The sequence below is a fragment of the Sphingomonas sp. 22176 genome, from assembly GCF_052045505.1.
GTDB lineage: Bacteria > Pseudomonadota > Alphaproteobacteria > Sphingomonadales > Sphingomonadaceae > Sphingomonas.
This window is the reverse complement of sequence record NZ_JBQEPL010000001.1, coordinates 1354183-1465934: the sequence shown is the minus strand read 5'-3', so window position 1 is coordinate 1465934 and position 111752 is coordinate 1354183. Positions and strand designations below refer to the sequence as shown.

Annotated in this window: 111 protein-coding genes, 1 tRNA gene, 1 pseudogene and 1 riboswitch (1 of these 114 running past the window's edge); of the genes and pseudogenes, 60 read left to right on the top strand and 53 right to left on the bottom strand. The window is 67.3% G+C overall.

Translation table 11 applies throughout. From position 1 onward, the window contains the following. Positions 1-376: the 3' end of an alkaline phosphatase family protein gene (locus tag ACTJKY_RS07100; RefSeq protein ID WP_440845031.1), read on the top strand. It extends 1268 nt beyond the left edge of the window; only the last 376 of its 1644 coding nucleotides appear in the window; its start codon lies off the left edge, out of view; the stop codon is at positions 374-376. 133 nt (positions 377-509) lie between these two features. On the opposite strand, the gene ACTJKY_RS07095 is transcribed toward ACTJKY_RS07100, so the two are convergent. Continuing rightward, positions 510-1412 carry a right-handed parallel beta-helix repeat-containing protein gene (locus ACTJKY_RS07095; RefSeq protein ID WP_440845030.1) on the bottom strand — a complete coding sequence of 301 codons (903 nt, stop codon included), beginning with the start codon at positions 1410-1412 and terminating at the stop codon, positions 510-512. Between the two features lie 128 nt (positions 1413-1540). On the opposite strand from ACTJKY_RS07095, the gene ACTJKY_RS07090 reads away from it, so the two are divergent. From ACTJKY_RS07090 to ACTJKY_RS07080, 3 genes are read left to right on the top strand one after another with little or no spacing between them, the layout of a single operon-like run. Further along, positions 1541-2977 (top strand): circularly permuted type 2 ATP-grasp protein, encoded by a 1437-nt coding sequence (locus tag ACTJKY_RS07090; protein ID WP_440845029.1) that lies wholly within the window; start codon positions 1541-1543, stop codon positions 2975-2977. A 2-nt stretch (positions 2978-2979) separates the two neighbouring features. Beyond that, on the top strand, positions 2980-3915 hold the full coding sequence (locus tag ACTJKY_RS07085) for an alpha-E domain-containing protein (RefSeq protein WP_440845242.1): 936 nt from the start codon (positions 2980-2982) through the stop codon (positions 3913-3915). Further along, positions 3915-4724: a transglutaminase family protein gene (locus tag ACTJKY_RS07080; RefSeq protein ID WP_440845028.1), complete on the top strand. Its 810-nt coding sequence runs from the start codon at positions 3915-3917 to the stop codon at positions 4722-4724. Before ACTJKY_RS07085 ends, ACTJKY_RS07080 begins: the two co-directional genes overlap by 1 nt. 152 nt (positions 4725-4876) lie before the next feature. On the opposite strand, the gene ACTJKY_RS07075 is transcribed toward ACTJKY_RS07080, so the two are convergent. The 7 genes from ACTJKY_RS07075 to ACTJKY_RS07045 form a co-directional block, all read right to left on the bottom strand. Further along, positions 4877-5659, bottom strand: a complete 783-nt coding sequence (locus ACTJKY_RS07075) for an arginyltransferase (protein ID WP_440845027.1) — start codon at positions 5657-5659, stop codon at positions 4877-4879. Positions 5660-5919: 260 nt separating this feature from the next. Further along, positions 5920-7194: a glycosyltransferase gene (locus tag ACTJKY_RS07070; RefSeq protein WP_440845025.1), complete on the bottom strand. Its 1275-nt coding sequence runs from the start codon at positions 7192-7194 to the stop codon at positions 5920-5922. Positions 7195-7283: 89 nt separating this feature from the next. Beyond that, entirely contained in the window at positions 7284-8816 is a 1533-nt protein-coding gene (locus ACTJKY_RS07065; RefSeq protein WP_440845024.1) for an aminoacyl--tRNA ligase-related protein, read from the bottom strand. A 55-nt stretch (positions 8817-8871) separates the two neighbouring features. After that, positions 8872-11214: a hypothetical protein gene (locus ACTJKY_RS07060; RefSeq protein ID WP_440845023.1), complete on the bottom strand. Its 2343-nt coding sequence runs from the start codon at positions 11212-11214 to the stop codon at positions 8872-8874. Between the two features lie 29 nt (positions 11215-11243). Continuing rightward, a complete protein-coding gene (locus tag ACTJKY_RS07055) occupies positions 11244-12878 on the bottom strand; it encodes an O-antigen ligase family protein (RefSeq protein ID WP_440845022.1) in 1635 nt (544 codons plus the stop codon). Between the two features lie 37 nt (positions 12879-12915). Beyond that, the gene (locus ACTJKY_RS07050; RefSeq protein ID WP_440845021.1) at positions 12916-14196 is read right to left on the bottom strand and encodes an oligosaccharide flippase family protein; all 1281 of its coding nucleotides are present in this window, start codon (positions 14194-14196) and stop codon (positions 12916-12918) included. A 78-nt stretch (positions 14197-14274) separates the two neighbouring features. After that, positions 14275-16293, bottom strand: coding sequence for a LamG-like jellyroll fold domain-containing protein (locus ACTJKY_RS07045; protein WP_440845020.1), 2019 nt, complete (start codon positions 16291-16293; stop codon positions 14275-14277). A gap of 225 nt (positions 16294-16518) precedes the next feature. Here ACTJKY_RS07045 and ACTJKY_RS07040 point away from each other — a divergent pair, with 225 nt between their 5' ends. After that, complete coding sequence (locus tag ACTJKY_RS07040) at positions 16519-17472, top strand: glycosyltransferase family 2 protein (protein ID WP_440845019.1); 954 nt, start codon at positions 16519-16521, stop codon at positions 17470-17472. 67 nt (positions 17473-17539) lie between these two features. On the opposite strand, the gene ACTJKY_RS07035 is transcribed toward ACTJKY_RS07040, so the two are convergent. After that, a complete protein-coding gene (locus ACTJKY_RS07035) occupies positions 17540-18424 on the bottom strand; it encodes an EpsD family peptidyl-prolyl cis-trans isomerase (protein WP_440845017.1) in 885 nt (294 codons plus the stop codon). A 137-nt stretch (positions 18425-18561) separates the two neighbouring features. Between ACTJKY_RS07035 and welK the strand changes: the two genes are divergently transcribed. Together welK and ACTJKY_RS07025 are read left to right on the top strand one after the other, a co-directional pair. After that, positions 18562-19611, top strand: coding sequence for a beta-1,4-glucuronosyltransferase WelK (welK, locus tag ACTJKY_RS07030; RefSeq protein ID WP_440845016.1), 1050 nt, complete (start codon positions 18562-18564; stop codon positions 19609-19611). Continuing rightward, entirely contained in the window at positions 19608-20474 is an 867-nt protein-coding gene (locus tag ACTJKY_RS07025; RefSeq protein ID WP_440845015.1) for a glycosyltransferase family 2 protein, read from the top strand. The genes welK and ACTJKY_RS07025 overlap by 4 nt, the downstream gene beginning before the upstream one ends. 43 nt (positions 20475-20517) lie before the next feature. On the opposite strand, the gene ACTJKY_RS07020 is transcribed toward ACTJKY_RS07025, so the two are convergent. Together ACTJKY_RS07020 and ACTJKY_RS07015 are read right to left on the bottom strand one after the other, a co-directional pair. Next, positions 20518-21909 (bottom strand): AAA family ATPase, encoded by a 1392-nt coding sequence (locus ACTJKY_RS07020; protein WP_440845014.1) that lies wholly within the window; start codon positions 21907-21909, stop codon positions 20518-20520. A 94-nt stretch (positions 21910-22003) separates the two neighbouring features. Beyond that, positions 22004-22255: an XrtV sorting system accessory protein gene (locus ACTJKY_RS07015; protein WP_093294116.1), complete on the bottom strand. Its 252-nt coding sequence runs from the start codon at positions 22253-22255 to the stop codon at positions 22004-22006. A 364-nt stretch (positions 22256-22619) separates the two neighbouring features. On the opposite strand from ACTJKY_RS07015, the gene ACTJKY_RS07010 reads away from it, so the two are divergent. From ACTJKY_RS07010 to ACTJKY_RS06980, 7 genes are all read left to right on the top strand, one after another. After that, positions 22620-23819 carry an outer membrane beta-barrel protein gene (locus ACTJKY_RS07010; RefSeq protein WP_440845013.1) on the top strand — a complete coding sequence of 400 codons (1200 nt, stop codon included), beginning with the start codon at positions 22620-22622 and terminating at the stop codon, positions 23817-23819. 35 nt (positions 23820-23854) lie between these two features. Beyond that, positions 23855-24736: an SLBB domain-containing protein gene (locus ACTJKY_RS07005; RefSeq protein ID WP_440845012.1), complete on the top strand. Its 882-nt coding sequence runs from the start codon at positions 23855-23857 to the stop codon at positions 24734-24736. Between the two features lie 34 nt (positions 24737-24770). Next, positions 24771-26111: a Wzz/FepE/Etk N-terminal domain-containing protein gene (locus ACTJKY_RS07000; RefSeq protein ID WP_440845011.1), complete on the top strand. Its 1341-nt coding sequence runs from the start codon at positions 24771-24773 to the stop codon at positions 26109-26111. Further along, a complete protein-coding gene (locus ACTJKY_RS06995; RefSeq protein WP_440845010.1) occupies positions 26111-26821 on the top strand; it encodes a CpsD/CapB family tyrosine-protein kinase in 711 nt (236 codons plus the stop codon). Before ACTJKY_RS07000 ends, ACTJKY_RS06995 begins: the two co-directional genes overlap by 1 nt. Positions 26822-26831: 10 nt before the next feature. Then, a complete protein-coding gene (gene xrtV, locus ACTJKY_RS06990; protein ID WP_440845009.1) occupies positions 26832-27716 on the top strand; it encodes an exosortase V in 885 nt (294 codons plus the stop codon). Further along, a complete protein-coding gene (gene epsI, locus ACTJKY_RS06985) occupies positions 27700-28410 on the top strand; it encodes an exosortase-associated protein EpsI, V-type (protein WP_440845008.1) in 711 nt (236 codons plus the stop codon). The genes xrtV and epsI overlap by 17 nt, the downstream gene beginning before the upstream one ends. 196 nt (positions 28411-28606) lie before the next feature. Further along, a complete protein-coding gene (locus tag ACTJKY_RS06980) occupies positions 28607-29134 on the top strand; it encodes a PEP-CTERM sorting domain-containing protein (protein WP_440845007.1) in 528 nt (175 codons plus the stop codon). A gap of 7 nt (positions 29135-29141) precedes the next feature. Here ACTJKY_RS06980 and lysA read toward each other — a convergent pair whose 3' ends face one another. The 7 genes from lysA to ACTJKY_RS06945 form a co-directional block, all read right to left on the bottom strand. Next, positions 29142-30419 carry a diaminopimelate decarboxylase gene (gene lysA, locus ACTJKY_RS06975; RefSeq protein WP_440845005.1) on the bottom strand — a complete coding sequence of 426 codons (1278 nt, stop codon included), beginning with the start codon at positions 30417-30419 and terminating at the stop codon, positions 29142-29144. A 30-nt stretch (positions 30420-30449) separates the two neighbouring features. Next, positions 30450-30716, bottom strand: a complete 267-nt coding sequence (locus ACTJKY_RS06970) for a hypothetical protein (RefSeq protein ID WP_440845004.1) — start codon at positions 30714-30716, stop codon at positions 30450-30452. Beyond that, positions 30713-31225 (bottom strand): SAM-dependent methyltransferase, encoded by a 513-nt coding sequence (locus tag ACTJKY_RS06965; RefSeq protein WP_440845003.1) that lies wholly within the window; start codon positions 31223-31225, stop codon positions 30713-30715. Before ACTJKY_RS06965 ends, ACTJKY_RS06970 begins: the two co-directional genes overlap by 4 nt. Positions 31226-31235: 10 nt before the next feature. Beyond that, complete coding sequence (locus ACTJKY_RS06960) at positions 31236-31502, bottom strand: hypothetical protein (protein WP_440845002.1); 267 nt, start codon at positions 31500-31502, stop codon at positions 31236-31238. A gap of 147 nt (positions 31503-31649) precedes the next feature. After that, complete coding sequence (locus tag ACTJKY_RS06955) at positions 31650-32468, bottom strand: enhanced serine sensitivity protein SseB C-terminal domain-containing protein (RefSeq protein ID WP_440845000.1); 819 nt, start codon at positions 32466-32468, stop codon at positions 31650-31652. A 103-nt stretch (positions 32469-32571) separates the two neighbouring features. Further along, complete coding sequence (locus ACTJKY_RS06950; RefSeq protein WP_440844999.1) at positions 32572-33966, bottom strand: HlyD family type I secretion periplasmic adaptor subunit; 1395 nt, start codon at positions 33964-33966, stop codon at positions 32572-32574. After that, positions 33963-36149 (bottom strand): type I secretion system permease/ATPase, encoded by a 2187-nt coding sequence (locus ACTJKY_RS06945; RefSeq protein ID WP_440844998.1) that lies wholly within the window; start codon positions 36147-36149, stop codon positions 33963-33965. Before ACTJKY_RS06945 ends, ACTJKY_RS06950 begins: the two co-directional genes overlap by 4 nt. A 577-nt stretch (positions 36150-36726) precedes the next feature. Here ACTJKY_RS06945 and ACTJKY_RS06940 point away from each other — a divergent pair. From ACTJKY_RS06940 to ACTJKY_RS06910, 7 genes are all read left to right on the top strand, one after another. After that, on the top strand, positions 36727-38139 hold the full coding sequence (locus ACTJKY_RS06940; protein ID WP_440844997.1) for an exopolysaccharide biosynthesis polyprenyl glycosylphosphotransferase: 1413 nt from the start codon (positions 36727-36729) through the stop codon (positions 38137-38139). Positions 38140-38254: 115 nt separating this feature from the next. Next, positions 38255-39133, top strand: coding sequence for a glucose-1-phosphate thymidylyltransferase RfbA (gene rfbA, locus ACTJKY_RS06935; RefSeq protein ID WP_440844996.1), 879 nt, complete (start codon positions 38255-38257; stop codon positions 39131-39133). Next, positions 39130-39696 carry a dTDP-4-dehydrorhamnose 3,5-epimerase gene (rfbC, locus tag ACTJKY_RS06930; protein ID WP_440844995.1) on the top strand — a complete coding sequence of 189 codons (567 nt, stop codon included), beginning with the start codon at positions 39130-39132 and terminating at the stop codon, positions 39694-39696. Before rfbA ends, rfbC begins: the two co-directional genes overlap by 4 nt. Before the next feature lie 3 nt (positions 39697-39699). Next, a complete protein-coding gene (gene rfbB, locus ACTJKY_RS06925) occupies positions 39700-40764 on the top strand; it encodes a dTDP-glucose 4,6-dehydratase (protein WP_141986465.1) in 1065 nt (354 codons plus the stop codon). Then, positions 40764-41645, top strand: coding sequence for a dTDP-4-dehydrorhamnose reductase (rfbD, locus tag ACTJKY_RS06920; RefSeq protein WP_440844993.1), 882 nt, complete (start codon positions 40764-40766; stop codon positions 41643-41645). Before rfbB ends, rfbD begins: the two co-directional genes overlap by 1 nt. Before the next feature lie 69 nt (positions 41646-41714). Then, positions 41715-42281: a hypothetical protein gene (locus tag ACTJKY_RS06915; RefSeq protein ID WP_440844992.1), complete on the top strand. Its 567-nt coding sequence runs from the start codon at positions 41715-41717 to the stop codon at positions 42279-42281. 57 nt (positions 42282-42338) lie between these two features. Beyond that, complete coding sequence (locus tag ACTJKY_RS06910; protein ID WP_440844991.1) at positions 42339-43247, top strand: DMT family transporter; 909 nt, start codon at positions 42339-42341, stop codon at positions 43245-43247. On the opposite strand, the gene ACTJKY_RS06905 is transcribed toward ACTJKY_RS06910, so the two are convergent. From ACTJKY_RS06905 to ACTJKY_RS06870, 8 genes are all read right to left on the bottom strand, one after another. Beyond that, positions 43222-43857, bottom strand: coding sequence for a DUF938 domain-containing protein (locus ACTJKY_RS06905; RefSeq protein WP_440844990.1), 636 nt, complete (start codon positions 43855-43857; stop codon positions 43222-43224). The genes ACTJKY_RS06910 and ACTJKY_RS06905 overlap by 26 nt on opposite strands. Next, positions 43854-44357, bottom strand: coding sequence for a DUF1453 domain-containing protein (locus ACTJKY_RS06900; RefSeq protein ID WP_440844989.1), 504 nt, complete (start codon positions 44355-44357; stop codon positions 43854-43856). Before ACTJKY_RS06900 ends, ACTJKY_RS06905 begins: the two co-directional genes overlap by 4 nt. A gap of 118 nt (positions 44358-44475) precedes the next feature. Beyond that, complete coding sequence (locus ACTJKY_RS06895) at positions 44476-46815, bottom strand: DPP IV N-terminal domain-containing protein (RefSeq protein ID WP_440844988.1); 2340 nt, start codon at positions 46813-46815, stop codon at positions 44476-44478. A gap of 236 nt (positions 46816-47051) precedes the next feature. Continuing rightward, positions 47052-48623 (bottom strand): aminomethyl-transferring glycine dehydrogenase subunit GcvPB, encoded by a 1572-nt coding sequence (gcvPB, locus tag ACTJKY_RS06890; RefSeq protein WP_440844986.1) that lies wholly within the window; start codon positions 48621-48623, stop codon positions 47052-47054. Continuing rightward, on the bottom strand, positions 48620-49978 hold the full coding sequence (gcvPA, locus tag ACTJKY_RS06885) for an aminomethyl-transferring glycine dehydrogenase subunit GcvPA (RefSeq protein WP_440844985.1): 1359 nt from the start codon (positions 49976-49978) through the stop codon (positions 48620-48622). Before gcvPA ends, gcvPB begins: the two co-directional genes overlap by 4 nt. Before the next feature lie 275 nt (positions 49979-50253). Beyond that, a complete protein-coding gene (gene gcvH / locus ACTJKY_RS06880) occupies positions 50254-50625 on the bottom strand; it encodes a glycine cleavage system protein GcvH (RefSeq protein WP_440844984.1) in 372 nt (123 codons plus the stop codon). A gap of 1 nt (position 50626) precedes the next feature. After that, positions 50627-51787: a glycine cleavage system aminomethyltransferase GcvT gene (gene gcvT / locus ACTJKY_RS06875; RefSeq protein ID WP_440844983.1), complete on the bottom strand. Its 1161-nt coding sequence runs from the start codon at positions 51785-51787 to the stop codon at positions 50627-50629. Between the two features lie 166 nt (positions 51788-51953). Further along, a riboswitch (glycine riboswitch) is annotated at positions 51954-52044 on the bottom strand. 250 nt (positions 52045-52294) lie between these two features. Then, positions 52295-52933 carry a hypothetical protein gene (locus tag ACTJKY_RS06870; RefSeq protein ID WP_440844981.1) on the bottom strand — a complete coding sequence of 213 codons (639 nt, stop codon included), beginning with the start codon at positions 52931-52933 and terminating at the stop codon, positions 52295-52297. Between the two features lie 121 nt (positions 52934-53054). Between ACTJKY_RS06870 and ispH the strand changes: the two genes are divergently transcribed. From ispH to rnhA, 3 genes are read left to right on the top strand one after another with little or no spacing between them, the layout of a single operon-like run. After that, entirely contained in the window at positions 53055-54008 is a 954-nt protein-coding gene (gene ispH / locus ACTJKY_RS06865) for a 4-hydroxy-3-methylbut-2-enyl diphosphate reductase (protein ID WP_440844980.1), read from the top strand. Then, positions 54008-54964: a homoserine kinase gene (gene thrB / locus ACTJKY_RS06860; RefSeq protein ID WP_440844979.1), complete on the top strand. Its 957-nt coding sequence runs from the start codon at positions 54008-54010 to the stop codon at positions 54962-54964. Before ispH ends, thrB begins: the two co-directional genes overlap by 1 nt. After that, positions 54961-55407, top strand: a complete 447-nt coding sequence (rnhA, locus tag ACTJKY_RS06855) for a ribonuclease HI (protein WP_440844978.1) — start codon at positions 54961-54963, stop codon at positions 55405-55407. Before thrB ends, rnhA begins: the two co-directional genes overlap by 4 nt. Positions 55408-55454: 47 nt before the next feature. On the opposite strand, the gene ACTJKY_RS06850 is transcribed toward rnhA, so the two are convergent. Then, entirely contained in the window at positions 55455-55667 is a 213-nt protein-coding gene (locus tag ACTJKY_RS06850; protein ID WP_440844977.1) for a hypothetical protein, read from the bottom strand. Positions 55668-55820: 153 nt separating this feature from the next. On the opposite strand from ACTJKY_RS06850, the gene ACTJKY_RS06845 reads away from it, so the two are divergent. Then, positions 55821-56288, top strand: a complete 468-nt coding sequence (locus tag ACTJKY_RS06845; RefSeq protein WP_440844976.1) for a VOC family protein — start codon at positions 55821-55823, stop codon at positions 56286-56288. Between the two features lie 22 nt (positions 56289-56310). Here the strand turns inward: ACTJKY_RS06845 and ACTJKY_RS06840 are convergent, their stop codons facing one another. After that, positions 56311-57084, bottom strand: coding sequence for an AraC family transcriptional regulator (locus ACTJKY_RS06840; RefSeq protein WP_440844975.1), 774 nt, complete (start codon positions 57082-57084; stop codon positions 56311-56313). 81 nt (positions 57085-57165) lie between these two features. Between ACTJKY_RS06840 and ACTJKY_RS06835 the strand changes: the two genes are divergently transcribed. Beyond that, positions 57166-57792 carry an MSMEG_1061 family FMN-dependent PPOX-type flavoprotein gene (locus tag ACTJKY_RS06835; protein WP_440844974.1) on the top strand — a complete coding sequence of 209 codons (627 nt, stop codon included), beginning with the start codon at positions 57166-57168 and terminating at the stop codon, positions 57790-57792. A 56-nt stretch (positions 57793-57848) separates the two neighbouring features. Here the strand turns inward: ACTJKY_RS06835 and ACTJKY_RS06830 are convergent, their stop codons facing one another. The 3 genes from ACTJKY_RS06830 to ACTJKY_RS06820 are packed head-to-tail and all read right to left on the bottom strand — an operon-like array spanning position 57849 to position 60102. Continuing rightward, the gene (locus ACTJKY_RS06830) at positions 57849-58499 is read right to left on the bottom strand and encodes a 3-oxoacid CoA-transferase subunit B (RefSeq protein WP_440844973.1); all 651 of its coding nucleotides are present in this window, start codon (positions 58497-58499) and stop codon (positions 57849-57851) included. Further along, positions 58499-59398, bottom strand: coding sequence for a 5'-nucleotidase, lipoprotein e(P4) family (locus tag ACTJKY_RS06825; RefSeq protein ID WP_440844972.1), 900 nt, complete (start codon positions 59396-59398; stop codon positions 58499-58501). The genes ACTJKY_RS06830 and ACTJKY_RS06825 overlap by 1 nt, the downstream gene beginning before the upstream one ends. Next, on the bottom strand, positions 59395-60102 hold the full coding sequence (locus ACTJKY_RS06820) for a CoA transferase subunit A (protein WP_440844971.1): 708 nt from the start codon (positions 60100-60102) through the stop codon (positions 59395-59397). Before ACTJKY_RS06820 ends, ACTJKY_RS06825 begins: the two co-directional genes overlap by 4 nt. A 242-nt stretch (positions 60103-60344) precedes the next feature. Between ACTJKY_RS06820 and ACTJKY_RS06815 the strand changes: the two genes are divergently transcribed. From ACTJKY_RS06815 to ACTJKY_RS06795, 5 genes are all read left to right on the top strand, one after another. Further along, positions 60345-60875, top strand: a complete 531-nt coding sequence (locus ACTJKY_RS06815) for an outer membrane beta-barrel protein (RefSeq protein ID WP_440844970.1) — start codon at positions 60345-60347, stop codon at positions 60873-60875. 228 nt (positions 60876-61103) lie between these two features. Beyond that, positions 61104-61499 carry a hypothetical protein gene (locus ACTJKY_RS06810; protein WP_440844969.1) on the top strand — a complete coding sequence of 132 codons (396 nt, stop codon included), beginning with the start codon at positions 61104-61106 and terminating at the stop codon, positions 61497-61499. After that, the gene (locus ACTJKY_RS06805) at positions 61499-62377 is read left to right on the top strand and encodes a glycoside hydrolase family 25 protein (RefSeq protein WP_440844968.1); all 879 of its coding nucleotides are present in this window, start codon (positions 61499-61501) and stop codon (positions 62375-62377) included. The genes ACTJKY_RS06810 and ACTJKY_RS06805 overlap by 1 nt, the downstream gene beginning before the upstream one ends. Before the next feature lie 40 nt (positions 62378-62417). Next, positions 62418-64073 (top strand): thiamine pyrophosphate-binding protein, encoded by a 1656-nt coding sequence (locus tag ACTJKY_RS06800; protein ID WP_440844967.1) that lies wholly within the window; start codon positions 62418-62420, stop codon positions 64071-64073. Between the two features lie 44 nt (positions 64074-64117). Then, the gene (locus ACTJKY_RS06795; RefSeq protein ID WP_440844966.1) at positions 64118-64375 is read left to right on the top strand and encodes a hypothetical protein; all 258 of its coding nucleotides are present in this window, start codon (positions 64118-64120) and stop codon (positions 64373-64375) included. Between the two features lie 103 nt (positions 64376-64478). On the opposite strand, the gene ACTJKY_RS06790 is transcribed toward ACTJKY_RS06795, so the two are convergent. The 3 genes from ACTJKY_RS06790 to thiS form a co-directional block, all read right to left on the bottom strand. Beyond that, positions 64479-64649, bottom strand: coding sequence for a CsbD family protein (locus ACTJKY_RS06790; protein WP_440844965.1), 171 nt, complete (start codon positions 64647-64649; stop codon positions 64479-64481). 89 nt (positions 64650-64738) lie between these two features. After that, positions 64739-65506 (bottom strand): alpha/beta hydrolase, encoded by a 768-nt coding sequence (locus ACTJKY_RS06785; protein WP_440844964.1) that lies wholly within the window; start codon positions 65504-65506, stop codon positions 64739-64741. After that, positions 65506-66510, bottom strand: a complete 1005-nt coding sequence (thiS, locus tag ACTJKY_RS06780) for a sulfur carrier protein ThiS (RefSeq protein ID WP_440844963.1) — start codon at positions 66508-66510, stop codon at positions 65506-65508. The genes ACTJKY_RS06785 and thiS overlap by 1 nt, the downstream gene beginning before the upstream one ends. Positions 66511-66589: 79 nt before the next feature. Here thiS and aroQ point away from each other — a divergent pair, with 79 nt between their 5' ends. From aroQ to arsC, 5 genes are read left to right on the top strand one after another with little or no spacing between them, the layout of a single operon-like run. Beyond that, a complete protein-coding gene (gene aroQ, locus ACTJKY_RS06775; RefSeq protein ID WP_440844962.1) occupies positions 66590-67024 on the top strand; it encodes a type II 3-dehydroquinate dehydratase in 435 nt (144 codons plus the stop codon). Positions 67025-67067: 43 nt separating this feature from the next. Continuing rightward, complete coding sequence (gene accB / locus ACTJKY_RS06770) at positions 67068-67547, top strand: acetyl-CoA carboxylase biotin carboxyl carrier protein (RefSeq protein WP_440844960.1); 480 nt, start codon at positions 67068-67070, stop codon at positions 67545-67547. 10 nt (positions 67548-67557) lie between these two features. Then, positions 67558-68922 (top strand): acetyl-CoA carboxylase biotin carboxylase subunit, encoded by a 1365-nt coding sequence (gene accC / locus ACTJKY_RS06765; RefSeq protein WP_440844959.1) that lies wholly within the window; start codon positions 67558-67560, stop codon positions 68920-68922. Between the two features lie 23 nt (positions 68923-68945). Beyond that, positions 68946-69467, top strand: coding sequence for a hypothetical protein (locus ACTJKY_RS06760; protein WP_440844958.1), 522 nt, complete (start codon positions 68946-68948; stop codon positions 69465-69467). Then, entirely contained in the window at positions 69464-69799 is a 336-nt protein-coding gene (gene arsC, locus ACTJKY_RS06755; protein ID WP_440844957.1) for an arsenate reductase (glutaredoxin), read from the top strand. The genes ACTJKY_RS06760 and arsC overlap by 4 nt, the downstream gene beginning before the upstream one ends. Positions 69800-69935: 136 nt before the next feature. Here arsC and ACTJKY_RS06750 read toward each other — a convergent pair whose 3' ends face one another. After that, entirely contained in the window at positions 69936-70784 is an 849-nt protein-coding gene (locus ACTJKY_RS06750; protein ID WP_440844956.1) for an SDR family oxidoreductase, read from the bottom strand. Positions 70785-70873: 89 nt separating this feature from the next. Here ACTJKY_RS06750 and ACTJKY_RS06745 point away from each other — a divergent pair, with 89 nt between their 5' ends. The 3 genes from ACTJKY_RS06745 to ACTJKY_RS06735 all read left to right on the top strand — a co-directional run bounded on the left by ACTJKY_RS06745 (position 70874) and on the right by ACTJKY_RS06735 (position 72462). Further along, on the top strand, positions 70874-71266 hold the full coding sequence (locus tag ACTJKY_RS06745; RefSeq protein WP_440844955.1) for a winged helix-turn-helix transcriptional regulator: 393 nt from the start codon (positions 70874-70876) through the stop codon (positions 71264-71266). Positions 71267-71413: 147 nt separating this feature from the next. Beyond that, on the top strand, positions 71414-71764 hold the full coding sequence (locus ACTJKY_RS06740) for a CidA/LrgA family protein (RefSeq protein ID WP_440844954.1): 351 nt from the start codon (positions 71414-71416) through the stop codon (positions 71762-71764). After that, positions 71761-72462 carry an LrgB family protein gene (locus tag ACTJKY_RS06735; protein WP_440844953.1) on the top strand — a complete coding sequence of 234 codons (702 nt, stop codon included), beginning with the start codon at positions 71761-71763 and terminating at the stop codon, positions 72460-72462. Before ACTJKY_RS06740 ends, ACTJKY_RS06735 begins: the two co-directional genes overlap by 4 nt. 3 nt (positions 72463-72465) lie before the next feature. Here ACTJKY_RS06735 and ACTJKY_RS06730 read toward each other — a convergent pair whose 3' ends face one another. Further along, positions 72466-72840: a PAS domain-containing protein gene (locus ACTJKY_RS06730; protein WP_440844952.1), complete on the bottom strand. Its 375-nt coding sequence runs from the start codon at positions 72838-72840 to the stop codon at positions 72466-72468. A 97-nt stretch (positions 72841-72937) separates the two neighbouring features. On the opposite strand from ACTJKY_RS06730, the gene purL reads away from it, so the two are divergent. Then, positions 72938-75172 (top strand): phosphoribosylformylglycinamidine synthase subunit PurL, encoded by a 2235-nt coding sequence (gene purL / locus ACTJKY_RS06725; protein ID WP_440844951.1) that lies wholly within the window; start codon positions 72938-72940, stop codon positions 75170-75172. A 217-nt stretch (positions 75173-75389) separates the two neighbouring features. After that, on the top strand, positions 75390-76958 hold the full coding sequence (locus tag ACTJKY_RS06720) for a sensor histidine kinase (RefSeq protein ID WP_440844950.1): 1569 nt from the start codon (positions 75390-75392) through the stop codon (positions 76956-76958). A gap of 135 nt (positions 76959-77093) precedes the next feature. On the opposite strand, the gene ACTJKY_RS06715 is transcribed toward ACTJKY_RS06720, so the two are convergent. From ACTJKY_RS06715 to ACTJKY_RS06700, 4 genes are all read right to left on the bottom strand, one after another. Then, on the bottom strand, positions 77094-77453 hold the full coding sequence (locus tag ACTJKY_RS06715) for a response regulator transcription factor (RefSeq protein WP_121074433.1): 360 nt from the start codon (positions 77451-77453) through the stop codon (positions 77094-77096). A 96-nt stretch (positions 77454-77549) separates the two neighbouring features. After that, entirely contained in the window at positions 77550-78194 is a 645-nt protein-coding gene (locus ACTJKY_RS06710) for a response regulator transcription factor (protein WP_440844949.1), read from the bottom strand. Between the two features lie 208 nt (positions 78195-78402). Next, entirely contained in the window at positions 78403-79098 is a 696-nt protein-coding gene (locus ACTJKY_RS06705) for a hypothetical protein (protein WP_440844948.1), read from the bottom strand. Positions 79099-79296: 198 nt separating this feature from the next. Further along, positions 79297-80688 carry a hypothetical protein gene (locus ACTJKY_RS06700; RefSeq protein WP_440844947.1) on the bottom strand — a complete coding sequence of 464 codons (1392 nt, stop codon included), beginning with the start codon at positions 80686-80688 and terminating at the stop codon, positions 79297-79299. 170 nt (positions 80689-80858) lie between these two features. Between ACTJKY_RS06700 and ACTJKY_RS06695 the strand changes: the two genes are divergently transcribed. From ACTJKY_RS06695 to ACTJKY_RS06650, 10 genes and pseudogenes are all read left to right on the top strand, one after another. Further along, on the top strand, positions 80859-83387 hold the full coding sequence (locus ACTJKY_RS06695) for a transferrin-binding protein-like solute binding protein (RefSeq protein WP_440844946.1): 2529 nt from the start codon (positions 80859-80861) through the stop codon (positions 83385-83387). After that, positions 83384-84697: a surface lipoprotein assembly modifier gene (locus ACTJKY_RS06690; protein WP_440844945.1), complete on the top strand. Its 1314-nt coding sequence runs from the start codon at positions 83384-83386 to the stop codon at positions 84695-84697. Before ACTJKY_RS06695 ends, ACTJKY_RS06690 begins: the two co-directional genes overlap by 4 nt. Before the next feature lie 140 nt (positions 84698-84837). Continuing rightward, a pseudogene (locus tag ACTJKY_RS06685) lies at positions 84838-86217 on the top strand (protoglobin domain-containing protein). A 416-nt stretch (positions 86218-86633) separates the two neighbouring features. Next, entirely contained in the window at positions 86634-89627 is a 2994-nt protein-coding gene (uvrA, locus tag ACTJKY_RS06680; RefSeq protein ID WP_440844944.1) for an excinuclease ABC subunit UvrA, read from the top strand. A gap of 268 nt (positions 89628-89895) precedes the next feature. Beyond that, on the top strand, positions 89896-91506 hold the full coding sequence (locus tag ACTJKY_RS06675; protein WP_440844943.1) for an anti-phage dCTP deaminase: 1611 nt from the start codon (positions 89896-89898) through the stop codon (positions 91504-91506). Positions 91507-91691: 185 nt separating this feature from the next. Beyond that, positions 91692-91889, top strand: coding sequence for a type II toxin-antitoxin system RelB family antitoxin (gene relB / locus ACTJKY_RS06670; protein ID WP_440844941.1), 198 nt, complete (start codon positions 91692-91694; stop codon positions 91887-91889). Between the two features lie 7 nt (positions 91890-91896). Beyond that, entirely contained in the window at positions 91897-92292 is a 396-nt protein-coding gene (locus ACTJKY_RS06665) for a cupin domain-containing protein (RefSeq protein ID WP_440844940.1), read from the top strand. Between the two features lie 337 nt (positions 92293-92629). Continuing rightward, on the top strand, positions 92630-93646 hold the full coding sequence (locus ACTJKY_RS06660) for a hypothetical protein (RefSeq protein WP_440844939.1): 1017 nt from the start codon (positions 92630-92632) through the stop codon (positions 93644-93646). A 383-nt stretch (positions 93647-94029) separates the two neighbouring features. Beyond that, positions 94030-94242 carry a cold-shock protein gene (locus ACTJKY_RS06655; protein WP_121074399.1) on the top strand — a complete coding sequence of 71 codons (213 nt, stop codon included), beginning with the start codon at positions 94030-94032 and terminating at the stop codon, positions 94240-94242. A gap of 84 nt (positions 94243-94326) precedes the next feature. Beyond that, complete coding sequence (locus ACTJKY_RS06650) at positions 94327-94524, top strand: hypothetical protein (protein WP_440844938.1); 198 nt, start codon at positions 94327-94329, stop codon at positions 94522-94524. 5 nt (positions 94525-94529) lie between these two features. Here the strand turns inward: ACTJKY_RS06650 and ACTJKY_RS06645 are convergent, their stop codons facing one another. From ACTJKY_RS06645 to ACTJKY_RS06630, 4 genes are all read right to left on the bottom strand, one after another. Next, a complete protein-coding gene (locus ACTJKY_RS06645; RefSeq protein ID WP_440844937.1) occupies positions 94530-94976 on the bottom strand; it encodes a DUF1003 domain-containing protein in 447 nt (148 codons plus the stop codon). A gap of 285 nt (positions 94977-95261) precedes the next feature. Further along, positions 95262-95819 carry a nucleotide exchange factor GrpE gene (grpE, locus tag ACTJKY_RS06640; protein ID WP_440844936.1) on the bottom strand — a complete coding sequence of 186 codons (558 nt, stop codon included), beginning with the start codon at positions 95817-95819 and terminating at the stop codon, positions 95262-95264. A gap of 15 nt (positions 95820-95834) precedes the next feature. Next, positions 95835-96878, bottom strand: a complete 1044-nt coding sequence (gene hrcA / locus ACTJKY_RS06635) for a heat-inducible transcriptional repressor HrcA (protein WP_440844935.1) — start codon at positions 96876-96878, stop codon at positions 95835-95837. A gap of 35 nt (positions 96879-96913) precedes the next feature. Next, positions 96914-97495 (bottom strand): DUF6438 domain-containing protein, encoded by a 582-nt coding sequence (locus tag ACTJKY_RS06630; RefSeq protein WP_440844934.1) that lies wholly within the window; start codon positions 97493-97495, stop codon positions 96914-96916. 105 nt (positions 97496-97600) lie between these two features. On the opposite strand from ACTJKY_RS06630, the gene rph reads away from it, so the two are divergent. The 3 genes from rph (at position 97601) to ACTJKY_RS06615 (ending at position 99580) form a co-directional block, all read left to right on the top strand. Further along, entirely contained in the window at positions 97601-98314 is a 714-nt protein-coding gene (gene rph / locus ACTJKY_RS06625; protein WP_440844933.1) for a ribonuclease PH, read from the top strand. Beyond that, on the top strand, positions 98311-98982 hold the full coding sequence (gene rdgB / locus ACTJKY_RS06620; protein WP_440844931.1) for an RdgB/HAM1 family non-canonical purine NTP pyrophosphatase: 672 nt from the start codon (positions 98311-98313) through the stop codon (positions 98980-98982). The genes rph and rdgB overlap by 4 nt, the downstream gene beginning before the upstream one ends. A 127-nt stretch (positions 98983-99109) precedes the next feature. Continuing rightward, positions 99110-99580, top strand: a complete 471-nt coding sequence (locus ACTJKY_RS06615; protein ID WP_440844930.1) for a transcriptional regulator — start codon at positions 99110-99112, stop codon at positions 99578-99580. On the opposite strand, the gene ACTJKY_RS06610 is transcribed toward ACTJKY_RS06615, so the two are convergent. Continuing rightward, positions 99543-99719, bottom strand: a complete 177-nt coding sequence (locus ACTJKY_RS06610) for a hypothetical protein (RefSeq protein ID WP_440844929.1) — start codon at positions 99717-99719, stop codon at positions 99543-99545. The genes ACTJKY_RS06615 and ACTJKY_RS06610 overlap by 38 nt on opposite strands. Before the next feature lie 181 nt (positions 99720-99900). Between ACTJKY_RS06610 and ACTJKY_RS06605 the strand changes: the two genes are divergently transcribed. Then, entirely contained in the window at positions 99901-100101 is a 201-nt protein-coding gene (locus ACTJKY_RS06605; protein WP_440844928.1) for a hypothetical protein, read from the top strand. 66 nt (positions 100102-100167) lie between these two features. Here the strand turns inward: ACTJKY_RS06605 and ACTJKY_RS06600 are convergent. Next, positions 100168-100254: transfer RNA gene (locus ACTJKY_RS06600), tRNA-Tyr, on the bottom strand. A gap of 121 nt (positions 100255-100375) precedes the next feature. Here ACTJKY_RS06600 and ACTJKY_RS06595 point away from each other — a divergent pair. The 3 genes from ACTJKY_RS06595 to ACTJKY_RS06585 are packed head-to-tail and all read left to right on the top strand — an operon-like array spanning position 100376 to position 103469. Beyond that, the gene (locus ACTJKY_RS06595) at positions 100376-101980 is read left to right on the top strand and encodes a M20/M25/M40 family metallo-hydrolase (protein WP_440844926.1); all 1605 of its coding nucleotides are present in this window, start codon (positions 100376-100378) and stop codon (positions 101978-101980) included. After that, positions 101980-102726, top strand: a complete 747-nt coding sequence (gene rlmB / locus ACTJKY_RS06590; RefSeq protein ID WP_440844925.1) for a 23S rRNA (guanosine(2251)-2'-O)-methyltransferase RlmB — start codon at positions 101980-101982, stop codon at positions 102724-102726. Before ACTJKY_RS06595 ends, rlmB begins: the two co-directional genes overlap by 1 nt. Before the next feature lie 11 nt (positions 102727-102737). Next, positions 102738-103469 carry a hypothetical protein gene (locus ACTJKY_RS06585; RefSeq protein WP_440844924.1) on the top strand — a complete coding sequence of 244 codons (732 nt, stop codon included), beginning with the start codon at positions 102738-102740 and terminating at the stop codon, positions 103467-103469. A 65-nt stretch (positions 103470-103534) separates the two neighbouring features. Here the strand turns inward: ACTJKY_RS06585 and ACTJKY_RS06580 are convergent, their stop codons facing one another. The 4 genes from ACTJKY_RS06580 to ACTJKY_RS06565 form a co-directional block, all read right to left on the bottom strand. Next, positions 103535-103960: an OsmC family protein gene (locus ACTJKY_RS06580; protein ID WP_121074363.1), complete on the bottom strand. Its 426-nt coding sequence runs from the start codon at positions 103958-103960 to the stop codon at positions 103535-103537. Positions 103961-104013: 53 nt separating this feature from the next. After that, positions 104014-104424 carry a glycine zipper 2TM domain-containing protein gene (locus tag ACTJKY_RS06575; RefSeq protein ID WP_440844923.1) on the bottom strand — a complete coding sequence of 137 codons (411 nt, stop codon included), beginning with the start codon at positions 104422-104424 and terminating at the stop codon, positions 104014-104016. 84 nt (positions 104425-104508) lie between these two features. After that, complete coding sequence (locus tag ACTJKY_RS06570) at positions 104509-105000, bottom strand: hypothetical protein (RefSeq protein ID WP_440844922.1); 492 nt, start codon at positions 104998-105000, stop codon at positions 104509-104511. A gap of 68 nt (positions 105001-105068) precedes the next feature. Continuing rightward, positions 105069-105500 carry a hypothetical protein gene (locus ACTJKY_RS06565; RefSeq protein WP_440844921.1) on the bottom strand — a complete coding sequence of 144 codons (432 nt, stop codon included), beginning with the start codon at positions 105498-105500 and terminating at the stop codon, positions 105069-105071. A 205-nt stretch (positions 105501-105705) separates the two neighbouring features. Here ACTJKY_RS06565 and ACTJKY_RS06560 point away from each other — a divergent pair, with 205 nt between their 5' ends. Continuing rightward, positions 105706-108453, top strand: a complete 2748-nt coding sequence (locus ACTJKY_RS06560; protein ID WP_440844920.1) for a [protein-PII] uridylyltransferase — start codon at positions 105706-105708, stop codon at positions 108451-108453. 14 nt (positions 108454-108467) lie between these two features. Then, positions 108468-108851, top strand: coding sequence for a VOC family protein (locus tag ACTJKY_RS06555; protein WP_440844918.1), 384 nt, complete (start codon positions 108468-108470; stop codon positions 108849-108851). A gap of 3 nt (positions 108852-108854) precedes the next feature. Here ACTJKY_RS06555 and ACTJKY_RS06550 read toward each other — a convergent pair whose 3' ends face one another. From ACTJKY_RS06550 to ACTJKY_RS06540, 3 genes are all read right to left on the bottom strand, one after another. Next, on the bottom strand, positions 108855-109331 hold the full coding sequence (locus ACTJKY_RS06550) for a vgr related protein (protein ID WP_440844917.1): 477 nt from the start codon (positions 109329-109331) through the stop codon (positions 108855-108857). 16 nt (positions 109332-109347) lie between these two features. After that, positions 109348-111489, bottom strand: a complete 2142-nt coding sequence (locus ACTJKY_RS06545) for a prolyl oligopeptidase family serine peptidase (protein ID WP_440844916.1) — start codon at positions 111487-111489, stop codon at positions 109348-109350. 49 nt (positions 111490-111538) lie between these two features. Then, positions 111539-111752: hypothetical protein (locus tag ACTJKY_RS06540; protein WP_440844915.1), on the bottom strand; the 214-nt coding region annotated here is incomplete at its 5' end.

Sequence of the window (111752 nt, the reverse complement as noted above, 5' to 3'; positions counted from 1 at the left end):
GTTCACCCGCGCCCAGATCGAGGCGACGCCGATCGTCCATACCCCGCCCGAGACCTGGAGCCTGCTGGAGCGCGCCCGCGCCTCGTACGATCCGCAGCGTTCGGGCGATCTGGTCATCGCGCTCAAGCCGCGGGTGACGCCGATCCTCGATCCGGTGGGCGGCTATGTCGCGACCCATGGCAGCTTCTGGGACTATGACCGCCGCGTGCCGATCCTGTTCTGGCGCAAGGGCATGACCGGCTTCGAACAGCCGCTGTCGGTGGAGACGGTGGACATTGCGCCGACGCTGGCCGCGCTGATCAAGGTGCCGGTGCCGGTGCAGATCGACGGGCGCTGCCTGGATATCGACGCGGGCGCGGGCGACAGCTGCAAGTAAGCGGTCTCCAATTCCCCCTCCCGCTTGCGGGAGGGGTTAGGGGAGGGTGTGACGTGGAAGTTCCTGCCGCGAGGTCTTCCCAAGCGGCAACCATCCCCTCCCGCAAGCGGGAGGGGAGCGCAGGTGGAGAGGCTTACCGCTTCTCGAACGCGCGCATGCCCGTCAGCCGGTTGTTCGCCAACGTGATCCGCCCGCCAGACACATCCGCCACGAACGCCGGATCGGCCGGCGCGCCCGGCGCGAGACCGGCGGTATTCCCCTCCACCCGCAGCCCGTCGGTCGGATAGGTCCGCGCCTCCGCCGCGACGACGATCAGCCCCGAACGGTTCTCCTTCGCCGCCCCCTGCACGAACATGTTCTGCGCGATCGTCCCCGTGCCGCCTTCCGACAGGTCGATCATATAGTTGGTCTTGCGTCCCGCGCTGTCGTCGAAGCTGTTGCCGGTGATCGCCACCCGGCGCGCGCGCAGCTTCACATAGTGCCCACCGGTACCGCGCTCGAAACGGCTATGGGTGATCGTCACCAGCCCGTCGACCGACAGATAGACCGAATGCGAACAGTTCGGCGATTCGTCGCACTGGCCGAGCCCGGCGAAGCTCGAGCGATCGATGGTGATGCTGCGCACCGTCGAATGCCCGCCGCCGAGGATTCCCTCCTGGCTGTCGAGGAAGGTCGAGCGGGTGACGGTCAGGTCGCCCATCTCGATGCGGATGCCCGCACCGTTGCCGTCGCGCACGCGGAACTTGCGGAACACGAGGCCGTCCACTGCCGCGCCGCGCCCGCGCAGCACGAACGCCGCCTTGTCCTCGCACACAGTATGCTCGAAGATCGCGGTGCCCGGCTGCACCGCCTTGTAGGTGATCCGCCCCCCCGCCTGCACCGCACACTGGTGATAGGTGCCGGGTGCGATCAGGATCGTCGCGGTCCCGTCGCGCACCGACTCCACCGCGGCGGCAAGGGTCGGAAACCCCTGCCCCGTCTCGGCGATAGTGAAGGGCGCAGCGGCGGCGGCGAGAGCCAGGAGCAGGATCGACATGCCCGCACCCTGCCACGCCCGCCGTTAAAAATCCGCCGATGCGCAAACGTCCACATTCGCCGCTTGTGCAGCGCAACGAAGCATTGCAGCATGCAGCCATTCGGTCACACGGGCGTTTGGGAGCTTCGATGGGATCACTGGGGGCGTTCGACGAGATTTGGGGGCATGGCGGCCCGGAGGCGCCGCGCGAGGCGTTCACCGCGCTGTCGCAATGGATTGCGGACACGCCCCCCGACGAGCTGCAACGCCGGCAGCAATCGGCCGAAGCCGCGTTTCGCCAGCTGGGCATTACCTTCGCCGTCTATGGCGACAGTGACGCCGCCGAGCGCATCATCCCCTTCGACATCGTCCCCCGCATGTTCCTGCAGCGCGAATGGGAGAAGCTGAGCGAGGGCCTTGTCCAGCGTGTCGAGGCGATCAACGCCTTTCTCGAAGACATCTACGGCGCGCGCCGCATCCTCGACGAAGGGATCATCCCCCCCGAGTTGATCCTCCACAACGAGCAGTTCCGCCCCGAAGTCGCCGGCATCCGCCCGCCGCATGGGGTTTGGGCGCATATCTGCGGGATCGACCTGGTCCGCACCGGCGCTGACGAATTCTACGTGCTGGAAGACAATGCCCGCACGCCCTCGGGCGTCTCCTACATGCTGGAAAATCGCGAGGCGATGATCCGGCTCTGCCCCGAACTGTTCCGCGATTTCCGCGTGGCACCGGTCGACAGCTATCCGGACATGCTGCTGGAGACGATGCGCTCGGTGGCGCCGCTCGGCCGCGCGCGGCCGGTGTGCGTCGTGCTGACGCCGGGGCATTTCAACTCGGCCTATTACGAGCACAGCTTCCTCGCCGATTCGATGGGGGTCGAGCTGGTCGAGGCCGCCGACCTCGTGGTCGACGACGACATCGTCTACATGGAGACGATCGCCGGCCGCGTGCGGGTGGACGTGATCTACCGCCGCATCGACGACGATTTCCTGGATCCCTTGGTCTTCCGCCCGGACTCGCTGCTTGGCGTGCCGGGGCTGATCGCCGCCTATCGCGCGGGCAATGTCGCGCTGCTCAACGCGCCGGGCAACGGCATCGCCGACGACAAGGCGATCTACAGCTACATGCCGGAGATCGTCCGCTTCTATTCGGGCGGCGAAGCCAAGCTGCCCAATGTCGAGACCTGGCGCTGCCGCGAACCGCAGGCGCTGAAATACGTCCTCGAGCATCTGCCCGAGCTGGTGGTGAAGCTGGTCGATGGCTCGGGCGGCTACGGCATGCTGGTCGGGCCGACCGCCACGACCGAGCAGATCGAGACCTTCCGCGCCGCGCTGATCGCCGAGCCGCATCGCTATATCGCGCAGCCGACGCTGGCGCTGTCGACCGTCCCGACGCTGACCGAAAAGGGCCTGGCCCCGCGGCATGTCGACTTCCGCCCCTTCGTGCTGACCGGCAGCGACAAGGTGCGCGTCGTCCCCGGCGGGCTGACCCGGGTGGCGCTGCGCGAGGGATCGCTGGTGGTGAACTCCAGCCAGGGCGGCGGCACCAAGGACAGCTTCGTGCTGCTGGGGGACGCGGCATGATGATGCTCTCCCGCACCGCCGCGGCGCTCTACTGGCTCGGCCGCTATGTCGAGCGCGCGGACTTCATCGCGCGGCTGGTGGAGGCGACCATCCGCCTCGACGCGCTCTCCGCTCGCCCGGCCGGCGAAGCCGCGTGGCAGAGCGCGCTCACCGTCAGCTATACCGACGAGCTCTTCGCCGAAACCGGCCACCCGGCCACCCAGGCGCATGTCGCCCGCTTCCTGACGCTGGAGGCCGACAACCCCGGATCGATCACCCGCTGCCTGGAAATGGCGCGCAACAACGCCCGCGCGGTGCGCACCGCGCTGACCCGCGAGGCATGGACCGCGATCAACCGCGCCTGGTGGCTGTTCGCCAACCGCGCCTCTACCGGCGGCGCCACCGAGACGCTCAACCTGGTCGAGCAGGTCAAGGGCGAGACGCGCGGCTTCGAAGGCGCGATTCACCGGATGATGCGCAACGAGGCGACGCTGCTGATCCAGCTCGGCGCCGCGATCGAGCGCGCGGACAACACCGCGCGGCTGGTCGACGTGAAATACCACCTACTGCTGCCCGCCGGCGAGAGCGTCGGCGGCGCGGTCGATCGCGACCAGTGGACGACGATCCTGCAGACGGTCTCCGCCGTCACTGCCTATCGCTGGCTCTATTCGGAGGGGCTGCGGCCGGACAATGTCATCGACCTGCTGGTCAGCCGTACCGAGCTGCCGCGCAGCGTCGCCGCCTGTGTGGAGGAGAGCGTAACGCTGCTCAGCCAGCTGGCCAAGCGCACGGGGCTCCAGGGCGAGGCCGATCGCATGGCCCGCGCCCGGCTCGCCCGCGTCCAGAAGGCGCGCACCCCCGACATCATCGTCGGGGGCTTGCACGAATATCTGGAGAATTTCATCGCCGAGAACGCGCTGCTCGATGCCGCGATCGCTCGCCAGTTCCGGTTTCTCTGATGCGCATCGCCGTCGAACACCGCTCGGTCTACCGCTTCACCCAGCCCCAGGCGCGGATCGTGCAGATGCTGCGGCTGACGCCGTGCGACACCCAGCACCAGACGGTGGTGAGCTGGATGGTCGGCGTCGATTGCGACGCGCGGCTGCGCGACGCGGTCGACGGCTATGGCAACGCCGTGACCATGCTGTACGCCGAAGGGCCGATCGAGGCGATCGAGATCGCGGTCACCGGCGAGGTACTCACGCAGGACAATGCCGGGGTGCTGCGCGGCACGCCGGAGCCGCTGCCCCCTGCCCTGTTCCTGCGGACGACGCCGCGCACTGCGCCGAGCCCGCAGCTGACGGCGTTCGCGGCGGATGTCAGCGCCGGCACCAGCGACCCGATCGAGCGGCTGCACCGGCTCAACCAAGCGCTCCACGCCCGCTCCCGCTGCGTGCCCGACGTGCCCGATACCGGGCTGACCGCGGCCGAGGCCTTTGCCGGCAAGGCAGAGGCCTCGCGCGACGTGGCGCAGATGTTCGTTTCCGCCGCGCGCACGCTGGAGGCACCGGCGCGCTATGTCTCGGGCTACCACCTCGATGGCGACGCCCAATGCGCGCCGCACGCCTGGTGCGAGGCCTGGGTGCAGGGGCTCGGCTGGGTGGCGTTCGATCCGGTCACCGGGCTGTCGCCCAACGACGGCTATGTGCGGGTGGCGGTCGGCCTCGATTCCGAAGGTGCCGCGGCGGTCGCCGGGCACCGCATAGGGCATGGCGAAGAACAGCTCGCCGTGGACCTGCATGTCGATCGGCTGGGCAACGAGGAATAGCCGAGCCGCGGTAGCGCCGCGGCTTCCGTAACAACGTCATCCCGGCGAAAGCCGGGATCCATTGAGGTCTCCGTCTGGACGCTTGCTGCTGCCGAGAGGCGACTGGATCCCGGCTTTCGCCGGGATGACGGTTGCTACTGTCTACCAGCCCCTCAGGCCAGCGCCGCCGCGACCGCGTTCGGCATCGCGCCCACCGCATCCTCGTCGGTCAGCAGCGACCAGCCCGTGGGCCCGAGCACTTCGATCGGTCGATAGCGGGTCTTGTAGGCCATCCGCGCGCTGCCCTTCACCCAATAGCCGAGATAGACATAGGGCAGCCCCGCCGCGCGGGCGCGCAGGATGTGGTCCATGATGATATAGTTGCCCATGCCGGACCGCGTCTCGTCATCGGTGACGAAGAAGCTGTAGATCATCGACAGGCCATCGCCCTGCTGGTCGGTGATGCACGCGCCCACCAGCCGGCCACGCTGGCCGTCGACCGACTGCTCGCGATATTCGACGACATAGGAGCTGACCGGCGACTGCTCGACCATGTCGGCATAGTCGCTCTCGTCCATCGCCGCCATGCCGCCGCCGGGGTGCCGCGAATCGAGATAGCGCTTGAGCAGCTCATATTGCTCGCCAGTCGCCCAGGGCTTGCAGGCGGTGACTTCGAGGTCGCCATAGCGCTTGAGCAGCTTGCGCTGGGTACCATTGGGCTCGAACCCGTCGGCGACCACGCGCACCGAGGCGCAGGCGGTGCAGCCCGCGCAGCTCGGCCGATAGGCGACCGACTGACTGCGACGGAAGCCGATGCGGCTCAGCGCGTCGTTGAGTTCGCCGGCATGCTCGCCGGAGAGTTCGGTGAAGATTTTGCGTTCCTGCCGGCCGGGCAGATATGGACAGGGCGACGGGCTGGTCACGAAGAAACGCGGGAAACGTGATAATGCGGTCACCGCTCAGCCGTCCTCTGCTCCATCGGGCCGTCCCGATCGGCCCCTCTTACGCCGTTATGGGGTCGGATTTGGATGATGAAAAGCGCGTTTACCATCAATCAGGGCCATTCCCGCGCCATCGGCTTTCCCGTGTGACGCGGAACGGGACGATTCGGTTCCGTAGTAACCATGCTTCGCGGCAAAGCGGGATCGGGCGGGGACTGAACAGCCCCGACTCCGCGGGCGTCTGCGTGCCTGAGCGAATCGAGTCGCGGGCGCGTTCAGCCGATTCCCAGCGCGTCGAGCGCCCGGCCGACGCCGTCCTCCGCAGCGATCACTGCGCCTGCCTGCCGTGCCCTGTCCGCCATCGCAGCGTTGGCCAGCAGGCGATCGATGGCGGCCGCCGCGCGCGCGGCGGTGTAGCGGCGTTTGGCCAGCGACAGGCCCAGCCCGGCGCGCTCGATCCGCGCGGCATTGTCGAACTGGTCGCCGAAGATCGGGCAGACGAGCTGCGGCACGCCCGCGCGGATCGCCTGGGCGGTGGTGCCGATGCCACCATGCCCGATCACCGCCGCCGCGCGCGGGAAGATCTGCGAATGCGGCGCATAGCCCTCCACAAGCACCGTATCGCTCGCGAGGTGCCGGTACTGCGCCAGCAGGTCGTCGCCGACCAGCAGCACTGCCCGCCGCCCCAGCCGCCGGGCCGCCTCGGCGCTCGCCGCGTAGAAGCCGTCCTCGGCATAGACGGCCATGCTGCCCAGGGTGAAAACGAGCGGCGGCGGCCCCGCCTCCAGAAACGCCGCGACCTCGGCAGAGAGCCCCTCGCCCGCGAACCCGCCGTCGTAGAAGACGAATCCGGTCTGCGCGAAGCTCGGCGGCACGTCGCTGGGCGCAGGGGAAAAGACGGAGGACCACAGCCCGATCGCGCGGTCTACGGCCAGCGGCCCGGCCAGCACCTCGTTGCCGGCAAAAGGCGGCGCACCCGTGGCTTCACGCATTGCCGCGAACGGCTCGAGCCCCTTGGCATAGCGCCGCTCGGCCAGCCGGAGCAGCGGCCGAACCGCGCCCGCGCCGAACCAGCGGCGCAGCGCCACCAGCACGGTCTCACCGCGCGTCAGCACCGGCGGGTCCTCGGCCGAAAGCAGCGTGATCGGCTGGAGCAGCGCGGAGGCAAGCGGCACCCCCGCCGCCTGCGCCGCGATCCGCGCATGGATTGAGAAGCTGCTGGCGAGCACCAGATCCGCCCCGGCGACCACGGGCATCAGGTCCGCCAGCGTAACCTCGGCATAGGGCACCAGGACCCGGTTGATGATGAAATCGAAATCGGTGGCGATCGCCCGCGCGATCGCGCCTTCGTCCATGCCTGTATCGGCGATCAGCTGCGGACCGTCCGGGCGAATGGGGTGGAATTCGATGCCGTGCCGCTCGGCGATGGGCCGTACCGATTCTGCGCCGGCAAACACGGGCACGTGCCCTCGCGCCTGCATCCCCAGCGCGAGCGCGATGAATGGGTGCACGTCGCCCAACGTGCCCAATGTCGCCAGCACCACCCGCATGCGCTTGTCCCCCTAGGGGAGCAGGGTGGTTGCAGGGGGCTGGCGCCACGTCAATCAAGATCCTCCCCGCATGGGGAGAATCTTAGAACTCAGTACGCGCGGGCGACCAGAATCCGCTCGACCGCCGGCTTGCCGGTGAACAGGCAGCTGCCCTCCGCCGGCGCCGCGTCGACGGCTACGTTGCGGAAGGTGAGCTTGAGCGCCTTGAGCCGCTCGACCACCGCGTCCAGCTCGGCGCCGGTCGGCTTGGCCCAGTTCACCTCGGCCCAGCCGGGGAACTTCACCGAATCCGCGAACATCGCCGCCAGCGTGTCGAAATCGGTCACGTCGCGGCGGATATTGCTGTCCAGCCGGTCGCGCGCGTCGAGATACAGGCCCTGCTGGATGCTCTCGAGGATCGCCGCGGCTTCCGCCACGAAATCCCCGCGCGGCATGATCTGCGAATCGAGCTTGCCGTCTTCGCGGTAGAGCTTGTTGCGCTGGATCACCGAGACATTGCCGCCGGCGACGTCGCGCCCGCCGACCTCGATAACGATCGGCGCGCCCTTCTTCACCCAGCCCCAGCGCTTGGTCTGCGCCTTCACCGCCTTCAGGTCGAGCAGCGCACGCACCGGCTCGCCCAGCGCGCTCAGCTTGGCCAGTTCGGCCTGGAGCGACTTGCAGTATTCGATGGTCGCCGCGTCTTCGGGCTGGTCGCGCAGCATCGGCACGATCACGATCTGCCACGGCGCCACCATCGGCGGCACGCGCAGGCCATCGTCGTCGCCATGCACCATGATCAGCCCGCCGATCATGCGGGTCGAGACGCCCCAGCTGGTCGTCTGCGCCAGCTCGAACTGGCCTTCGCTGTTCTGGAACTTGATGTCCTGCGCCGAGGAGAAGGTGGTGCCCAGGAAGTGCGAGGTGCCGGCCTGCAGCGCCTTGCCGTCCTGCATCATCGCCTCGATCGAGAAGGTCGAGACCGCGCCCGGGAAACGCTCATTCTCCGGCTTCTCGCCTGCTACCACCGGCATCGCCAGGCAATCCTCGGCGAAGCTGCGATAGACTTCGAGCATCTTGAGGGTTTCTTCCTGCGCCTCGTCGACGGTGGCGTGGGCGGTATGCCCTTCCTGCCACAGGAATTCGGCGGTGCGCAGGAACATGCGGGTGCGCATTTCCCAGCGGACGACGTTCGCCCACTGGTTGATCAGCACCGGCAGGTCGCGCCAGCTCTGCACCCACCGCGACATTGCCGCGCCGATCACCGTCTCCGACGTGGGGCGGACGACCAGCGGCTCTTCGAGCTTCGCCTCGGGATCGGGCACCAGCCGGCCGTCCTTCTGGACGAGGCGGTGATGGGTGACGACGGCCATTTCCTTGGCGAAGCCGTCGACATGCTCGGCTTCCTTCTCGAAATAGGAAAGCGGGATGAACAGCGGGAAATAGCAATTCTCGTGCCCGGTCGCCTTGATGCGATCGTCGAGCAGGCGCTGGATGCGCTCCCAGATCCCATAGCCCCATGGCCGGATGACCATGCAGCCGCGCACGCCCGAATCCTCGGCCATGTCGGCTTCGCTGATGACGGTCTGGTACCATTGCGCGAAATCGCCATCGCGCGTGACGGAAAGGGCGTGCTTGATCATGGGTCCAGCGCTTAGCGCTTGGACGCGCCGACGCAAGGGCCGGCGCGCCCCGACCTCATACGGAGAGCGACCCCACCGGCGAATCGGCATCGACCGGATTGCCGAAGCTGTCGAACGGAATCAGCGGCTTGCGCCCGATCCGCAGGATCTCGCGGCTCGGCTGGTAGCGCTGCTGCGCGCCGAAGCTCAGCGATACCGGGCGCAGTCGAGAGAATTTGCCGCGCGGCTTGCCGGCCAGCAGATGGACATGCTCGATCCGCAGCCCCACGCTGGGCAGCTCGGGCAGGTCCGCGTCGATCCGCGTGCAGAGATTGAACAGTTGGACATGGTTGCGATGGCCGTGCCCCGGCGCCTTGCTGCGGAACGTCAGGCAATTGGGCTCGCTGATGAAGGTGTTCTGCGCGAGCAGGAAATTGCGATGGCCATGCTGGAACTGGCCCATCTCCCACCCATGCCCGGTCTTGCGGAGAGTCGACAGCGCCATCACGAAATCGGTCATCGTCTTGGCACGCGCAACCGGCGCGTCGGTCTGGTCCCGGCTGAACGGCTCCAGCAACACGCCCGATCCGGTGGCTGCGTCGAAGCTCTTCACAAAGCGATACTCGCCGGGCAGCGCGCCCCCCTGCAGCTGCAGGATATCGTCGGGCAGGATCTCGTTCTGCCCCGACGGGCTGGTGATCCGGAACGCGGTGCCGTTGGTGGTGATCACCGAATTCGGCAGCAGCGAGACGGCGCCCTGGGTAAGGAACAGCTGCGCCGTCGGCCCTTCGGCATGGTAGCGGAAGACCGTCGTGTTGCGCATGCCGCGCTGGTTCGCCCGCTGCACGCCGCCCTGCTGCATGAAATCCACGTGGAAGATCGCGTAGCACATGATCTCGTCGCCGGGCGACAGCGTGCCGGCCAGGTCGCCCTCGACGACAATTCGGCGGGTGGCGGGATCGGCCAGGAAGAGCTGATACGGCTTGGGCCCCGCCCCGGCACCGGTCACGATGCGGACCTGGAGATCCCAGATCCGCTTCATCGGCGACAGGTCTGCTGCGTCGCGCACGATGATGGCGGTGTGGCCCTGCCCTTCTCGGGCGACGGACTCCACGACCAGCGTCGGGGGCAGATGGAGCCGAATGGGCGCCGGCTCACCGATCGTCGCGTCATAGCCGTCGATGACGACACCGTCATAGCCCGGGCCGCCCTGGAAGGCGTCTGTCGTCAACTTCGCGGTCACGTTCCGGTACAGGCGGGGCGCCATCGGCGCCGCCCCTTCGAACAAGCTTTCCAGCAGATAGAAGCCATGGCCGAGATAGGGCAGCGGCGGCAGGATGTCGCGCTGGCGCGGATCGCCCTTGAAGAAATTGAGCCCGAGGCTCCGCCCGGCTGCATTCTTTTGGCCGTACATCCGCTCGCGATCGAGCAGCTGGCACCCAAAAAAGCCCACCTGCGTGCCGGGGACCCCCATGATCCTGGGGAATTTCGACATGTCGATGGTTACGCCGTGGAAATGCACGCGCCGCGCCAGAATGCCCCAGCGCGGTTCGGGCAGATAGCGATCGGTGCGCGTGATCACCACCTGGTCCGGGCGCAGCCCGTCGGCCGGCTTCACTTCGATGACGCGTGCATTGTCGATTGTGCCGATGCCGGGGCCGCTGTTGCGGTCTTCCACATAGCGGCCGGCACGCGTGAGGATCAGCAGCCCGCCATCCCCCACGCCGCGCTTGCTCAGCCCTTGGGCGATCGTCTTCCACGGCGCGTCTTGGGTACCGGCCGCGCCGTCGTCGCCCTCGACCGGATCGATGTAACGGGTCGGCCGCTTGGCATCCAGGCTGCGATCGACATTGATCACCAGCGGCAATTCGATCCGCCGTTCCAACCCGTGTTCGCCGCGCAGATAGCAATAGAGGATCGCATCGCCCGCCGTGACCGGCCCCTCGCCCGCGCCGATCTCCACCGAGAAGCCGATCGAGCCCTGCGGCGCCATGCGCCCGTCATACATCCGCACCGGCGTCTGGTTGACGCTCCAGTCGGTGACGGTGACCGTGTTCCCCTCCAGGTAGAACACCGCTTCCTTGAAGTAGTTTATCTCGCTGCTGTTGGCGGATTGGGGCGGAAGGCCCAGCGCCGTGATGCGAATGCCCTCGCCGTGGATCCACTGGCCGGGAGCCGCCGAAAAGCCGCCGATGAAGCGCTCGTCGGGCACCAGCGTGCCCAGCGGCACATCGCTCTGCGCCGGGGCGGTGCCGCCGCTGCCCGCCGTGCCGTTCCAAGCGCGCCCGGGCCGCAGCCCGTTGCCGCGTCCGCCCGGGGCGACCTGCTTTGCCGAACTCGAAGCACTGGAGCACGCCGCAGCCGCAAAAGAACCGACCAGCAGCCCACCGACCGCGGTCCTACGCGTGACATCGCTCACAAGCTTCTCCCTATGTTGGGCAGAGACGGTCAGTGCATAGCACTGCCGGCAGCACTCGTTCCACCTGGGATACGATCTCCCCGATCGCGCAGGCGCGCCCTGTAGAGCGTCGCCAGGGACAGGCCGAACAGGATCACGAACAGCGGATCATTGTCCGCCTGTGCCAGCACCAGTCGCGTCGAAATCAGCACCGCCAGCGAAACCGCGATCGCGAATTCGGGCGGGAATGGCGACGTCACATCCCGCAAGCCTGCGCGGAACAGGCTGACGATCGACAGCAGCAACGTCCCCATCCAGGCGAGGAAGCCGAACACGCCGACATCGGCGCAAAGCGCGACAAGGCCCAGATCGATCGTCAGCGTACCGTCCGGGGTGCGCCAGTTGATCGCGCCACCGCCCTGGCCGGGGCCGTAGCCGAGCAGCGGCCGACGCGCGATCACCGGAATCGCCATGTGGAACTGCTCACCGCGCGCGTTGGTGCTCGCCTGCGCGGCGCCGCCGCCCAGCACGCGGATGTGGATCGCCGGCACGAACATCACCGCCAGCATCAGCGCCACCATCAGCGCGGGGTAGATCATCGTTGCCGAAATGCCGAGCATGTCGCCGCGCGCGTTGCGCCAGCGGTGGATGCCCCAGCACAGCCCGAACAATGCATGCGCCGCGATGAACCCGACGAGCGACAGCCGCGCCGTCGACAGCACCGCCGAGTAGAGGATGAAGGCGTCGAATCCGACCCACATCAGCCGCATCGGCCAGGTCTTCGCATTGACCATCCGGAACAGGATGAAGGGCGTCGTCAGCGCGAGCAACTCACCATAGGCCAGCGGCGTCGTGTAGGTGGTGACGACACGGTATCCGCCGCGGATGTGCGGCTGGATCAGGTCCTGCAGCACCGCATCCTCGATCCGCAGGAAGCTGGGAATATGTTCCAGCCACAGCACATGCTGGGTGCGCGCCTCGAACACGCCGATGACCATCAGCAGGAACACCACCAGGGCGAGCCGATTGACCAGCCACGGCACGCTCTTGCCGCCCGGCCCGAACAGCCAGATGGTGGCGAAGCACACCGCCGTGGAGGTGAAGGTGGCGTGGACCCAGCGCCCGATCGTGTCCGTCGGCGAGACCGAGAAGATCGTGGCCAGGAACTGGATGATGAAGAAGCCGATCAGCAGCCGCGCCAGCCAGGGCGAGGCGCGGAAGACGTCCGCCATCTGCTGGCGGAACGCCCGCGAGATCGACAGGCAGATCATCAGGATGACGGTCAGCATCAGGCCGACGAGACGGCGCATCGAAATCCAGGGCAACCCGCCCACCGCGACCGCGAGATAGTTGGGCCAGGCGATGAAGACGATCAGGAACGCCGTGTAGAGATGGGTGAGCGACCCGGTCGGCGCCGCCTTCGCCTCGGGCAGCGCCCAGACCACCAGCAGCGCCAGCAGCGCGAGCGGCGCGGCGGCCGCGACCAGCAGCGAGGGCGGCAGGATCGCGACCAGCAGACCGTAGATGACCGCGAGCAGGACGATTCCGCTCAGCAGCGCCAGATTGCGCAGCGCCACCGACCAGCCGGGACGCTGGGGATGATAGACCGGCAGCACGTCGCGGCCGGGGCGCCGCAGCGCCCGGAACGGCGCATCGAGGCGCAGCGCCCCCAGGCCGAGTGTCATCTTCGAACGTCGCGCCGCCCCTGCCAACCAAGCCTCCTCAGAAAATCGGAACGCCGAGGCGCCGGACCGCTATCATGGACGCCAGCCGCAAGAACAGCAACGGGCCCAGGATGGCGATCGCTGCCCCCAGCGCACCATAAGGCGGAATGAAAATCAACGAGAGAACGGTACCGATTACCGCCGAAATGGTCGTCAGAATGACGGTAAGACGCTCGCGACTGGCCATCATCAGCACGCTGCCGCTGGCGGCGAAGACCAGGCTGAACACCTGTCCCAGCACCATGATCTGCATCGCGGTGGCGCCGGCGGTGAACTGCGCCCCGAAAATCCGCATGATCAACTGCGGCGCAATCAGCACCGCGAGCGCGAGCGGGGACGCCAGCAGCACCAGGCCCAGGATGGTCAGCCGCAGGATGCGGCCGATCCGCCGCAGGTCACCCTGCCGATAGGCGACGGCGAACACGGGCTGAAGGATCGTCTCGGAGGTCGCGGAAAAAAGCTTCAGCGTGGCTGCGATCTGGTAGCCCACCCGGAACAGCCCGGCCTCGGCAGGGCCGTGGGTGGCCGCGAGCATGATCGTGGCGAACCAATCGGTGAACACGTTGTTGAGATTGGCGACGAGGATCAGGAAGCCCGGCTTGAGCAGCGATTCGTCGAGCGTGGTGTGCGGCTGCCACGATCGCACCGCGCGGGCATAGAGGAACGTCGCCAGCGCCGCGGTGAGCAGCCAGCCGACCAGATAGAGCTGCGAGGGGAACACCGCGCTCACCGGCACCCGCATCACCAGCACCACGGCAAGCACCAGGCTGCCGAACGAGGTCGTCAGCGGCCCGTCGATGAACTGCGACAGCCCGATCCACTTCACCCCGCGCAGCACGGTGGACAGCAGCCGGCAATAGACCATGATCGGGATGATCAGCGACAGCACCATCAGGCTCTTCGCGATGGCCGGGCTGCCGATCAGATCGACGGCGATCTGCCAGTGGAACAGGACGATGATCGTCGTCAGCGCAATCCCGGCGGACGTGCCCATCTGCAGCGCATGCCGCGCCGCAGCACGCGCGCGCCCGGTATCGTCGTGCGCGAGATGGACCGATACCGATCGCACCAGGATCGCATCCAGACCCAGCAGCGACAGGGTCACGCACAGCTGCACCGTGGTAAGCGAAGTACCGAAGGTGCCGACGCCTGCTGCACCTGCGATACGAGCCAGCAACCAGGTGAATAGAAAACTGGTGGCGGCGCCGAGGCCCTTGACCCCGAAGCCCACCACCATTTGGCCGCGCACGCCGCGCAGATGAAAGTTTTCTAACTTCAAAGCGGAGCGTCCCCCAAGAACCTACCCCGCGCTTAAGACAAGCGACCGCACGGGGCAAGCCATGAGGGACGGCTCGGTTTAGCTGTGGTACAAGTCGAGCGAGGCCAGGCGCGGCGTGGTCAGCATCGAGAACGGCGAGGTGCTCTGGTACAACGATCCGTTCGCACTTGCGGTAGCAAGCGCCGTTGCCAGCGGCGACGCCGAGGTGCCGGTCGTGCCGAAAACGCCGGCGAGGCTGAGCGTCGCGGGCGAGGCCATGGCGCCGCCCCAGGCGGTGCTGCCCGCCAGGGTTGCCGCGGTGTCCGCCACGCCCTTCGCCACCATCACCTTCAGCGTATCCGCCGCGGTTGCCGGCTTGGTCACCGTGCTGCCTGCGTTGAGCGCCAGGATCTGCGCCTGGCTGAACGCCGTCTCGCGCACCTCTACATCCCCGACGGCGCCGCTGAACGCCGCGCTGAACGGGGCACCGAAATAGAGGCCGTAATAGTCCTGCTGCCGCGTGCTGCCGGACATCTTGGCGGTCCCGACCGCCTTGCCGTCTACATACAGCGTCGAGGTGCCGCCGCTCTGGTAGCTCAGCGCGATCTTGTGCACCGCGGTGTCGGTGATCTTGGCGCCGCTGGTCGTCATGGTGGAGGTGACGCCCGCGTCGTTGGTCATCGTGAACACCAGCTCGCCATCGGCACGCAGGGCGATGTTCCAGCTTTTGTAGATGCCCATGATCTGGCCAGCCGGCGCGGTCGAGCCGTCCCGCTTCATGTCGAAGTTCAGAGTGAAGGCCGAAAGGTCGTAGAGCTGCCGCGAGGTGCCACGCGACAATTCCAGGCCCGCGCCGGTCTTGACGCTCAGCATGCCGTTGTTGATCTTGCCGGCCGTGAGCGGCGCCACCGTCTCGTCGGTGCTCCACTCCGAACTGTCGACCAGCCCATTGGCACCGAAGTTGAGATCCAGCAGCAGCCGCGGCACCGCCGCAGGCTTCGGCGCGGCGAGTTGCCCTGCGACTTCGCTGGTGAACTGGCTGGCGGTCCCCGCCAGATTCTTGCCCGTGTGATAGCCGACGCTGTACCCCGGATTGTTGTACATCAGGCCGGCAATCGTCGCCTTGGCGCCCTTGTTTATATCTGCGATCTGCCGCACGACCGCCGGGTTCTTGATCAGCTCGATGTTCTGGCTGGTCGTGACGCTGTTGGTGCCTTCCATGACAATCTGGTCGGTAACATTGTTGGCGATGTTGCCGGTGACATCCTGCACACGGATCCATTCCGACTTCTCGTCGGTGACCGAGGTGACGGTGTTGTTCGTGATTTTGATGTTATCGCCGTGCGTCACGTTGATACCATGATACATCCCGCTCAGATAGATCAGGTTGTTATTGATGGTGACGTTCTTGAACGGCATCGTGCCGACTTCGTCCTGGAGATAGAAGCCCTGGGTGCCCAGGCCATTCCCCTGCAGGACGACATTGTTCGTGATCGTGACGTTGCTGCTGCCATAGGCGCGGCCCGTGGTCATGAACTGGATGGCGTCGGGATGCTCGCCGCCGACCGGGTACAGGCCCTCATAGCGATTGTCGTCGATGACCACGTTGGTCATCTCCGAATAGTTGCTGTGATCGCGCCGGTTGTCGAGAAAGTCGTTGCCGCGCACGAGCATCGTGTCGACGCCGCGCACGTCGAGACCGATGACGAAATGGTCGATCGTGGAATTGATCAGCTTGTTGTTGGTGCCGCCGCGAATGGCGAGGCCATAGCCCAGGGCATTGCTGGGATCACCCGTGCCGCCGCTGAAATGCACCCCGTCGATGGTGATGTTGCTCGACGACAACACGCGGTTCGCGGTCGCGAACTCGTCGGTTGGCCGCGTCGGGCGGACCACATCGAAGTCCTTCAGGGTAATGTTTTTCGAGTTGGTGAGCCAAACCGAGCCAACTACTGCCTTGTTGTTCGTGTCCAGCGACTGGATGGTGATGTTCGCCGCCGGATTGACGTTGGTCATCGTGACCGAGGTGTAGGTTCCCGGTGCGAGCAGGATGACGTCGCCGCTCTTGGCGTTCTTGATCGCCGCATCGAGCGCGGCCTGATTATTGACAACCGGCATGTTGTGCTACCCTTACGTTACTCGTCGACCCCAAATCGACGCCTGATTCCCTCCCTTGAAGAAATGCCCGAAGGTCATGAAATAAGTGGTGTAATTGCGTGGTGTAAAAATACTTAACGACTATCGTTTCGCCGTTGTTCTGGCCGAACCGCCTCCGAGCGAGGACGAGGTGTTGGCGGCCAAGGCGTCTCGACGCTGCAACGCTTTGTCGATACAGCTACCCGCATGAGCACCGAAGCAACGCCGCACGTCTCCGTCTTGGTGGTCGCCTACCACTCGACCGGGTTCATCCGGCAGTGCGTGGCCGGTATCGACGCCGCGGCGTCGACGACGCCGCACGAGATCCTGATGATCGACAATGGCGGCGGCGATACCGAGGCGCTGGTGCGCGCCGAGCTGCCCCAGGTGCGGATTGTCCCCTCCGAAGGCAATATCGGCTTCGGCGCCGGCAACAACCGCTGCGCTGCACACGCCCGCGCGCCGCTGCTGCTGCTGGTCAACCCGGACGCGGTGCCACAGCCCGGCGCGATCGACCGGCTGGTCGCCTTCGCCAGGGCGACCCCCGAGGCCGCAGCCTGGGGCGGCCGCTCCTATGACCCCGCCGGCAATCTGGACGCCGCGAATTTCCTGGCGTTGCCGACGCCGGGCGATTTCGTGCTCTCCGTAGTCTCTGCCGGCCGCCTGCGCCGCGGCGGCCTGCCCGCGGACGCGACGGCCCACGGCCCGGTCGACGTGCTCAACGGCGGCTTCATGATGGTGCGCGCCGACGTTTGGCGGGAGATCGGCGGCTTCGACGAGAGCTTCTTCCTATATTCGGAGGAAGTCGACCTGTTCAAACGCATCCGCGACAAGGGCTATACCGTGCTGGTCGATCCCGAGGTGAAGGTGATGCACGACGCCGGCAGCGGCCATTCGCTGTCCGCCGGGCGGATCATGTTCATGACGATCGGGCGAATGCATTATGCCCGCAAGCATTACAGCGGCACTGGCGCGATCGTCGCAGGCTGGGGAATCTGGCTGGCCGCGCTCAAATATGCCGTGCTCGGCAAGTTGCTGGCGGGGGTAATACCCGGTAAGCGCGAACGCTTCTCGACCGTTAGCCGTGCCTGGACGCCGATCGTGCGCGAGCGGCAGCGCTGGTGGTACGGCTATCGCACCGGGAACGAAGGCCGCAGCTGAGCGGCGGCCCTGTGAACGTCATGTGAAAAGGGGTGGCGCCGCGAGGCCCCACCCCTTTTCTCGTTTCTTACTGCGCCGCGGGGCTGGCTGCGGGCGGAGGCGCGCTGCCCGGTGCCTGCGCCGGCGCCTGGTAGCCCGGCTGATACTTCACCGTCGCACGGGCCTTTTTCAGCCGATCGTTGAGCTGGGCATCCGCCGCCTTGCTGAAGCGCTCGTTGCGCAGCGCGTTCAGCGCCAGCTCGTGCGCCTGATCGGCGGGCAGCGGCTGTACCGTCGTCGCGGTGATCACGTTGGCGGTCAGCCCCTGCTGGGTCGGCAGGATGAACATCTCCGCCGCGGGCAGCGCCGCGATCTTGCCGGCGATCTCCGGCGGCAGCGCGGCGGTGTCGAGCTGGGTCGGCGCGCGACGGAACTGGGTGCCGTCGGCGGTCAGCTTGGCGGCGAGCTGGTCGAGCGTCTTGAGCGGCGCGAACTGCTTGTACTTGTCCGCCGAGTTGGGGGCCGGGAAGACGATCTGATCGATGCTGTAGATCTTGCGCTGCGCGAACCGTTCGGGATGCGCCGCCTGGTACTGGGTGATCTCGGCCTCGGTCGGCTGGGCGATGCCGCCGGCGATCTTGTCGCGCAGCATCGTCGTCAGGATCAGCTCGTCGGCGCGACGCTCCTGGATCAGGAAGGCCGGGGTCTTGTCCAGCTTCTGCTCGCGCGCGACCTTCGACAGGATCTTGCGTTCGATGATGCGCTGCAGCGCAAGCTGCTCCGCCACCTTGCGATCGGTCCCCGGCGGTACCTGCGACGCCTGCACTTCGGCGTTAAGCTCGAAGATGGTGATCTCGTCACCGTCGACGCTGGCGACGACCTGCCCCTTGTCGAGCTTGCCGTCCTTGCTGCCGCATCCGGATACGGCCAGCGCGGCCGCAGCCGCCGCCGTCACCAGGAACCATTTCTTCATGAAAACCTCCCCGCCGGCGCGGAATTGCGCACGGCACAAACTTCTACTTGAACCTATTCGGGCGGGCGGGCATCCGCAATAGTGTTGGCAGTGCAGCATGGCTCCCGCCGGGAGACAGATGGTACGAAGGGGACGACATGGCAGACGCGACCGCGACGGAACGAAATGCGGGCAGGCCGCTCAAGATGTGCCTCGCCGCCTCGGGAGGCGGACATCTTCGCCAGATCCTCGATTTGGAATCGGTGTGGAAGGAGCATGATTACTTCTTCGTGACCGAAGATACCGCGCTGGGCCGCAGCCTGGGCGAAAAACATCCGGTCGAATTGGTCGAGCATTATGCGCTCGGCCAGGCGCGGCTGGGCCATCCGCTACACATGGCCGCCGGCGCATGGCGCAATTTCCGCCAGAGCCTGGCCATCGTCCGCCGGCAGAAGCCCGACGTGGTGATCTCCACCGGCGCCGGCGCGGTGTTCTTCACTGCGCTGATCGCCAAGCTGTCGGGCGCCAAGTTCGTCCACATTGAGAGCTTTGCACGCTTCCACCACCCTTCCGCCTTCGGCAAGATGGCCAAGCCGGTTGCGACGATCAGCTTCGTCCAGTCGCCCGCGCTCAAGCAGATCTGGCCCGATGCCGAGCTGTTCGATCCGTTCCGGATGCTGGACACGCCGCGCCCGCCCAAGCAGGCACTCACCTTCGCCACGGTGGGCGCCACCCTGCCCTTCCCGCGGCTGGTGCAGGCGGTGCTAGACCTCAAGCGCGCCGGCGGGCTGCCGGGCAAGCTGGTGCTGCAATATGGCGACCAGGATCTCGCCGACCCCGGCATTCCCGATGTGGAGATCCGCCGCAGCATCCCCTTCGACGACCTGCAACTGCTGCTGCGCGACGCGGATATGGTGATCTGCCATGGCGGCAGCGGCTCGTTGGTCACCGCGCTGCGCGCCGGTTGCCGCGTCGTCGCCTTTCCGCGCCGCTTCGACCTGGGCGAGCATTATGACGATCACCAGGAGGAGATCTCGCAAACCTTCGCCGATCGGGGCCTGCTCCAGACCGTCCGCGACGAGACCAAGCTCGGCGAGGCAATCGCCGCCGCCAAGGCGGCCGAGCCCAAGCTGGCGACCACCGACCAGACCGCGCTGGCCAACCGGCTGCGCGAACTGTTCGCAGGCTGGGGAGCGAAGAAGAAATGAGCACGCCCCGGATCAGCGTCGTCCTGCCCCATTACAACGATCTCCACGGGCTGGCGCTCTGCCTCGATTCGATCGACCGGCAGACGATCGACCGCGATGCCTATGAGATTATCGTCGGCGACAATGCCTCGCCCTGCGGCATCGAGGCTGTCGAGGCGGTGGTCGCGGGCCGGGCGCGGGTGGTGACGGTCACCGAAAAGGGTGCAGGCCCGGCGCGCAACGGCGCCGCGGCGCAGGCGCGCGGCGAAATCCTCGCCTTCATCGACAGCGATTGCGTCGCCCAGCCGGGCTGGCTGGCGGCCGGCGCGGCGATGGTGCAGCCCGGCACCTTCCTCGGCGGCCATATGTTCGTGCTGCCGCCCGAGGGCAAGCTCACCGGCAGCGCCGCGGTGGAGCTGGCGCTGGCGTTCGACAATGAAAGCTATGTCCGCAAATCGCAGTTCACCGTGACGGCGAACCTGTTCGTGATGCGCGCCGATTTCGAGCGGATCGGCGGCTTCCGCACGGGCGTTTCCGAAGACATCGAGTGGTGCAACCGCGCGATCCGGATGGGCATGAAGATCGACTATTGCGGCGATGCCTCGGTCGGCCATCCGCCGCGCCCCGACTGGAACGCGATGCTCAAGAAGACCCGCCGCATCCAGCGCGAGTTGTTCCTGCTCAGCCTGGAGCAGCCGCGCGGCCGGCTGCGCTGGGTGGCGCGCTCGGCGATGCAGCCGGCGTTCATCCCCTCCGACTATGCCCGGATCCTGCGCACGCCGGAGACCGAAGGCGCACGGGCCAAGGCACTGGGAACGTTGATCGCGCTCCGCTTCTGGCGCGGTGGCGCAGGGCTGTTGCAGGCGATCGGCCTGCCGATCTGAAACAGGCGGCGGCGAGGGAGCGCGACGCCCCCTCGCCCACACCTTATACCGTCGCGAGCACGTCCTCGAGCGTGCCGCTGTCGAGCCGCTGGCGGCCGACCATCAGCCACAGATAGATCGGCAGCGTGTCGTCGCTGAAGCGGAAGCGACGCTCGCCGTCCTGCACCTCGGTCTCGAGGCCCAGCTGGACGGTGAGCCCGGCCAGTTCCTGCTCCACCTGCTGCGCGGTGACCGGGGCGCCCGGCAGCAGTTCCACCACGGCGCGACCGCCGAACCAGCCGTCGATCGAGCGCGATGCTTCGCCCAGCGCGGCGAGCAGCGGATCATAGCGACCGCCGACGAACTTGCGCATTTCCAGCACGGTACGCGGCGCCATCCGCCCTTCCATCTCGACGATCGCGGCATCGAGCGCGCGGCGCAGATGGCCCTGGTCGACGGTCAGGCGCCCCTGATCGAGCGCCTCGGCCGCCGCGTGGTGGCACAGCAGGCGCGCGAAATAGGGCGAGCCCAGCGCGAGCAGATGGATGATTCTGGTCAGGTTCGGATCAAATCGCACGCCGGACGCGGTTTCGCCCAGCCCGATCATCTCCTGCACCTCGCTCTCCTCCAGCCGCGGCATCGGCAGGCCGATCACGTTGCGGCGGATCGACGGCACATAGCCGATCAATTCCTGGAGGTTGGACGCGACACCTGCAATCACCAGCTGGACGCGCGCGGCACGATCCGAGAGGTTCTTGATCAGCTCGGCGACCTGCTGGCGGAAGGCGGTGTCCTCCACGCGATCATATTCGTCGAGGATGATCAGCACGCGCGTACCGGTGATGTCGGCGCACAGATCGGCGAGCTCGCCGGCGCCGAACTGCCCGGCCGGCAGCCGGTCCGAGAGGCTCCCGCCGCTCTCCGCCTCGCCGGCGTTGGGCGCGACTTCGCGGTGGAACAGCAGCGGCACGTCCTGCAGCACCGCGCGGAAGAGATCGGAGAAGTTCGCGTTCGATCCGCAGGTCGCATAGCTGACGATGTAGCTGGATTCGCGCGCGACATCGGCGAGCACGTGCAGCAGCGAGGTCTTGCCGATGCCGCGCTCGCCATAGAGCACGACGTGGCTGCGCTGGCTCTCGATAGCCGAGATGAGCCGGGCGAGCACGCCCAGGCGGCCGGCGAAGCTGGAGCGATCGGCAACCGGCTGGGTCGGCGTGAAATACGTCGCCAGGGCGAAGCGGGCGCGGGTGATCTCGCGCCGCTCCTCGCGGCGGCGATCCAGCGGACGATCCAGCGCCGAGGCGCGGAAGGTCGGGAAATCGGGACGAAGCCGGCTCGCGCCGTGCGCGTCCCGATGCGGCACCACCGTCGCGGCGACCGGGAGATAGCCATCGTCCTCAGGCAATTCGCGGCGCCCGAAGGGCCACAAGAACTTCAGCGCGGAACCTAAAGCCACTCGACCACCTCTTTAAAAATATGCCGCCGGCAAGCCGGGGCGGACCTGGGCTCGCGCCTCAGGGCATCCTCTTCGCGAATCAGTGCACGTTTTTTCAGCGACGCTTGATGAACTCGTACGGCTTGATCACGAACGCGATATACGCAAGCACCAGAACAATCGTGAGAATCGCGAACACATGATAGTTCTCGTTCCCCAGATAGTTCGCGACAGCACAGCCTATCGCCGGCGGTAAATAGCTGATCATGGTGTCGCGGACAACCGAATCGGCCTGGGAACGTTGCAGGAAGATAACGATCAGGCCGGCGAATATCGCAATGGTGACCCAATCATACGGCGTCTGCATGCATTTCCTTTCCATTCACCGCAGGAATCGAAGGACTTCCCCGCGGCGTTCGCACCTGCACTAGCAGTGCGCGCAGCAACTCGCTAGATGCTCACGAATGTGATAATAGGCCGTTAAGCAACCACCGCCTCGAAATGGGAGTTTGCGCTTGGCTCGACGTTTTTTCGCAAGGAATTACGGTCGGGGGACAGGGCCAGGGCAGGTTCCGGCGCCTTTGCCAAGGCGTTGATCCGGTTGCTTGTACTGGAGGCCATTGATAATGAAGCGAGCACCCGGGGGGACAATCGTGCGAGAACACGACATTAAAAAGGCTGAAAAAGCGCGCCTTACTGGCGGCTTCACGCTATCTTGCGGCCTTGCCGCCTTGTTCGCGACCGCAGCATGGTCGCATCCCGCATTGGCACAGCGCACCGCGTTCACGCCGCGCCCGGCCAATACCGGCCGGCAGATCGACGTGCGGGCCAGCACGATGATCGAATATAACGACAATGTGGTGGTAAGCGATCCGCGGATCAGCGGCAGCAGCGGCGGCACGGACGACGTGCTCGCGGCGCCCTCGCTGGACGTCAACATCGTGCTGCCGCGGGCGACCGGCACCACCTATCTCGCCGGCTCGATCGGTTATCGTTTCTACAAGAAATACACCCGGCTGAACCGCGAGAACATCTCGCTCACCGGCGGCGCCGACCAGCGCATCTCTTCGTGCCTGGCGCATGGCGAGGTCGGCTATCAGCGCCGACTCAGCGATCTTTCGAGCATCTACGTGCTCGACGGGCCCGACAGCTACAACAATACCGAGGAATCGCGCCGCTACAGCGCCGATATCGGTTGCGGCGGGCCGTACGGGCTGCGCCCGACGCTGGGCTATTCGCGGACCGAGGTGCGCAACAGCCAGTCGAGCCGCAAATACGCCGATGCGGATACCAATACCTTCACCGGTCAGCTCGGGCTGCAATCGCCCTCGCTGGGTACGATCTCGCTGTTCGGCCGCTATTCGGACAGCATCTACGTCCACCGGCCGACCGTGGCCGGTGCCGGCCGCGACGGCATCCAGACCTATGCGGCGGGCGTCCAGCTCGAACGCAACGTCTCGACCCGGCTGAACTTCACCGGATCGGTGAACTACACCAAGGTCGATCCGAAGCTGCCGGGGACGGACAGCTTCTCGGGGATCGGCTTCGATCTGTCGGCGATCTACAATGCCGATCTGTTCACGGTGCAGCTCGCCGGGTCGCGCGTCGCGCAGCCTTCGGTGCTGTACTTCGTCAGCTACGAGATCATGACCAATTTGTCGGCGACGATCACGCACGACCTCACGCCGCGCACCAAGATTTCACTCCTCGCGAACAGGACGTGGCGCGACTACAACTCGTCGAATCGCTTCGCGGGTGCCCCAATTTCGGGCAACGACAACATGTTGTCTCTGGGTGCCAATGCGTCCTACGACGCGACTCGACGCCTGCGCTTCGTGCTGGGCGCGGGCTATGACGAACGGACGTCGAATCTCCGGCTTTTCAAATACCACGCCAAGCGGGTCAATCTCACGGCCTCGCTGGCGCTCTGACAAGGGCCGTATACATGTACGATAAGGGTAGGTTTATGTTTGTCTCGGCGCTTGCCGGCATGGCCGCACTCGCGGTGCCTGCTGCGGCGCAGATTGCCACGCCCCGTCCCGCCACACCGGCGCGTCCGCGTCCTGCCGCTGCACAACCGCAGCAGCAGGCGCCGGCCGCGCCGGAGCAGGCCGCCACCCCGGCCGCGCCGATCGCCTCGGGATCGGCGCCCGTCGGCTACGTCATCGGCGTCGACGACGTGCTCGAAGTCGACGTGCTCGGCCAGAGCGACTTCAAGACCCGCGCTCGCGTCCAGTCCGACGGCACGATCACCCTGCCCTATCTGGGCGCGGTGCAGGCCAAGGGCGAAACCGCGATCACCCTGGTCAAGAAGGTGCAGGATCTGCTGAAGGCCGGCGGCTATTATGCCAAGCCGATCGTCAGCGTCGACATCGTCACCTTCGTCAGCAACTTTGTGACGGTGCTGGGCCAGGTGGGCAGCGCCGGGTTGCAGCCGGTCGATCGCGGCTACCACGTCTCGGAAATCATCGCGCGCGCCGGCGGCCTCAAGCCCGACGCCGCCGATTTCGTGATGCTGACCCGCGCCGACGGCACCAACCTGAAGCTCGACTACAAGAAGCTCGCCCAGGGCGGACCGAACGACGACCCCACCGTCGCCGCAGGCGACAAGGTTTTCGTGCCCGAAGTGGAGCGTTTCTACATTTATGGTCAAGTGAACGCGCCTGGCGTATATCCGATTCGGGCGGACATGACTCTGCGCCGCGCGGTCGCGCAGGGCGGCGGTCTTGGACCGGCCGGCTCGATCAAGCGGATCAAGGTCACGCGCGATGGCCAGGAGATCAAGTTGAAGCTGGACGATCCGATCAAGCCGGGCGACACGATCGTCATCGGCGAGCGGTTGTTCTGATCCACGCAATGTTGGCAGCGGACGAGGCGCATCAGTGAATATCATCCAGTTCTTCCGCATTCTCTGGGCGCGTCGGTGGATCATCCTCCCGGCGTTCCTCGTCTGCGTCACCACCGCCACCCTCGTGGTGCAGTTCCTGCCCGAGCGGTACAAGGCCACCACCAGGCTGGTGATGGACACGTTCAAGCCGGATCCGGTCACTGGGCAGGTGATGAACTCGCAGTTCATGCGCGCCTATGTGCAGACGCAGACCGAGCTGATCGAGGATTACGGCACCGCCGGTCGCGTCGTCGACGAGCTCGGCTGGGCCAATGATCCGGCGAACATCGCCGCGTTCAACGCCTCGACCGCCGCGTCGAGCGGCGACATCCGTCGCTGGCTCGCCAAGCAGATCATCCAGAACACCAATGCGAGCGTGATCGAGGGGAGCAACATCCTCGAGATCACCTATTCCGACACCTCGCCGGATCGCGCCGAGCGGATCGCCAACATGATCCGCACCGCCTTCCTCGCTCAGTCGCTGTCGAACAAGCGGTCCGCCGCGGCCAAGTCCGCCGACTGGTATGCCCAGCAGGCCGAATCGGCCCGCCAGGCGCTGCTCGCCGCGGTCGAGGCGCGTACCGCCTTCGTCAAGAAGTCGGGCATCGTCCTCACCGATACCGGCACCGACATCGACACCCAGAAGCTCACCCAGCTGAGCGGCCAGTCGGCGGTACCGGTGGCGCCCGTCGTGGGCGGCGGCATGGGCCCGGCGCAGCTTCAGCTCGCCCAGATCGACCAGCAGATCCAGCAGGCCGCGACCAATCTCGGCCCGAACCACCCGGCCTTCCAGGCGCTGCAGCGCCAGCGTGCGGTCTATGCCAAGGCGGCGGCGCAGGAACGCGCCCAGGCCGGCGGCGGCGCGGGCTCGGCGGCGAGCCAGCTCCAGAGCGCGGCCAACGCCCAGCGCGCCCGCGTGCTCGGCAACCGCCAGGACGTGGACCAGCTGAACCAGCTGCAGCGCGACGTCACGCTGAAGCAGGACCAGTATATGAAGGCCGCGCAGCGTGTCGCCGACCTTCGCCTCGAAGCGAGCAGCAACGACACCGGCATGTCGACGCTGAGCGAAGCGAGCGCACCGGACAGCCCCTATTACCCCAAGGTACCGATGATCATCGGCGGTGCTGCCGCCTTCGGTCTGGGCCTCGGCCTGCTGATCGCGCTGCTCGTCGAACTGCTCGGCCGCCGCGTGCGCAGCCCCGAGGATCTCGAGACCGCGGTCGACGCACCGGTGCTGGGGGTGGTGCAGAGCCGCGCCGCGCTCGCTGCCCGCCTGCGCCGCGCCCATGAAACTCTCGGCGAAACCGCCGAATCGCACGGAGCTGCAGTAAACTGATGGACGCGATGACCACGCCCGAACCGCTGCCCGAAGGCGATCGCCCGAGCGCCGTTCCGACGACGCCGGACACCACCGCTGCGCTCGAATATCAACTCGTCCTGTCCGACCCCACGGGGATCGAGGCCGAAGCGATCCGCGCGCTGCGCACCCGCATCATCGCGCAGCACCTGCGCGAGGGGCGCCGCGCGCTGGCACTCTGCGCCGCCTCCGAAGGCGCCGGCTGCAGCTTCGTCGCGATCAACCTGGCGACGGCGCTCGCCCAGATCGGCATCAAGACCGCGCTGGTCGACGCCAATCTCCGCGCACCTGCCGTGGGCGCTGCCTTCGGGATCGATCCGGCCAAGCCGGGTCTGGCCGACTATCTCGCCTCGGGCGAGGTCGAGCTGGCCTCGATCATTCACCCGACGGGCCTGGACCAGCTTTCGGTCATCCCGGCCGGCCATGTCGAGCACAGCCCGCAGGAACTGCTCTCCTCCGAACAGTTCCGCGACGTGACGACGCAGCTGCTCCGCGAGTTCGACATCACCATCTTCGACACGACCGCGGCCAACACCTGCGCCGATGCGCAGCGCGTTGCCAACGTCGCCGGCTATGCGATGATCGTCGCCCGCAAGGACAACAGCTATATACGCGACGTAAACACGCTGACCCGTACCCTGCGCGCAGACCGTACCAACGTCGTCGGTTGCGTGCTGAACGGATACTGATTTGGACCATATGACCGCGACCGCTCTCGAGCGGCAGCAAGGCAGGACGGGCGGCGGCTATTGGTTTGCCATCGCCGGCCTGCTGGCGCTGGCTATCCCGACCTTCATCACCCTGGGCCGCCAGGTGTGGAGCGCCGAAGGCGGCGTGCACGGCCCGATCGTGCTCGCCACCGGCGCCTGGATGCTTGTGCGCCAGCGCAGCTCGATCGAGGCACTGCGCGCGCCGGGCAATCTGGCGATCGGCGGACTGGCGCTGCTCGCGTCGCTGGCGATCTACGCGCTCGGCCGGATCTTCGACTTCATCAGCATCGAGACCTTCGGGCTGGTCGGCGCGGTGATCAGTTCGGGCTATCTCTATTTCGGCGGCCGCGCGCTGCGTGCCGCCTGGTTCCCGGTGCTGTGGCTGTTCTTCCTGGTGCCGCCGCCGGGCTGGGCGGTCGACCGCGTCACCGCGCCGCTCAAGGAGTTCGTCTCCTATGCCGCGACCAGCTTCCTGTCGTGGCTCGATTATCCGATCCTGCGCCAGGGCGTGACGCTGTTCGTCGGCCCCTACCAGCTGCTGGTCGAGGATGCCTGTTCGGGCCTGCGCTCGCTCTCCAGCCTGGTCGTGGTGACGCTGCTGTACATCTACATCAAGAACAAGCCGTCCTGGCGCTATGCGCTGTTCATCGCCGCGCTGGTGATCCCGGTGGCGGTGCTCACCAACATCCTGCGCATCGTAATTCTGGTGCTGATCACCTACCATATGGGCGACGAGGCGGCGCAGAGCTTCCTCCACGTCTCTACCGGCATGGTGATGTTCGTGGTGGCGCTGCTCGGCATCTTCGCGATCGACTGGGCGGTCGAGCAGACCCAGCTGTTCCTGCGTCGGAGGTCCCATGTTCAACCGGCGTGATCTGCTGATCGGCGGCGGCTGCTTCGCCGCGGCCGGCGCCTCGCTCGGCCTCAAGCCGCGCCGGCGCATGGACCTGCTCGGTGCGACCAAGCTCGACACGCTGATGCCGAAGGCGTTCGGCCAGTGGAAGGCCGAGGATACCGGCGCCCTGATCGCCCCGCCGCGCGAGGGCAGCCTGGAAGACAAGCTGTACAACCAGGTGGTCAGCCGCGCCTTTTCGCGGCCGGACGGCACCACGGTGATGCTGCTGATCGCCTATGGCAATGCCCAGACCGATTTGCTCCAGCTCCACCGGCCCGAGGTCTGCTATCCGTTCTTCGGCTTCACCGTGCTGGAGAGCCATGCGGAGATGATCCCGATCGCCGTCAAGGTGGCGATCCCGGGCCGCGCGCTCACCGCGACCAACTATAACCGCACCGAGCAGATCCTCTACTGGGCGCGGGTGGGCGAATATCTGCCCCAGTCGGGCAACGAGCAGCTGATGGCGCGGCTGAAGAGCCAGATGGCCGGCTGGATCGTCGACGGCGTGCTGGTACGCATCTCGACGGTCAACAGCGATGCGGCCGAAGGGCTGGCCGCGAACCTCGATTTCGCGCGCGAACTGGTCAAGGTGCTCGACCCGCGGGTGCTCCGCCCGCTGCTCGGCACCCAGATGACCGCGGCAATCGAACCGCACCACCAGGCAGGCGCCTGATCGCATCGGGGCGGCAGCGGCGCCGCCCCTTTCCGCGCACCGAAAGGCTTCCGCGAATCGGGCATGTCGCTGCCTGAAAAAGGGACGCGGCACGGCAATCGCGACTCTTTCTTCCCGCGCGGATCGCCCTATGAAAGGATGCAGCCGCGCCGCATCTGAAGAAAAACAGGGGAGAGGAATCGACATGCGCAGGAACATGTTCGCACTCGCGCTCGCGGCATCGACGCCGCTGCCGGCCGTCGCACAACCCATCACGCTGCACATCACGGCCAACGACTTCTTCTGGTATGTGCCGAACTCGGATGCTCCGGCCTTCGATGATGCGGATCTTCGCCTGACCATCGAATTCGACCGAACCTCGGCCGCCTTCGGTCGCACCCAGCAGGGATTGACGGTGCACGCCTTCAATATTCCCTATGAGGTCTGGTATTCTTGGGATGGTGCCAGCCTGTCGATCGGCGAATATCCGGTGGACTATGGCGGGTGCGAGATCGTCGCGCAGTCCTTCTGCACGATGATCGACAATCCCTTTTCGGCCACGCCGACCGCACCCTTCTTCTTCTATGCCGACGGCAAGGGCGACTGGACGGCAGCCACTGTCGCGGTGACGGCGACCTCGGCCATTCCCGAACCCGCCACATGGGCTTCGCTGATCGCCGGCATGGCCGGTCTTGGCAGCGTGCTGCGCTATCGGCGCAGACGCAAGACGCGCGCCGCTATTTGATCGCCGATCAAGCCGGCACGCAGGCGGACAGCACCATCCCGCGCGGCAGGCGCTGCGGGCGGACCATCGCCGCAGGCGTGCGGTCCGACACGATGTCGAACAGGTCGCCATCCACCCAGACCTCGGGCACGAGCGCGCGGGCATTGTAGGTCGAGGCCATCGCCGCGCCGTACGCGCCGGCGGTCGCCAGCACGGCGAGGTCCCCTTCCTCGACGCGATCGATGGTCCGCGCCTGGGCGAAGCGGTCCCCCGATTCGCATACCGGCCCCACGACATGCGCGACGAAGCGTTCGGCGTCGTGCGGGCGCACCGCCACGAATTCGTGCCAGGCGTCGTAGAGCGCGGGCCGCGCAAGATCGTTCATCGCCGCGTCGATAATCACGAACGGGTGCGGCTGGCCGGGCTTGACCCATAGCACCCGCGTGAGCAGCACCCCCGCCTGCGCGACGAGGAAGCGGCCGGGTTCGAACAACAGGGCAACGTCCCAGCCCTGCGTCTCCCGCGCGACCATCGCGCCGTAGGCCGCGGCATCGGCACCCGGCTCGCCCGCGCGATAGGAAACGCCAAGCCCGCCGCCGAGATCGACATGGCTGATGCGATGCCCCTCTGCCCGCAGCGCCGCGACGAGCTTGCCGATCTGCCGATACGCGGCGCACAGCGGCGCGAGATCGGTGATCTGGCTGCCGATATGCACCGCGACTCCCTGCAGGTTCAGCCCCGACAGCGCGGCGAGGCGGCGGTACAGGGGCATGGCCTCCGGATAGGGAATGCCGAACTTGCTGTCGGTCAGCGCGGTGCTGATCTTGGCATGGGTATGCGCATCGACAAGCGGGTTCACCCGCAGCAGCGCGGTAGCCCGCACCCCGCGCGCGCAGGCGAGCGTCGACAGTATCTCGCCTTCGCGTTCATGCTCGATGTTGAACCGGCCGATCCCGGCGTCCAGCGCCGCCGCCATCTCGTCGCGCGTCTTGCCGACCCCCGAATAGACGATGTCGGCAGGTGCGATGCCGCCCGCACGCGCCGCCTGCAGCTCGCCGCCCGAGACGATGTCGGCACCGAAGCCGAATGCCGCCAGCGTCTGAAGGATGGCCGGGTGCGGATTGGCCTTCACCGCATAAAGCAGCTGCTTGCGGGCGATTGGCGCCAGCGCCTCGACGAAGCGGCGCGCCGCCGCGCGCACTGCCGCGGCCGAATAGACATAGGCAGGCGTGCCCGCGGCGTCGGCGATCACTGGCAGCGGCACGCCCTCGGCGTGGAGCACGCCGTCCCGCATCTCGAAAGACATGCAAATTCCTTGTTTGATGATGCGGCAGTGTCAGCCGCGCGGCGGGCGGCCGGTGCGGCGCGCCTGCAGCCGCTCGAGCAGGTGTCGGTGGCGGCTGCACTCGACGCGGATCGCCAGCGGCGCGCGCTTGCCCTGCACCACCAGCACCAGGCCGAGGATCGCGACCGGGAAGCCGAGCAGCAGCAGCGTCCCCGCCCCTTCCGGCCCGCTGATGTCGGTCAGCGTTCCCGCCAGCCCGCCGGCGATCAGCAGGAAGCCGCCGACACCGTGCCAGAGGCGGTCGCCCTGGCGGCTCATTGCCCCGCCGCCCGGTGATGGCCGCCCAGCACCATGTCCCCGGCACGGCGTGCGAGCGCGGCGAAGCGCGCCATCTCCGTTCGATCTGCCGCATAGAGCAGGATATCGGCGGGAAAGGCGGCTTCCTCGCGGAGCGCGGTTTCGACGCTGCCACGATCGAACTCCACCGCGATCGCAAGATCCGCCATCGCGGCGGCCGCGCGGCGGGCACGGGTCAGCGCCGCGGCATCCCGGTCCACGCCTCGCGCCTCGATCGCGACGAAACCGAGCGTCCGCGCCCGTCCCAGGATTGGCAGCAGCAGCGCACCGTCGCCGCAGGCCGCATCGACGATGCGGACGCTCCGCCGCCCCGCCGCGCGCAGCATCTTCAGCTGTTCGAGCACCGCCGGCCAGCGCAGGTCGCGCGCGGCGACGGCCTCGGCGGCATCGCACAGCGCGTGGCGGACGATGGCGGAAAGCGGGGCGCCGGGTCGCACCGGCGGGACGGCATAGGCATAAGCGAGATTCATGGCCGTCTCCTCAGACCGCCCGGCGCGGCGCGCGCTCGTCGGCGCCGAGCGGCGCGAAAGAGATCCACGGCACCAGCGGCTGCCCCGCCTCGGCGCATTCGGCACCGGGGAAGCCGTGGCGCTCGGCCCGCGCGAATTGCCACGCCGCCGCGCGCGAGACGAAGCGGCCCTCCATCAGGCCGTGATTTTCCTGAACCAGCCAATGCCCCTCCCGGTCCTGCCCCACCCAGAGGATGGTGGCAGCCGGATCGGGCTCCGCAACGAGATCGGACGCCATGCCGAACGCACTCCTGACAAGCGCCGGCTCCCGATGGAACCGACGCCCACAAGCTAGGCAGTCCCCGCATTAAGCTTCGAGAGCGAAGCCGGCCGCGCAGCATTAGGATTGCATAAAGTCGGGCGGTGGGGCCGGGACGCCCGCGGGCTAGGCGTGCAGCGTCTGCGGCTTGATCCGGATGCCCTGGCCCTCGTTGCCGCCGGGGGGCTGGAACTGGATGTCCAACGCGCGTCCGGCCGAAACGCCGCCGTCGCAGACCCCTGCAAAGCCCGGCGCGATATCCTCACGCGCGGCCGTGGTCCGGATGTCGAGATACCAGGAAAAGCTGTTCGTCGTCGGCCAGTGCGCGAGCGCCAGCCATGCGCTTTCGATGCGCGGATCCGGCAGCACGATCGCCTGTATCCGTTCGATCAACGCGGTGGGTGTTTCCTGCGGCGTTCCGAGCAGGACCTGGGTTTCCTGCTCCACCGTCCATGGGACCGGCTGGCCCAAGATGGCCCGCAGGTCGCGCGACCGCCAGGCGACGTTGTAGCCCGAGGCTGGGTTGAGCCAGGCGCCGTCCGCCGCGACGATCTCCAGCGCCGTCTTGCCCAGCAACTGGACATAGCCGGTGCCCGCGCCGAACGCCTCGGCGACGCGAAGCTCGGAGGTGAAGACCGCCGGATAGCTTTCCCCGTCGAAGCGCCGGGCGCGGAGGATCGACAGGTTTTCTCCCGCCTGGATCACGCTCGTGCCCGATTCAGCCGTGGCCTCGGGCGTGGCGAAGAGCAGCGGCGCCTCCAGCAGCATGGCGGTGAAGTGCTCGCGATATTCGACGTCGCCGCCGGCCCGAATCAATGCGCGTTCGAGGTCGTTCTGCGGCTCGAAGCGCGGGGCGACGGCCGGGCTTTCCTGCCCGACACGATCGGGCTCCGGGCCCGCGCGATCCGCTTTTGCCGCGTTCCGTTTCGCCAACCACTTGAACATGCCTTCCCCCGCAAAATCGAGGGCCGCCCGGCCAGCAGCGCGGGCGGCCTATTCTCCATCTTAGATGCAAAGGAAGGGCGGCGGGAACCATGCCCGCCTCGCCTCACCGTTCGTGTAGCGCGTCGCTCCCCGTTTCCAGCACCGGGCCGACCAGATAGCTGAGCAGCGTCCGCTTGCCGGTGACGATGTCGGCGCTGGCGATCATGCCCGGGCGCAGCGGCACCTGTGCGCCGTGTGCGTTGACATAGTTGCGGTCGAGCGCGATCCGCGCCTTGTACACCGGCGGCTGGCCTTCCTTGACCTGCACCGCCTCGGGGCTGATCCCCACCACCGTGCCAGGGATCATGCCGTAGCGCGTGTAGGGGAAGGCCTGGAGCTTCACCTTTACCGGCATGCCGGTGCGGACGAAGCCGATGTCGCTATTGTCGATCATCACCTCGGCCTCGAGCCGCGCCTTGTCCGGCACGATGGAGAGCAAAGGCTTCACGCCTTCGACCACCCCGCCCTCGGTATGCACCTGGAGCTGCGAGACGGTACCGCTCACCGGCGCGCGGAGTTCGCGGAAGCTGCTGCGCAGGCTCGCCTTGGCGACGTCCTCGCTGCGACCGCGCACCTCGCCTTCGGCCTTGACCAGATCCTGCAGCACCTGGGCGCGGGCCTCTTCGCGGGTCTTTGCCGAGAGGCTGCTCGCGCTATGCGACTGCTGGCCGAGCTTGGCGACGCTCGCGCGTGCAGCCGCAAGGTCCTGCCGCTCGGAGATCAGCTGGCGGCGAAGATCGACGACGCGCAGCTTGGAGACATAGCCCTTGGCGGCCATCGTCTCGTTGGCGGCGACCTGCTGTTCGAGCAGCGGCAGCGATTGTTCGAGTTTCTGCACCTGCGCCTGCGCCTCGGCGGCGGCGGAGACGGCGGCACCGCTGTCCGACCGGCCGCCGGCCGTGGCCGCCTCGATCTGGCCGAGCCGGGCGCGGGCGAGGTCTCGGTGCGTCGCCGCCTCGGCCGGGCTTGCCCCGGCGGGGGCGACGAAATGGAAGCCCTTGCCGTCGAGCGCATCGACGATCGCCTGGTTGCGCGCGACGTCGAGCTGGGCGCTGAGCAAGGCGACCTTGGCCTGGTTGGCCTCCGCAGCGCTCATCGTCGGGTCCAGCGTGACCAGCACCTGGCCCTTGCTGACCTTTTGCCCCTCACCCACCAGGATATGGCGGACGATGCCCGATTCGGGCGACTGGACGATCTTGGTCTCGCCGATCGGCGCGATCCGGCCCTGGGTGGGGGCGATCACCTCGACCTTGCCGATCGCCAGCCATGCGGTGGTGATCGCCAGCCCCGCCACCATCACCTTGGCGGTGAGGCGCGCGGTGGGCGACACCGGCCGCTCGATGATCTCGAGCGCGGCGGGCAGGAAGGTGGTGTCATAGTCGGTGCTGCGCGCGGGCAGCACGGTGCCGCGGATCCGGGCGAGCGGGCCGCGCGGGCCCATGGTGACGACGGCGTTCATGCGGCAATCTCCCCGAAGCCGCTTTGGCGGCGGTGCAGGTCGGCATAGCGGCCGCCCAGGCGCAGCAGTTCGTCATGACGACCGCTCTCGACGATGCGGCCCTGTTCGAGCGTGATGATCCGATCGCAGCCGCGCACCGCCGACAGGCGATGGGCGATGATCACCAGCGTGCGGCCGGCGGAGATCGCGCGCAGATTGTTCTGGATCAGCTCCTCGCTCTCGGCGTCGAGCGCCGAAGTCGCCTCGTCGAACACCAGGATGCGCGGATTGCCGACCAGCGCGCGGGCGATGGCGAGCCGCTGGCGCTGGCCGCCGGAGAGGTTCACGCCGCGCTCGACGATCTCGGTGTCATAGCCGCGCGGCTGGCGCAGGATGAAGTCGTGTGCGCCGGCAAGCTGGGCCGCCGCCACGACATGCTCGAACGGCATCGCCGGGTTGCACAGCGCGATATTCTCGCGGATCGTGCGGCTGAACAACAGGTTCTCCTGCAGCACCACGCCGATCTGGCGGCGGAGCCAGGCCGCATCGAGCTGCGCGACATCGACCTCGTCGACCAGCACCCGGCCGTTGCTCGGCAGGTTGAGCCGCTGGAGCAGCTTGGCCAGCGTCGACTTGCCCGAGCCCGAGGAGCCGACGATGCCCAGCGAGGTCCCCTCCGGGATGTCGAGCGTGATGTCGCTCAGCACCGGCGGCTGATCCTCGGCATAGCGGAAGCTGACATTCTCGAAGCGGATCGCACCGCGCAGCACCGGCAGCGTCGCCGCCGAGGCGGGGCGCGGCTCTACGGGATGGTTGAGCACGTCGCCGAGGCGTTCGATCGCGATGCGGACCTGCTGGAAGTCCTGCCACAGCTGCGCCATGCGGATCACCGGGCCCGAGACGCGCTGCGCGAACATGTTGAAGGCAACCAGCGCGCCAACGCTCATCGCGCCGCCGATCACCGCCTGCGCGCCGAAGAACAGGATCGCGGCGAAGCTCAACTTGGAGATCAGCTCGATCGCCTGGCTGCCGGTATTGGCGGTGTTGATCAGCCGCTGCGAGGCGCCGGTATAGGCGGCGAGCTGGCGCTCCCAGCCATTCTGCCAGTGCGGCTCGACCGCGGTGGCCTTGATCGTGTGGATGCCCGAAACGCTCTCGACGAGCAGCGCGTTGCTGGCCGAGCTCTTCTCGAACTTGTCCTCGACGAGCGCGCGCAGCGGGCCCGCGATGCTGAACGAGACGATCGCGTAGAGCACCAGCGACGCCACCACGATCGCCGACAGCATCGGCGAATAGAACAGCATGGCTGCCAGGAAGACGAGGGTGAACAGCGGGTCGACCAGCACGGTCAGCGAGGCGTTGGTGAGGAACTCGCGAATCGTCTCGAGCTGGCGGACGCGGGTGACGGTGTCGCCCACCCGGCGCTTCTCGAAATAGGAAAGCGGCAGTGCCAGCAGATGGTGGAACAGGCGGGCGCCGAGCTCGACGTCGATCTTCTGCGTCGTCTCGGTGAACAGCCGGGTGCGGATCCAGCCCAGCGCCACTTCCCAGACCGAGACGATCAGGAAGGCGAAGGCGAGCACGCTGAGCGTGCTCATGCTGTTGTGGATCAGCACCTTGTCGATCACGCTCTGGAACAGCAGCGGCGCGGCGAGGCCGAGCAGGTTGAGCGCGAAGGTGATCCCCAGCACCTCGAGGAACAGCCGGCGGTAGCGCTTGAACTGCGCGGTGAACCAGGAAAAGCCGAAGCGCAGCGGTCGCCCCGCCACCGCGCGGGTCGTGAGCAGCACCAGCGTGCCCGACCAAAGCGAATCAAGGCCGTCGCGGTCGACCTGCTCGGGCGCATGGCCCGGGCGCTGGATGATCACGCCATGCTCGGTAAGGCCGCCGATCACGAACCAGCCCTCGGGGCCGTCGGCGATCGCGGGCAGCGGCTGGCGGGCGAGGCCGCCGCGCGGCACGTCCACCGCCTTGGCGCGGACGCCCTGCTGGCGCTTGGCGAGCAGGATCAGGTCGTCGATCGTCGGCGATTCGCCGTGCCCCAGCGCGTGGCGCAGCTGTTCGGGCGTGATGGCGATATTGTGCACGCCGAGCAGCAGCGACAGCGCCACCAGCCCGGATTCGCGCAGTTCGGCCTCGCGCTCGGCGGCCGATGGGCCAGCAAAAGCGCTCTGCAGGGTGGCCTGCATCTCGTCGCGTGTCATTTCCGGAACTCTGCCTCCATGGCGCTACTCGTCGACCCCATGATGAAGAAGGCTGGTAAAGACTCGATTAATCTAAAGGTTTCTGTGGTTTATGCGTAGCCTGCAGCGCCCCCGCCACTGCCGGTTAGACGATCCTTAAGCAGCGCGCTTTACGGTTTCGTTCGAAACCACCGCGACGGACCGTGACGATTTTGAGGTGCACTGCAGCAATCCAATCGGCGAATCACGCTGCAACCGCGAAGAAACCGTCATGCTGCGCGGCCTCGGGCCCCGGCCGGGCCTTGATCCGAGGAGAAAGCTGGGGATACATGGCTTTTGGTCGTCCTACCCTGAAAATACGGCAAATAGTGTCGGTTTTGGAGGGATATTTGCTCGGGTCTCACGCGTTCATGCGGGTTAGGCTCTCGTCACGACCAACAATCCAGGGTGCGATCTTGTTTAATCCCGGTCCCAAAAACAGACCAATTGATCGATACCGAGACTATCGCAACGCGAAGCGTCCCATTATAATGCAGTGCAACAGGCCGACTCGGCCGCTGTCAGCGTGCAAATTCCGTTGAGGGAGCCCAATGAGGCCATGAACGCTTTCGAAGCACAGCGCGCCTTTGAAGAGCAACTCCGGGCGCATGCCCGGGTCGATCGCTCGGTTGCACCCGTTTGGCGGCGTTCGACGCTGCGCATGGTGCTCTATACCGAACTGCTGCTGCTCGACAGCATCGCGATCCTCGCTGCCTTCTATCTCGCGGCCTGCACCCGCGACGGCAACTGGCTGTCGCTCGCCGGCATCAATGTCGGCGTGTTCCTGCTGCCGATCACGCTGGGCACGGCGCTGGCCAGCGGCACCTATTCGCTGGGTTGCCTGCGCCACCCGGTGAGCGGCGTGAAGAACATCTTCTCGGCCTTCTTCTTCTCAGTCTTCGTCGTGCTGCTCGGCAGCTATCTGCTCACCGCCGAGCTGCCGCTTTCGCGCGTGCAGCTGGCCGAGGGCGCGCTGCTGTCGCTGTTCCTGCTCACCACCGGTAGACTGGTCTTCCGCGGCCATGTCCGCGCAGCTACCGGCGGACGGCTGCTCGACGAACTGGTGATTGTGGACGGCGTCGCGCTCGACGTTGCCGGGGATGCCGTGGCGCTCGACGCACGGATCATCAACCTCACCCCGAACCCGCGCGACCCGCAGATGCTGCACCGGCTGGGCACCACCGTGATCGGGTTCGATCGCGTGGTCGTCGCCTGCACCGAGGAGCATCGCGCGGTCTGGGCGCTGCTGCTCAAGGGCATGAACATCAAGGGCGAGATCCTCGTCCCCCAGTTCAACGCGCTGGGCGCGATCGGCGTCGACTCCTATGACGGCAAGGACACGCTGATCGTGTCGCAGGGCCCGCTCAGCATGCCGAACCGCGCCAAGAAGCGCGCGCTGGACCTGGCGATCACCGTGCCCGCGGTGCTGGCGCTTGCGCCGCTGATGATCATCGTCGCGATCCTGATCAAGCTGGAGAGCCCAGGCCCGGTGCTGTTCGCGCAGGACCGCGTCGGCCGCGGGAACCGGCTGTTCAAGATCCTCAAGTTCCGCTCGATGCGAGTCACGCTGTGCGACGCCAACGGCAACGTCTCGGCCAGTCGCGACGACGATCGCATCACCAAGGTCGGCCGCTTCATCCGCAAGACCAGCATCGACGAACTGCCGCAGCTGCTCAACGTGTTGCGCGGCGACATGAGCGTGGTGGGCCCTCGCCCGCACGCGCTCGGCTCGCGCGCTGCCGACCATCTGTTCTGGGAAATCGACGAGCGCTACTGGCACCGCCACACGCTCAAGCCCGGGATGACCGGCCTCGCCCAGGTGCGCGGCTTCCGCGGCGCGACCGATCGCCGCGTCGATCTCACCAACCGCCTCCAGGCGGACATGGAATATATTGACGGCTGGGACATCTGGCGCGACATCACCATCCTGTTCAAGACGCTGCGGGTGATCGTGCACTCCAACGCGTTCTGATATCGCAGCGTAGCCGGTCCCGCGCTCCATCGATCGATGGATTGAAAGCGGGCCGGCTCCGTCTGTCGTTCGTTGTTCTTGTTGCGGCACCGCCCGCGCCATGGGGGATTATTGAATGAAGGGAATCATCCTTGCGGGGGGCAGCGGCACGCGCCTCTACCCCGCAACGCTGTCTATCTCGAAGCAGCTGCTTCCCGTCTATGACAAGCCGATGATCTTCTACCCGCTGTCGGTGCTGATGCTCACCGGCATCCGCGACATCCTGATCATCTCCACCCCGCGCGACCTGCCGATGTTCCAGGCGCTGCTCGGCGACGGTTCTGCCTTCGGCATCAACCTGAGCTACGCGGAGCAGCCGTCCCCGAACGGCCTCGCCGAGGCATTCGTCATCGGTGCGGACTTTGTCGGCAACGAGCCCAGCGCATTGATCCTCGGAGACAACATCTATCACGGTGAGAAGCTGGGCGAGCGCTGCAAGGCGGCCGCCGAGCAGGCATCGCAGGGCGGTGCCAATGTGTTCGCCTATCATGTCGATGATCCCGAGCGCTACGGCGTGGTCGCCTTCGATCCGGTGACCGGGGTGGCCACCAGCGTCGAGGAAAAGCCGGCCGAGCCGAAGTCCAACTGGGCGATCACCGGCCTCTATTTCTACGACAAGGACGTGGTCGAGATCGCCAAGTCGATCCAGCCTTCCCCCCGCGGCGAACTCGAAATCACCGACGTCAATCGCGTCTACATGGAGCGTGGCGACCTCCACATCACCCGGCTCGGCCGCGGCTATGCCTGGCTCGACACCGGCACGCACGACAGCCTGCACGAGGCCGGCTCGTTCGTCCGCACCCTGGAGCACCGCACCGGCGTGAAGATCGCCTGCCCCGAGGAAGTGGCGTTCGAGGCCGGCTGGCTCGGCGCCGAGGATCTGGTCAAGCGCGCCGCCGGGCTCGGCAAGACCGGCTATGCCGCCTATCTCCGTAAGGTGGCGGCCGCGGCATGACCCAGGTGCATCACCACGAACTCTCGGGCGTGATCGAGTTCACCCCGCCCAAATATGGCGACCATCGCGGCTTCTTCTCCGAAGTGTTCAAGCAGTCGGTGCTCGATGCCGAGGGGGTCGAGGCACGCTGGGTGCAGGACAATCAGAGCTTCTCGGCCCAGCCCGGCACGATCCGCGGCCTGCACCTCCAGGCCCCGCCCTTCGCCCAGGCCAAGCTGGTCCGCGTGCTGCGCGGTGCGATCTTCGACGTCGCCGTCGATATCCGCCGCGGCTCGCCGACCTATGGCAAATGGGTCGGCGTCGAGCTGTCGGCGGAAAAGTGGAACCAGCTGCTGATCCCCGCCGGCTATGCCCACGGCTTCATGACGCTCGTTCCGGATTGCGAGATCCTTTACAAGGTCAGCGCGCGCTACGCGAAGGACGAGGAAATGGCGATCCGCTGGGACGATCCCGACCTCGCCATCGCCTGGCCGGACATCGGCGTGGCGCCGGTACTGTCCAAAAAGGACGCGGAAGCCCCGTCCTTCGCCGACTTCAACACCCCCTTCTTCTATCAGGGCTGAGCCATGCAGCAGCAGACCTTCCTCGTCACCGGCGGCGCCGGCTTCATCGGCTCGGCGGTGGTGCGTCATCTCGTTCGCCAAGGTGCGCGCGTCATCAATCTCGACAAGCTCACCTATGCCGGCAACCCGGCCTCGCTGACCGCGATCGAGAACGCCCCCAATTATCGCTTCGTCCATGCCGACATCGCCGACACCGCCACGATCCTGCCGCTGCTGCGCGAAGAGCAGGTCGACGTGGTGATGCACCTCGCCGCCGAGAGCCATGTCGATCGCTCGATCGACGGCCCGGGCGAGTTCATCGAGACCAACGTCGTCGGCACCTTCAAGCTGCTCCAGTCGGCGCTGCAATATTGGCGCGAACTCGAAGGCGAGAAGCGCGACGCGTTCCGCTTCCACCACATCTCCACCGACGAGGTGTTCGGCGACCTGCCGTTCGACAGCGGCATCTTCACCGAAGAAACGCCCTATGATCCCTCCTCGCCCTATTCGGCATCGAAGGCGGCGAGCGACCATCTCGTACGTGCATGGGGCCACACCTATGGCCTGCCGGTGGTGCTGTCGAACTGCTCGAACAATTACGGGCCGTTCCACTTCCCCGAAAAGCTGATCCCGCTGACGATCCTCAACGCGCTCGAGGGCAAGCCCCTGCCCGTCTACGGCAAGGGCGAGAACATCCGCGACTGGCTCTATGTCGACGATCACGCCAAGGCACTGGCGACCATTGCCACCACCGGCAAGGTCGGCCAGAGCTACAATGTCGGCGGCCGCAACGAGCGCACGAACCTGCAGGTGGTCGAGACGATCTGCGACCTGCTCGACCAGCGCATCCCGCTGGCCGATGGCCGCAAGCGCCGCGAGCTGATCACCTTCGTCACCGATCGCCCCGGCCATGACCGCCGCTATGCGATCGACGCAACCAAGCTCGAAACTGAACTCGGCTGGAAGGCCGAGGAGAATTTCGACACCGGCATCGCCGCGACGATCGACTGGTACCTCGCCAACGAGTGGTGGTGGGGCCCGATCCGCTCCGGCAAGTACGCCGGCGAGCGTCTGGGGCAGACCGCCTGATGCGCATCCTCGTCACCGGGCATGACGGCCAGGTCGCCCAGGCGCTGGCCGAGCAGGCGCAGGGCCATGATCTGGTCTTTACCACCTATCCCGAGTTCGATCTCTCCAAGCCGGAGACGATCGAAGCCGCGGTGGCGCGGATCCAGCCCGAGCTGATCGTCTCCGCGGCCGCCTATACCGCGGTCGACAAGGCCGAGAGCGAGCCCGAGCTGGCGATGGCGATCAACGGCGACGGCCCCGGCGTGCTGGCGCGCGCGGGCGCGAAGATCGGTGCCCCGATCATCCATCTGTCGACCGATTATGTGTTCGACGGCAGCCTCGATCGCCCGTGGCGCGAGGACGATCGCACCGGACCGCTCGGCGTCTATGGCGCGACCAAGCTCGCCGGCGAGCAGGCGGTGCAGGCTTCGGGCGCGACCAATGCCGTGCTGCGGCTCGCCTGGGTCTACAGTCCGTTCGGCGCCAATTTCGTCAAGACGATGCTGCGCCTCGCCGAGACGCGCGATACGCTGAACGTCGTCGAGGACCAGCGCGGCTGCCCGAGCTCGGCGCTCGACATCGCGACGGCGATCCTGACGGTGGTCGATCACTGGCAGCGCGAAGGCGCCTCCAGCGGGCTCTACCACTTCACGGGCTCGGGCGAGACCAACTGGGCAGACTTCGCCCGCGCGATCTTCGCCGAGAGCGCCAAGCATGGCGGCCCGACCGCCGCGGTGACCGGCATCCCGACCTCGGGCTACCCCACCCCGGCCCAGCGCCCCGCCAACTCGCGCCTCGACTGCACGCGCTTCGCCGAAACCTTCGGCTACCGCGCACCGGCATGGCAGGAGTCGCTCGCGATGGTGGTGGACCGGCTGTTCGCCGCAGGACGCCCGGCATAACTCTTTCGATAGCTCCGACAGCTACCGACCCTGTATGAGGAACATGTTCCAAGTTACGGGGGAATAACGATGCAACAGATTCACACGCTATCGGAAGCGGAGCGCCGCTGGCTGTTCGGCGGCGCAGTCGTCGGGGTGGTGCTCACCGTGATCCTGACGGTAAAATCGGCCGATCCGATTACCACTTTCATCGCGGCGGTGGGCGCGATCGGGCAAGTCGGCATTGCGCTGGCGCTCTATTTCGTCAACCGCGCGCAATGGAAGCTGCAGGAACATCTCGCGGAGGAAGAGGTGCGGCAGGCGGCGGAGCGGCAACGCCTCGCCCTGCAAGCCACGCTAGACGGCGTCCGCGAGGAGATAGACCTGTTCTATCGCAGCTGGGACGTGGGCCCGCGCGAGGAATGCTACGACAGGATGAGCGATTACCTGTTCCAGCTTAAGGTGGGGCTGGGCTTCGAGGATTCCCGCACCATCCGGAAATTCCTGCGCTTCTCGTCCGACATCGTCGCGCAAATGGACACCAGGGAGGGCCGCGAGGCCATCGGGCGCCGCATGGAGGCCTGGCGCAACGCGGCCAACACCGTGCTGCGGCTGGTCGGCGCGGCGCCGCTCGACTTCGGGAAGCGCCGGGATTGACAGGAAATCCCGCAATTAGGGTTGCCGCTTGTGTCCCCCGCCCCTAACCCTCGCCCGGTGTCCGAAGCCCGTCCCGATCGCATCGCCACCGGCCTGGCGCTCCGCCTCTTCGCCATTGCCTGCATGTCGACCATGTCGGCGCTCATCAAGATGTCGGAACTGCGCGGCGCCTCGCTGATCGAGACGATGTTCCATCGCCAGCTCTGGGCGGTGCCGCTGGTGACCCTGTGGGTGATGATGGGCCCCGGCCTCAAGTCGCTCAAGACCGCGCGGTTCGGCGCGCATGTCTGGCGCACGGCGGTGGGGCTGACCGGCATGATCTTCACCTTCGGTGCGGTGATCCTGCTGCCACTGGCCGAGGCGCAGACCTTCCAGTTCACCGTGCCCATCTTCGCCACGCTGCTCGGCGCACTGATCCTCGGCGAGCCGACCGGCTGGCACCGCTGGGGCGCGGTGATCCTGGGCTTTGTCGGCGTGCTGATCGTGGTGCAGCCGGGGCAGGAGACGATTCCGTTGTTCGGCGCGTTCGTCGGGCTGATGGCGGCGCTGTTCGTCGCCATCGTCGCGATCACGCTCCGGCAGATCGGCAAGACCGAAACCGCCGGCACGACGGTGTTCTGGTTCTCGCTGCTCTCGGTGCCGGTGCTCGGCGCGATCTACGCCTTCAACTACCGCCCGCACGATGCCGAGACCTGGGCGATCCTGATCGCCACCGGGCTGGTGGGCGGCGTCGGCCAGCTGGCGCTGACCGGCGCGATGCGCTTCGCCCCGGTCTCCGCGGTGGTGCCGATGGACTATTCCGGGCTGATCTGGGCGACGCTCTACGGCTGGCTGCTGTTCGACGTGTTCCCGACCTTCTCGACCTGGCTCGGCGCACCGGTGATCATCGCCAGCGGGCTCTACATCGTCTATCGCGAGCAGAAGCTGGCGCGGGGACGCGCTAGCTACGCCGAAACGCCACTATGAGGTTGTTGGCGGGCATCGCCACCCGCCGGTCGAACGCCAAGCCTTGCGCCGCCGCCGCCGCGATCACGTCGTCCAGCAGCCGCAGCCCCCATTCGGCATTGCGCGCACGCAGCGACTGGTCGAATTCCTCGTTCGAAGGCGCGGTGGGCACGCCCGCCTCGCGATAGGGCCCGTAGAGGATCAGCGGCCCGCCCGGCGGCAGCAGCCGCCCTGCTCCCGCCATCAGCCCCAGCGTGGCTTCCCAGGGGCTGATATGGACCATGTTGATGCACAGGATAGCGTCGGCATGGCCGACCGGCCACGTCGCCGCTGCCGCATCGAGCGCGACCGGCGGACGGACATTGGCCAGCCCCGCGCACCACGAGGCGATCGAGGCGAGCGCATCGGGGTCCGGATCGCTCGGGTGCCATTCCAGCTTGGGGAAATGCTCGGCGAAATAGGCGCAATGCTCGCCGCTGCCGCTCGCCACTTCGAGCACGCGACCGGCGGCGGGGAGCAGGTCGCCGAGCATGGTCGCGATCGCCGCGCGGTTGCGCAGCGTCGCGGGGGCATGGCGCCGCACGCCTTCGGGCGGCGGGGCGAGCCAGCCTCGGTCGCGTGCGTCGCTCATGCCGCCACCCGCGCCTGGGCGAGCAGGCGCTTGCCGCGCAGATACATCTCCACCCGCATCACGCTGAACAGCCCCAGCGCCATCACGCCGAACGCTTGCGTCAGCAGCATCACATTGAGGTGCAACGCCGAGCCCTCGGCCTGGCCGATCATCTTCACCGCGATCAGCACGACGATGAACAACAGCCCGCCGATCGACGCCCTCTGGTTGAGCTGGTGCGTCTCCGGATCGACCGAGAGATGCATCATCTTGCCCCGCTGCCAGCCGAGCCCCGCCCCCACCAGCAGCGCGGCGACGCACAATGCCCAGCCGCCAAGGCTCGGCTGCGTCCGCAGGAACAGGCTGGCGACCAGCAGCGCATAGAGTGCCGGGACGATCCACAGCCGCTCCAGGGTGAGCGGCCGGCTCTTCGCCATCCGCCGTATCCGCAAGACCAGGACCAGCCCCACGACGAGGGCGGTGATACCGTATTGGATCAGGTGCGGCGTATCGAACTGCATGGCGGAGTCCCCCGAAGCAATGCAGTGCAGCATAAGGGGAAGCGCGACGGCGTCAAAACGCCGTTTTCCTGCGCTGTCCCGGACCGCGACGCCTGTCGCGGCCCGGGTGACGGCAATGTTAGTTGCCGGGGCGCCCGATCTTGAATTCCTTCGGCGGCGTCGCCCCCATCAGATTCTCGACGAAATAGTCCCAGCGGCGCCGCATCATGTAATAGGATACGTCGCCATAGCCGTGGTGCGCGCGCGGGAACAGGACGAGGTCGAAGTCCTTGTTGGCCTTTTCCAGCGCGTCGACGACGAGCAGCGTCGACGACACCGGCACATTGTCGTCGAGCATGCCGTGCGCCAGCAGCAGCTTGCCCTTCAGGTTCTTGGCCATGTCCTGATTGGCCTGCACGTCGTAGTTCGAGCTTTTGCCGTCGGTGGTCAGCAGCCCGAGATATTTTTCGTAAAAATCGTCCTCATAGTTGCGGTTGTCGTGATTGCCGCTCTCGGCGATGCCGACCTTGAAGAAATCGGGATAGAGGAACATCGCGGTCGCGGTGGCATTGCCGCCGCCCGAATGGCCCCAGATGCCGACGCGATCGGTATCGATCCAGGCGTAGCGCTTGCCGAGATCCTGGATGCCGCTGGCCTGGTCGGGGACCGCCTGCTTGCCCATGTCGCGATAATAATAGTCCTGGAAGGCCTTGGAGCGGCGCGGCGTTCCCAGTGCGTCGATCTCGACCACGGCAAAGCCGAGCTGCGCGAGCGCGCCCGCATCCCCCTGCGAGGCCGAGAATTGCCGCGACGGGATCGTCCCCATGAACGGGCCCGGATAGACATAGTCGACGACGGGATATTTGCGCTGCGGATCGAGCCCCGCCGGCTTGAACAACAGGCCATGGCACAGCGTCTTGCCGTCGCTGCACTGGACGGCAATGCTTTCCGGCGCCTGCCAGCCCGCCGCGCGCAGCCGCGTCACGTCGCCCTTCGCCAGCGTCTCGACCACCGATCCGTCGGCGCGGCGCAGCACCGCGGTCTGCGGTTCCTGCGGGGTCGAGTAGATGTCGACGAAATAGCGCCCGTCGCTGGACGGGAACGCGATATGGTCCTGCTTCTCCGGCGTCAGCAGCTTGGGGCTGCCGCCCTTCAGGTCGATCGCGTAGATGCTGCGATAATAGGGATCCGTGCCGGGTTCGCGCCCGACGCCCGCCACCAGCATCTTGCCGCTGCGTTCGTCGATGAAGACGGGATGGTCGACATTCCACTGCCCCTGCGTCACCTGCCGCACGAGCTTGCCGGTGCCGGCATTGTACAGATAATAATGGCCCCAGTCGTCGCGCTGCGACCACCACAGGATCTCGCCGCGCTCGGACAGATAGCGCCAGTTGATACCTTCGTCGTTATAGCCGCTGTCGAACCAGGTCGGCACCGTCTCGGTGAACAGGTCGCGCACCGCGCCGCTGGCGGCATCGGCGATGCGCACGGTCTCCACCTTGTGGTCGCGCGAGGTCGACACGAAGGCGAGCGTCTTGGCGTCCTTGGCCCATTGCATGTCCTGCGGGCCTTCGCCGCACAGCACGTCGTCGCAAAGCGAGGAGCGATGCGGCTCCGCCGGCATCTTGAGGTGGATGACCTTCGCCGCGTCGACGTTGACGATGACGCGCTGGATCTGGATGATCTCCTTGTCGCCGACGAACGGATATTTCCAGGTATCGACCTGCGAATGGCCGACCTGGGTCGTGGTGGTGGAAAAGTCCGCCACCTTGCGCTGGTCCTGCTGGAAGGTCGCCAGCTTCCTGGAGTCCGGGGACCAGATCACGATCGCCTGATCGGAATGCTTCCAGCCGGCATTGTCCGTCGCGTAGCCGAAATCCCGGACGCCGTCGGTGGTCAGCTGGCGCTCGGCCCCGGTCGCCATGTCGCGGACCCACAGGTTCCAGTCGCGCACGAAGGCGGCGCGCTTGCCGTCCGGGGAGAGCACCGCGTCTGCCACGCTCTGGTGCGCCAGATAGCCTGCGATCTGCCCGGCGCTCGGCGCTGCCGCTTCCTGGCAGGCATAGGGTTGCGCCATCGCGCACACGTAGCGCTTGCCGCCCACGCTGAGGACCGCGCTGTTCTTGGCGAGATCCGGCGTGAAATCGCCGATATACAGCTTGGCCGGGTCCTGCTCCTTCAGCCCTGCCGCATTGAGCGAGGCCAGCAGGCCCTTGGTCTCGAACGCGGCCTTCTTCGTCCGCTTGGCAGCATCGACCAGCAGGATCGTCGGCACGCCGTGGTCCGTGTCGACATACCAGAAGCGGCTGGCGTCAATCCAATGCGCCGACCGCACCGCGTGATCGACCAGCGGCGCCGTCCATGGCGCCAGCTGGTGCATGGCGCGGGTATAGTCGGCGTCGGTCAGCACCGGCCGCTGTTGCGCGGTCGCGGTGCCGGCGGTCAGGGAAGCCAGAAGACAGCAGGCGATCAGGCGCATCGAGAGACTTTCCGAAGGAGAGGAGTCGGCCATCCGCAGGACAGAGGGTCTACGGCTTGTCCCTCGCCGCTGCCCCGCGCGCGGGCCCGGCGCGGCGCGCACGGGCGGAACCTGTATGCAGAGCGCCGGCAGCGACCGCAATAGCCCCGGCGCCATCCCCAAACGCAAAACGCCGGCTGGAAGCGGGGGCTTCCAACCGGCGTGTGCGACCCTCTCGGGGGGTATCGGGTCGGGGGTTACTCGGCCGCTTCGGCCGGCACCGCGTCCTTGTACGCCAGCACCGGCTTGCGCGCAGCGAGCGTCTCGTCGAGGCGGCGGCGCGGGGCGAAGTGCGGTGCGCTCTTCAGCGCCGCCTCGCCCTGCGTGGCCTTGGTCGCGACATTGCGGAACGCGCCGATGAACTGGTCGAGCGCCGCCTTGCTCTCGGTCTCGGTCGGCTCGACCAGCATCGCGCCGTGGACGACGAGCGGGAAATACACCGTCATCGGGTGATAGCCCTCGTCGATCAGCCCCTTGGCGATGTCGATGGTCGAGAAGCCCTCGGGCAGGCCCTTGTCGCTGAAGATCGCCTCATGCATGCACGGGCCGGTCTTGGCGAAGGGCGCGTCGAGCACGTCCTCCATCGAGCGCAGCACATAGTTCGCATTGAGCACCGAATCCTCGGCGACCTGCCGCAGGCCGTCGGCGCCGTGGCTGAGGATATAGGTCAGCGCGCGGGTGAACATGCCCATCTGGCCGTGGAAGGCGGTCATGCGGCCGAAGGTGCCGGCATGATGCTCCTCGGCATTCTCTTCCTCGACGATGCGATAGCCGTCCGCGGTCTTCTCGACGAAGGGCAGCGGGGCATAGGGCGCCAGCGCCGCCGACAGCACCACCGGACCCGAACCCGGACCACCGCCACCATGCGGGGTGGAGAAGGTCTTGTGCAGGTTGATGTGCATCGCATCGACGCCGAGATCGCCCGGACGCACCCGGCCGACGATCGCGTTGAAGTTGGCGCCGTCGCAATAGACATAGCCGCCGGCGGCATGGACCGCGTCGGAAATGTCCTTGAGGTCCGGCTCGAACAGCCCGCAGGTGTTCGGGTTGGTGATCATCACGCCGGCGATATCCGGCCCCAGCCGCGCCTTGAGCGCCGCCACGTCGACCCGGCCTTCCGGCGTCGCGGGGATGTCCTCCACCGCGAAGCCGGCGAAGGCCGCCGTCGCCGGATTAGTGCCGTGCGCGGATTCGGGCACCAGCATGATGCGGCGCGCGGTCTCGCCCTTGGCGTCGAGCGCGGCGCGGATCGCCAGCACGCCGCAAAGTTCGCCATGCGCGCCGGCCTTGGGGCTCATCGCCACGGCCTGCATGCCGGTGAGCGTGATCAGCCAATGCGCGAGCTGGTCGATCGCCTCCAGCGCGCCCTGCACGGTATCGACCGGCTGGAGCGGGTGAATGTCGGCGAAGCCCGGCAGGCGCGCCATCCGCTCGTTGAGGCGCGGATTGTGCTTCATCGTGCAGCTGCCCAGCGGGAACAGGCCGAGATCGATGGCGTAGTTCTGGCGGCTGAGGCGGGTGTAGTGGCGCACCGTTTCCGGCTCGGACAGGCCCGGCAGGCCGATGGCCTTCGAGCGCTCCATGCCGGCAAGGCGCGACTTGCCCGCGGGGGCCTCACCAAAATCGACGCCGGTGGTGTCGGTCGAGCCGATCTCGAAGATCAGCGCCTCTTCCAGCATCAGCGCGCGGTTGCCGGTGAAGGTGGGAGCGTCGCTTTCGCCGGCCTGCGGCGTGGTGGGGCGCCAGCCCGACTGGTTGATCGTGCTCATGCCAGCACCTCCTCGAGTGCGGAGGCAAGCGTCTCGACGTCCTCCTCCGTGGTGGTTTCGGTGACCGCGACGACGAGGCCGTTCTGGAGCTCTTCGACGCCCGGATAGAGGCGGCCGAGCGACACGCCGGCCAGGATGCCCTTGTCGGCCAGCTGGCGAACCACGGGCCGCGCTTCCTTGGACAGCTTCAGGGTGAACTCGTTGAAGAACCGGTCGGTGACCAGCTCCACCCCGTCCACTTCGGCCAGGCGATCGGCGGCGGCGCTGGCGCCGACATGGTTGAGCTCGGCGAGCTGACGCAGGCCCTTCTCGCCCAAGAGCGTCATGTGCACCGACATGGCGAGCGCACACAGCACCGAGCTGGTGCAGATGTTCGACGTCGCCTTTTCGCGGCGGATATGCTGCTCACGGGTGGAGAGCGTCAGCACGAAGCCGCGCTTGCCGCTGGCATCCACCGTCTCGCCACAGAGGCGGCCCGGCATCTGGCGGACCAGCTTCTCCGAGCAGGCGAACAGGCCGACGTACGGGCCACCGAACTGCAGGCCGACGCCGAGCGACTGGCCCTCGCCGACGACGATGTCCGCGCCCATCTCACCCGGCGCCTTGATCGCGCCCAGCGCCACCGGCTCGGTGACGACGGCGATCAGCAGCGCCTTCTTGGCGTGGCAGGCATCGGCCAGCGCCGACATGTCCTCGATGCGGCCGAGAATGTCGGGATACTGGACGACGACGCACGAGGTGTCGGCATCGATCGCGTTGATCAGGTCGAGCGTGTCGGGCTCGGGGCTGAACGTCGGCAGCGAGGTCACCAGCTGGTCGCCGGTGAAGCGCGCCATCGTCTTGGCGACCGAGACGTAGTGCGGGTGCAGGCCACCCGAGAGGATCGCCTTGCCGCGTTTGGTGACGCGGCGCGCCATCGAGATCGCTTCCCAGCACGCAGTCGAACCATCGTACATCGAGGCGTTAGCGACGTCGCAACCCAGCAGCCGGGCGATCTGGCTCTGGAACTCGAACATCATCTGCAGCGTGCCCTGCGCGATTTCCGGCTGGTAGGGCGTGTAGGCGGTGAGGAACTCGCCGCGCTGGATGAGGTGATCGACCGAGGCCGGCACATGGTGGCGATAGGCCCCTGCCCCCAGGAAGAACGGCGCTTCGCCGGCGGCAAGGTTCTTGCGCGCGAGCGCGGTCATGTGGCGTTCGACCGCGAGTTCCGACGCATGCATCGGCAGGCCGGCGATCGGCCCACTGAGGCGGGCGCTTTCGGGCACGTCGACGAACAGGTCGTCGATCGACTGGGCGCCGATCGTGCCAAGCATCGCCTGACGGTCGGCCGGGGTAAGGGGCAGGTAGCGCATCACGGTTCCTTGTTCCCTTCCCTCTTTCCTCCCCTCCCGCTTGCGGGAGGGGTCGGGGGAGGGGCTGAAGTTCTTTGGGAAGGACTGGCGGCTGCCATCCCCTCCCCTAGCCCCTCCCGCAAGCGGGAGGGGAATTTGCGTGCCCCTTGCTTCTCCCCTCCCGCGTGCGGGAGGGGCCGGGGGTGGGCGCCCGCCATCCACGAGGCGCCCGGTCAGGAGGAGAGCGTGGGCCCACCCCCTGCCCCCTCCCGCACGCGGGAGGGGGAAAGGTCAGATCACAGCTTGTCGACGAACGCCTGGTACTTGGCCTCGTTCATCAGGCCTTCCAGCTCGCTCTCGTCGCTGAGCGTCATCTTGAAGAACCAGCCTTCGCCTTCCGGATCCTCGTTCACCAGCGCGGGGTTCTCGGCCAGGTCGCCATTGCCCTCGACGACGGTGCCCGACACCGGCGCGTACACGTCCGACGCCGCCTTCACACTCTCGACAACGGCGGCATCGTCGCCCTTGCTCAGTTCCTTGCCCTCATCGGGCACTTCGACGAACACGATGTCGCCGAGCTGGCTCTGGGCATATTCGGTGATGCCGACCGTCGCGACGTCGCCGTCGACTTCGATCCACTCATGGTCTTCGGTAAAATAACGGCTCATGTCACGCTCCCTTTCGGACATAGCGGTGGGGTACGAAGGGCATCGCAACGACCTCCGCGGAATGCCGCTTGCCCCGCTGGACAAGCGTAATCTTGGTGCCGGCCACTGCAAGCGCCGCGGGCACATAGGCCATCGCGATCGGCTTCTGCACGCTCGGCGCAAACCCGCCCGAGGTGACCTTGCCGATTTCGGCGCCCGAGGCATCGACCACCGCCGCGCCCTCGCGGACCGGCTGGCGGCCCTCGACGATCAGGCCGACGCGCTTCATGGCGCTGCCCTGCTCGCGCTCGGCCAGGATGCGCTCGGCACCGGCGAAGCCACCTTCCTCGCGACGGCGCTTGGACAGCGCGAAGCCGAGATCGGCGGCGACCGGCGTGGTCTCCAGGTCGAGGTCGTGGCCGTAGAGCGGCAGGCCGGCCTCCAGGCGCAGCGAGTCGCGCGCGCCCAGGCCGATCGGCTTCACTTCCGGCTGTGCGGTCAGCGCGTCGGCGAACGCCTCGGCCACCTCGCCCGGCAGCGAAATCTCGAATCCGTCCTCGCCGGTATAGCCCGAACGACTCACCCAGAGCGGGTTGCCGTTCCATTCGAACGCGGCGGCGGTCATGAACACCAGCGTCTCGACGCCCGGCAGCACGCGGGCGAGCGCGGTGACCGCTTCCGGCCCCTGCAGCGCCAGCAGCGCCTGGTCTTCGAGGTGGTTGATCGTCACTTCGTCAGGCAGGAATTCACGGAACACGCCGAGATCGTCCCACTTGGTCGCGCCGTTGACGACCATGTAGATCGTGCCGCCGTCGATCTCGAAGGCGTTGTCGGCGGGTAGGCGGGTCATCATCAGGTCGTCATGGATGCCGCCCTCTTCGCTGAGCAGCAGCGAATAGCGCATCCGGCCCTCGGCGAGGCCCTTCACGTCGCCTGGCAGCAGCTTTTCGAGCCCGGCGTCGAAGTCGACGCCCGAGAAGAGCAGCTGGCCCATATGGCTGACGTCGAACAGCCCGGCATGCTCGCGCGTCCAGAGATGCTCGGCCATGATGCCTTCATACTGGACCGGCATCGAATAGCCCGCGAACGGCACCATCCGGCCGCCGCGTGCGCGGTGCCAAGCGTCGAGCGGCAAGGTCTCGATCGGCAGGTCGGTGGCGGTGTCTTCGGCGGTATCGCTCATCGGGGCACTCCGGGCATCAAGGGTCAACGATGCGCAAGAGACCGGCAGGCCCCCGCAACACCATCGCCCCCTCTGTCACGGAACCTGAGAGCTTTCGCACGGGTTTGAGCCCGGCTTACCCCTTCGGTGGAGCCTGGCTGCAAGCCGGCTCGCTTTCCAGAGTGTCGTGGCCTGCGCGGTCCTCGGTGCCTGAGAGATTCCGGGGCGGTTGCTCCTTCGGCGATCCGGCGAACCGGATTCTCTCCCGCGCATGCCCATGCCGGTTGCCCGACATCGACAAGGGCGAGCCTTGGCGGCAGGGCTTGTCGGAGTCAATCGGGATTGAGGGTAAATCTGGGCAGAACGTGCTCCCCTCCCGCTTGCGGGAGGGGCTGGGGGTGGGCCCCCGCCATCCGCGAGCACACCGGCGGGAGGACACCGAACCCCGCCATCTGCACCACCACTGCCAGGAGGAGGGCGAGCGCCCACCCCCTGCCCCGTCCCGCACGCGGGAGGGGGTTCAAAAGATCACCGCGTCGCGTTGTACTTCAGCTGGTCTTCGGTCAGCTGGAAGCCGACCAGCGCCTCGAAGGTCGCCGACAGCACCGAGCGGCGGACATTGGGATCGCTCAGCGGATCGGTCGCCGCCGACTCCGCGCCGGCCTTACGCTTTTCGGTCAGGCGGCGGCGGACATCGTCGGGCAGGGTTGCGGCGGCGTGCGAGACGCTGCTGGTCGCCTGCCCCACCGCGCTCGCGCGGAGCTGGCCGGCATCGAAGTGCAGCGTGATGTTGGTGACGCGCTTGGCCTCCACCTGGGTGCCGCCGCGCACCACGGTGAGGAAATAGGGCAGCACCACGTCGCGCGCCGGGCCGGCATCGCGGCGGCGGGCCAGCACGTCGAACTTGATGTTCGTCACCACCTGGTTCCCGGAATCGTCGCAGCTCGACTGGACGTTGGTGATCGTCGCCACCACGTCGATCGCGGTGGCCTCGCGGCTGGTCGCCGGGTCGAACAGCGTCACGTCGCCGAGCCCCGCGGGAATCGCCACCGTCGGGCAGGCGGTGCGGACCGCGCTGATGCCGCCCTCGGTAATTTCGCCGGTACGGCTGCATCCGCCGGCGGCGAGCAGGATCAGGGCGGGAACGGTGAACTTGGCGACAGACAAGGGAGGGCAACCTTTCGAACCGAACAGCCGCCCCCCATCTCACACGGACCGGGGCCGGAACGGCGCGCACCATAGGAACCGCCTTCCGCCCGCGCAAGCAATCGCGTAGAGGCTCCACCCGATGGCAAACACCGAAAAGCGTCCCCTGGAGCTGCTGATCGCAGCGCCCCGCGGCTTCTGCGCCGGCGTCGACCGCGCGATCCGCATCGTCGAACTCGCGATCGAGAAATATGGCGCGCCGGTCTATGTCCGGCACGAGATCGTCCACAACAAGTTCGTCGTCGAGAATCTGCGCGCCAAGGGCGCCGTGTTCGTCGAGACGCTGGACCATGTGCCCGACGGCGTGCCGGTCGTCTTCTCCGCCCACGGCGTGCCCAAGGCGGTGCCGCACAAGGCAGAGCAGCGCGGGCTCTCCTATCTCGACGCCACCTGCCCGCTCGTCTCCAAGGTCCATCGCCAGGCCGAGCGCCACGTCGCGGCCGGGCGTCACATCCTGTTCGTCGGGCACCAGGGCCACCCCGAAGTGATCGGCACCTTCGGCCAGGTGCCGGAGGGATCGATCACGCTGGTCGAGACCGAGGCCGATGCCGAATCGGTGACCGTGCCCGATGCCGAGAACCTCGCCTTCCTGACCCAGACCACCCTTTCAGTGGACGATACCGCGGCGGTGCTCGGCATCCTCAAGCGCCGCTTCCCGACGATGCTCGCGCCCGGCGCGGACGACATCTGCTACGCCACCTCGAACCGCCAGGGCGCGGTGAAGGCGATCGCCGAGCAGGTCGAGCTGGTGCTGGTGATCGGCGCGCCCAATTCGTCCAACTCGCTGCGGCTGGTCGAAGTCGCCAAGCGTGGCGGGGCGCGTGCGGTGCTGATCCAGCGCGCTGCCGAGATCGACTTCGCCTGGTTCGACGGCGTGACCCGCGTCGGCATCAGCGCCGGTGCCTCGGCGCCCGAAGTGCTGGTGCGCGAAGTGGTCGAGCGGATCGGCACGCAGTTCGAGGTTTCCGAACGCGAGGTCGAGACGGTCGAGGAAAGCGTCGTGTTCAAGCTGCCGCGCGGGCTCGAGGCTGCGTAATGGCCGTCTACACGCAGGTTTCGGCCGAGGCGCTTTCCGCGTTTCTCGAGCGCTTCGACGTCGGTGAACTCGTTTCCGCCAAGGGCATCGCCGAGGGGGTGGAGAACAGCAACTACCTTGTCGACACCACCAAGAGCCGCTTCATCCTGACGCTCTACGAAAAGCGCGTCGACCAGGGTGACCTGCCCTATTTCATGGCGCTGCTCGATCACTGCGCCGATCGCGGCCTGCCGGTGCCCCCGGCGGTGCCCGATCGCGACGGCACGCTGATCCATGAATTGGAAGGCCGCCCGGCGTGCCTGATCCAGTTCCTGTCGGGCGTCTCGGTCTCCCACCCCACCCCGGCACAGGCGCGCGCCGCCGCCGAGGCGATGAGCAAGATGCACAAGGCGGTGGCGGACTTCCCGCAAGACCGGCCCAATTCGATGGGTATAGACACGTGGCGCCCGCTGTTCGAGCGCTGCGGCACCAGCCTCAACCAGATCGCGCCGGGCCTGTACGACGAGCTCGGCCAGGCGCTGGACCGGGTGACCAAGGCATGGCCGCGCGAAGGCTTCGATACCTGTGCGATCCATGCCGACCTGTTCCCGGACAATGTCCTGATGCTCGGCAACCGGGTGACCGGGCTGATCGACTTCTATTTCGCCTCCACCGACCTGCGGCTCTATGACCTCGCGGTGATGCACACCGCCTGGGCGTTCGACTCCACGGGCGAGCGGTTCGATCCGTACGTCTCCGAAGCGCTGCTCGAAGGCTATGAGGCGAGCTACAAGCTGACCGAGACGGAGCGCGCGATCCTGCCGCTGCTGGCGACCGGCGCGTGCATCCGCTTCACCCTGTCGCGCGCCTGGGACTGGCTCAACACGCCGGCAGACGCACTGGTGACGCGCAAGGACCCGATGGCCTTCTGGCGTCGCTCGCACGCTTACGCCTCCGCACTGGCGGCGCTCGCATGACCGGCGAACTCCAGCATGTCGAGATCGCGACCGACGGCGCGTGCAAGGGCAATCCCGGCCCGGGCGGCTGGGGCGCGCTGCTGCGGATGGGCGATGTCGAGAAGGAACTGTCCGGCGGCGAGGCCCACACCACCAACAACCGCATGGAGCTGATGGCGGCGATCCAGGGCCTCAACGCGCTCAAGCGCCCGTGCCGGGTGACGCTGTCCACCGACAGCCGCTATGTGATGGACGGCCTGACCAAGTGGATTCACGGCTGGATGAAGAATGGCTGGCGCACGGCGGACAAGAAGCCGGTCAAGAATGCCGATCTCTGGCAGGAACTGCTCGCCGCGGCCAAGCCGCACCGCGTCGAGTGGAAATGGGTGAAGGGCCATGCCGGCCACCCGGACAATGAACGCGCGGACAAACTGGCCAGCGATGCGGCGGTGGCGGCGCGGTGAGGCGCGGCCGGCAAGGGGCGCGCACACCGCCCCTTGCCGTATCCCGCTCAGCCGTGCTGGGCCGCTGCGCGCTTCTTGGCGACCTTTGCCCGGTGGTGGCCGACGAGGCAGCCCGCCGCTGCACCGGCGACGGCATGGCCCTTGCCGACGAAATGGCCGGCCACACCGCCCACCGCCGCGCCCTTGACGCAGCCGGCGGCGAGGGACGGGCTGGCAACCAGACATGCGGCAGCGACGGCTGCGAGGAATTTCGGCTTCATATGCGATCCTCTCGTTGAATTCTTTTCGTAGAACGCATCGGGTGGCGAAAGGATCAACCAGCGGCGGCTGGCAGTCCCGACGGTTTCCGTTCTAAGCTACGAGCGTCGACGCCTCGGCATGATAGGAGCCGATCGCTGTTCGGAGGGGTGCCCATGCTCGCATACACGGTCCTGCTGATCCTTGCCGCGCCTCTCCAAGCGGTGGTCTCACCTACGCAGATGACGGCTGCCAAGCCGGCCCAGGCCGAGCATGTCGCGATCCAGGCCAGCGACATCGATCGCAGCGCCGCCTTCTACCACGAGGCGTTCGGGCTGCGGATCATCCGGACGCCGCTTAAGAACCGCCGCTGGCTCGATCTCGGCCATGGCATGGCGCTGCACATCCTCGACGGCCGCACCGCACCCAAGCCATCGAACCGCGATGAGCATCTCGCGCTCCACGTCGACGACCTCGCGACGGTGACGGCGTGGCTCGACGCGCACCATCTCGCCTGGACCAACTTCACCGGCGAACCGCGCACGATGCAGCTCCGCTTCGATGGCGTGCGGCAGATCTATGTGCAGGACCCCGACGGGTATTGGCTGGAGGTTGGGGACAGCCGGGGCAAGCCGGCGCAGTAGCCGTGCGCCCACAATACGGCCGTCAACCGCGCCGGAAATAGGCCGATGGCGTGACACCCAGCGCGCGCTTGAAGAAGGCGATGAAGGCACTGACGCTGTCATAGCCCAGGTCCATCGCCACGGTGGTCACGGCGCGGCCCTCGGCCAGCATCTCCAGCGCCCGCATCAGGCAGGCGCGCTGGCGCCAGACCGTGTAGGTGAAGCCCGTCTCGATCACGAAGCGGCGGCTCAGCGTCCGTTCCGAAATGCCCGCCCATGCGGCCCATTGCTGGATGCTGCGCCCGTTGCTGGGATCGTCGAGCAGCGCGCGGGCGATGCGGACGAGACGCGGATCGCGCGGCATCGGCGATCCGAAGGCGTCGACCGGCGCAGCCCGCACCTCGTCCAGGATGACCTGCGCGACGCGCCACTGTTCCGGCGTCAGCTCGCTGCCCTGCCAGGTCGAGGCGCGCAGCACGGCTTCGCGCAGCAGGCCCGAGGTTCGGATCGTGCACGGGTGATCGGGCAAGCTGGCGCACGCCGCTTCGGCCACATAGCAGCTCCACCCCTCCACCGCGCCGTGCGTCCAGCCATAGTGCCGCTGGTGCGGGGGGAGCCAGATGGCGTGGTCGGCCGGGACGATCCAGGCGCCCGCATCCGTCCCGATGGTCAGCAGCCCGTGGCGCAGGCCGGAGAGCTGCCCTCGCGCATGGCTGTGGGTGCCGAGTTCGCGGCGCTCGGCCTGGGGTTCGTACAGCGCGATGATCAGCGGATCGGGCGCATCGCTGGCGGCCAAGGCGAACTTTTCCTCAAGCATGGCAGCAACTCGATAGTGATTGGCTCCGATCGCTTAGCGCAGCCGCAGCCGGAGGGCTACATGACGCCCAGGAGACCGCCGATGACCCCGCCTGATCTGTCCCGCGCCGTACCCGATCTCGAACAACTCTATGCGCCACCCGCCGAGCACATTCAGAAAGCGGTGACGCCCGAGCTCAACGCGTTCCATGTCGACTATGTCGCGAAGGCGACGTTCTTCTGTCTGGCGACGGGAGGGCGGAACGGCTTGGACGCCTCGCCGCGCGGGGGCCCGCCGGGCTTCGTCCGCGTGCTCGACGACAAGACGGTGGCCTTCGCCGACTGGCCGGGCAACAACCGGATCGAATCGATGCGTAACCTCACCATCGACGATCGGCTGGGCATGCTGTTCCTGTTCCCGGGCCTCGACATCTTCCTCCGGATCAACGGGCGCGGGCGCGTCATCGACGATCCGGCGCTGTGCGCAGAACTGGCGGAGGGCACCAAGATCCCTAAGACGGCGATCGTCGTGCTGGTGGACGAGGTGTTGTTCCACTGCGGCAAAGCCGTGAATCGGGGGCGGTTATGGGATCCGGCCGCACGGCTGGATCGCAAGAGCCTGCCCACCCCCGGGCAGATGCTCGCCGCGATGACGAAGCAGGATGCGAGCGTCGCCGAGGCCATCGACGCGCGCTACGCACACGGCATGCAGAACGACCTGTACGGCTGACGGCGGTCTTGGGGCCCCTGTCCTCCCCCGCCGGGGGGAGGACAGGCTCAGCACCCTCACGCCGTGGCCAGCGCGACCTCATACTGCGCCGTGGTCTTCACCGCGACTTCCTCCGCAGTCACGCCCGGCGCCAGCTCGATTAACCGGAACGGCGAAGCGTGATCCGCGCGGGCAAACACCGCGAGATCGGTGATGATCATGTCGACTACATTCTTCCCCGTCAGCGGCAGGGTGCAGTCGGGGATGAACTTGGGGCTGCCGTCTTTGGCGGTATGCTCCATCACCACGATGATCTTCTTCACGCCAGCGACGAGGTCCATCGCGCCGCCCATGCCCTTGATCATCTTGCCGGGGATCATCCAGTTGGCGATGTCGCCGCTCTGGCTCACTTCCATGGCGCCGAGCACGGTCAGGTCGATATGCCCGCCGCGGATCATCGCGAAGCTGTCCGCCGAGCTGAAATAGACCGAGCTCGGCAGCTCGCTGATCGTCTGCTTGCCGGCGTTGATCAGGTCCGGGTCCTCGTCGCCTTCCATCGGGAACGGGCCGATGCCGAGCATGCCGTTTTCCGACTGGAGCGTCACCTCCACCCCGGCCGGGATGTGGTTCGCCACCAGCGTCGGGATGCCGATGCCCAGATTGACGTAGAAGCCGTCGCGCAGTTCCTTCGCGGCGCGCGCCGCCATGTCGTCGCGGGTCCAGGCCATCAGTGCTTCTCCTGCGGATCCGTCCAGCGCGTCGCCGGCGGGAAGGTTTGGTCATAGGTGGAACCGAGCCCGGTTCCGTAGACGGGGTTGGGCAGCACGAACCAGCCGCGCCCCCACATTGAGCCGATCACCGGGCTCGCCGCCGCCGCGCGCCGCTCGGGCGGGGTCAGGCCGGCGAAGAGATCGCTGAAGTCGCCGAGCTGATCGCCGCCCATCGCCACCACGCACCAGCGCTGGGCGATCGCGTTGCGGCGGCCGTCCTTGCCGGACTTGCCGTCGACATCGCCCTTGAGGAACAGCGTCTCGCCATATTTCGCGGGGCCGAGGCCCGCGAAGTTCAGCGCCGCTTCGGTCTGCTCGGCATTGGCGGCGGCGCGGTTGGTGTTGAAGATCACCGTCACGCCCATCGCCCGCAGCGCCCGCACCGCGTCGAGCGCGCCGGGGACGGCGGCGACCTTCATCGCGCCGGTTTTTTCCCAGCGGTCCCAGCGTGCCGAATCCCAGCCGCCCGAACGCTGCGCATCGTCACCCTCATAGCCGAGGTTGAGCAGCAGCGTTTCGTCGACGTCGAACACGGCGGCAGCAGGCTTGTCGCCGCAGGACTGGAAGCGCGGGGTGGCCAGCGTGGCGTCGGGCGTCAGCACCACCGAGGTACGCGGGTGGCCGCTCTTCGGCGCGTCGGTCGCCATCCGCGCACGGACTTGATCGACCAGCGCGGTATAGGCCTGCACGCTTAGCGCCGCCGCCTCGCCCGAGCCGTACAGATATTGCATGCCCGCCGGGACACCGCCGGTCGGGGCGGCAGGCACCGCCGCGGGCGGCGCCTGCGTCACGCTCGCATCGACCACGCAGCCCGACAGCGCCAGCCCGGCCGCGAGCAGCAGCCCGGTGCGGATCATGCCGCCTCGCGCGGACGGACGGTGCGGAACTCGATCTTTTTGTCGTACGGCGCGCCGACGACCAGCCGCTTCACATAGATGCCGGGCAGATGGATCTGGTCGGGATCGAGGCTGCCGACCGGCACCACTTCCTCCACCTCGGCCACGCACATATGGCTGGCGGTGGCCATCGGCTGATTGAAGTTGCGCGCGGTCTTGCGGAAGATCAGGTTGCCGGCCTCGTCGGCCTTCCAGCCCTTGATGATCGACAGGTCGGCGCGGATGCCGCGCTCGAGGATATATTCCTCGCCGTCGAACACCTTCACTTCCTTGCCCTCGGCCACCTTCGTGCCGACGCCGGTCTTGGTGTAGAAGCCGGGGATGCCCGCGCCCCCTGCCCGGCAGCGCTCGGCCAGCGTGCCCTGCGGGCAGAACTCCACCTCCAGCTCGCCGGACAGATACTGGCGCTCGAACTCCTTGTTCTCGCCGACGTACGAGGAGATCATCTTCTTCACCTGGCGGCTGCGCAGCAGCTTGCCGAGGCCCTCGTTATCGATGCCGGCATTGTTCGAGGCGATGGTGAGGTCCTTGACGCCCGCGGCCTGAATCGCGTCGATCAGCCGCTCCGGAATGCCGCACAAGCCGAAACCGCCCGCGCAGATCATCATCCCGTCGAACAGCAGCCCTTCCAGCGCTGCGTTCGCGTTGGGGTAGAGCTTGTCCATCGACGATTCCCTCCGAATGTTCGGGGTCGCGATAATCCCCCCGGGGCGGCGGGGTCAAGCGAACCTGAACCGCCTTTCAACTCCACCCCGCCTTCCCTTACGGCAAGGCCGACTGTTGCATGTTCGCCACACATACCAATGTAATCCAATTGTCATATTGCACCTGCGAACGCAGCGCCTATTTGGGGCGTCTGGATGGCCATCCGGTTATAACAAGTAACAAGTCCAAAGGTATCTGAATCATGCGTATTTTCGCAGCGACGGCGCTCGCCCTCATGGCATCCGCAACCCCCGCCCTGGCGCAGGACGCGACCTTCCAGGGTCCGCGCATCGAGGCGGTTGGCGGTTTCGACAACATCAAGTCGGATGGCGTGAGCGCGACGGGCTTCGTCTATGGCGGCGCAGCCGGCTATGACCTGCAGCGCGGCAACCTCGTTGTCGGCGTTGACGGTGAAATCACCGGCACCACCACCAAGAAGACCTTCGACGACGTCGTCGTCAAGGGCGGCCGCGACCTCTATGCCGGCGTTCGCATCGGCTATGTCGTCGCACCGGCAACCCTGCTGTACGGCAAGGTCGGCTATGACAACAGCCGCGTGATCGCGCGCCTGGACGGCCTGCGTGACGCCGAGAACCTCGACGGCGTCCGCGTCGGCGGTGGCGTGGAGCACAGCTTCGGCCGCTATTACGGCAAGGTCGAGTATCGCTACACCAACCTGTCGCAGGACGTGATCCGTCACCAGGTGATGGCTGGCGTCGGCTACCGCTTCTGAGCGACCCCGGATACGCGGCGCGCCCCCGCGCCGTAGCTCCCGAAGACCCCGCATCGGCAACGATGCGGGGTTTTTTCGTGCGTCCGGCACGCGCGACGCCATCATACTTCTTCGGCTCCGCTGCCATTTCCTACAGTTGGCGCGACCGATATACTTCCCCCTTCCAGTAGGAGTCGCGCAGCGTGCGCGTCCTATCCATCGTTGTTCCTGCCTTGGGGGGAGCCGAACATGGCACAATTCGATGCAGTCGCCTGGTTTCAACTGTTGACCTTGGGTGGATTGGCCGGCGCGATGGGCCAGGCGATCCGCGTCATCGTGGGGATCAAGAAACTCAACGATCAGGCGTCCAACGCCAACCTCTCGCTGGCGGCGATGATCGTACCGTCGCAGCTCGTCGTCTCGTTGCTGATCGGCTTCGTCGCGGGCGCGCTCGCCAGCAGCCAGCTGATCAGCGACCTCGCGCATATCTCGTCGCAGCAGATCTTCGCGCTTTCCGCGGCCGGCTATGCGGGCGCGGACTTCATCGAAGGGTTCATGACGCGGGTGACGCCGGCGACGGCCGCCTCCGCCCCAGTCCCTCCTGTTGCGGCACTGCCCGCCAGCGCCGACGGAGCGGTCGGCTGATGGCCGCGGGGACCACCCCGGTGACCGGCACGGTGCGCGCCACCACGCTGGTCAACCTCCGCCACGGCGCCCCGAGCCTCGGCGCGCCCGTGGTCGGCAAGCTCGCCGCCGGCACCGTCGTGCCCGTCACCAGCGTGGCGGTGGGCGATGCGGTGCAGGGCAATGCGCTGTGGTACGGCACGACGGACCAGAATTTCCTGTGGAGCGGCGGCTGCGATGCGCTGCAGACGGCAGCTGGCACGGGGGGCGGCAGCGGCACGCGGCCCAGGATACCGATGGTCGTCGACGTCTACCATCGCAGCATCGTCCGCGATCTGGCCGCGGCCAAGGCGGCCGGCGTGCAGGGCATCATCCACAAGGCGACCACCGGCACCAGCGGCCGCGACGAGCTGTACGACGATCGCCGGATCGCCGCGCAAAAGGCCGGGCTGTTGTGGGGCGCCTATCATTGGGGCACGGCGCTGCTCCCGGCGCAACAGGTGGAAAACTTCCTCGGCTGGGCCAAGCCGGACGACGACACGCTCGTCGCGCTCGATTACGAGCCGAGCCCGAACAACCAGATGACGCTGGACGGCGCCCGCGAATTTCTGGAGCGCATCCAGGAAAAGCTCGGGCGCCGCGCGGTGCTCTATTCGGGGCACCTGATCAAGGAGGAGCTCGGCGCCCAAATCGATCCGTTCTTCGGCGCGCACCGGCTGTGGCTGGCGCAATATACCGCGACGGCGACGGTGCAGCCCAGCTGGAAGACCTATTGGCTGTGGCAATATTCGGACGGTGCCGCCACCATTCCCGGCATCCCCGGCGACGGGGCCGGCCATGTCGACCAGAATCACTATGCCGGCAGCGCGGAGCAGCTCGCCGTCGAATGGGCACGCTGACGGCTCGACTTTCCGCCCCCGGCGCGCCTAGCATCGGCGCATGACTACGAAACGCACCGGGGGCAGGATCCTCGTCGACAATCTGGTGGCACAGGGCTGCGACCGGATCTTCCATGTACCGGGCGAGAGCTTCCTCGCCGTGCTCGACGCGCTCCATGACGAGCCGAGCATCGACCTCGTCACCTGCCGCCAGGAAGGCGGCGCGGCATTCATGGCCTGTGCCGACGGTGCGATGACCGGGCGGCCGGGGGTGTGCTTCGTCACCCGCGGGCCGGGCGCCACCAACGCCAGCATCGGCGTGCATGTCGCGATGCAGGATTCGCAGCCGATGCTGCTGTTCATCGGCGATGTCGACCGCGGCATGCGCGACCGCGAGGGCTTTCAGGAAGTCGACCTCCCGGCGATGTTCGCGCCGCTCGCCAAATGGGCGACCCGGATCGAGGATGCCCGACGCATCCCCGAATATATCGCCCGCGCCTGGAACGTCGCCACCTCGGGCCGGCCCGGTCCGGTGGTGATCGCGCTGCCCGAGGACATGCTGCTCGACGTGGTCGACGCGGTTGACCGCCCCGCCATCGCCGAGCCGATCCAGGCGGCCGATGCCTTCGATCTCGACCAGCTCTACGATCTGCTGCGCGACGCCGAGCGTCCGATCGCGATCGTTGGCGGGGGCGGCTGGGACTCGGACACGGCGGAGGATTTCGCCCGGTTCGCCGAGTCGATCGACCTGCCGGTCGCCTGCGCCTTCCGGCGGCAGGATGCGATCGACAACAGCTCGCCGGTTTGGGCCGGCAATCTCGGCTATGGGCCGAATCCGAAGCTGGTCCAGCGGATCAAGGCAGCGGATCTGCTGCTGGTGGTCGGCGCGCGGCTCGGCGAGGCGACCACCGACGGCTACAGCCTGATCAACCCCGAGCATCCGGGGCAGACATTGGTGCATGTCCATCCCGATCCGAGCGAGTTCCACCGGGTCTACCGGGTCGACCTGCCGATCTGCGCACGGCCGTTCGAGTTCGCGGTCGCCGCCTCGGCCACGGCGGAAGCGGCCAACCTCCCCCGCTTCGACGGCGCGGCCGCGCATGCCGAATGGCTGGAATGGTCCAGCCCCAAGCCGCGTGCCGGCGTGGCACTCGACCTCGGCCCCTGCGTCGCGGCGATGCGGGAGGTGCTGCCGGCGGACACGATCATCTGCAACGGTGCGGGCAATTTCTCGGGCTGGTGGCACCGCTACTGGCCCTATGCCGCCCAGCCGAGCCAGCTGGCGCCCACCGCGGGTGCGATGGGCTACGGCGTCCCCGCGGCGGTGGCGGCGGCGCTGCGCTTCCCCGAACGACGAGTCGTCGCGGTCGCGGGCGACGGCGACTTCCTGATGAACGGCCAGGAACTTGCCACCGCGGTCCAGCACGCGGCGGACCTGCTGGTGATCGTGATCGACAACAGCGCCTATGGCACGATCCGCATGCACCAGGAGCGGGAGTTCCCGGAGCGGGTTTCCGGCACGCAGCTCCGCAACCCCGATTTCGCCGCGCTCGCCCGTGCGTTCGGTGGCTGGGCGACCACGGTGGAAACCACGGAGGCATTCGCCCCGGCGCTGGCGCTCGCCCTGGCGCAACCGGGGCTCAAGCTGTTGCACTGCAAGACCGATGTCGAAGTGATCAGCGCCGGCACGACGATCAGCAAGTTGCGAAATCGCTGAACGGATAGGAACCCGTTAACTGACATGATCCTAGAATTGTCTGTATGGGACAGCAGACGAAAGAGCGGTGGAAGACGGCGCATCTCGGCAAGCGCGGGGATCGCGTGCGTCTCGGCGGACGGCATGTCTGGCAGTGCGAATGGCGGTGGATCAACAAGAACACCGTCCGCCTGCCCCACCCGTTGCACACGGACCAGATGTTCTCGTTCATGATCTGCGAGGTCGGGCCGGCATCGGCGCCGGTGCGATTCGCGGCAGCGCAGGTGGAGCCGGACATGTGGGCGTTCTACGTCCCGGATTGATTGCCTAGGTCTAAGCCCCCTCCTTGGAGAAGGGGCTTAGGTAGAATCAAAACGGGCCGCCCCTGCCAGGGCGGCCCGCTTCTTGTCCGGTCTGATCCGCGACTCAGATGTCGTCGCCGAGCGCACCCTTGATCTTGCCGCCGAGCTGCTGGGCCTTGCCCTTGGCTTCCTGCGTCGCGCCTTCGGCCTGCGTGTCCGGGTTGTCGCTGTGCTGCTTCACCTTGCCGGCCAGCTCGTTGAGATTGCCTTTGATCTTGTCGGTCAGCTCGCCCATGATCGATACTCCTGGCTAAGGTCGGGTGTCACACAACACGACACCTGCGACTTGCAGAAAGAACGACTGTCCGGTCGGACCGTTCCCGATCAGTTGTGCGTCACTTCGTCGAGAAACGCCTTGGTCGCGCGCCACACGTCGAGCGCGCCGTTCGGATTCTTGGTCCGCAGCAGCGTCGACGACCCGTGCACCCCGCCCAGCTTGGGCACGAACTGCGTCTTCTGGGTCGAGGGCGAGGCGGCGAGGATCGCCCGCGCGGCATCCTCTTCCTTCCCGTCCTGCGCCGAGGTGACGAAGATCGGTGCCGTCACCTGCTTGGCGGCGCGCGCAACCGCGCCCTTGTCGTCGAGATATTCGCCCGGCGAGAAGGCGAGCAGCGCCTTGACCTGCCCCTGGTGCTCGGCTGCGAGCGGGAAGATCAGCGCGGCCGAATAGCTGCTGCCCCACAGGATGATCGGCAGTTTCTGTTGCTGGGCCCAGGCGAAGGCGGCGTCGAGATCCTTCTTCGCATCGGCATAGCTGGCCGAGTGGCCGAGCATCTTCACCGTCTCGTTGGTCCCGAACAGCGTGCCGCCGGCGCGCTGGTCGATCCGCAGCGAGGAATAGCCCGCCTGCGCCAGCTGCGGCGCGAGCAAGGCATATTCGTCCTTGCCCGATTCGGCCTGGTGGAACAGCAACAGCAGCGCCTTGGGCTTGGCCGCCTTGGTATAGACGCCCGCGATCTTGATCCCGTCGGCGGCGCGCAGCGTCACCGGCTCAGCCGAAATCGGCCCCTGATTCTCGATCGGATCGTTCTGCGGCCGCGGATGGCAGCCGGCCACCGCGACCAGCGCCAGTGCCGCCAGCGCCGCCCGCATCAGATCAGGCCCGCCAGCGGGCTCGACGGATCGGCATAACGTCGCTTCGCCATGCGCCCGGCGCGGTACGAAAGCCGCCCGGCCTCTACCGCCGCCTTCATCGCCGCCGCCATCAGGATCGGATCCTTGGCCTCGGCGATGGCGGTGTTCATCAGCACGCCGTCGCAGCCCAGCTCCATCGCCACCGCCGCGTCCGAGGCCGAGCCGACGCCCGCGTCGACCAGCACCGGCACCTTGGCGCCTTCGACGATCAGCCGGATCGTCACCTGGTTCTGGATGCCGAGCCCCGAACCGATCGGCGCGCCCAGCGGCATGATCGCGACCGCACCGGCATCCTCCAGCCGCTTGGCGGCGATGGGATCGTCGACGCAATAGACCATCGGCAGAAAGCCTTCCTTGGCCAGCACCTCGGTCGCGCGCAGCGTCTCGACCATGTCCGGGTAGAGCGTCCGCGCCTCGCCCAGCACTTCCAGCTTCACCAGTTCCCAGCCGCCCGCCTCGCGCGCTAGGCGCAGCGTGCGGATCGCCGAGTCGGCATCGAAACAGCCGGCGGTGTTGGGCAGATAGGTGATCTTCTTCGGGTCGATATAGTCGGTGAGCATCGGCGCCTTGGGGTCGCTGACGTTCACCCGGCGCACCGCGACGGTGACGATCTCAGCGCCCGAGGCGGCGACGGCGGCGGCGTTCTGCTCGAAATCCTTGTACTTGCCGGTGCCGACGATCAGCCGCGAGCGGAAGGTCTTGCCCGCCACCGTCCAGCTGTCGTCCGCGAGCGGCGCTGCATGGTCGCCGCCGCCGACAAAATGCACGATTTCCAGCTCGTCGCCGTCCTCGACGATCACCTGGCCCAGCGTCGAGCGCGGCACCACTTCGAGGTTGCGCTCTACCGCCACCTTCTCGGGCACCAGCCCCAGTTCGCTCGCCAGCTGGGCGAGCGTGAGCCCGGCGGTGACCCGCTTGTGTTCGCCGTTGACTCGGATGGAGACGGTACCGTCGCTGTGCATGAGGTGCCTTGGGTTTGATTGGAGACGCCGGGTCATATAGGGAGGGCGGCATCCTGCCCGCAACCGAAAGGCGCCAGCTTTGGCCGATACGATCTTCGTCTTGAATGGCCCCAACCTCAACCTGCTGGGCCTGCGCGAGCCGGAAATCTATGGGTCGGACACGCTGGACGACATTGCCGGCATGCTGGAGGACCGCGCCCGCGAGCTGGGGCTCGAGGTCGAGGTGCGCCAGTCGAACCATGAGGGGCATCTGATCGACTGGCTGCACGAGGCCCAGGCCGATGGCGCCCGCGCCGTATTGCTCAATCCGGGCGGCTACACCCACACTTCGATCGCGCTGCACGATGCGATCAAGAGCATCCGCACGCCGGTGATCGAAGTGCATCTCTCCAATCCCCATGCCCGCGAATCCTTCCGCCATGTGAGCTTCGTCGGCCGTGCCGCGAAGGGCACGGTGGCCGGGTTCGGGGCACAATCCTATATTCTCGCGCTTGAAGCCGCCGCGCGTCTCTGACAGAGGGCGCCGTTTCGTTTACAGAATTTCAAAGAAGGGTCGTATGGCCGAAGAAACCAAGTCGGGTGCAATGATGGTCGATATCGAGCTGGTCCGCCAGCTCGCCGCCGTGCTCGATGACACCCAGCTGACCGAGATCGAAGTCGAGGACGGCGAACGCCGCGTCCGCGTCGCCCGCAAGGTGACCGCGGCCCCGGCCGCGGTGCAGTATGCCGCGCCGCCTGCGCCGATGCTCGCCGCCGCCCCCGCCGCTGCCCCGGCCGAGATCATCGCCGCACCGCAGCCGGCCGCCAACGCGGTGAAGTCGCCGATGGTCGGCACCGCCTATCTCAAGCCGAATCCGGAAGCGAAGACCTTCGTGACCGTTGGCCAGCAGGTCGCCGCGGGCGACACGCTGCTGATCATCGAGGCGATGAAGGTGATGAACCCGATCCACGCGCCCAGCGCCGGCACGGTCAAGGCGATCCTGGTCGAGAACGGCCAGCCGGTCGAGTTCGACCAGCCGCTCGTCGTGGTCGAGTAACGGAACGGCCATGCCCGAGATCAAGAAGCTCCTGATCGCCAATCGCGGCGAGATCGCGCTGCGCATCCACCGTGCGTGCCATGAAATGGGCATCAAGACTGTGGCGGTGCACTCCACCGCCGATGCCGATGCGATGCACGTGCGCCTGGCAGACGAGGCGATCTGCATCGGCCCGCCGTCCGCGACGGAGAGCTATCTCAACATCCCGAACATCATCTCGGCCGCCGAGATCTCGGGCGCGGATGCGATCCACCCGGGCTATGGCTTCCTCTCGGAAAACGCCCAGTTCGCCGAGATCGTCGAGGCGCACGGGCTGATCTTCGTCGGCCCCAAGCCCGAACATATCCGCACCATGGGCGACAAGATCGAGGCGAAGCGCACCGCCGGCGCGCTCGGCCTGCCGCTGGTGCCGGGCTCGGACGGCCCGATCGCGGATCTGGAAGAAGCCAAGGCGATCGCCGCCAAGGCCGGCTACCCGGTGATCATCAAGGCAGCCTCGGGCGGCGGTGGTCGCGGCATGAAGGTGTGCACCAGCGAGGACCAGCTCGAGACGCTGATGCAGCAGGCCGGTAGCGAGGCGAAGGCCGCGTTCGGCGATGCCACGGTCTACCTCGAAAAGTATCTGGGCAACCCGCGCCACATCGAGTTCCAGGTGTTCGGCGACGGCAACGGCGCCGCGATCCATCTCGGCGAGCGTGACTGCTCGCTCCAGCGCCGCCACCAGAAGGTGCTCGAAGAGGCGCTGTCGCCGGTGATCACGCCCGAAGAGCGTGCGCATATGGGCGGCATCGTCGCCAAGGCGATGTCCGACATGGGCTATCGCGGCGCCGGCACGATCGAGTTCCTGTGGGAAAACGGTGAGTTCTACTTCATCGAGATGAACACCCGCCTCCAGGTTGAGCATCCGGTGACCGAGATGATCACCGGCCTCGATCTCGTCCGCGAGCAGATCCGCGTCGCCGAAGGCCATGGCCTGTCGGTGCGCCAGGAGGACATCGAGTTCCGCGGCCACGCGATCGAATGCCGCATCAACGCCGAGGATCCCCGGACCTTCGCGCCCTCGCCGGGCACGATCACCCATTTCCACGCACCGGGCGGCATGCACGTCCGCGTCGATAGCGGCATCTATTCGGGCTACCGGATCCCGCCCTATTACGACTCCATGATCGCCAAGCTGATTGTCTATGGCCGCACCCGCGAGGGCTGCATCCTGCGACTGAAGCGCGCGCTGGAAGAGTTCGTGGTCGACGGCATCAAGACGACGATACCGCTCCACCAGGCACTGCTCGACGATCCCGAGTTCCTGAAGGGCGACTATACGATCAAGTGGCTCGAGGAGTGGCTCGCCAAGCAGGACGAGGCAGCCGCGGGCTGACGACGACCAAGGGGGGGAAGGCCATGCGACACGGGTTACGCGTGATCCTGTTGCTGGCGGCGAGCGGCATGGTCGTCGCCGCCGGGCCTTCCTCCCCGGTTTCGGATCTGGCGGGGCGCTATAGTCACCGCTTTGCCAACGGCCTCGTCAACGGCGAGCGCTATATGAGCGAGGACATCGTCGAGATCGTCCCCGTCGACGCCAACCATGCCTATGTCCGCATGGAGCTCGCCTTCTTCAACGGTCATTCGTGCAGCCTTAGCGGCATCGCCCGCGCAGAAGGCGGCACGCTCGTCTATCACGAGCCGGCGGCAGCGACCGTGCCGGGCGAGCATTGCGTGCTGACGCTGAAGCGCGACGGCACCAAGCTGCCCTGGAGCGACGGCGAGGGCAGCTGCCAGAGCCATTGCGGCGCGCGCGGCGGCATGTCGAATGGCGACCTGCCCTGGGCTAGCCGACGCCCCATCACCTATCTGCCGCGGCTTCGCGGCTCACGCGAATATCGCGACGCGCTGGACGCGTGGCGCAAGGAAGGCAGCAAATGAAGGCCACCATCTACCACAACCCGCGCTGTTCCAAGTCGCGCGAGGCGCTGGCGATCCTCACCGAGGCCGGCGCCGAAGTTGAGGTGATCGAATATCTGAAGACTCCGCCCAGCCGCGAAACGCTGGCGGAGCTGTACAAGCGTGCGGGCATGACCGCGCGCGAAGGCCTGCGCATCGCCGAGGACGCCGCCAAGCCGCTCAAGGGCGCGGACGACGACACGATCCTCGACGCGATGGCGGCCAACCCGATCCTGATCGAACGCCCGCTGGTGGTTACCGAGCGCGGCGTGCGACTGGGAAGGCCGCCGGAGAAGGTGCGGGAAATCCTGTAAGGCTCGGCTCCCCTCCCGCTTGCGGGAGGGGTCGGGGGAGGGACCGACGTGTCGGCTCCTGCCGGGACGCCATCGCGGGCGACAACGTCATCCCCTCCCCTACCCCCTCCCGCAAGCGGGAGGGGAACGAGAAGCCTCAGCCCTTCACGCCCGCGACGATCGTCTCGCGCCACGGCGTGGTCGGGCGGCCGATCAGCCCCGACAGCGTGTGCGAATCGTCGAACAGCGTGCCTTCGCCCGCCCGCGCGTCGCTATCCGCAAGGATCGCCGCGAACGGACCCGGAATGCCCGCGCCTTCCAGCGCCTTGGCATACTCGGCCTGCGGCAGGTCCTGATAGGCCACCGGCTTGCCCGACGCCTCGGCCAGCGCCGCTGCCAGCTCGGCATGGGTGAAGCCGGTATCGCCCGCCAGCTCGAACGTCCCCGCGTCGCCGCGGGTCAGCACCACGGCCGCCGCCTCGGCATAATCGGCACGCGCCGCACCCGAGACGACTCCCTCGCCCGCGCTGCCGATCAGCACGCCGTGCTCGATCGCGGGGCCGGCGCTCATCAGGTAATTCTCGGTATACCAGCCGTTGCGCAGCAGCGCGGCGGGGATGCCGCTGGCGGCGAGCAGTTCCTCGGTCGCCTTGTGCTCGGCGGCCAGCTGCATCGGCGAGGTCTGCGCGCGGAGCAGGCTGGTATAGGCGATCAGCTGCACGCCCGCCGCCTTGGCCGCATCGATCACCGCCTTGTGCTGGGGTATGCGGCTGCCGATGGCGTTGCCGGAAACGAGCAGCAGCCGTGTCACCCCCGCCAGACCAGGCGCCAGCGTTTCCGGCGCATCATAGTTGAACGCACGCACCACCACGCCCTTGGCCGCGAGATCGGCGACGCTCTCGGGATTTCGCACCAGCGCGACGATCTGATCGGGCGCGACCTTGCCCAACAGGGATTCGACGACGAGACGGCCCAGCTGGCCCGAGGCTCCGGTAACGGCGTACATGGCAGTTCCTTTCCGATCATGGATTGACCAGAGCGATCTAGCGCACCACTTACGATTCGTAAGTACGCACACAAAGGTAAGTATCGAAAATGTCGGACGAGACGCCCCGCACCCTCGCCGCGATGATGGACCGCGGCGACGTGTTCGCCACGGACTGTCCGTCCCGCGCGGTGCTCAAGCGGATCACCAGCAGCTGGGGCCTGCTCGTGCTGGTGGCACTGCGGGACCGCACCCGCCGTTTCAGCGAACTGCGCCGCCGGGTGAACGGAGTGAGCGAACGCATGCTCGCCCAGACGCTCCAGCAGCTCGAGGCGCACCATCTGGTGACGCGCCGCAGCCTGCCGGTGGTGCCGCCGCACGTCGAATACAGCCTGACGCCGCTCGGCCGCGAGGCGGCGGCGAAGGTCGAGGACCTGGTCGAGTGGATCCAGGCAAACCTCGGCGATCTGATGCCCGCCGCGCTGGACGAAGCGGCCGAGTAACAACGGCGTTGTCATCCCGGCTTTCGCCGGGATCACGCACCTGGGAGCGCTCTTCGCGGCAGCCGCCACCAACGTGCACCAGCCGCAACCAGCCCACACCTGTCCTGCAGTGTACCTCGCCGCGCGCCCATGGCATGGCACCCCGCCATGATCGCCGCCATCGCCACCCTGCTCCTCTGCCAGCTGCTCGGCGAGGGGATCCATCTGCTCTCCGGCCTGCCGCTGCCCGGCGCCGTGATCGGCATGTTCCTGCTGCTCGGCTGGCTGCTGCTCCGCCCGGGCGAGCGCCCCACGCTGGTCCAGGTCTCCGCCTGGCTGACCGCGCATCTCTCGGTGATGTTCGTCCCCGCCGCGGTCGGGCTGATCGAGGAGGGGCCGGTGCTGGCGAAGAACGGCGTGGCGATCGTCGTCGCCACCCTCGCCTCGACGCTGCTGACCATGGCGGTCACCGCGCTGGTCTTCCGCTGGGCGCTCGCTCGCACGGAGCCCGCGGCGTGACCGGGGCGTGGAACCTCCTCCGGGAGACGCCGCTGTTCTGGCTGGCGGTGACGCTGCTGGTGTTCGAGGGCGCCGACCAGCTGTCGAAGCGCAGCAACCGCCACCCGCTCTGCCACCCGGTGCTGCTGGCGACGCCGGTGCTGATCGCCATCCTGCTCGCGACCCGCACCCCCTACCCCCTCTATGCGAACAACACTGCGATGCTGGGCTTCCTGCTCGGCCCGGCGACGGTCGGGCTTGCGGTGCCGCTGTGGCGCAACCGCGCGCTGGTGCGCCGCGCCGCCGGGCCGCTGCTGCTCGCGCTGTTCGCCGGATCGCTGACCGCAATCGTGAGCGTCACCGGCATCGTCTGGGCATTCGGCGGCAGTGCGCGGATCCTCGCCACCGTCGTACCGCGCTCGGTGACCACGCCGGTCGCGATGGCGCTGGCACAGCAGCTGGGCGGCATCCCGGCGCTGGCGGCGGTGGTGGTGCTGATCGCCGGCGTGTTCGGCGCGATGATCGCCACGCCGCTGCTCAACGCGCTGCGCATTTCGGACTATCGCGTGCGCGGGTTCGCCGCCGGAGTCGCCGCGCACGGCTTCGGCACTGCCCGCGCCTTCCAGGTGACCGAGATCGGCGGCACCTTCGCCGGCATCGGCATGGCGCTCAACGCCGCGATGACCGCGCTGCTGCTGACGCTGTGGGCGGTGCTGTAGCCCCTATTCGTCGGTCACGTCCTGCTTGGTGCCGTACAGCCGCACCGGGCGGCCGTTTTCGAACTCCACATCGGCGGTGAGCCGCATCTTGCGCAGTTCGCCGTCGCGGCGGCGGATTTCCACGTCGATGGTGAAGCTGGCCCCTTCGGACACCGCCCGGTCGCGCACCGCGCGCAGCAGCGCCTGCGACTCCGGCGTGTACATCCCGACGACATCGTCGCGGGTCAGCGGTTCGCCGCGCGGGACGCCGAACAGATCGTAGACGCCCGGCGACCAACGCAGCCCGTTCGTCGCGAGATCGCATTCCCAGGCGGCCGGCAGCGGGATCAGCGGTTCACCGACGCGCAGTCTCTTGCCGAGGAGAGGCTGGATGAGCATACCAAACGTTAGCATGGCCCAGTTAACGCAGCGTTCCCCACCCTCTCCGTAACTCCCGGGGTGACGCGCGGCGAACACCCCGCTAAGGGGTCCGGCCATGACCCAGATCACGCCCGAGATCGTGGCCGAGCACGGCCTTTCGCCCGAAGAATATGACCGCGTCCTCAAGGCGCTCGGTCGCGAGCCGAACCTGACCGAGCTCGGCATCTTCTCGGTGATGTGGTCCGAGCATTGCAGCTACAAGTCCAGCCGCATCCACCTGAAGAAGCTGCCGACCACCGGCCCGCAGGTCATCTGCGGCCCCGGCGAGAATGCCGGCGTCGTTGATATCGGCGACGGCCAAGCGGCGATCTTCAAGATGGAGAGCCACAACCACCCGTCCTACATCGAGCCCTATCAGGGTGCGGCGACCGGCGTGGGCGGCATCCTGCGCGACGTGTTCACCATGGGCGCGCGCCCGATCGCCAACATGAACGCGCTGCGCTTCGGCCGGCCCGATCATCCCAAGATGAAGCATCTGATCGCCGGCGTCGTCCATGGCATCGGCGGCTATGGCAATTGCGTCGGCGTGCCGACCGTGGGCGGCGAGGTGAACTTCCACCCCGCCTATGACGGCAACATCCTCGTCAACGCGATGACCGTTGGCATCGCCGATACCGACAAGATCTTCTATTCGGCGGCCTCGGGCGTCGGCAATTCGATCGTCTATGTCGGCTCGAAGACCGGCCGAGACGGCATCCACGGCGCCACCATGGCCTCGGCCGATTTCGGCGAGGATTCGGAAGAGAAGCGCCCCACCGTCCAGGTCGGCGATCCGTTCACCGAGAAGCTGCTGATCGAAGCCTGCCTCGAGCTGATGGCCTCGGACGCGATCGTCGCGATCCAGGACATGGGCGCCGCCGGCCTCACCTCCTCCAGCGTCGAGATGGCGTCCAAGGGCGGCGTCGGCATCGAGCTGATCATGGACGACGTGCCCCAGCGCGAAACCGGCATGACACCGTACGAGATGATGCTCTCCGAGTCCCAGGAGCGCATGCTGATGGTGCTCAAGCCCGGCCGCGAGGATTTCGCCGAGGCGATCTTCCGCAAGTGGGAGCTCGATTTCGCGGTCATCGGCCATGTCACCGATACCGGTCGCATGGTGCTCAAGTGGAAGGGCGACGTGGTGTGCGACATCCCGCTCGCCCCGCTGGCCGACGACGCGCCGCTCTACGATCGCCCGCACGTGCCGACGCCCAAGCAGCCCGAGCTGCAGAACGTGCCGGAATGCACCGATCCCGCCGCCGATCTCGTCAAGCTGATGGGCTCGCCGGACATCGCCAGCCGCCGCTGGATCTGGGAGCAGTATGACCACATGGTCGGCGGCGACACCGTGCAGCGCCCGGGCGGCGACGCCGCGGTCGTCCGCGTCCACGGCACCGACAAGGGCCTGGCGATCACCACCGATTGCACCCCGCGCTATTGCTTCGCGGACCCCGTAGAGGGCGGCAAGCAGGCGATTGCCGAAGCGTGGCGCAACCTTTCCGCGGTGGGCGCGACCCCGCTGGCGGTGACCAACTGCCTCAACTTCGCCAACCCGCAGCGCCCCGAGATCATGGGCCAGATCGTCGGCGCGCTGGAAGGCATGAGCGAGGCGTGCCGCGCGCTCGACTTCCCGATCGTCTCGGGCAATGTCAGCCTCTACAACGAGAGCAAGGCGACCGGCGGCGGCTCGGCGATCCTGCCGACCCCGGCGATCGGCGCGATCGGCCTGCTCAAGGACTGGCAGAAGAACTGCACCATCGCCTTCAAGGGCACCGGCGACGTGATCATCGCGGTCGGCGAGCGCGGCGGCCATCTCGGCCAGTCGATCTGGCTGCGCGAGATCTGCGGCCGCGAGGAAGGCCCGCCCCCGCCCGTCGACCTGATGATGGAGCGCCGCACCGGCGCGTTCATCCGCTCGGCGATCTGCGGCGGCGCGATCACCGCCTGCCATGACGTGTCGGACGGCGGCCTCGCGGTTGCGGTCGCGGAAATGGCGCTGGCGTCGAACATCGGCGCGATCCTCGACCAGCCCCAGCCGTTCGGCGTCGCCGGCAGCTGGTTCGGCGAGGACCAGGGCCTGTACGTGGTGACTGTGAAGGACGAGGCGCTCGCCGACTTCCTGGTCGCCGCCGACAAGGCCGGCCTTGCCGCCGATCCGATCGGCCGCACCATCGCCAACCGCATCATCTTCGAGATGGAGGAAGGCGATTTCTGCGTGAGCCTGGCCGACCTGCGCACGGCGCATGAGGGCTTCTTCCCGGCGCTGATGGGCGCGGCGGAAGCGGTCAGCGAGGAAAACGCGATTTAATGCACTTAAGCCCCTCCCCCTCGGGGGAGGGGTTGGGTGGGGCAGTGCCTCACCGAGAGCGACCGGCGTTCTGGAATCCCTCCACCCCCGCCCCCTCCTCCAAGGAGGAGGGGCTAAGAAGTGCGGGCCTCCAATCCCCGCACAACCCCCAAATGGGGGGTGCCGCGTCGCTCGCCTTGGGCTGGTGACACCGCAGTCATCGCGGCATCCTGCCCCCATGTCGAATTTCGGGAATCGAGCCAGGGGCGGCAGCGTCGCCTTGTCGGGCGGGACGCGGCCGGGCACCGCGCTGGACGGCGCCCGCCTGCGCGCGCTGGCCGCCGCATTGCTCGCGCTCGGCATCTTCTGGATCGACAGCTTCACCAGCTTCCACAGCGCGATCGCCACGCTCTATGTGCTGGTGCTGCTCCTCGCCGGCCCCAGCCTCGCGCGGCGGGAGCTGCTCGGCTGGAGCGCCGCCTGCGCGGTGCTGACGGTCACCAGCTTCATCGTCGTCCACCGCAGCGCCCCCTCGACCGAAGCCGCGCTGCGGCTGGTGGTGAGCCTCGCCGCCAATGCCGTCACCACCGCCTTGCTGCTCCACCGGATCGCGCTCGACGCGCGCGTGGCACGCGAGGAGCGCCGCTACGCGACGATGACCGACACGCTGGCGATTGCGATCTGGGAGCATGACTTCAGCTGCGTCGACGCCGCCATTCAGACGCTGCGCGCCAGCGGCGTCACCGATCTGCGCGCCTATCTGCGCGCGCACCCCGAATTCGTCGCCGGGATCCGCCGCCAGGTGCGCATCACCGACGTCAACCAGACCGCGCTCGACCTGATGGGGGTGTCGAGCAAGGCTGCCTTCTTCCGCAAGCTCGGCGACTTCCTCCCCGAAACCGATGCCAGCTTCGCCGAGTGCATCCTCGCCATCGACGAGCGCCGCCCGATGTTCCAGGCCGAAACCCAGGTCCTCGCCGCCGACGGATCGCCGATCGACATCATCGTCGCCTTCAGCCTCGCCCCCGGCACCTGCCTGGCGCACGTGCCCGGCAGCATCCTCGACATCCGCCAGCGCAAGCGGCTGGAAACCACCGTCGAGCGTACCCGCATCGAGCTGGAGCGCGTCCAGCGCACCGCCGCGATCGGCGCGATGTCCGCCTCGATCGCGCACGAGATCAACCAGCCGATCTCCGCCGTGCAGAGCTATGCCGATGCCGCCGCGCGCTGGCTCGCCCGGCCCGAGCCGGACCTCGCCGAGGTTCGGCTGTCGCTTGCCGGGCTCAACCAGGCGGTGGCGAACGTCCATGCGGTGATCCGGCGGGTCCGCTCGCTGGTCGGCGGCGCGCAGTGCGACATGCAGCCGCTCGGGCTCGGCACCCTGGTTGCGGACACGCTCGCCATCGCCGCGCGCGATCTCGACGCGCACGGCGCGCGCATCCATGTCGCGCCGCTGGGCGAGCCGACGGTGGTCGGCGATCGCATCCTGCTCAAGCATTTGCTGCTCAACCTGATCACCAACGCGCTGCAGGCGATGGAGGCGGCAGGGATCGCCGACAAGCGGATGGACCTGACGCTCCACGCCAAGGAGGAGCATGTCCTGCTGCTGCTGCGCGACCACGGGCCGGGCCTCGCGCCCGAGATCGCCGAGCCGTTCGAGACCTTCGCCACCACCAAGCCCGGCGGCATGGGGCTGGGCCTGTCGATCTGCCGCTCGATCGTGGAGCTGCACGACGGCCGCATTTCGCTTGCCAACCACCCCGATGGCGGTGCGCTGGCGGCGATCGAACTGCCGCTGGCGGCCTGAGTCCAGCGCTCCCCCCAGGCCGTCATCCAGGCGGAAGCCGGGATCCAGACGCCACGCGCTACCAGCTGGAGCCGAGACGCCGACCCCAATGGATTCCGGCTTTCGCCGGAATGACGATGAATAGGTGGGGCATCGTCAGCCCAGCGCGCGTTCCAATGCGCCGCAAAGCAGGTCCGGATCAACCGGCTTGTCCAGCAGCGCCACCAGATCCAGCGTGGCCGCACGCGCCCGCAATTCGGCGGTGGGATAGGCGGTCATCAGGATCACCGGCACCGTCGATCCGCGCTCGCGCAGCCGCTGGCGCAGCTCCAGCCCCGATCGGCCGGGCATCTGCAGGTCGGTGAGCACGCAGTCCGCGGCATCGTCGCCGGCATCGAGATAGGCGTCGGCCGAGGCATAGATCGCGGTGCGATAGCCGAAGGAGCGGATCAGGCTCGCCGCCGCATCGCGCACCAGGGCATCGTCATCCACCACGGCAACCAGGCTGTCCGGCACGCGCTACGCTCCAATGTCGCCGGGCCATCCGGGACTGGCTACAAAGCTAGGGTGCGTTGCCGCGTCTGTAAGCTATACGCTTGGTTATTCGGGAAACTACGCATTCCCATCGGAGGACGGCAGCGCCTCGGCCGCGCGGACCAGATCGGGCACGGTGCGCAGCCCCATCTTGCGCATCAGGCTGGCGCGGTGGAGCTTCACGGTGATCTCGGCAATGCCCAGTTCGCCCGCGATCTGCTTGTTGAGCAGGCCCCGCACCACGCCTTCCATCACTTGCTTCTCGCGCGCGGTGAGCGTGGCGAAGCGCTGGCGCAGCCCCGCGCTCTCGCGGGTGGCGGTGCGCCGTTCGGCGGCGCGGGCGAGCCCGGCATTGACCGCATCGAGCATGTCCTGGTCGCGGAACGGCTTGGTGAGGAAGTCCACCGCCCCGCCCTTCATCGCCTTGACCGACATCGGGATGTCGCCGTGGCCGGTAAGGAAGATCACCGGCAGATCGACCCCGCGCTCGGCAAGCCGGTCGCGGCACTCGAACCCGCCCATGTGCGGCATCCGCACGTCCACGACGAGGCAGCAGGGCGTTTCCGGCAACGGCGCGTCGAGAAATTCCTGCGCCGAGCCATAGTTGCGCACCGCGAAATCGACCGAGCGGAACAGCGAATCGAGCGATCCCCGCACCAGCGGATCGTCATCGACGACCAGCACGACGGGCTGCGCATCGGGCGCGGGAGCGAGGCGGGTCATGGGTTGCGATCCTTTCGCAACAGGCGTGGCGCAAGGGGCGCCGCCGGGCAATCCCGGATGGGGTGCGGAGGTACCCCCCGAACGGGCGGGCGGGCCAATTGGGCAAAGGGGCGGGCGAAAGGCGGAGGAAGTACCTCGTCAGCGTCCGCCCAGTTGCGACCGTTCAAGTCGTAGGCTCACGCCGTCAAAAGCTGCAGATTGCATACGTTTAAAAACCGACCTCAAGCGTTGCCACCGTCAAGCGATCCTGGACTCGGCCTACCAGCGTGACGTTGCCTCCGGGATAGTCCGGACCGTTCATCGCCATGATGGCGATCGTTGACATCTGCGCGGTAAAAAGAGGCTTGAAGGTTTTGGCATAAGGTGCGGTGACAAGCGTGGTTGAAGCTCGATCATCCGCCCAGGCACCGTAGCCCCAAGTGCTGCCAAGAAACCTAAGTGGGCTATCGGGCGAGGGCAAGGGAGTAGTCTGCTCCTCGGTGTGTGGGCCGTTGCACCCGACTTTAGTCAGTCGACCGTTTGAAAGCGTCCCATTCATGTAATCGGCTTCAAGCGAGTAACACTGGCCGTCGCTGAACGAAAGTGTGACGGGCAGATAGCCCGGTGACCATGCCGCAACCACATGCCGCTTCTGTGTTTCGGCAATCTCGAAAGCACCGACTACCTTGACGCGGCCTGTCGAAGTACCGCGCTTGTAGCCGGGTTCTACGCGGAAGAGCCTCGACAAGATCGTGTCAGGGATGCGGGTCAGGAGAGGTGCTTTTGGCTTGTCCAGTGCAGCAACCCCCGACTGAGCTCTATTGCCGCCATATCTGGCAGCAGGGACAAGTTGAGCGTGCGTGGCAAGGGCCGGAACCCCCAAGAGTACCGCCATGCTCATCCAAAGAACCGTGGCCTTACCCACCAGTCGCTTCCTCCTCGTCCGCGCGACATAGCCGATCTAGGCGACGGAGACGAGTCGACGACTCAAAAAGCGACGTTCCCGTTTCACCTTCCCTATCGGAAGGGCCGCAACCCGAAACTAGTCGGTATCACTCTCTGCAATTGCGAACGAAGAGGGTCCGCTTGCCACCAAAGTTGGCCATAGGCTTCTGCGACTGCCTCAGTTTTCCCGCGCCTGACCCCGCGCGCGGATGGCCGGCAGCGGCCGCGGTGCCGGACTTGCGGCCGGCGGCGGGCTCGGGCGGCTGGGCGCCGCGGCGGGGTGCGCTGTGGGCGGCGGCGGCGCCGGGCGCGGCGGCGGTGTGCCGGCGCCTTCGGGACGGGCGTGGCGCACCCAGCCCGGCGACATCCAGCCCCCACCACGGCCGGCCCCGGCGCCTGCCGGTGCTGCGGGCGCGGGCTGTGCCGGGGCAGTCGCCGGCGCCGGGCTCGGTTGCGGCGTACCCGCGCTCGGCCGGCTGCCCGGCGCACCGCCGGGACGCGGTCCCTGCCAGCCGGGGCGACCCTCGCCATCCCCCCGCCAGGGGCGACCGACCCAGCCATCCGGGCGCGGACGGCCGGCACCCGCTGCGGGCGCCCCGGCGACCGGCGGCTGGCCGGGCGTGCCGGCGGACGGCGGCGGCGCGGTGGGCACGGTACCCGGCGGCGGGGGTGGCGGCTGCGTGGGCCGCACGCCGCCCTGGGGCCGACCGGGACGGTCCGGACGCTGCCCCGGCAGCCCGCCCCACATCCACGGTCGCCCCGGTTTGACGGTGCCGGGCGGCGGCGCAGGCTGGCCTGCCCCCGGCACCGGCGCGGCGTTGGGCGGACGGCCCGGGCGCGGCGGACGATGCTGCCAGTGCGGCCCCAGCCCCGGCGGCGGGGCGCCCTGGAAGCCGCCGTTCCGCCAGCTGGCGAACGCTGCCGCCATCGCAGCGCGGCGGGCACGCTCGGCCGCCCAGCGCTGCTGCTCGGCGACGTCGATGCCGCGGGTGCGATATTGCCAGCCCGAATCCCAGCCGGGATCGATGCCGACGAAGAACAGGTTCAGATTGCCCCAGCTGGTGGTGTCGACCGCGTCCCACTGCCGGTCGAGCAGCGCGTTGCGCAGCCGCCGGCCGCGCTGGTACAGCCGCTCGCCCTCGCCGATCCAGCGCACACCCAGATCCTGCGGCAACAGCCGGCCGCTGCCGTCATACACCGCCGCGACATTGTCGTCCTGATAGCCGAAGCTGCGATCGGCCTCGCGCACCAGGAACGGTCCGCGGTTGCCGGGGGCGAAGAAATAGGTGCGCGGGCCTTCGGACCGGTCTTCCGTCACCACCCAATAGCCGTCGCGCAATTCCCAGGCGACCGGCGATCCGCCGTCGAAGCGGAAACTGTAATCGGGCGGGGCGTCGCCCAGCGTATCCCACAGCGTGCGGGCACGATCGATCCAGCGATAGCTGCTCTCGCCTTCCGCATCGACATCGGCAGAACCGGCGGTGACGATCGCGCCGTTCTGCGCGGCGGCCGGGTGCGCGCCGCCGCAAAGCAGTGCCGCACCGAGCATCCAGGGCGTGATCCGTGTCATCGCGTCATCCTATCCCGTATCCAGCCGCCAGCATCCGCCTGCCTGGGTGAACAAAGCATGACAACCCGGAACGTTCGGCAATAATATGAAAAACCTTGAATTAACCAATCTTTAGCGCCCTGCGCCACATAGCCTGCCGCATGGTTAATGCGTCTTTCAAGGGATTCGGCATGCGGCACGCGATCCTGCTCCCGACGATGGTTTCCGTCCTTGCGATGGCCTCCGCCTGCAGCGGTGGTGGTGGCGGCGGCGGCATTTCCACGACCCCTGCCGCCCCGCAGCCCACGCCGGACACGACGCCCGCGCCCAGCCCGGCACCGTCGCCCAGCCCGACGCCCTCGCCCAGCCCGTCGCCTTCGCCCAGCCCGTCGCCCTCGCCGAGCCCGACACCCACCCCTACGCCGACCACCACGCCGCCGCAGGTCAATGCGTCGCTGCTGTCGCTCACGAGCACCGAGAGCTTCGCCAATGATGCGACCGGCTTTGCCGGCACCTTCTATCCCGATTCCCGCGCCTGCGGCTGCCTTGCGGACACCCGCAACCTGACGATCCGCTTCGATGCCGCCACGCGCGGCTACACGGTCAGCGACGGCACCAACACCGAGACGTTCCTGCCCGGCGACATCGACGCGTCGCAGTCCAACGGCGTGCTGCGCGTCTACCACCATGCGACCGCGACCAGCGATTATACGCTGACCCTGACCCTGCCGGGGACCAGCGGCGCGCTGACCTATCAATATGCCGGCGCCGGCTTCTGGCAGCGCGCGGACATCGCCGGCACCGGCGAAAGCGCCTTCCGCTTCAACGCCTTCACCTATGGCGTGGCGACGCCCGACGCCGCCCTGCCGCGCGCCGGCAGCGGCGCCTATGCGGTCGATCTGGTCGGCTCGCTCGGCAACGGCATGCTGGAAAGTCTGGTCGGCAGCGGCACGCTGCAGGTCGATTTCGCCAGCGGCAAGATCGTCACCAGCGGCGAGGTGCGCCAGGTATCCACCACCAGCGGCGCCACCACCGGCAGCTCGGCCTTTCTGGGCCTCGCCCAGCTGGCGGCGAGCAGCAACGCCTTTGCCGGCATCTTCGCCTTTTCCGGCGGGGATCTCGCCGGCACGCTCGACGGCCGCTTCTACGGACCCGCCGCCCAGGAAGTCGGCGCCGCGTGGAGCGCCGCCAATGCCGATGGCCGCGGCGCCGCCGGCGTGCTGATCGGCCGCCAGTCGGGCGCGCAGACCGGCAATGCCAGCCTCGCCAGCCTCACCGCCAGCCAGATCTTCACCGGCGAGGCGGCGACGCTGACCGCCCGCTATGTTGATTCGACCGGCGAACTCGCCGCGCCGTCCGCCGCAGCGCAGCCGGTGACGGTGAGCTACGATGCCGCCTCGGGCAATTATCTGGTGATCTCGGGCGCGCGCACCGGCATCTTCCCGGCCAATCCGACCGCAGGCGCGCCGGACCAGCTGACGCTCGATGCGCTGAACGGCATGCGCTATGTCCGCGCCGGCCGCTGGGCGACCACCGCCAGCATCAACGGCATCACCACCAGTGTGACCGACGCCTTCGCCTTCGGCATGGCCACCGCCGCCGCCAGCGTGCCGCGCACCGGATCGGCGAGTTACGCCGTGCAGCTGGCGGGTACGCTGGCCGATGCCAGCAAGCCCGGCCCGTTCGCGGTCACCGGCAGCGGCACGCTCACCGCCAATTTCGCCAGCGGCGCGATCGCCACCAGCGGCAGCGCGAGCGCCAGCTTCACCGATGCGACCAACGCCACCACCAGCACGTCCGGCACCTTCAACGGATCGGCGACGCTGTCGAGCAGCGCCAACAGCTTTGCGGGCAACCTCAACCTCGCGCTGTTCGCCGGCTATAACGGCGCCCTGACCGGCCATTTCTACGGCCCCGCAGCGGACGAGGTGGGGGCTGCCGCCGCGCTCACCGATGCGAATGGCGAGGCCGCCGCGGTCAGCCTGGTCGGCGGCAAGGCGAGCGGTTCGCTCGCCGCGGACCGCACCCTGGTGACGCCCGATTTCGTCGGCGACGCCACCGGCGGCTATAGCGTGACCGGCCTGCCCGGGCTGTCCGAAACGCTGGTATTGCTCACCGCCGCCGATCGCGAGGCGATCACCAGCGATGTCGGCTTCGACGTCTATCGCAAGACGCTCGCCGCCGGCACCGTGCAGGCCCGCATCTACGATGCCGGCAAGGGCCCGCTCGCGCTCAGCTATGCCAGCTTCGCCGAACTCGCCTATCTGGCCAGCGACGCCGCCGCGGGCAGCGATCCGCTGCGCTGGTATGTGCCCTTCGGCCAGCGCACCACCTTCGACCAGATGCCGCGCACCGGCACCGCCAGCTATGCCGGGCAGGTGTTCGGCACCGGCACCGTGGGCGGCGCCAGCTATGCGCTGGGCGGCACCAGCAGCTTCGCGGTCGACTTTGCGCGGGCCAGCGCCAGCGGCAGCCTCGCCATCACCGGCAGCGGCGCGGCCGGCAGCCGCGACTTCGGCAGCTTCGGCTTCGCCGGCGCCGGCATCTCGGCCAACGGCTTCACCGGCGCGCTCAGCGGCGCGGGCGGTACGGGCAGCCTAACCGGCTGGTTCTTCGGTCCGCAGGCGCAGGAGATCGGCGCACGGTTCGACACGCACGGCACGCTCGCGAACGGCGACAAGGCGGTGCTCACCGGCGCGGCGCTCGCCAAGAAGCAGTGACCCCCAGGATACTCCCCCTCCTGGCGCTGGCCGTGCTCGCGCCGGGCCCCGCCTTCGCCCAGGCCACCGAGCAGCACCGCGTCTCGGCGGTGGAGCTGTTCGCGCTCGCCGCCCAGGCGGAAAGCGTCGGGCGCGGGCAAGAGGCGGAGACGATGTACCGCGCGCTCGCCAAGGATCCCGATGCCGAGGTCCGCGCCGAAGCCCGCTTCCGCCTCGGCCAGTTGCTCGAACGGCAGGGCCGCAAGCGCGAGGCGGCGGTCACCTACCGTGCGCTGCTCGACGAGAAGCCCGGCGCCGCGCGCGTCCGGCTCGAGCTTGCCCGGCTGCTCACCCAGCTCGGCGACGAGGGCGCCGCCCGCCGCGAGCTGCGCGCCGCCCAGGCCGGCGGGCTGCCGCCACAGGTCGCGCAGATCGTCGACCAGTTCGCCGCCGCGCTGCGCTCGCGCAAGCCCTGGGGCGCCAGCCTCGAAGTCGCGCTGGTGCCGGACAGCAACGTCAACCGCGCCACCGATGCGGCGACGCTCGATACCGTGCTCGCCCCGCTCCAGCTCTCGCGGGACGCCCGCGAGCAATCGGGCATTGGCGCGCATGCCGGCGGCCAGCTCTATGCCCGCGTGCCGATCGCGACCAACCTGTCGCTGGTCCCGCGCGTCTCGGGCCAGGGCGACTTCTACCGCGAAGGCCGCTTCAACGACGTCTCCGCCTCGGGGCTCGTCGGCCTCGAATGGAGCCTCGGCCGCGATCGCCTGCGGCCCTCGGTCGGCGGCACCCAGCGCTGGTATGGCGGCAGCCCCTATGCCCGCACCGCCACCGCCGCCATCGACTGGCAGCATCCGCTCGGGACCAAGGCGCAGCTGACCACCAGCGTGACGATCGCCGACACCAAATATCGCGGCAACCATCTCCAGGATGGCCTGCTGCTCAACGGCAGCGTCACCTATGAGCGCGCCTTCTCCGCCCGTTCCGGCGGCAGCATCACCGTCTCCGCCACCCGCCAGAATGCCGAGGACCCCGGCTATGCCACCGCCTCGGGCGCGGGCAGCCTGCTCGCCTGGCGCGAGTTCGGCCGCACCACCGTCTACGCGACGGCGGGCCTCCGCCGGTTGGAGGGCGATGCGCGGCTGTTCCTGTTCCCCGAGCGCCGCCGCGACTGGAATCTCAGCCTCGGCGCCGGCGCCACCTTCCGCCGCCTCCAGATCCACGGCTTCGCGCCGCTGATCCGGCTCGACTGGGAGCGCAACCAGTCGACCGTCGGCATCTATGAATTCACCCGCAAGGCGGCGACGATCGGGCTCACCCGGGCGTTCTGAATCGCCTCCGGGGCCCTCCTGAATGGCCTAATGTACAGGGCCTCCCGCAAGCTTTTGTAACGGGTCCGGCCCCCCTTGATGGTGCTCCCCCACCTATAACTCCCGATAAGCCGCATCAGCAGGTTTACAGGAGCAGGATCGTGCATTCGGAACTCACCACCCGCCTCGATTTCGTCGGCTATACCGCAGACAAGCGTGCCATCCTGGCGGAAGCGCGCGACACGATCCAGGCGGCGCTCGCCCCCGCGCTCGACCGGCTCTACACCCAGATCGCCGCGCACCCCGAAACGGCGAAGATGTTCTCCGGCCCCAGCCACATCAGCCGGGCCAAGCAGCTCCAGGCCGACCATTGGGCGCACCTTTCCGGCGCAGCCTTCGATGGCGACTATGTCGAGCGGGTGAAGCGGATCGGTGCCCGCCACGCCCAGATCGGGCTCACCCCGCAATGGTATATCGGCAGCTATGCGATCATCCTCGATTCGATGATCGAGAGCTTCGCGGCGATGGAGAGCGGCCCCCGCCTCTCCTTCGGCCGCCGCAAGCCCGATCCGCGCTTCGACCAGCTCCGCGCGATCGTCACCGCCGCGCTGATCGACCTGGAGATGTCGGTATCGATCTATTTCGAGCAGGAATAGGCCGGCCGCGCCCAGGCGATGGAGGCACTGCAAGAGCGCGAAAAGGCGCTCGCGTCGCTGCTCACCGCGATCAACGAGACGGTGGAGGCGATCAAGACCGGCTCGCAGGAGATCGCCCAGGCCTCGGGCGACCTCGCCCGCCGCACCGAAGCCAATGCCGCCAGCCTCGCCGAGACCGCCGCTTCGGTGCAGGAGATGGACCAGCGCCTCAAGGCCACGGCGCAGAGCGCCAGCCGCACGGTGGAGCGCGCCGACGGCGCCAAGGCGACGGTGGATACCGGCCGCACGATCACCGAACAGGCGGTCGCTGCGATGGAGCGGGTGTCCGAAAGCGCCAAGGGCATCGACAATGTGATCGAGGGGCTCGACAAGATCGCCTTCCAGACGCGGGTGCTCGCGATGAACGCCGCGGTGGAAGCGGGCCGCGCCGGCGAGGCGGGCCGCGGCTTCGCGGTGGTGGCCGATCTCGTCTCGGCCCTGGCGATGCGGGCGGAGGAAGAGGCCGGCCGCGCCCGCGACCAGCTCACCGCCACCCAGGCGGACATCGTCGCCGCGGTCGGCATGGTCGAGAAGGTGGATGGGGCGCTGTCCAACATCGCCGGCGACGTGGCGACGGTGAACCAGCTGGTCTCCGGCATGGCCAGCGACAACCAGACCCAGGCCGGCGCGATCAGCGAAGTCGCCGCGACCGTGGGCGAGATGGACCGTGCCACCCAGCAGAACGCGGCGATGGTGGAGCAGACCTCCGCCGCCGCGCAGAACCTGGCGCGCGAGGTCGATCGGCTCGCCCGCCAGGCGACCAGCTTCCAGGCCGCGGACCAACCCGGGCCGAGCGCGGGCGCTCGGGCGACGGTGAAGGCGCTCGGCGCGCTGGCATCGGCCTGAGTTCGCGTTCCTGCAAGAGCGGCGAGCAGGCATGCCCAATCCCCCCGGCTTGGGCATGCCCGCTCGCACAGACGCCGCCTTCCCCCGAATGCGGCGTCCTGGGAGACCTGGTGCGCCGCGGGCTCTCGGCGCCGGCGCTGAAGTCTGTCTGCCACGATCCGGCAATGCGATGGCGTGACGCGCATCACAGCGCGGAAAAGAATCGGTCGCAGGCGGGGGCGTCTCGTACCCGATCGGCGGCCGCACCGTATCGTCGCGCATCATCGGCGCACCCGCACGCGCAACTATCGGCATCACCAGCCTTTTACCGCGCAGGTCGGTCGGGGTGCGTCCCTTGGGTACGGGTGGCGAAGCGCGGACGGCATTCCTATCTCGGCTCTGGAAAACCATTCAGAACAAAGATAGAACCCTCCCCTATGGCACTCACCACGATCTCCGTCCGCGGCGCGCGCGAGCATAATCTCAAGGGCGTCGACATCGACATTCCCCGCGACACGCTGACGGTGATCACCGGGCTGTCGGGCTCGGGCAAGTCGAGCCTCGCCTTCGACACCATCTATGCCGAGGGGCAGCGCCGCTATGTCGAGTCGCTCTCGGCCTATGCGCGCCAGTTCCTCGAGCTGATGCAGAAGCCCAATGTCGAGCATATCGAGGGCCTCTCCCCCGCCATCTCGATCGAGCAGAAGACCACCAGCCGCAATCCGCGCTCGACCGTGGCGACGGTCACCGAGATCTACGATTACATGCGCCTGCTCTGGGCCCGCGTCGGCGTGCCCTACTCCCCCGCCACCGGCCTGCCGATCAGCGCGCAGACGGTGAGCCAGATGGTCGACCGCGTGCTGGCGCTGCCCGAGGGCACCCGGCTGCTGCTGCTCGCCCCGGTCGTGCGCGGGCGCAAGGGCGAGTATCGCAAGGAGCTGGCCGAGTGGCAGAAGGCCGGCTTCAGCCGCGTCCGCATCGACGGCGAGATGTACCTGATCGAGGAAGCCCCGGCGCTCGACAAGAAGTTCAAGCACGACATCGAGGTGGTGGTCGATCGGCTCGTGGTCGGCGGCGACATCGCCACGCGCCTGGCCGAAAGCTTCGAGACCGCGCTCAAGCTGGCCGAGGGGCTGGCCTATGTCGATCTGGTGGATACCACGGTCGAGGCGCTGCAGGGCAATGCGGTGCGCGAGGCGCCGCAGGCGTTCCAGATCGAAGGCGCCGATCCCGCCGCCGCGGAGGGCGAGGCCCCCAAGGCGAAGAAGGGGATGAAGAACACCGGCATCCCCGACAACCGCATCGTCTTCTCCGAGAAGTTCGCCTGCCCGGTCTCCGGCTTCACCATTCCCGAGATCGAGCCGCGGCTGTTCTCGTTCAACGCCCCCCAGGGCGCCTGCCCGGCGTGCGACGGCCTCGGCGAGAAGCTCGAGTTCGACGAGGACCTCGTCGTCCCCAACCATGATCTCAGCATCAAGAAGGGCGCGGTGGTGCCCTGGGCCAAGTCCAACCCGCCCTCGCCCTATTACATGCAGGTGCTGGGCAGCCTCGCCCGCGAGTTCGGCTTCAAGCTCGACACCCCCTGGGGCGAGCTGCCGGAAACGGTGCGCCACACCATCCTCCACGGCACCGGCGGCAAGCCGGTTACCCTCACCTTCGTCGACGGCCGCAAGAGCTACGACGTAAAGAAGCCGTTCGAGGGCGTGATCGGCAACCTCAACCGCCGCATGCTGCAGACCGAGAGCGCCTGGATGCGCGAGGAACTGGGCAAGTACCAGGCGTCGCACCCCTGCGAAGTCTGCGGCGGCGCCCGCCTCAAGCCCGAGGCGCGCGCGGTGAAGGTTGCCGGGCAGGACATTTCCTACGCCACCCACCTCTCGGTGATCGACGCGCTCAGCTTCTTCAAGGCGCTGCCTGAGACGCTCACCCCCCAGCAGCGCGAGATCGCCCGCGCGATCCTCAAGGAAATCGACGAGCGGCTCGGCTTCCTCAACAATGTCGGGCTCGATTACCTCAACCTCGATCGCACCTCGGGCACGCTGTCCGGCGGCGAGAGCCAGCGCATCCGCCTCGCCAGCCAGATCGGCAGCGGGCTGTCGGGCGTGCTCTACGTGCTCGACGAGCCCTCGATCGGCCTGCACCAGCGCGACAACGACATGCTGCTCGCCACCCTCAAGCGGCTGCGCGACCTCGGCAACACCGTGCTCGTCGTCGAGCATGACGAGGATGCGATCCGCACCGCCGATTATGTGATCGACATGGGGCCGGGCGCCGGCGTCCATGGCGGTGAGATCGTCGCCAAGGGCACGCTCGACGAGGTGCTCGCCACCGAAGGCAGCGTCACCGCCGATTACCTCAACGGCACCCGCGAGGTCCCCCTGCCGGCCAAGCGCCGCAAGGGCAACGGCAAGAAGATCACGGTGCACAACGCCGTCGCCAACAACCTCAAGGGCGTGACGGCGAGCATCCCGCTCGGCACCTTCACCTGCATCACCGGCGTCTCCGGCTCGGGCAAGTCCAGCTTCACGCTCGACACGCTCTATGCCTCGGCCGCACGCCAGCTCAACGGCGCGCGCGTGCTCGCCGGCAAGCACGACAAGATCACCGGCCTCGAAAACTGCGATAAGGTGATCGACATCGACCAGTCGCCGATCGGCCGCACCCCGCGCTCGAACCCGGCGACCTATACCGGCGCCTTCACCAACATCCGCGACTGGTTCGCCGGCCTCCCCGAGGCGCAGGCGCGCGGCTACAAGCCCGGCCGGTTCAGCTTCAACGTCAAGGGCGGCCGGTGCGAGGCGTGCCAGGGCGACGGCGTGCTCAAGATCGAGATGCACTTCCTCCCCGACGTCTACGTCACCTGCGACGTGTGCCACGGCGCGCGCTACAATCGCGAGACGCTGGAGGTGAAGTTCAAGGGCAAGTCGATCGCCGACGTGCTCGACATGACGGTGGAAGACGCGGTCGAGTTCTTCAAGGCCGTGCCGCCGATCCGCGACCGCATGGCGATGCTCGCCGAAGTGGGCCTGGGCTATGTGAAGGTCGGCCAGCAGGCGACGACGCTGTCGGGCGGCGAGGCGCAGCGGGTAAAGCTCGCCAAGGAACTGGCGCGCCGCGCCACCGGGCAGACGCTGTACATCCTCGACGAGCCGACCACGGGCCTGCACTTCGAGGACGTCCGCAAGCTGCTGGAAGTGCTCCACGCGCTGGTGGAACAGGGCAACACGGTGGTGGTGATCGAGCACAATCTCGACGTCATCAAGACCGCCGACTGGATCCTCGACCTGGGGCCGGAAGGCGGCGTGAAGGGCGGCGAGATCGTCGCCGAAGGCACGCCGGAGCAGGTGGCGAAGGTGCCGGGCAGCTATACCGGGCGGTATCTGGCGCCGTTGCTCAAGCCGCGGAAGGCCACGAAGGTGGCGGCGGAGTGATCCGCCGCTAGCCCTCGCTGGCATCCATCGCGAAAATCCGTGTTATCGTTTACCAGCACCATGCTCCGAGCGAGCTACGTAGTGGTGCTTTCGGTTAGCATCTAGAACGAAGGTTCCGCCCATTTGGCGGGCAAATTCCAGAGCAACTTGAGCAGCTTGGCCAGCCCGGCGCTCTTCTAGAGTTTGGTTGCTCATCACGCTCTCCCCTTGACCTAACATCACTCTAACGCAGAGAATGGCATGCGCTAGGGGCCTAGGGGAAAATCCTGTGAACGACGCAATAAATTCGCTCCATTATCCGGAGCTGGTTTTTGGAATCGCCGGCCCCGTCGGGGTTGATATCGATGCGATTTGCACAGCCCTAAGCGAAGCGCTTCACGCCGTCGAATACCGCTCGCGCCTCATAAGGCTTACTTCCGAAATAGAAAATGTACCATCGTCCGTTCGCAAGCCGAAGCGGCGAGATTACTATTCGATCCTGAAATACAAAATGGATCATACGAGTCAGATTTGCCGCGACAACGATGATCCCGCGTGGGCCATGCGGTACGTGATCGACGCAATACGCCGAGAGCGCGGCTTGATAAACGCGCAGCCTCTGTCCGAATTCAGCGCAGGAACAGCACCCGCGTCTGCAGACATAAATTTAGAAGACAAGATTCCTGGCAGCGTCGCCTACATTATTAGACAAGTGAAACGTCCAGAGGAAGTTGCGCTCTTGAGAAGCGTTTACGGGAAACAGTTCATACTTGTGTCTGCCTACGGCTCTGAGCAAGATAGAATAAAATTGTTTTATGATAAAATTAAACAGACTGTTCCAATAAATACTAAGGTCTCTCGCATCCACAGCCTAGCCGAGTCGCTCATTTTGAAGGACGCTAGCGAGGATGCTAATGAATATGGTCAACATCTACGGGATGCCTTTCACCTTGCCGATGTGTTCATAGATGGCATGACTGCGGTGCCGATGCGCTCCAAGATAACTCGCTTTATCAACGCGCTATTTGGCTTGAATGAAACAGCCCCAACTAAAGACGAGTTTGGTATGTACGCGGCGAAGGCCGCGTCACTCCGATCAACAGACCTATCCCGGCAAGTAGGTGCTGCGATATTTTCCAATGATGGAGATCTTTTAACCCAAGGATGTAACGAAGTTCCAAAGGCGTTTGGTGGAAACTATTGGGACACGGAAGAGCCTGATTATAGAGATATCAAGCTCGGAGCCGACCCAAACGATCTGATCAAACGAGACGTTCTCCGAGATGTTATTGAGCGCCTTGAGAAAGCCGATTTGCTATCTGAGAAAGCAAAGAAGCTTGGAACGTCTAGCGGCAAACTACTGAATGCTCTAACAAAGAAGAACCCGATCGCACAAGACAATGATGGATCGGGCTGCCTGCATGGCGCACTGATATCTGACCTTACGGAGTTTGGACGAGTAGTTCATGCTGAGATGAACTCCATTTGCGACGCCGCTCGAAGGGGCATTCCACTTAGAAGCACTGTGCTCTATTGCACTACCTTTCCCTGTCATAACTGCACGAAGCACATCCTAGCGTCGGGCATCAGACAAGTGTACTACATGGAGCCATACCCGAAAAGTCGCGCCAAGGAGCTTCATTATAATGAAGTAGAAATCGAAAAGCTTAGCTCATCGAAGGTTTCCTTCATTCCGTTTCTTGGAATTTCGCCGTTTAGGTACAGAGACATATTCGAAAAGGGCAAAAGAAAATTATCTGCATCAGCCAATCGCTGGTACAAAACGTTCCCGACCCCAATGATGGACGTCACAGTTCCAAACTACACTCGCCTAGAGTTGTTTGCTCTTTCGAAGCTTATTGGCACAATGGAAATACCTGATAGATCTTTGGCGGAGTAGCCTCAGAAGCAAATTCGAATTAGCGAAGGCACGAGAATTTTGAAGCCCTTTTAGCCTAACCCTTTTTAAGGATTTGACACCCGGAGGGTATAAGAGCGTCGTCTCGTGCTTCTCCTTCTGCGCGCGTTGGCGCGCTTATGCGCAAAATCCTTCTTCCCTCTGCCCCGATGCGATATCCTCCGGCCATGCCCGAGGACGACTCCAACTTCCCGGATTCCGACTATGCCCCGCCGGGGCCGATCCCCTCGCCGGAAGCCTATGACGCATGGTTCCGTGCCAAGATCGAGAAGGCGCTCGCCGACCCCCGGCCCAGCATCCCGCACGAGGTCGTCATGGCGCAGGTGCAGGCACTCCTCGACCGGCACAAAAAGCCGCAGGACTGACGCCTCCATGCCCCACCTCCCCACCAACCCCGCCCATCTCGGCCGCGCCGCCAGCGCCGCCGTCGAGCCCGACTTCACCGGCGCCGACTGGTTCGAGGCCTATGCCGCCCGCCACGCCGCGGACGGGCTGGAGGGCCGGCTGGTCTCGCAGTTCGCCTTTTCCGAGAGCTGGGACTCGTGGGAGATGCACCCGTACGGCGCGGAACTCGTGATCTGCACCCAGGGCGCCTGCACGCTCCACCAGGAACATGCCGACGGCCGCACCGAGAGCGTGACGCTCGCCGCGAACGACTATGCCATCAACCCGCCGGGCACGTGGCACACCGCCGATGTCGCGCCGGGCGCAACCTGCACCGCGATCTTCATCACCCCCGGCATCGGCACCACCCACCGGCCGCGCTGAGTGCGGGGGCGTGGGGGCAGGTCCCCGCTCCTTCCCATTGTCATCCCGGCGAAAGCCGGGATCCAGACGCCACGCCCTCATGGCTCGAGCCGGAACCGAGGCCCCAATGGATCCCGGCTTTCGCCGGGATGACGGTTTGGGGTGGGTGTGCGCCTGTTCATAGGGCCGGCGTGTTTCCTCCCCTTCCGTCAGCCCTGCCCCCCCCCTTCCCCGGGCGGGAAGGAGACACTGGGCCCCACCCTCCCCATCAAAAGAACAAACCAGCAACAAAGCGCTTTCCTACAGCCCCCGTTCCGGCATATCTGGCGAGTCGCCTTGGACTTCCAGGAGACGCGACATGTCCGACCTTGCCGAAATCCTCCCGCCCCATCCCGACGGCGACGATCTGTTCTGCCTCGATGCGCTGATCGATCGCGGTCCCGCGCCCACGCCCGTCCGCGCGGTGCGCGCCGATGGCTGGACGGCGGAGCGGCAGCGCAAGTTCCTCGAGATGCTGGCGGAGGGGCATAGCATCACCAACACCTGCCTCGCGCTCGGCATGTCGGTCACCTCGGCCTATGCGCTGCGCCGCTCGGCGCGCGGGGCGGCGTTCGCGCTCGGCTGGCAGGCGGCGCTGCTGCTCGCGCGCGAGCATCTGGCCGACGCGCTGCTCGAACGCGCGGTGCATGGCAGCGTCGAGACGATCACCCGCCCCGACGGCTCCACCATCACCCGCCAGCGCCACGACAACCGGCTGGCGATGCACATGCTCACCCGGCTCGATCGGCTGGCGGACGATGCGCAGGGCCCCGCCGACCATGCCGCCGCGCGGCTCGCCGCCGCCGAGTTCGAGCAATATCTGGCGCTGGTGGAACAGGGTGGCGGTGCGGCGCGCGCCGGGCTGTTCCTCGCGCGGCGGCTGGCGGGGGATGCGGGCGACGGGGTGCCGGACGATCTCGCGCCGGTCCGCACGCTCGCCCGCGCCGATGCCTGGCTGCGCGGGCGCAGCGATGCGCCCGAGGCGGTGGCGGTCGCCGATCTCGATCCGGCGCAGCGCGCGGGCTGGAGCGCCGAGCAATGGGCGCGGGCCGAGGCGGCGGGGCTGCTGGTGCTCGCGCCCGAGGCCCCGGCGGCCGAGGACGAAAATTTGCACGAGCCTAAACTTCCGCAACTTTGCGATGACGACAATCCCGACGGCCAGCCGGTCTGGTGGAGCAGTTTCTGGAACGACTGGCGCACCAGCTTCCCGCCCGACGACGATTTCTACGGCGAGGAGGAGCTGGAATATGGCGATCCCGACTATTCGCGCGAACTCAGCGACCGCGAGCGCGAGGCGATCGAGGGGCCGCTCCGCATCGCCCGTGCGGCACGGTAGGCCGAGGCGGCCGAGGCCCGCGACGCCTTCTTCGCCGACGAGATCGAAGTGGTGGAGGTGCCGGCGCGAGTCGATCCGCGAGTCGGTGGGCGCGCGGTGCCGTGCGGAGGCGATTCGGGGCCGCGTGGGGGGCCGCCGGCGCGGCCGAAACGGTAGGGCAAAGTACGCGGCAAAGCGCGGCGCCGCGGGTCGTCCGGCGGGCACGGCCGGGCGCAATCGGGCGGCGCGGCATTGCAATCGGGCGCCCAAGAGCGCACATAGGGGGGGCTGAAGTCGCAAATCGTTGGTCTCTGGTGCTTTGCGGCTCCGTTTTCCTTCCATCCCTGCCCTGAAGCGCGAGGTCCGCCCGCACGGGGCGCGCCGACAATGTAAGGAAAACACCCATGAGCATCACTGGCACCGTCAAGTTCTTCAACGCCGACAAGGGCTATGGCTTCATCGCGCCGGATACCGGCGGCAACGACGCCTTCGTCCACATCACGGCCGTGGAGCGCGCCGGCATGATCACGCTGCAGCAGAACCAGCGCGTGACCTATGAGCTGGAAGAGGATCGCCGCGGCAAGATGGCAGCGGTCAATCTCCAGGCGGCTGACTGACCTGAAGAACAAGACGGCGGCTCCTGACGGGGCCGCCGTTTTCGCATGCCCCCGCCCTCTTTCTCCAGCGAGGATGCCCCGCCGATGACCGAAATCGAACTGTTCCGCACCCGCGCCGACGAAGCCGGCAATGCCGCCGCCGGCTGCGATCTCGACAATGTTCGCGAACGGCACCTCCGCTCCCAGGCGGCCTGGGAAGCGATGGCGGTGCGCGCCGAGCGGGTTGCCACCCAGCGCGCCCTCAACGAAGCCGAAAAGGAAGCCCGCGCCGTCGCCTTCTGAGGCGATCAGCGCGGCGCCCGGACCTCGACGAGGCGGGCAATGTCAGCGTGCAGCGAGTCGATCTTGGCGTGCAGCTCCTCGATCTGCGCCTCGGCGCGCAGGTTGGTCTCGTAATCGAGCCGCGCCTCCAGCCGGTCTTTCGCTGCCTGGCGATTCTGGCTCATCATGATGATCGGGGCCTGCAGCGCCGCCAGCATCGACAGCATCAGGTTCAGGAAGATAAACGGGAACGGGTCGAAGGCGTGCGCGGCGAGCACGACCGTGTTGATCAGCGCCCAGGCGCCGAGAAACACGCCGAAGCCGATGATGAACCCCCACGAGCCGCCGACCGCCGCGACCCGATCGGCGAGGCGCTCGCCGAAGGTCAGGCGTTCGTCGAACACCGCGTTGAGGTCCCGCGACGCGCCGCCGATCCGGCGCAGGTCGTTCAGGAAACGAATGGCTGCATTCATGGGGTCACCTCATTGCCGACCGGCCCGCCCGGGCCGGCGCATGAAGTGACCAGTACGATCAGATCAGCGCGGCGGCCCTGGCAGGCGCGGTCGGTCTACTTTGATCGTTACTGGGCATGGTTCCTTCTCGGATCCGCTACGAAAGGGTCGCGGCTGTCCCGCGACCGCCCTGCAAATGGGCGCGGCAGGGATGGGTGTCAACCAACGGGAATTACGGGTTCGTGCCGCAATGCGACGAACCGCCGCGGCAAGGCCCCGCCCCTTTCGGAGCGAGGCGAAGGCCGGTCAGTCGGGCTTCTTGGCGACGGCGACGAGCGCCGGGCGGAGCAGCCGGTCCTTGATCATGTAACCGGACTGGATCTCCTGCACCACGGTGCCGGGCTCCTTGTCGGCGACGGGCATTTCCATCATCGCCTGGTGCTTGTTGGGGTCGAGCGCCTCGCCCAGCGCCACCACCTTGGAGATGCCGTGGCGGCCGAAGATCGCCTCCAGCTCGCGGCCGGTGGCCTCCAGGCCGGTGACGAGGCCCTTCATCTTCTCGTCCTCGCGCAGCTCGGCGGGGATCGCCTGCAGCGCCCGGCCGAGATTGTCGGCCACGGAAAGGACGTCGCGGGCAAAGCTGGTCGCCGCGTAAGCGCGGGCATCCGCCACTTCCTTCTCGGTGCGGCGGCGGAGGTTCTGCATGTCGGCCTGGACGTAGAGATGCGCCTGCTTGGCCTCGGCCAGCTGCGCCTCCAGCTCGGCGACACGGTCCTGCTCGGCAACCTCCGGGGCAGCCTGTGCAGTCTCTTCCCGCAGCGTTTCGCCCTGGGTCGGTTCGGTATTTTCGATGTTCTCGGACATGGTTCCCTGTTTTCTTCAGGCCAGCAAACGGGCCAATGTGGCCGCCGTGAAATCCACCATGGGCACGACGCGGGCATAGTTCAACCGGGTCGGGCCGATCACGCCGACAACCCCGACCACCCGACCGTCCAGCGCGCGCACCGGCTTGGCGATCACCGACGAGCCGGAAAGCGCGAACAGCTTGTTCTCGGAGCCGATGAAGATCCGCGCCGCCTCGCCTTCCCGGGCGCTGTCGAGCAGCCGGGCGATCTCCTCCTTGCCCTCCAGCTCGTCGAGCAGCTGGCGGACGCGGTCGAGGTCCTCGGTGGCGTGGGTGTCGATCAGCCGGGCCTGGCCGCGGACGATCAGCACCGGGCGGCGGCCGCTATCCTCGCTCCAGACCGCAAGGCCGCGTTCGACCAGGTCGGCGGCGGCGGCGTCGAGCGCCGCCTGCTGCTGGCGCAGCTCCCGCTCGATCCGCACCCGCGCCTCGGCGAGCGTCAGCCCGGCGAGTGTGGCGCTCATGTAATTGGCGGCGCGCTGGAGCGACATCGGATCGACGCCACCGGGCAGCTCGACCACCCGGTTCTCCACCGTGCCGTCCTCGCCGACCAGCACGGCTAGCGCACGATCCTGGCTGAGCGGCACGAAGCCGAACTGGCGCAGCACGGTCTCGGCCTTCGGGACCAGCACGAGTCCCGCACAGGCCGAAAGCCCGGACAGCGCGGCAGTGGTGCCGGCGATGGCATCCTCCACCGGACCGCCGGCACCGGCCCGCGCTTCGATCGTCGCGCGTTCCTCGACCGAGGGTTCGTTCGCCTGCATCATCCCGTCGACGAACAGGCGCAGTCCGCTCTCGGTCGGCATCCGGCCGGCACTGGTATGGGGTGCCGCGAGCAGCCCGAGTTCCTCGAGATCCTGCATCACGTTGCGGATCGACGCCGGCGACAGGTTCAGCGCCGAGATGCGCGAGATGGTGCGCGAACCCACCGGCGCGCCGTTGTCGAGATAGGATTCCACCACGATGCGGAACACGTCGCGCGCACGGTCGGTCAGCTCGGGGATCGGCGGCGTGATCATGGTACCCTTTATCTAGGCGGTGCCGCGGGTCGGCTTCAAGGCCGCGCGCCGATGAGACCGGCGATCGGCAGGAGATCGGATGCCGACCCCAGGGCATCGGCGACGCCGGGGTTCCGCGTGCGGTCGCAGCCGAAATAATAGGAGAAGGCGCGGTGCCCAGCTCTTCCATCCCACTGGATCTCGACGCTCGGCATGTCGGTGGCGTGCGGGCCGCAGGCCGGCGTCCCCGGCGCGGTGCGGACGCTGCCGCTGCGCGGACGATAGGGTGCGAGGCGGGTGAGGAAGGCCTCATACTGCGCCGGCGACACCCGAAAGTCGCGCGCGCCGGTCACCGCAGTGAAGCGCTGACCCTCGAAGGTGCCGGTGCCGTCCGGCCGCACGGTCACCGTGTAGACCGGGCATGCGCCGCCGCAGGGGCTGGTGGTGTAGCGGATCATCTCGCCGCGCACGATCGGTGCGGACGGGCCTGCGGGGATGCCGCTGCTCACCGGCGGCGGCGGCGCCGGGCGGGAGGGCCTGACAGGCGCCTGGCGCGCAGGTCCTTCGGGCGGCGCCACCTGCGGGATGCAGCCGCCGAGCACCGCGCCCGCGAAAATCAGTGCAACCAATTGGCGCATGCGTGTCTTTCTTCCCCATGCCTTCTGCTCGCGTTCGTGCGAGACTGGCGGAACGCGCCGCCACGGTCTAGGTGCCCGGCTCGATCTTTAGGGAGACTGAATCGCATGCGCCCATCCGGCCGCGCCCCCGACGAAATGCGGGAAATCACCATCACGCCGAACTTCACCCGCCACGCAGAAGGCTCGGTGCTGATCGGCTTCGGCGACACCCGCGTGCTCGTCACCGCCAGTGTCGAAGAGCGCGTGCCGCCGTTCCTGCGCGGCAAGGGCGAAGGCTGGGTGACGGCCGAATACGGCATGCTGCCCCGCGCCACCCACACCCGCGGCCAGCGCGAAGCGGCCAAGGGCAAGCAGTCGGGCCGCACCCAGGAAATCCAGCGGCTGATCGGCCGTTCACTGCGCGCGGTGACCGACCTCAAGCTGCTCGGCGAACGCCAGATCACCCTCGATTGCGACGTGCTTCAGGCCGATGGCGGCACCCGCACCGCGGCGATCTCCGGCGCCTGGGTGGCGCTGCGCCTTGCGGTCAACAAGCTGATGGCGGAAGGCGCGATCGCCACTGATCCGATCACCACCCAGGTGGCGGCGGTGAGCTGCGGTATCTACCAGGGCACGCCGGTGCTCGACCTCGATTATCCCGAAGATTCGTCGGCCGATGCGGACGCGAACTTCGTGCTGCTCGCCAACGGCAACATCGCCGAGGCACAGGCCACCGCCGAGGGCGCGACCTATGACGAGGAAGGCCTGCTGCGCCTGCTCCGTCTGGCTCGCATCGGCTGCACCCGCATCTTCGACGCCCAGCTGAAGGCGATCGGATGAGCGGCGAAGGCGAAACCCCGCAGGCTATCCGCAAGCTCGCGCCTGGCCGGCTGGTGATCGCCAGCCACAATGAAGGCAAGGTGCGCGAGATCCGCGAGCTGCTCGGTCCCTATGGGATCGAGCCGGTCTCGGCCGCCGAGCTCGACCTGCCCGAGCCCGAGGAGACCGGCACCAGCTTCGTCGCCAATGCCGAGCTCAAGGCGCTGCAGGCGGCGGACCTGTCGGGGCTCCCCGCCCTCGCCGATGATTCGGGGCTGTGCGTCGAGGCGCTGGGGCTCGCCCCCGGCATCTACTCCGCCCGCTGGGGCGCGGCTGCGCCGGGGATGGACGGGCTGGAGCCGGTCGCACCCTTCGAGGGACGCGACTTCGGCCTGGCGATGCAGCGGGTCGAGGACAAGCTGGCGGCGCTGCCGCCCGAGACCAGCCGCGCCGCGCATTTCGTCTGCGCGCTGGCACTCGCCTGGCCCGACGGCCATGTCGAATGGTTCGAGGGGCGAGTCCATGGCGAACTCGTCTGGCCGCCGCGCGGTGAAAAGGGCTTCGGCTATGATCCGATGTTCGTACCGCAGGGGCATGCGGAAACGTTTGGCGAAATGGATCCTGCGGCGAAACATGGCATGAGCCACCGTGCCGATGCATTCCGCCAGTTGGTCACCTCGGTCTTCTGAGGCACATCTGTGATGGCCGCACTGATATTCATGGCACCGAAGGTTTAAGCTATCCTAACGACGTCCATATGTTGATCGAGTAACGATCGGTGCCTAAGCACGGGGGACGATGGAGGATAAATTGGGGGTGCGCGGCACCGAACTATTCGATGAAGTCGATGCGCGGCTGAGCGAAATCAAGCGGCTCTTTACGCAATTCGCTGGTGGATCCCCTGCGGGCACCGGCGAATCGCTGGCCGGTTCGCTCGGTCGGCTGCAACTCGCGCGCATGATTCTTTGGGGTCGCACGCTGCTGGAGCGGGAAGTCGCCAAGGACCTGTTCGCCGATCCGGCGTTCAACATCCTGCTGACGCTCTATGTCAGCCGCGCGGACGGCAAGGACGTGTCGACCTCGGCAGCGTGCACCGCCTCCGGGGTACCGACCACCACCGCACTGCGCTGGATCAACGCGCTCGCGCGGCGCGAAATGATCCACAAGCGCAGCCTGGCCACCGACCGGCGGTTTACCTATCTGGAACTGACCGAGAAAACGGGCCTGGCGCTCGACCGCTATTTCGACCTTATCTTGGATCGGGCAGCGCACCCGATGGTGCCATAACCGCATATCTGGCGGTCAGGCGTTCGAGCGACAGCGATATGTTGGCCGCCTCGGCATCCTCTCCCAAAAGGTCGAGCAGCGCGATCGCGTCCACCAGGTGCGTGCACACCGCCTCGATACCTGCGCCCCGTTCGTCCATTGATTCAATAACTCGCGTATCTTTATGTCCACATTGGATTTTTAGGTACGCGCGAACAAGTGAGGAATAATCCCTACACGGGACACGCCTAGGACACATCTTAACAAAATCGCAAGGCTTTGTGCATTGCGGGACTATATCCGTTTTGGATATTAACCTTGTTTTGCCGCAAGGAAGCCCCGTGACGCCGCTTGCTACGCTCCTTGAACGGGCCGAAGCCATCTACCTGACGCACGGTGGCGGCAGCGGGCGCTATCTTCTCGACCAGATCGAGAAGGGAATCCGCGAAGGCGCGCCGGCAGCGCAGATCTGCGAGCTCGACCATCTTCTGCAACTGATCGAATATCGCGACCGGACACTCGCGCTATACGGCAACCGCTGACCCGCGGGTCAGGCTGCCTGCGCGCAGCTTTCGCGATCCTGAAGGGAGGATCGCTCGCAGCGGCGGTGGTGGATAGGGATGGATTCGAACCACCGTAGGGCGAAGCCCGGCAGATTTACAGTCTGCTGCCTTTAACCACTCGGCCACCTATCCATGGAGACCGCCGCTTGCGAGCGAGGGGGCCCAATGCCGAAGCCAATCGAACCTGTCAACGCCTTGTGTGCACTCTTTTGTCCGCATAGCGTCGCGCCGTCATATTTCGGGGGGATAATATATGCGTCGCACCTTGCTTGCTCTCACCGCCGCGCTGCTCGCCAGCGCACCGATCGCCGCCCAGACGATCCAGACTAGCCCCACGGATCGCGTGATCGACCAGGGCACCAATCATTCGGAGGTGATGCGAATCGCGCAATACCTCACCGACGTGATCGGCGCGCGGCTCACCAACTCGCCCGGCATCCGCAAGGCGGAGGACTGGACCCAGGCCAAGTTCCGCGAATGGGGCTTGGTCAACGTCCACAAGGAAGGCTTCGAGTTCGGGCGCGGCTGGTCGAACGAGAAGCTGGCGGTGCGCATGGTCGCCCCCCGCCCGCTCCAGCTGGTCGCCGCCCCCCTGCCCTGGACCCCGGGCACCAACGGCACGATCACCGGCGAGGTCGTGCTCGCCCCGATCGCCGACGAGGCCGCCTTCGCCCAGTACAAGGGCAAGCTGAAGGGCAAGGTGGTGCTGATCACCGAGCCGCGCGAGCTGGAGGAAGCGACCGAAGCGCCGTTCAAGCGCTGGAGCGTCGAGGAGATGGCCAAGCGCGACTTCTACGAACTGCCCAACGGCGACGGAGAACGCCCCTTCAACCCGGCCCGCTACACCTTCGCCGGCAAGCGCGATGCGTTCCTGAAGGAGGAGGGCGCGATCGGCTATGCGATCATGTCGAGCCGCAACGGCAAGCTGGTCCACGGCCAGAACAGCCAGTTCCAGGTCGGGCAGTCGGGCACCCTGCCGGGCATCGAAATCGCGGCCGAGGATTATCGCCGCCTCGCCCGCCTCGCCAAGATGGGCGCCAAGCCGACGCTGGAAATCGATGCTGTCAACCACTTCGACGACAGCGACACCAAGGGCTACAACATCCTCGCCGACATCCCCGGCACCGATCCCAAGGCGGGCTATGTGATGGCCGGCGCGCATCTCGATAGCTGGGCGATGGGCGACGGCGCGGCGGACAATGGCGCCGGCAGCGCGATGGTGATGGAAGCGGCCCGCATCATCCGCGCCTCGGGCATCAAGACCAAGCGCGCGATCCGCTTCGCCCTGTGGGCGGGCGAGGAGCAGGGCCTGCTCGGATCGATGGCCTATGTCGAGGCCCATATCGCCAAGCGCCCGGTCGACGCCGGTGCCAGCGGCATCGTCCGCTACATGACCTGGAGCCGCGCCTTCCCGATCACCCCGGGGCAGGACCACGCCAAGCTCGCCGCCTATTTCAACCTCGACAACGGATCGGGCAAGATTCGCGGCATCTATGCGCAGGGCAACACCGCGGTGATGCCGATCTTCGAGCAGTGGTTCACGCCCTTCCATGCGATGGGCGCGACCCAGGTTTCGGCACGGCGCACCGGCAGCACCGACCATGTCTTCTTCGACGCGGTGGGCGTGCCCGCGTTCCAGTTCATCCAGGACCCCCTCGACTATGGCTCCATGGTGCATCATACGGACGTCGATACGTTCGATCATCTGAAGGCCGACGATATGCGCCAAGGCGCAACCATCCTCGCCGCATTCCTGATCAACGCCGCCAACAGCGATCAGCCGCTGCCGCGCGCGCCGCTTGCGACCGCGCCGACCCCGGCCGATCAGTTCTACAATTTCCCGGAGTCTGCACACTGATGAAACGTCGAGGCCATCGTCCCAGCCAGGCACCTGCATCGCGGCCGCGCTTTTACGGCCGTCACGCGGTGCTCGCGGCACTCGCCAACCCGGAACGGACGGTGCGCAAGATCTGGGGCACACGCGAGGCGCTGTCGGCGCTGGACCTGCCCCCGATCATCCCGATCACCTATGCCGACGTGGCTGATCTCGGCCGCCTCGTGCCCTCCGATGCGCCGCACCAGGGGCTGGTGGCCGAAGTCGACCCGCTCGAGGAGATCTGGCTCGGTGACCTGCTCGAACAGGGCGCCGAGGACAAGCGCCCGCTGCTGGTGCTCGACCAAGTGACCGATCCGCACAATGTCGGCGCGATCCTGCGCTCGGCGGCGGCGTTCGATGCGCTCGGCATCGTGACGCAGGACCGGCACGCGCCGCCCGAGACCGGCACCCTCGCCCGCTCGGCGGCGGGGACGCTGGAGGTGGTGCCGTGGGTGCGCGTGGTGAACCTGTCGCGCGCGCTCGACGAGATCGCCGAAGCCGGCTTCTGGCGCGTCGGTCTCACCGGCCATGCCAAGGCGACGCTGGGCGAAGTGATGGGCGAGGGCCGCGTCGCGCTGGTGCTGGGTGCCGAAGGCGAAGGCATGCGCCAGAATACCGAGGCGCATTGCGACCAGCTCGCCCGCCTGCCGATCTCGCCCAAGGTGGAAAGCCTGAACGTGTCGAACGCCGCGGCCGTGGCGCTCTACGCGGTGAAAACGCGCGGCTGAGGAGCAGGGGCGTGACCAAGATGTTGCGATCGCTGGCGCTGGCGGTGCTTGCGCCCCTCGTGCTGGCAAGCTGCCTGTTCGTGCCCGGCAAATTCGATTCCGCGCTCACCATCCACCGCGATCGCAGCTTCACCTTCACCTACAAGGGGGAGGTGGTCGCCATCGACCTGAAGGGGATCGGGGGCGATTTCACGAAGCTGGCCGAGGAAGAGGCCGCCAAGAAGGACAAGAACGGCTCGGCCGATCCGGCCAAGGTCAAGGCGGCCGAGCAGGCGAAGCGCGACGAGGAATATCGCAAGCTCGCGGTCGAGCTCGCCAAGGAAGCGGGCTATCGCAGCGTCGAATATCGCGGCAACGGCATCTTCTATGTCGATTTCGCGCTCTCGGGCGTGCTCGATCACGCCTTCGTCTACCCGTACAACCAGGATAACGAGATCGTCCTGCCCTGGATCGCGATCGAGCTGCGCGGCAAGGATGCGGTGCGGGTGAAGGCGCAGGGCTTTGCCCGGCAGAAGAGCGAAGCCGCGGGCCTTGGCGGCATGGGCGCGGGCATGTCGCAAGGCGCGGAGGCGGCCGATCGCATGGAGGGGACGTTTACCCTCACCACCGATGCCGAGGTGATCAGCCAGAACAACGAGGCCGGCGCCGAGACCGTCGGCAGCGAGAAGGTGATCCGCTGGAAGGTGGATACTCGAACCAAGGATGCGCCGATGGCCGCGCTGCGCGTCGCCCCCTTGCGCTGACACGAAAACGGGCGGGTGCGCTGTGCACCCGCCCGCCCTCTCCACCCCCCCTTTGGGGACAGGGTTCAGGCCAGTTCCCACTCCAGTGCGATCTGGGCCTTGAGCAGTTTGGACACCGGACAGTTCGCCTCGGCACCCTTGGCGAGCGCTTCGAACTGCTCCTCGCTGATGCCGGGCACTTCGGCGCGCAGCTTCAGGTCCGAACGGGTGATGGTGAAGCCGTCGCCGTCCTGCTCCAGCTTCACCGCGGCCGTCGTCTCCAGCGTGCCGTCGCTGAACCCCGCCTGGGCGAGCGCGAAGCTCAACGCCATGGTGAAGCAGCCGGCGTGCGCGGCGGCGATCAGCTCTTCCGGATTGGTGCCCTTCTCGTCGCCGAAGCGCGTGTTGAAGCTGTAGGGCGTCGCTTCCAGCACGCCCGAGGGGCTGGTCAACTGGCCTTTACCGGCCTTGCCGAAGCCGGTGTAGCGGGCGGTGGCGGTGCGCGTGGTCATGACTGGCTCCTGGAAAAGGCCGGGCCGGGGAATCGACCCCCGGCCCGATCCTATCACTTGCACGTGACGTTGTTGCGATCGATCGAACGACCTGCGGCAGCACCGGCCGCGGCGCCGAGCAGCGTGCCCAGCGTCTGCGATCCGCCCGGCGCGATGATGTTGCCGAGCAGGCCGCCCGCCACGCCGCCGACGATCAGGCCGGTCGTGCCGTCGTTGCGGCGACAATAATAGCGGCCGTCCTGGCCGCGATAGACGCGATCGTTCTGCGACAGGCGACGCTCGCGCACGCGCGGATTCTCGCGATAATAGCGGTCAGCATAATAGCCGTTATAGGCCGGGTCGGGGCGGTTATAGTCGTACTGGCGATAGCCGCCGCCGCCGGCATAACCGGGGCCGTAACCGCCTTCGGCGCAACCGGAAACCAGCGTCGCGGCCGCGACCATGCTCAAAGCGAAAATGCGCATCGGGTCTCTCCTGATCCATGTTGATATGCGTGGGCAATGCACGGCCGCGCGGAAGGTTGCCCGGCCGTGCCGATCCGGGGAGGATCAGGAAGGCGCCGCGTCGTTGCGGCGAAGCTCGGCGGCCTGACCGGCGACCAGCGTCGGTGCCGAGCCGCCGGCCAGCGCCGGCGCGAACGCCTCACGCTCGTTGGCCGGGATCGACGCGGTGGGGTCGGGGCGGAACTGCTCGATCGCGCGCTGGCTGCCGTCCGGATGGCTGTCGCCCATCAGGTCGGTCGGCACGGTGCCCGGCTCCGCGGCGGTACGGCGGCTCCACAGCGCGCCGAACGCGACCGCGCCGATCGCACCCAGCCCGGCAGCGGCGATCGCCGCAATCCCGGTCCGCCCCAGCGCCGAGCGCTTCCGGACCTTGGTCGCCGGCGCGGCTACCTTGGGCGCGCGCTTCGGGCGGGCCTTGGGCGCAGGCTTGGCGGCGGCGGGCTCTACCTTGGTGTCGGCGGCTGCAGCCGTGGTCGCGGCCTTGGGGGTGCGCTTGCGCGGCGTGGGGGTCTTGGGCGTCTTGCTGGCGGTGGCCATCGAAATCTCCTTTCGGTTACGGCACGGTCAACGGGCCGGGGCGCGCGCGTGTTCCGCGCGATGCAGGATCAGCGGGCGCAAATGCGGGCGCGTTCGTTCACCCAGCAGCCGTCCTTGCGGGTGACGGTGCCCAGCGGGTCGCCAGCCCTGTCGTCGTCGGGATCGGCATTCCAGCTGGCGTCGGCCTTGCCGTCGGCGCGCGTGGTGACCACCGCGAAATGCGACTGGGCGGGCTTGCCGGCGCTCCAGGTGTTGAGCGTGTAGCCGCCGTCGCCCATCGGATAAACCTGGCAGCGGCCGTCGAGCAGCGTCTTGCCGTCAACCTCGAAGCGGCACTGTTTGGCGGCGGAGTGTGGCGGGGTCTCGTCGTTCGCCACCGGCGTGGCGCGGGGGGACGGCACGGGGCTTGGCGTTGCGGTCGATTCGACGTTCGCGGTCGGGTCGTCGGCCGGCTTCGGGCCGTTGCAGGCGGCAAGCGGCACCAGGAGCAGCAGCGTCATGGCGATGGAGCAGGTCTTCAAGGGCAAACGGCGTCTCCGCAGGAGGTTGCCGCGCCCTACCCACATGGCTCAGCTTTTGTTCCCGCGCAGACGGTGAAGCAAGCAATAGCCCCTCCCCTTCAGGGGAGGGCTTAAGAAGGCAGGAAATCGTGCTCCCCTTCCCTTCCCGCGTGAACTTCCCCCCAAATCCTCCTATCTGACTCGCATGCCGACCCGCTTCGCTTCCGTCCCCCATCGCCGCGCCCTGATCGATCGCCGCGCCGTCGCCGAACGCCTCGCCGCGCTGGAGGCCCGCGACACCGCCGCACTGCGCCAGGCGGGCGCCACCGAGCTGAAGGCTGCGCTCGACGCGGGCCAGGCGGAGATCGCCCGTCGCCTCGCCGAACACCCCTCGCGCGGGCTGGAAGCCGCCGCGGCGGGCGCCTTCCTCACCGACCAGATCCTGCGCCTGCTCTGGGACTTCACCGTCGAGCGGCTCCACCCCAATGCCAACCCCACCGCCGCAGAGCGGATGACGCTGATCGCGGTGGGCGGCTATGGCCGCGGCGAGATGGCGCCGCATTCGGACATCGACATCGGCTTCCTCACCCCCTGGAAGGTCACCGGCTGGAGCGAGCAGGTGATCGAATCGATGCTCTATTCGCTGTGGGACATGCGGCTGAAGGTGGGGCATTCCTCGCGCTCGCTCGACGAGATGGTCCGCCAGGCCAAGGCCGACGTCACCGTCTGCACCGCGCTGCTCGAGGCGCGCTATGTGTGGGGCGATACCGAGCTCTATGACGAGGCGGCCAAGCGTTTCAAGGCGGAGCTGCAGGCGGACAAGGCCCGAGGGTTCATCACCGCCAAGCTGGAGGAGCGCAACGCCCGCCACAAGAAGATGGGCGACAGCCGCTATGTCGTCGAACCCAACGTCAAGGAGGGCAAGGGCGGCCTGCGCGACCTGCACACGCTCTTCTGGATCGGCAAGTTCGCCTACAATGTCGGCGAACCGGCGCAGCTGGTCGAGGCCGGGCTGCTGACGCCCACCGAATATCGCCAGTTCCGCCGCGCCGAGAACTTCCTCTGGGCGGTGCGCTGCCAGCTCCACCTGATCACCAATCGCCCCGAAGACCGCCTCACCTTCGACGTCCAGCGCGAAATCGCCGAGCGGATGCGCTTCGCCGACCGGCCCGGCATGTCCAAAGTCGAGCGCTTCATGCGCTATTACTTCCTCCAGGCGAAGGTGGTGGGCGACCTCACCGGCGTGTTCCTCGCGCATCTCGACGAGAAGTTCGCGGCGCGCGGCCGCCGCTTCGGCTTCCCCGCGCTTTGGCGCGGCCGGCGCAAGCTCAAGGGCTTCGTGCTCGAGCGCGGCCGGCTGGCGCTGCCGCGTGACACCTTCTTCCGCGAGGATCCGGTCCGCCTGATCGAGCTGTTCGCGCTGGCCGACCTGCACGAGGTGGAGATCCACCCGCTGGCGATGCGCGCCGCTGCCCGCGACGCCAAGCTGGTCGACGACGTCCGCACCGATCCGCGCGCCAACGCGCTGTTCCTCGACGTGCTGACCTCGCCACGCGACCCGGAAACGGTGCTGCGCTGGATGAACGAGGCGGGCGTGTTCGGCCGCTTCGTGCCCGAGTTCGGCCGCGTCGTCGCGCAGATGCAGTTCGACATGTACCACCATTATACGGTGGACGAGCATTCGATCCGCGCGATCGGGCTGCTCAGCAAGATCGAGAAGGGCCAGCTCAAGGAGGACCATCCGCTCGCCAGCGGCATCCTCCACCAGCTCGCCTCGCGCCGCGCGCTGTACGTTGCAGTGCTGCTGCACGATATCGCCAAGGGTCGCAGCGGCGACCATTCGATCCTCGGCGCCGAAGTGGCGGAGCGGCTCTGCCCGCGGCTGGGCCTCACGCCCGGCGAGACCGAGATGGTGGCCTGGCTGGTGCGCTGGCACCTGCTGATGTCCGCCACCGCGTTCAAGCGCGACCTGGCCGACTTCAAGACCATCCTCGATTTCACCGCCCAGGTGCAGAGCGCCGAGCGCCTGCGCATGCTGCTGGCGCTGACCGTGGTCGACATCCGCGCGGTCGGCCCGGGCGTGTGGAACGGCTGGAAGCGCCAGTTGCTCGGCGGGCTGTACGAAGCTGCGGAGGAGGTGCTGCGCCTCGGCCACAAGCAGCGCGGCCGCACTGAGCGGATCGCCGCCAAGCAGGACGAGCTGGGCGCAGCACTCGGCTGGCCTGCGCCCAAGTTCGAGGCGTTCAAGCGCCGCTTCACCGAAAGCTACTGGATCGCCGAGCCGAGCGACGTGCTGGAGCGCAACGCCGCGATGGTCGCCGCCGCGGGGGATGCGACGCTGCACGTCGAGGCGCAGGTCTATCCCGAACGCGGCGCGACGCTGGTCACGGTCTACGCGGCCGACCATCCCGGCCTGTTCTACCGGATCGCCGGCGCCATCCATGTCGCCGGCGGCAACATCATCGACGCGCGGATCCACACCACGCGCGATGGCATGGCGCTCGACAATTTCCTGGTCCAGGACCCGTTCGGACAGCCGTTCGACGAGGAGGCGCGGCTCACCCGGCTCAAGACCGGCATCGCCGATGCCCTGGCGAACCGTGGCCGGCTTTCCGAACGGCTCAAGACCAAGGCGCCGGTGCGCCCCCGTGCCGATGCCTTCTCGATCGAACCCAATGTGTTCATCGATAACAAGGCGTCGAACCGCTTCACCGTCATCGAAGTCAATGCGCGCGATCGGCCGGCGCTACTCTACAGTCTCGCTAATGCGCTGTTCCAGTCGAAGGTGACGATTCACTCCGCCCATGTTGCCACCTATGGCGAGCGCGCGGTGGATACTTTCTATCTTACCGACCTGATCGGCGATAAGATCAGCTCGACGTCGCGACTCAAGACGATCGAGCGGCGTCTGCTGGAGGCCGCGGCCGGCGAGGAAATCGCCCAGGCCGCCTGATCGGGGGGACCAACATGCCGGTAGTGGGGCTGGGCGGCTATTTCTTTCGTGCGCAGGATCCGGAGGGGCTGAAGCGCTGGTACCAGGAGATGCTGGGCGTCGGCGGCGGCTGCGGCACGGATTCCAGCGGCCAGCCGAGCCCTTGGTTCTGGTATCCCGAACCCGGTGGCGTGGTGTTCCAGCCCTTTCCTGCAGACAGCAGCTATTACGCGGCGGACAAGCAGGTGATGCTCAACCTGCGGGTGATCGATCTCGACGGGCTGCTCGAGCAGCTCAACGCCGCGGGCGTGGCGATCGAGACGCGGGCGGAGTGGGACACGCCGGAAACCGGCCGCTTCGCCCGCATCCACGATCCCGAGGGCAACCCGATCGAACTATGGGAACCGCCTGCGGAGTAGGACCTACCCCGTCCCGAACGGCAGGATGCTCTCCAGCGTCGCCAGCGGTGGCGCCCCCGGCACCACGGCCCCCTGCCGCAGGAGGAAGACGTGACGGACGATTTCGGCCTGCTGCTCGATGCCATACCGGGCCAGCGTCCAGCCCGGCTTGATGCTGTAGTGGTAGCGGCAGAACGGATGCCGCCGCAGCACGAGGTTCAGCCCATGCTGGTGCTGCCAGACATGGACCAGCTCGTGAATCAGATGCCCCTGCAGCCCCAGCCCCGCGCTGGCAAAACAGTCCCGATAGGCATCGCCCGCCGGGTGGAAGTGGAGATGCCCGCGCGGCGCCATGGTCACGCCCCGCGGCTGGAAGGGAAACCACTTCCGCCGATATACCCGCACCGGATCAAGATCGATCGCAGTGCCGAACATACCGCGGGCCAGCGCCCGCTCGGCATCGGTAAGAGGGCGGCCCTGTCGCGGGTCGTCGCCGGACATGGCCGCCCTCCCCTGCTTACTTGATCGCGAGCCCCGTCCACTTGGCGGCGAACGCCCAGAGGTCGGCGGTTTCCTCGATCACCTTGTCGGTCGGCTTGCCCGAGCCGTGGCCGGCGCGAGTCTCGATGCGGATCAGATGCGGGCGGTCGCCGATCTGGGCATGCTGCAGCGCCGCCGTGTACTTGAAGCTGTGGCCCGGCACGACGCGGTCGTCGGTATCCGCCGTGCTCACCAGGATCGCCGGATATTCCACGCCGCTCTTGATGTTGTGATAGGGCGAATAGGCATAGAGCCGCTTGAAGTCCGCTTCCTTCGACGGATAGCCGTAATCGTCGACCCAGTAGCGGCCGGCGGTGAACCGGTCGAAGCGGGTCATGTCCATCACGCCCACCGCGGGCAGCGCCGCGGCGAACAGGTCCGGGCGCTGGTTGGTCACCGCGCCGACCAGCAGGCCGCCATTGGAGCCGCCCTGGATCGCCAGCTGGCCCTTGCCGGTGATGCCTTCTTTGATCAGAAACTCGCCCGCGCCGATGAAGTCGTCGAACACATTCTGCTTGTTGGCGAGCCGGCCGCCATCGTGCCACGCCTTGCCATATTCGCCGCCGCCGCGGATGTTCGCCACGACGAACACGCCGCCCTGCTCCAGCCAGGCCAGCCGGCCCGCCGAGAAGCCCGGGGTGATCGGGATGTTGAACCCGCCATAGCCGTAGAGGATCGTCGGCGCGGGGCCGGTGACGCTCTTCTTGCGGACGATGAACATCGGCACCTTGGTGCCGTCCTTCGAGGCATAGAAGCGCTGCTCGACCGCATAGTCCTGCGGGTCGAACGCGACCTTCGGCTGCGCCCAGGGCTCGGCCTTGCCGGTCTTCACGTCGTAGCGGAAGATCGTCGTCGGATAGTTGAAGCTGGTGAAGGCGAAGAAGGTCTCGCCGTCATGCGGATGCCCGCCAAAGCCGCTCGCGGTGCCGATGCCGGGCAGCGCGACCTTGCCGTCGGCCTTGCCGTCCAGCGTGTAGCGGCGGACCTCGGTGGCGGCATCGACCATGTAGCTGAGGATCAGCCGGTCGCCGACGATCGACTGGCCGGCCAGCGTCTCCTTCTGCTCGGGCACCACCTCGTGCGGGGTGAGCGCCGGGTCGGCGAGGTCGATGGTGACGATGCGCTGGCGCGGCGCGCCGTCGTCGGTCGCGAACCAGAACTTCGTGCCGACATTGCCGATCGGCGACCAATCATGCTCCAGCTTGCCTATGACGGTCTTCGCCTTCCAGGCGGGGTCCTTCAGTTCGACGATATGGACGAGGTTCTTGTTGTCGGTCCCCTCGCTGGTGGTGATCACCAGATAGCGGCCATCGTCGGTGATGCCGGCATAATGGCTCTGCTTGGGCGTCGACGGCGTCTCGTAGACCAGCCGGTCGGCCGACTGCTGGGTGCCCAGCTTGTGGAAATAGATGCGGTGGTTCTCGTTGAGCGCCTGGAACTTGGCGTCCGCCGGCGGCTCGGGATAGCGCGAGTAGAAGAAGCCGCTGCCGTCCTTCGCCCAGGCCACGCCCATGGTGAACTTGGCCCAGCTCACCGTGTCGCCGGTCTCCTTGCCGGTGGCGACGTCGAGCACCTTGATCGTCCGCCAGTCGGTGCCGCCGTCCTGAATCGAATAGGCGAGCAGCTTGCCGTCCTCGCTGGGCAGCCATTCGGCGAGCGCGGTGGCGCCGTCCTTCGCCCAGCCATTGGGATCGATCAGCACCCGGCCCTGGCCGTTCAGACCGTCGCGGACGAACAGCACCGCCTGGTTCTGCAAGCCGCTGTTGTGCGCGTAGAAATAATGGCCGCCCTTCTGCTCGGGCACGCCGAAGCGCTCGTAATCGAACAGCTGCTTGATCCGGCCTTTCAGCGCGTCGCGACCCGGCAGCGTCGCCAGATAGGCGTCGGTGACCTTGTTCTCCGCCTCGACCCAGGCGGCGACTTCGTGATCATTGCGGACGTCGTTTTCCAGCCAGCGATAGGGATCGGCGACCTTCACCCCGAACTGTTCGTCCACCACGTCGACGCGGCGGGTTTCGGGATAGGCGAACTTGGTCATCGGCGCGGTGGTCTCCGGCTTAGGTGTCTGGGCGAAGGCGGGGCTGGCGAAGAGTAACGGCAGGATCAATGCACGGCGCATTCAAGGGCTCCCTGAGAATGCGCCTACCCTAGCAGGCCGGTGCCTTGGCTCAAGCCAAGCCGTTGAGCTCGATCACCCAGGCAAAGGCCGCGAGCGGCGACAGCGCCAGCAGCGCGGCGATCCACGCGCCGATATCGATGGGCGCGGCCGACCGCGCCCGTTTGGACTTGCGAGACATGTCGTTTCTCCAGCACCGCCTGCCGAGGCGATGCCCCCTGTTCGGCGGCAGAAATGGGGAGCGCCGGCGGGTTTGCAAGCGAAAC

Bases quoted from the DNA above. Each gene is read 5' to 3' on its own strand.
- ACTJKY_RS06995 (WP_440845010.1), top strand. From the start codon at position 26,111: ATGGACGCGATGACCACGCCCGAACCGCTGCCCGAAGGCGATCGCCCG.
- ACTJKY_RS07090 (WP_440845029.1), top strand. From the start codon at position 1,541: ATGGGATCACTGGGGGCGTTCGACGAGATTTGGGGGCATGGCGGCCCG.
- ACTJKY_RS06580 (WP_121074363.1), bottom strand. From the start codon at position 103,960: ATGACCACGCGCACCGCCACCGCCCGCTACACCGGCTTCGGCAAGGCC.
- ACTJKY_RS06810 (WP_440844969.1), top strand. From the start codon at position 61,104: ATGGCACAATTCGATGCAGTCGCCTGGTTTCAACTGTTGACCTTGGGT.
- ACTJKY_RS06790 (WP_440844965.1), bottom strand. From the start codon at position 64,649: ATGGGCGAGCTGACCGACAAGATCAAAGGCAATCTCAACGAGCTGGCC.
- ACTJKY_RS06795 (WP_440844966.1), top strand. From the start codon at position 64,118: ATGGGACAGCAGACGAAAGAGCGGTGGAAGACGGCGCATCTCGGCAAG.
- accC (WP_440844959.1), top strand. From the start codon at position 67,558: ATGCCCGAGATCAAGAAGCTCCTGATCGCCAATCGCGGCGAGATCGCG.
- grpE (WP_440844936.1), bottom strand. From the start codon at position 95,819: ATGTCCGAGAACATCGAAAATACCGAACCGACCCAGGGCGAAACGCTG.
- ACTJKY_RS06850 (WP_440844977.1), bottom strand. From the start codon at position 55,667: ATGAAGCCGAAATTCCTCGCAGCCGTCGCTGCCGCATGTCTGGTTGCC.
- ACTJKY_RS07095 (WP_440845030.1), bottom strand. From the start codon at position 1,412: ATGTCGATCCTGCTCCTGGCTCTCGCCGCCGCCGCTGCGCCCTTCACT.
- ACTJKY_RS06710 (WP_440844949.1), bottom strand. From the start codon at position 78,194: ATGACCCGCCTCGCTCCCGCGCCCGATGCGCAGCCCGTCGTGCTGGTC.
- ACTJKY_RS06660 (WP_440844939.1), top strand. From the start codon at position 92,630: ATGTCCGACCTTGCCGAAATCCTCCCGCCCCATCCCGACGGCGACGAT.
- lysA (WP_440845005.1), bottom strand. From the start codon at position 30,419: ATGTCTTTCGAGATGCGGGACGGCGTGCTCCACGCCGAGGGCGTGCCG.
- ACTJKY_RS07085 (WP_440845242.1), top strand. From the start codon at position 2,980: ATGCTCTCCCGCACCGCCGCGGCGCTCTACTGGCTCGGCCGCTATGTC.
- ACTJKY_RS06630 (WP_440844934.1), bottom strand. From the start codon at position 97,495: ATGCGCCAATTGGTTGCACTGATTTTCGCGGGCGCGGTGCTCGGCGGC.
- ACTJKY_RS06650 (WP_440844938.1), top strand. From the start codon at position 94,327: ATGACCGAAATCGAACTGTTCCGCACCCGCGCCGACGAAGCCGGCAAT.
- ACTJKY_RS07005 (WP_440845012.1), top strand. From the start codon at position 23,855: ATGTTTGTCTCGGCGCTTGCCGGCATGGCCGCACTCGCGGTGCCTGCT.
- ACTJKY_RS06980 (WP_440845007.1), top strand. From the start codon at position 28,607: ATGTTCGCACTCGCGCTCGCGGCATCGACGCCGCTGCCGGCCGTCGCA.
- ACTJKY_RS06560 (WP_440844920.1), top strand. From the start codon at position 105,706: ATGCCGACCCGCTTCGCTTCCGTCCCCCATCGCCGCGCCCTGATCGAT.
- ACTJKY_RS06555 (WP_440844918.1), top strand. From the start codon at position 108,468: ATGCCGGTAGTGGGGCTGGGCGGCTATTTCTTTCGTGCGCAGGATCCG.
- ACTJKY_RS06740 (WP_440844954.1), top strand. From the start codon at position 71,414: ATGATCGCCGCCATCGCCACCCTGCTCCTCTGCCAGCTGCTCGGCGAG.
- ACTJKY_RS06595 (WP_440844926.1), top strand. From the start codon at position 100,376: ATGCGTCGCACCTTGCTTGCTCTCACCGCCGCGCTGCTCGCCAGCGCA.
- epsI (WP_440845008.1), top strand. From the start codon at position 27,700: ATGTTCAACCGGCGTGATCTGCTGATCGGCGGCGGCTGCTTCGCCGCG.
- gcvPB (WP_440844986.1), bottom strand. From the start codon at position 48,623: ATGAGCACGATCAACCAGTCGGGCTGGCGCCCCACCACGCCGCAGGCC.
- rfbD (WP_440844993.1), top strand. From the start codon at position 40,764: ATGCGCATCCTCGTCACCGGGCATGACGGCCAGGTCGCCCAGGCGCTG.
- ACTJKY_RS07035 (WP_440845017.1), bottom strand. From the start codon at position 18,424: ATGAAGAAATGGTTCCTGGTGACGGCGGCGGCTGCGGCCGCGCTGGCC.
- rfbA (WP_440844996.1), top strand. From the start codon at position 38,255: ATGAAGGGAATCATCCTTGCGGGGGGCAGCGGCACGCGCCTCTACCCC.
- ACTJKY_RS06970 (WP_440845004.1), bottom strand. From the start codon at position 30,716: ATGAGCCGCCAGGGCGACCGCCTCTGGCACGGTGTCGGCGGCTTCCTG.
- ACTJKY_RS06830 (WP_440844973.1), bottom strand. From the start codon at position 58,499: ATGGCCTGGACCCGCGACGACATGGCGGCGCGCGCCGCGAAGGAACTG.
- ACTJKY_RS06825 (WP_440844972.1), bottom strand. From the start codon at position 59,398: ATGATCCGCACCGGGCTGCTGCTCGCGGCCGGGCTGGCGCTGTCGGGC.
- ACTJKY_RS07015 (WP_093294116.1), bottom strand. From the start codon at position 22,255: ATGCAGACGCCGTATGATTGGGTCACCATTGCGATATTCGCCGGCCTG.
- welK (WP_440845016.1), top strand. From the start codon at position 18,562: ATGGCAGACGCGACCGCGACGGAACGAAATGCGGGCAGGCCGCTCAAG.
- ACTJKY_RS07055 (WP_440845022.1), bottom strand. From the start codon at position 12,878: ATGACACTCGGCCTGGGGGCGCTGCGCCTCGATGCGCCGTTCCGGGCG.
- ACTJKY_RS06900 (WP_440844989.1), bottom strand. From the start codon at position 44,357: ATGCAGTTCGATACGCCGCACCTGATCCAATACGGTATCACCGCCCTC.
- ACTJKY_RS06945 (WP_440844998.1), bottom strand. From the start codon at position 36,149: ATGACACGCGACGAGATGCAGGCCACCCTGCAGAGCGCTTTTGCTGGC.
- purL (WP_440844951.1), top strand. From the start codon at position 72,938: ATGACCCAGATCACGCCCGAGATCGTGGCCGAGCACGGCCTTTCGCCC.
- ACTJKY_RS06785 (WP_440844964.1), bottom strand. From the start codon at position 65,506: ATGCGGGCGGCGCTGGCGGCACTGGCGCTGGTCGCGGTGGCCGGCTGC.
- ispH (WP_440844980.1), top strand. From the start codon at position 53,055: ATGGCAAACACCGAAAAGCGTCCCCTGGAGCTGCTGATCGCAGCGCCC.
- ACTJKY_RS07045 (WP_440845020.1), bottom strand. From the start codon at position 16,293: ATGCCGGTTGTCAATAATCAGGCCGCGCTCGATGCGGCGATCAAGAAC.
- ACTJKY_RS06760 (WP_440844958.1), top strand. From the start codon at position 68,946: ATGCGACACGGGTTACGCGTGATCCTGTTGCTGGCGGCGAGCGGCATG.
- thiS (WP_440844963.1), bottom strand. From the start codon at position 66,510: ATGCACAGCGACGGTACCGTCTCCATCCGAGTCAACGGCGAACACAAG.
- ACTJKY_RS06550 (WP_440844917.1), bottom strand. From the start codon at position 109,331: ATGTCCGGCGACGACCCGCGACAGGGCCGCCCTCTTACCGATGCCGAG.
- ACTJKY_RS06665 (WP_440844940.1), top strand. From the start codon at position 91,897: ATGCCCCACCTCCCCACCAACCCCGCCCATCTCGGCCGCGCCGCCAGC.
- rlmB (WP_440844925.1), top strand. From the start codon at position 101,980: ATGAAACGTCGAGGCCATCGTCCCAGCCAGGCACCTGCATCGCGGCCG.
- arsC (WP_440844957.1), top strand. From the start codon at position 69,464: ATGAAGGCCACCATCTACCACAACCCGCGCTGTTCCAAGTCGCGCGAG.
- ACTJKY_RS07070 (WP_440845025.1), bottom strand. From the start codon at position 7,194: ATGCGGGTGGTGCTGGCGACATTGGGCACGTTGGGCGACGTGCACCCA.
- ACTJKY_RS06800 (WP_440844967.1), top strand. From the start codon at position 62,418: ATGACTACGAAACGCACCGGGGGCAGGATCCTCGTCGACAATCTGGTG.
- gcvT (WP_440844983.1), bottom strand. From the start codon at position 51,787: ATGAGCGATACCGCCGAAGACACCGCCACCGACCTGCCGATCGAGACC.
- ACTJKY_RS06545 (WP_440844916.1), bottom strand. From the start codon at position 111,489: ATGCGCCGTGCATTGATCCTGCCGTTACTCTTCGCCAGCCCCGCCTTC.
- ACTJKY_RS06570 (WP_440844922.1), bottom strand. From the start codon at position 105,000: ATGGCCACCGCCAGCAAGACGCCCAAGACCCCCACGCCGCGCAAGCGC.
- ACTJKY_RS06965 (WP_440845003.1), bottom strand. From the start codon at position 31,225: ATGAATCTCGCTTATGCCTATGCCGTCCCGCCGGTGCGACCCGGCGCC.
- rph (WP_440844933.1), top strand. From the start codon at position 97,601: ATGCGCCCATCCGGCCGCGCCCCCGACGAAATGCGGGAAATCACCATC.
- ACTJKY_RS06835 (WP_440844974.1), top strand. From the start codon at position 57,166: ATGACCCCGCCTGATCTGTCCCGCGCCGTACCCGATCTCGAACAACTC.
- ACTJKY_RS06840 (WP_440844975.1), bottom strand. From the start codon at position 57,084: ATGCTTGAGGAAAAGTTCGCCTTGGCCGCCAGCGATGCGCCCGATCCG.
- ACTJKY_RS06950 (WP_440844999.1), bottom strand. From the start codon at position 33,966: ATGAACGCCGTCGTCACCATGGGCCCGCGCGGCCCGCTCGCCCGGATC.
- rfbC (WP_440844995.1), top strand. From the start codon at position 39,130: ATGACCCAGGTGCATCACCACGAACTCTCGGGCGTGATCGAGTTCACC.
- ACTJKY_RS06895 (WP_440844988.1), bottom strand. From the start codon at position 46,815: ATGCGCCTGATCGCCTGCTGTCTTCTGGCTTCCCTGACCGCCGGCACC.
- ACTJKY_RS07065 (WP_440845024.1), bottom strand. From the start codon at position 8,816: ATGATCAAGCACGCCCTTTCCGTCACGCGCGATGGCGATTTCGCGCAA.
- ACTJKY_RS06955 (WP_440845000.1), bottom strand. From the start codon at position 32,468: ATGTTCAAGTGGTTGGCGAAACGGAACGCGGCAAAAGCGGATCGCGCG.
- ACTJKY_RS06845 (WP_440844976.1), top strand. From the start codon at position 55,821: ATGCTCGCATACACGGTCCTGCTGATCCTTGCCGCGCCTCTCCAAGCG.
- ACTJKY_RS06940 (WP_440844997.1), top strand. From the start codon at position 36,727: ATGAACGCTTTCGAAGCACAGCGCGCCTTTGAAGAGCAACTCCGGGCG.
- ACTJKY_RS06645 (WP_440844937.1), bottom strand. From the start codon at position 94,976: ATGAATGCAGCCATTCGTTTCCTGAACGACCTGCGCCGGATCGGCGGC.
- ACTJKY_RS06905 (WP_440844990.1), bottom strand. From the start codon at position 43,857: ATGAGCGACGCACGCGACCGAGGCTGGCTCGCCCCGCCGCCCGAAGGC.
- gcvPA (WP_440844985.1), bottom strand. From the start codon at position 49,978: ATGCGCTACCTGCCCCTTACCCCGGCCGACCGTCAGGCGATGCTTGGC.
- ACTJKY_RS06610 (WP_440844929.1), bottom strand. From the start codon at position 99,719: ATGGACGAACGGGGCGCAGGTATCGAGGCGGTGTGCACGCACCTGGTG.
- ACTJKY_RS06655 (WP_121074399.1), top strand. From the start codon at position 94,030: ATGAGCATCACTGGCACCGTCAAGTTCTTCAACGCCGACAAGGGCTAT.
- accB (WP_440844960.1), top strand. From the start codon at position 67,068: ATGGCCGAAGAAACCAAGTCGGGTGCAATGATGGTCGATATCGAGCTG.
- ACTJKY_RS06565 (WP_440844921.1), bottom strand. From the start codon at position 105,500: ATGACGCTGCTGCTCCTGGTGCCGCTTGCCGCCTGCAACGGCCCGAAG.
- rfbB (WP_141986465.1), top strand. From the start codon at position 39,700: ATGCAGCAGCAGACCTTCCTCGTCACCGGCGGCGCCGGCTTCATCGGC.
- thrB (WP_440844979.1), top strand. From the start codon at position 54,008: ATGGCCGTCTACACGCAGGTTTCGGCCGAGGCGCTTTCCGCGTTTCTC.
- rdgB (WP_440844931.1), top strand. From the start codon at position 98,311: ATGAGCGGCGAAGGCGAAACCCCGCAGGCTATCCGCAAGCTCGCGCCT.
- hrcA (WP_440844935.1), bottom strand. From the start codon at position 96,878: ATGATCACGCCGCCGATCCCCGAGCTGACCGACCGTGCGCGCGACGTG.
- ACTJKY_RS06730 (WP_440844952.1), bottom strand. From the start codon at position 72,840: ATGCTCATCCAGCCTCTCCTCGGCAAGAGACTGCGCGTCGGTGAACCG.
- relB (WP_440844941.1), top strand. From the start codon at position 91,692: ATGCCCGAGGACGACTCCAACTTCCCGGATTCCGACTATGCCCCGCCG.
- ACTJKY_RS06575 (WP_440844923.1), bottom strand. From the start codon at position 104,424: ATGCGCATTTTCGCTTTGAGCATGGTCGCGGCCGCGACGCTGGTTTCC.
- ACTJKY_RS06700 (WP_440844947.1), bottom strand. From the start codon at position 80,688: ATGACACGGATCACGCCCTGGATGCTCGGTGCGGCACTGCTTTGCGGC.
- rnhA (WP_440844978.1), top strand. From the start codon at position 54,961: ATGACCGGCGAACTCCAGCATGTCGAGATCGCGACCGACGGCGCGTGC.
- uvrA (WP_440844944.1), top strand. From the start codon at position 86,634: ATGGCACTCACCACGATCTCCGTCCGCGGCGCGCGCGAGCATAATCTC.
- ACTJKY_RS06815 (WP_440844970.1), top strand. From the start codon at position 60,345: ATGCGTATTTTCGCAGCGACGGCGCTCGCCCTCATGGCATCCGCAACC.
- ACTJKY_RS07040 (WP_440845019.1), top strand. From the start codon at position 16,519: ATGAGCACCGAAGCAACGCCGCACGTCTCCGTCTTGGTGGTCGCCTAC.
- ACTJKY_RS07025 (WP_440845015.1), top strand. From the start codon at position 19,608: ATGAGCACGCCCCGGATCAGCGTCGTCCTGCCCCATTACAACGATCTC.
- gcvH (WP_440844984.1), bottom strand. From the start codon at position 50,625: ATGAGCCGTTATTTTACCGAAGACCATGAGTGGATCGAAGTCGACGGC.
- ACTJKY_RS06695 (WP_440844946.1), top strand. From the start codon at position 80,859: ATGCGGCACGCGATCCTGCTCCCGACGATGGTTTCCGTCCTTGCGATG.
- xrtV (WP_440845009.1), top strand. From the start codon at position 26,832: ATGACCGCGACCGCTCTCGAGCGGCAGCAAGGCAGGACGGGCGGCGGC.
- ACTJKY_RS06745 (WP_440844955.1), top strand. From the start codon at position 70,874: ATGTCGGACGAGACGCCCCGCACCCTCGCCGCGATGATGGACCGCGGC.
- ACTJKY_RS06915 (WP_440844992.1), top strand. From the start codon at position 41,715: ATGCAACAGATTCACACGCTATCGGAAGCGGAGCGCCGCTGGCTGTTC.
- ACTJKY_RS06720 (WP_440844950.1), top strand. From the start codon at position 75,390: ATGTCGAATTTCGGGAATCGAGCCAGGGGCGGCAGCGTCGCCTTGTCG.
- ACTJKY_RS06805 (WP_440844968.1), top strand. From the start codon at position 61,499: ATGGCCGCGGGGACCACCCCGGTGACCGGCACGGTGCGCGCCACCACG.
- ACTJKY_RS06820 (WP_440844971.1), bottom strand. From the start codon at position 60,102: ATGGACAAGCTCTACCCCAACGCGAACGCAGCGCTGGAAGGGCTGCTG.
- ACTJKY_RS06960 (WP_440845002.1), bottom strand. From the start codon at position 31,502: ATGGCGTCCGATCTCGTTGCGGAGCCCGATCCGGCTGCCACCATCCTC.
- ACTJKY_RS06750 (WP_440844956.1), bottom strand. From the start codon at position 70,784: ATGTACGCCGTTACCGGAGCCTCGGGCCAGCTGGGCCGTCTCGTCGTC.
- ACTJKY_RS07080 (WP_440845028.1), top strand. From the start codon at position 3,915: ATGCGCATCGCCGTCGAACACCGCTCGGTCTACCGCTTCACCCAGCCC.